112 protein-coding genes (2 of these 112 only partly in view) are annotated in these 114,580 nt (G+C 68.6%); 48 read left to right on the top strand and 64 right to left on the bottom strand.

Translation table 11 applies throughout. The annotated features are described in order from the left end of the window. A protein-coding gene (locus OG205_RS46530; RefSeq protein WP_330274103.1) for a COX15/CtaA family protein crosses the window boundary here: on the top strand, positions 1-912 show its 3' portion. 6 nt of this gene lie to the left of the window's left edge; only the last 912 of its 918 coding nucleotides appear in the window; its start codon lies beyond the left edge, outside the window; the stop codon is at positions 910-912. Here the strand turns inward: OG205_RS46530 and OG205_RS46525 are convergent. The 7 genes from OG205_RS46525 to OG205_RS46495 all read right to left on the bottom strand — a co-directional run bounded on the left by OG205_RS46525 (position 891) and on the right by OG205_RS46495 (position 7,255). Then, a complete protein-coding gene (locus OG205_RS46525) occupies positions 891-1,994 on the bottom strand; it encodes an ankyrin repeat domain-containing protein (RefSeq protein ID WP_330274102.1) in 1,104 nt (367 codons plus the stop codon). The genes OG205_RS46530 and OG205_RS46525 overlap by 22 nt on opposite strands. 9 nt (positions 1,995-2,003) lie before the next feature. Next, a complete protein-coding gene (locus tag OG205_RS46520; protein ID WP_330274101.1) occupies positions 2,004-2,468 on the bottom strand; it encodes a GbsR/MarR family transcriptional regulator in 465 nt (154 codons plus the stop codon). Between the two features lie 46 nt (positions 2,469-2,514). Next, complete coding sequence (locus OG205_RS46515) at positions 2,515-2,997, bottom strand: Uma2 family endonuclease (RefSeq protein WP_330278383.1); 483 nt, start codon at positions 2,995-2,997, stop codon at positions 2,515-2,517. 91 nt (positions 2,998-3,088) lie between these two features. After that, positions 3,089-3,607, bottom strand: coding sequence for an ATP-binding protein (locus OG205_RS46510; RefSeq protein WP_319979221.1), 519 nt, complete (start codon positions 3,605-3,607; stop codon positions 3,089-3,091). A gap of 79 nt (positions 3,608-3,686) precedes the next feature. Next, the gene (locus tag OG205_RS46505; protein WP_330278382.1) at positions 3,687-4,148 is read right to left on the bottom strand and encodes a DUF742 domain-containing protein; all 462 of its coding nucleotides are present in this window, start codon (positions 4,146-4,148) and stop codon (positions 3,687-3,689) included. Positions 4,149-4,226: 78 nt separating this feature from the next. Then, a complete protein-coding gene (locus OG205_RS46500) occupies positions 4,227-4,646 on the bottom strand; it encodes a roadblock/LC7 domain-containing protein (RefSeq protein ID WP_330274100.1) in 420 nt (139 codons plus the stop codon). Further along, the gene (locus OG205_RS46495) at positions 4,643-7,255 is read right to left on the bottom strand and encodes a sensor histidine kinase (protein WP_330274099.1); all 2,613 of its coding nucleotides are present in this window, start codon (positions 7,253-7,255) and stop codon (positions 4,643-4,645) included. Before OG205_RS46495 ends, OG205_RS46500 begins: the two co-directional genes overlap by 4 nt. Positions 7,256-7,589: 334 nt before the next feature. Between OG205_RS46495 and OG205_RS46490 the strand changes: the two genes are divergently transcribed. Together OG205_RS46490 and OG205_RS46485 are read left to right on the top strand one after the other, a co-directional pair. Further along, on the top strand, positions 7,590-8,000 hold the full coding sequence (locus tag OG205_RS46490) for a DUF485 domain-containing protein (protein ID WP_319979219.1): 411 nt from the start codon (positions 7,590-7,592) through the stop codon (positions 7,998-8,000). Further along, positions 7,997-9,574 (top strand): solute symporter family protein, encoded by a 1,578-nt coding sequence (locus tag OG205_RS46485; RefSeq protein ID WP_330274098.1) that lies wholly within the window; start codon positions 7,997-7,999, stop codon positions 9,572-9,574. The genes OG205_RS46490 and OG205_RS46485 overlap by 4 nt, the downstream gene beginning before the upstream one ends. On the opposite strand, the gene OG205_RS46480 is transcribed toward OG205_RS46485, so the two are convergent. The 3 genes from OG205_RS46480 to OG205_RS46470 are packed head-to-tail and all read right to left on the bottom strand — an operon-like array spanning position 9,560 to position 11,500. Further along, on the bottom strand, positions 9,560-10,345 hold the full coding sequence (locus OG205_RS46480; RefSeq protein WP_330274097.1) for an alpha/beta fold hydrolase: 786 nt from the start codon (positions 10,343-10,345) through the stop codon (positions 9,560-9,562). The two genes, OG205_RS46485 and OG205_RS46480, sit on opposite strands and share 15 nt — an antisense overlap. A 19-nt stretch (positions 10,346-10,364) precedes the next feature. Next, the gene (locus OG205_RS46475) at positions 10,365-11,213 is read right to left on the bottom strand and encodes an ATP-grasp domain-containing protein (protein ID WP_330274096.1); all 849 of its coding nucleotides are present in this window, start codon (positions 11,211-11,213) and stop codon (positions 10,365-10,367) included. After that, a complete protein-coding gene (locus OG205_RS46470; protein ID WP_330274095.1) occupies positions 11,210-11,500 on the bottom strand; it encodes a hypothetical protein in 291 nt (96 codons plus the stop codon). Before OG205_RS46470 ends, OG205_RS46475 begins: the two co-directional genes overlap by 4 nt. 36 nt (positions 11,501-11,536) lie before the next feature. Here OG205_RS46470 and OG205_RS46465 point away from each other — a divergent pair, with 36 nt between their 5' ends. Beyond that, positions 11,537-13,120, top strand: coding sequence for a DUF885 domain-containing protein (locus OG205_RS46465; RefSeq protein WP_330274094.1), 1,584 nt, complete (start codon positions 11,537-11,539; stop codon positions 13,118-13,120). A gap of 7 nt (positions 13,121-13,127) precedes the next feature. Continuing rightward, complete coding sequence (locus OG205_RS46460; RefSeq protein WP_330274093.1) at positions 13,128-13,658, top strand: GNAT family N-acetyltransferase; 531 nt, start codon at positions 13,128-13,130, stop codon at positions 13,656-13,658. Here OG205_RS46460 and OG205_RS46455 read toward each other — a convergent pair. Further along, positions 13,655-14,443, bottom strand: a complete 789-nt coding sequence (locus OG205_RS46455) for a glycoside hydrolase family protein (RefSeq protein WP_330274092.1) — start codon at positions 14,441-14,443, stop codon at positions 13,655-13,657. The genes OG205_RS46460 and OG205_RS46455 overlap by 4 nt on opposite strands. 106 nt (positions 14,444-14,549) lie before the next feature. On the opposite strand from OG205_RS46455, the gene OG205_RS46450 reads away from it, so the two are divergent. Continuing rightward, positions 14,550-15,491 carry a quinone oxidoreductase family protein gene (locus OG205_RS46450; protein WP_330274091.1) on the top strand — a complete coding sequence of 314 codons (942 nt, stop codon included), beginning with the start codon at positions 14,550-14,552 and terminating at the stop codon, positions 15,489-15,491. 62 nt (positions 15,492-15,553) lie between these two features. Here OG205_RS46450 and OG205_RS46445 read toward each other — a convergent pair whose 3' ends face one another. Both OG205_RS46445 and OG205_RS46440 read right to left on the bottom strand, forming a co-directional pair. Continuing rightward, positions 15,554-16,681 (bottom strand): IS30 family transposase, encoded by a 1,128-nt coding sequence (locus OG205_RS46445; protein WP_442916856.1) that lies wholly within the window; start codon positions 16,679-16,681, stop codon positions 15,554-15,556. Positions 16,682-16,848: 167 nt separating this feature from the next. Beyond that, on the bottom strand, positions 16,849-17,364 hold the full coding sequence (locus OG205_RS46440) for an FKBP-type peptidyl-prolyl cis-trans isomerase (protein ID WP_330274090.1): 516 nt from the start codon (positions 17,362-17,364) through the stop codon (positions 16,849-16,851). Between the two features lie 452 nt (positions 17,365-17,816). Between OG205_RS46440 and OG205_RS46435 the strand changes: the two genes are divergently transcribed. The 4 genes from OG205_RS46435 to OG205_RS46420 are packed head-to-tail and all read left to right on the top strand — an operon-like array spanning position 17,817 to position 20,446. Next, the gene (locus OG205_RS46435; RefSeq protein WP_442916873.1) at positions 17,817-18,755 is read left to right on the top strand and encodes a hypothetical protein; all 939 of its coding nucleotides are present in this window, start codon (positions 17,817-17,819) and stop codon (positions 18,753-18,755) included. 6 nt (positions 18,756-18,761) lie between these two features. Beyond that, positions 18,762-19,409 carry a hypothetical protein gene (locus OG205_RS46430; protein WP_330274088.1) on the top strand — a complete coding sequence of 216 codons (648 nt, stop codon included), beginning with the start codon at positions 18,762-18,764 and terminating at the stop codon, positions 19,407-19,409. Positions 19,410-19,469: 60 nt separating this feature from the next. Next, positions 19,470-20,120: an HD family phosphohydrolase gene (locus OG205_RS46425; RefSeq protein ID WP_442916872.1), complete on the top strand. Its 651-nt coding sequence runs from the start codon at positions 19,470-19,472 to the stop codon at positions 20,118-20,120. Then, positions 20,084-20,446, top strand: a complete 363-nt coding sequence (locus OG205_RS46420) for a hypothetical protein (RefSeq protein ID WP_330274086.1) — start codon at positions 20,084-20,086, stop codon at positions 20,444-20,446. The genes OG205_RS46425 and OG205_RS46420 overlap by 37 nt, the downstream gene beginning before the upstream one ends. On the opposite strand, the gene OG205_RS46415 is transcribed toward OG205_RS46420, so the two are convergent. The 3 genes from OG205_RS46415 to OG205_RS46405 are packed head-to-tail and all read right to left on the bottom strand — an operon-like array spanning position 20,430 to position 23,639. Next, positions 20,430-20,678: a three-helix bundle dimerization domain-containing protein gene (locus OG205_RS46415; RefSeq protein WP_330274085.1), complete on the bottom strand. Its 249-nt coding sequence runs from the start codon at positions 20,676-20,678 to the stop codon at positions 20,430-20,432. The genes OG205_RS46420 and OG205_RS46415 overlap by 17 nt on opposite strands. A 32-nt stretch (positions 20,679-20,710) precedes the next feature. Beyond that, positions 20,711-22,696, bottom strand: a complete 1,986-nt coding sequence (locus OG205_RS46410) for a hypothetical protein (RefSeq protein WP_330274084.1) — start codon at positions 22,694-22,696, stop codon at positions 20,711-20,713. Between the two features lie 22 nt (positions 22,697-22,718). Further along, on the bottom strand, positions 22,719-23,639 hold the full coding sequence (locus OG205_RS46405; protein ID WP_330274083.1) for a heme o synthase: 921 nt from the start codon (positions 23,637-23,639) through the stop codon (positions 22,719-22,721). A gap of 253 nt (positions 23,640-23,892) precedes the next feature. Between OG205_RS46405 and tkt the strand changes: the two genes are divergently transcribed. Genes tkt through pgl form a run of 6 tightly spaced genes read left to right on the top strand, consistent with a single transcriptional unit; the run spans position 23,893 to position 32,042 of the window. Further along, positions 23,893-25,977, top strand: a complete 2,085-nt coding sequence (tkt, locus tag OG205_RS46400) for a transketolase (RefSeq protein WP_330274082.1) — start codon at positions 23,893-23,895, stop codon at positions 25,975-25,977. Between the two features lie 4 nt (positions 25,978-25,981). After that, positions 25,982-27,094 carry a transaldolase gene (gene tal, locus OG205_RS46395; RefSeq protein WP_330274081.1) on the top strand — a complete coding sequence of 371 codons (1,113 nt, stop codon included), beginning with the start codon at positions 25,982-25,984 and terminating at the stop codon, positions 27,092-27,094. A gap of 25 nt (positions 27,095-27,119) precedes the next feature. Then, positions 27,120-28,706 (top strand): glucose-6-phosphate isomerase, encoded by a 1,587-nt coding sequence (locus OG205_RS46390; RefSeq protein WP_330274080.1) that lies wholly within the window; start codon positions 27,120-27,122, stop codon positions 28,704-28,706. 50 nt (positions 28,707-28,756) lie between these two features. Further along, a complete protein-coding gene (gene zwf / locus OG205_RS46385) occupies positions 28,757-30,244 on the top strand; it encodes a glucose-6-phosphate dehydrogenase (protein ID WP_330278381.1) in 1,488 nt (495 codons plus the stop codon). Then, positions 30,241-31,266 (top strand): glucose-6-phosphate dehydrogenase assembly protein OpcA, encoded by a 1,026-nt coding sequence (opcA, locus tag OG205_RS46380; RefSeq protein WP_330274079.1) that lies wholly within the window; start codon positions 30,241-30,243, stop codon positions 31,264-31,266. Before zwf ends, opcA begins: the two co-directional genes overlap by 4 nt. Beyond that, entirely contained in the window at positions 31,263-32,042 is a 780-nt protein-coding gene (gene pgl / locus OG205_RS46375) for a 6-phosphogluconolactonase (protein ID WP_330274078.1), read from the top strand. Before opcA ends, pgl begins: the two co-directional genes overlap by 4 nt. A 4-nt stretch (positions 32,043-32,046) precedes the next feature. Here the strand turns inward: pgl and OG205_RS46370 are convergent, their stop codons facing one another. Further along, positions 32,047-32,946 (bottom strand): M48 family metalloprotease, encoded by a 900-nt coding sequence (locus OG205_RS46370; RefSeq protein ID WP_330274077.1) that lies wholly within the window; start codon positions 32,944-32,946, stop codon positions 32,047-32,049. 189 nt (positions 32,947-33,135) lie between these two features. Next, a complete protein-coding gene (locus tag OG205_RS46365; protein ID WP_330274076.1) occupies positions 33,136-34,506 on the bottom strand; it encodes a hypothetical protein in 1,371 nt (456 codons plus the stop codon). 117 nt (positions 34,507-34,623) lie between these two features. Between OG205_RS46365 and OG205_RS46360 the strand changes: the two genes are divergently transcribed. Beyond that, the gene (locus tag OG205_RS46360; RefSeq protein WP_330274075.1) at positions 34,624-37,458 is read left to right on the top strand and encodes a substrate-binding domain-containing protein; all 2,835 of its coding nucleotides are present in this window, start codon (positions 34,624-34,626) and stop codon (positions 37,456-37,458) included. On the opposite strand, the gene OG205_RS46355 is transcribed toward OG205_RS46360, so the two are convergent. Further along, positions 37,446-37,835, bottom strand: a complete 390-nt coding sequence (locus OG205_RS46355; protein WP_330274074.1) for a response regulator — start codon at positions 37,833-37,835, stop codon at positions 37,446-37,448. The two genes, OG205_RS46360 and OG205_RS46355, sit on opposite strands and share 13 nt — an antisense overlap. 193 nt (positions 37,836-38,028) lie before the next feature. Between OG205_RS46355 and OG205_RS46350 the strand changes: the two genes are divergently transcribed. From OG205_RS46350 to OG205_RS46340, 3 genes are all read left to right on the top strand, one after another. Beyond that, positions 38,029-38,655, top strand: coding sequence for a DUF4360 domain-containing protein (locus OG205_RS46350; protein ID WP_330274073.1), 627 nt, complete (start codon positions 38,029-38,031; stop codon positions 38,653-38,655). A 79-nt stretch (positions 38,656-38,734) separates the two neighbouring features. Next, positions 38,735-39,364 (top strand): DUF4360 domain-containing protein, encoded by a 630-nt coding sequence (locus OG205_RS46345; protein WP_330274072.1) that lies wholly within the window; start codon positions 38,735-38,737, stop codon positions 39,362-39,364. Positions 39,365-39,507: 143 nt separating this feature from the next. Continuing rightward, positions 39,508-40,764 (top strand): sensor histidine kinase, encoded by a 1,257-nt coding sequence (locus OG205_RS46340; RefSeq protein WP_330274071.1) that lies wholly within the window; start codon positions 39,508-39,510, stop codon positions 40,762-40,764. Here OG205_RS46340 and OG205_RS46335 read toward each other — a convergent pair. The 3 genes from OG205_RS46335 to OG205_RS46325 all read right to left on the bottom strand — a co-directional run bounded on the left by OG205_RS46335 (position 40,754) and on the right by OG205_RS46325 (position 44,253). Then, entirely contained in the window at positions 40,754-41,851 is a 1,098-nt protein-coding gene (locus OG205_RS46335) for a hypothetical protein (RefSeq protein ID WP_330274070.1), read from the bottom strand. The two genes, OG205_RS46340 and OG205_RS46335, sit on opposite strands and share 11 nt — an antisense overlap. Positions 41,852-41,929: 78 nt before the next feature. After that, positions 41,930-43,540, bottom strand: a complete 1,611-nt coding sequence (locus OG205_RS46330) for a serine/threonine-protein kinase (RefSeq protein WP_330274069.1) — start codon at positions 43,538-43,540, stop codon at positions 41,930-41,932. Continuing rightward, positions 43,537-44,253: a hypothetical protein gene (locus tag OG205_RS46325; RefSeq protein WP_330274068.1), complete on the bottom strand. Its 717-nt coding sequence runs from the start codon at positions 44,251-44,253 to the stop codon at positions 43,537-43,539. Before OG205_RS46325 ends, OG205_RS46330 begins: the two co-directional genes overlap by 4 nt. A gap of 109 nt (positions 44,254-44,362) precedes the next feature. Between OG205_RS46325 and OG205_RS46320 the strand changes: the two genes are divergently transcribed. Next, positions 44,363-45,250 carry a hypothetical protein gene (locus OG205_RS46320; RefSeq protein ID WP_330274067.1) on the top strand — a complete coding sequence of 296 codons (888 nt, stop codon included), beginning with the start codon at positions 44,363-44,365 and terminating at the stop codon, positions 45,248-45,250. A gap of 73 nt (positions 45,251-45,323) precedes the next feature. On the opposite strand, the gene OG205_RS46315 is transcribed toward OG205_RS46320, so the two are convergent. From OG205_RS46315 to OG205_RS46290, 6 genes are all read right to left on the bottom strand, one after another. Further along, a complete protein-coding gene (locus tag OG205_RS46315) occupies positions 45,324-45,668 on the bottom strand; it encodes an RNA polymerase-binding protein RbpA (protein ID WP_319979187.1) in 345 nt (114 codons plus the stop codon). Positions 45,669-45,734: 66 nt separating this feature from the next. Then, a complete protein-coding gene (secG, locus tag OG205_RS46310) occupies positions 45,735-45,977 on the bottom strand; it encodes a preprotein translocase subunit SecG (RefSeq protein ID WP_319979186.1) in 243 nt (80 codons plus the stop codon). Between the two features lie 95 nt (positions 45,978-46,072). Continuing rightward, positions 46,073-46,861, bottom strand: a complete 789-nt coding sequence (gene tpiA / locus OG205_RS46305) for a triose-phosphate isomerase (RefSeq protein ID WP_330274066.1) — start codon at positions 46,859-46,861, stop codon at positions 46,073-46,075. Then, positions 46,861-48,054, bottom strand: coding sequence for a phosphoglycerate kinase (locus tag OG205_RS46300; RefSeq protein ID WP_330274065.1), 1,194 nt, complete (start codon positions 48,052-48,054; stop codon positions 46,861-46,863). The genes tpiA and OG205_RS46300 overlap by 1 nt, the downstream gene beginning before the upstream one ends. A gap of 17 nt (positions 48,055-48,071) precedes the next feature. After that, complete coding sequence (gene gap / locus OG205_RS46295; protein WP_330274064.1) at positions 48,072-49,076, bottom strand: type I glyceraldehyde-3-phosphate dehydrogenase; 1,005 nt, start codon at positions 49,074-49,076, stop codon at positions 48,072-48,074. 115 nt (positions 49,077-49,191) lie between these two features. Beyond that, positions 49,192-49,398, bottom strand: a complete 207-nt coding sequence (locus tag OG205_RS46290; protein ID WP_330274063.1) for a hypothetical protein — start codon at positions 49,396-49,398, stop codon at positions 49,192-49,194. A 90-nt stretch (positions 49,399-49,488) separates the two neighbouring features. Between OG205_RS46290 and OG205_RS46285 the strand changes: the two genes are divergently transcribed. Then, positions 49,489-51,837, top strand: coding sequence for an ATP-binding protein (locus OG205_RS46285; RefSeq protein WP_330274062.1), 2,349 nt, complete (start codon positions 49,489-49,491; stop codon positions 51,835-51,837). Positions 51,838-51,929: 92 nt separating this feature from the next. On the opposite strand, the gene whiA is transcribed toward OG205_RS46285, so the two are convergent. The 8 genes from whiA to OG205_RS46245 form a co-directional block, all read right to left on the bottom strand. Continuing rightward, positions 51,930-52,916 carry a DNA-binding protein WhiA gene (gene whiA, locus OG205_RS46280; protein WP_089912944.1) on the bottom strand — a complete coding sequence of 329 codons (987 nt, stop codon included), beginning with the start codon at positions 52,914-52,916 and terminating at the stop codon, positions 51,930-51,932. Then, the gene (locus tag OG205_RS46275) at positions 52,907-53,875 is read right to left on the bottom strand and encodes a gluconeogenesis factor YvcK family protein (protein ID WP_330278380.1); all 969 of its coding nucleotides are present in this window, start codon (positions 53,873-53,875) and stop codon (positions 52,907-52,909) included. The genes whiA and OG205_RS46275 overlap by 10 nt, the downstream gene beginning before the upstream one ends. 5 nt (positions 53,876-53,880) lie before the next feature. Continuing rightward, on the bottom strand, positions 53,881-54,738 hold the full coding sequence (rapZ, locus tag OG205_RS46270) for an RNase adapter RapZ (RefSeq protein ID WP_442916871.1): 858 nt from the start codon (positions 54,736-54,738) through the stop codon (positions 53,881-53,883). A 265-nt stretch (positions 54,739-55,003) separates the two neighbouring features. After that, positions 55,004-55,816 (bottom strand): HD domain-containing protein, encoded by an 813-nt coding sequence (locus OG205_RS46265; protein WP_330274060.1) that lies wholly within the window; start codon positions 55,814-55,816, stop codon positions 55,004-55,006. Beyond that, positions 55,816-57,717 carry an excinuclease ABC subunit UvrC gene (gene uvrC / locus OG205_RS46260; RefSeq protein ID WP_330274059.1) on the bottom strand — a complete coding sequence of 634 codons (1,902 nt, stop codon included), beginning with the start codon at positions 57,715-57,717 and terminating at the stop codon, positions 55,816-55,818. Before uvrC ends, OG205_RS46265 begins: the two co-directional genes overlap by 1 nt. Before the next feature lie 42 nt (positions 57,718-57,759). Continuing rightward, complete coding sequence (locus OG205_RS46255) at positions 57,760-58,227, bottom strand: Rieske (2Fe-2S) protein (protein ID WP_330274058.1); 468 nt, start codon at positions 58,225-58,227, stop codon at positions 57,760-57,762. A gap of 106 nt (positions 58,228-58,333) precedes the next feature. Continuing rightward, positions 58,334-58,732, bottom strand: a complete 399-nt coding sequence (locus tag OG205_RS46250; RefSeq protein WP_330274057.1) for a Rieske (2Fe-2S) protein — start codon at positions 58,730-58,732, stop codon at positions 58,334-58,336. A gap of 9 nt (positions 58,733-58,741) precedes the next feature. Further along, positions 58,742-59,230: a hypothetical protein gene (locus OG205_RS46245; protein ID WP_330274056.1), complete on the bottom strand. Its 489-nt coding sequence runs from the start codon at positions 59,228-59,230 to the stop codon at positions 58,742-58,744. Positions 59,231-59,613: 383 nt separating this feature from the next. On the opposite strand from OG205_RS46245, the gene OG205_RS46240 reads away from it, so the two are divergent. From OG205_RS46240 to OG205_RS46225, 4 genes are all read left to right on the top strand, one after another. After that, positions 59,614-61,047 carry a helix-turn-helix domain-containing protein gene (locus tag OG205_RS46240; RefSeq protein WP_330274055.1) on the top strand — a complete coding sequence of 478 codons (1,434 nt, stop codon included), beginning with the start codon at positions 59,614-59,616 and terminating at the stop codon, positions 61,045-61,047. Then, complete coding sequence (locus OG205_RS46235) at positions 61,047-61,523, top strand: hypothetical protein (RefSeq protein ID WP_319979175.1); 477 nt, start codon at positions 61,047-61,049, stop codon at positions 61,521-61,523. The genes OG205_RS46240 and OG205_RS46235 overlap by 1 nt, the downstream gene beginning before the upstream one ends. Before the next feature lie 105 nt (positions 61,524-61,628). Next, on the top strand, positions 61,629-62,090 hold the full coding sequence (locus OG205_RS46230) for a hypothetical protein (protein WP_330274054.1): 462 nt from the start codon (positions 61,629-61,631) through the stop codon (positions 62,088-62,090). Then, the gene (locus tag OG205_RS46225) at positions 62,087-62,944 is read left to right on the top strand and encodes a hypothetical protein (protein ID WP_330274053.1); all 858 of its coding nucleotides are present in this window, start codon (positions 62,087-62,089) and stop codon (positions 62,942-62,944) included. Before OG205_RS46230 ends, OG205_RS46225 begins: the two co-directional genes overlap by 4 nt. 38 nt (positions 62,945-62,982) lie before the next feature. On the opposite strand, the gene OG205_RS46220 is transcribed toward OG205_RS46225, so the two are convergent. Beyond that, positions 62,983-63,174 (bottom strand): S1 RNA-binding domain-containing protein, encoded by a 192-nt coding sequence (locus OG205_RS46220; RefSeq protein WP_189155947.1) that lies wholly within the window; start codon positions 63,172-63,174, stop codon positions 62,983-62,985. Positions 63,175-63,359: 185 nt separating this feature from the next. Here OG205_RS46220 and OG205_RS46215 point away from each other — a divergent pair, with 185 nt between their 5' ends. Together OG205_RS46215 and OG205_RS46210 are read left to right on the top strand one after the other, a co-directional pair. Further along, positions 63,360-64,322, top strand: a complete 963-nt coding sequence (locus tag OG205_RS46215) for a helix-turn-helix transcriptional regulator (RefSeq protein WP_330274052.1) — start codon at positions 63,360-63,362, stop codon at positions 64,320-64,322. Further along, positions 64,319-65,242 (top strand): sigma-70 family RNA polymerase sigma factor, encoded by a 924-nt coding sequence (locus OG205_RS46210; RefSeq protein ID WP_330274051.1) that lies wholly within the window; start codon positions 64,319-64,321, stop codon positions 65,240-65,242. Before OG205_RS46215 ends, OG205_RS46210 begins: the two co-directional genes overlap by 4 nt. Here OG205_RS46210 and OG205_RS46205 read toward each other — a convergent pair. After that, on the bottom strand, positions 65,202-66,968 hold the full coding sequence (locus OG205_RS46205) for a LamG-like jellyroll fold domain-containing protein (protein ID WP_330274050.1): 1,767 nt from the start codon (positions 66,966-66,968) through the stop codon (positions 65,202-65,204). The two genes, OG205_RS46210 and OG205_RS46205, sit on opposite strands and share 41 nt — an antisense overlap. A gap of 63 nt (positions 66,969-67,031) precedes the next feature. On the opposite strand from OG205_RS46205, the gene OG205_RS46200 reads away from it, so the two are divergent. From OG205_RS46200 to OG205_RS46190, 3 genes are read left to right on the top strand one after another with little or no spacing between them, the layout of a single operon-like run. After that, on the top strand, positions 67,032-67,751 hold the full coding sequence (locus OG205_RS46200; protein ID WP_330274049.1) for a sulfite exporter TauE/SafE family protein: 720 nt from the start codon (positions 67,032-67,034) through the stop codon (positions 67,749-67,751). Continuing rightward, positions 67,748-68,155, top strand: coding sequence for a hypothetical protein (locus OG205_RS46195; RefSeq protein WP_330274048.1), 408 nt, complete (start codon positions 67,748-67,750; stop codon positions 68,153-68,155). The genes OG205_RS46200 and OG205_RS46195 overlap by 4 nt, the downstream gene beginning before the upstream one ends. A 23-nt stretch (positions 68,156-68,178) precedes the next feature. Then, positions 68,179-68,457 carry a hypothetical protein gene (locus OG205_RS46190; protein ID WP_330274047.1) on the top strand — a complete coding sequence of 93 codons (279 nt, stop codon included), beginning with the start codon at positions 68,179-68,181 and terminating at the stop codon, positions 68,455-68,457. Here the strand turns inward: OG205_RS46190 and OG205_RS46185 are convergent. The 8 genes from OG205_RS46185 to OG205_RS46150 form a co-directional block, all read right to left on the bottom strand. Continuing rightward, positions 68,402-70,015, bottom strand: a complete 1,614-nt coding sequence (locus OG205_RS46185; protein WP_330274046.1) for an alpha/beta hydrolase — start codon at positions 70,013-70,015, stop codon at positions 68,402-68,404. The genes OG205_RS46190 and OG205_RS46185 overlap by 56 nt on opposite strands. A gap of 87 nt (positions 70,016-70,102) precedes the next feature. Next, a complete protein-coding gene (locus tag OG205_RS46180; protein WP_330274045.1) occupies positions 70,103-71,698 on the bottom strand; it encodes an alpha/beta hydrolase in 1,596 nt (531 codons plus the stop codon). A gap of 63 nt (positions 71,699-71,761) precedes the next feature. After that, on the bottom strand, positions 71,762-72,733 hold the full coding sequence (gene egtD / locus OG205_RS46175; protein ID WP_330274044.1) for an L-histidine N(alpha)-methyltransferase: 972 nt from the start codon (positions 72,731-72,733) through the stop codon (positions 71,762-71,764). Continuing rightward, positions 72,730-73,455 (bottom strand): ergothioneine biosynthesis protein EgtC, encoded by a 726-nt coding sequence (gene egtC / locus OG205_RS46170; RefSeq protein WP_330274043.1) that lies wholly within the window; start codon positions 73,453-73,455, stop codon positions 72,730-72,732. Before egtC ends, egtD begins: the two co-directional genes overlap by 4 nt. 4 nt (positions 73,456-73,459) lie before the next feature. Further along, complete coding sequence (egtB, locus tag OG205_RS46165) at positions 73,460-74,725, bottom strand: ergothioneine biosynthesis protein EgtB (RefSeq protein ID WP_330274042.1); 1,266 nt, start codon at positions 74,723-74,725, stop codon at positions 73,460-73,462. A gap of 35 nt (positions 74,726-74,760) precedes the next feature. After that, a complete protein-coding gene (locus OG205_RS46160) occupies positions 74,761-75,960 on the bottom strand; it encodes a glutamate-cysteine ligase family protein (RefSeq protein WP_330274041.1) in 1,200 nt (399 codons plus the stop codon). Positions 75,961-76,099: 139 nt separating this feature from the next. Continuing rightward, complete coding sequence (locus tag OG205_RS46155) at positions 76,100-79,012, bottom strand: PQQ-dependent sugar dehydrogenase (RefSeq protein ID WP_330274040.1); 2,913 nt, start codon at positions 79,010-79,012, stop codon at positions 76,100-76,102. Between the two features lie 203 nt (positions 79,013-79,215). Next, positions 79,216-79,368 (bottom strand): hypothetical protein, encoded by a 153-nt coding sequence (locus OG205_RS46150; protein WP_330274039.1) that lies wholly within the window; start codon positions 79,366-79,368, stop codon positions 79,216-79,218. A gap of 154 nt (positions 79,369-79,522) precedes the next feature. Here OG205_RS46150 and OG205_RS46145 point away from each other — a divergent pair, with 154 nt between their 5' ends. Then, positions 79,523-80,116: a TetR/AcrR family transcriptional regulator gene (locus tag OG205_RS46145; RefSeq protein WP_319979150.1), complete on the top strand. Its 594-nt coding sequence runs from the start codon at positions 79,523-79,525 to the stop codon at positions 80,114-80,116. 31 nt (positions 80,117-80,147) lie between these two features. Beyond that, positions 80,148-81,431, top strand: coding sequence for a cytochrome P450 (locus tag OG205_RS46140; protein ID WP_330274038.1), 1,284 nt, complete (start codon positions 80,148-80,150; stop codon positions 81,429-81,431). A 164-nt stretch (positions 81,432-81,595) separates the two neighbouring features. Here OG205_RS46140 and OG205_RS46135 read toward each other — a convergent pair whose 3' ends face one another. Then, complete coding sequence (locus tag OG205_RS46135; RefSeq protein WP_442916709.1) at positions 81,596-83,071, bottom strand: peptide MFS transporter; 1,476 nt, start codon at positions 83,069-83,071, stop codon at positions 81,596-81,598. Positions 83,072-83,214: 143 nt separating this feature from the next. Between OG205_RS46135 and OG205_RS46130 the strand changes: the two genes are divergently transcribed. Then, positions 83,215-83,778: a TIGR03086 family metal-binding protein gene (locus OG205_RS46130; RefSeq protein WP_330274036.1), complete on the top strand. Its 564-nt coding sequence runs from the start codon at positions 83,215-83,217 to the stop codon at positions 83,776-83,778. 85 nt (positions 83,779-83,863) lie between these two features. Beyond that, positions 83,864-84,526 carry a glycoside hydrolase family 75 protein gene (locus OG205_RS46125; RefSeq protein WP_330274035.1) on the top strand — a complete coding sequence of 221 codons (663 nt, stop codon included), beginning with the start codon at positions 83,864-83,866 and terminating at the stop codon, positions 84,524-84,526. Between the two features lie 158 nt (positions 84,527-84,684). Here OG205_RS46125 and OG205_RS46120 read toward each other — a convergent pair whose 3' ends face one another. Continuing rightward, positions 84,685-85,128 carry a GNAT family N-acetyltransferase gene (locus OG205_RS46120; protein ID WP_330274034.1) on the bottom strand — a complete coding sequence of 148 codons (444 nt, stop codon included), beginning with the start codon at positions 85,126-85,128 and terminating at the stop codon, positions 84,685-84,687. Positions 85,129-85,172: 44 nt separating this feature from the next. Next, positions 85,173-85,673, bottom strand: coding sequence for a DUF4262 domain-containing protein (locus OG205_RS46115; protein WP_330274033.1), 501 nt, complete (start codon positions 85,671-85,673; stop codon positions 85,173-85,175). 127 nt (positions 85,674-85,800) lie between these two features. Between OG205_RS46115 and OG205_RS46110 the strand changes: the two genes are divergently transcribed. Together OG205_RS46110 and OG205_RS46105 are read left to right on the top strand one after the other, a co-directional pair. Next, a complete protein-coding gene (locus OG205_RS46110) occupies positions 85,801-86,637 on the top strand; it encodes a helix-turn-helix domain-containing protein (RefSeq protein ID WP_330274032.1) in 837 nt (278 codons plus the stop codon). After that, positions 86,634-86,801: a DUF397 domain-containing protein gene (locus tag OG205_RS46105; protein WP_330274031.1), complete on the top strand. Its 168-nt coding sequence runs from the start codon at positions 86,634-86,636 to the stop codon at positions 86,799-86,801. The genes OG205_RS46110 and OG205_RS46105 overlap by 4 nt, the downstream gene beginning before the upstream one ends. A 1-nt stretch (position 86,802) precedes the next feature. Here OG205_RS46105 and OG205_RS46100 read toward each other — a convergent pair whose 3' ends face one another. The 5 genes from OG205_RS46100 to OG205_RS46080 all read right to left on the bottom strand — a co-directional run bounded on the left by OG205_RS46100 (position 86,803) and on the right by OG205_RS46080 (position 91,712). After that, entirely contained in the window at positions 86,803-87,438 is a 636-nt protein-coding gene (locus OG205_RS46100) for a hypothetical protein (protein ID WP_330274030.1), read from the bottom strand. A 150-nt stretch (positions 87,439-87,588) separates the two neighbouring features. Beyond that, positions 87,589-88,338 (bottom strand): YebC/PmpR family DNA-binding transcriptional regulator, encoded by a 750-nt coding sequence (locus tag OG205_RS46095; protein ID WP_330274029.1) that lies wholly within the window; start codon positions 88,336-88,338, stop codon positions 87,589-87,591. Then, positions 88,335-88,967, bottom strand: coding sequence for a pyridoxal 5'-phosphate synthase glutaminase subunit PdxT (gene pdxT / locus OG205_RS46090; RefSeq protein WP_330274028.1), 633 nt, complete (start codon positions 88,965-88,967; stop codon positions 88,335-88,337). Before pdxT ends, OG205_RS46095 begins: the two co-directional genes overlap by 4 nt. 81 nt (positions 88,968-89,048) lie before the next feature. Next, entirely contained in the window at positions 89,049-90,386 is a 1,338-nt protein-coding gene (locus OG205_RS46085; protein ID WP_330278379.1) for an amino acid permease, read from the bottom strand. A 138-nt stretch (positions 90,387-90,524) separates the two neighbouring features. Next, positions 90,525-91,712: a trans-sulfuration enzyme family protein gene (locus OG205_RS46080; protein ID WP_330274027.1), complete on the bottom strand. Its 1,188-nt coding sequence runs from the start codon at positions 91,710-91,712 to the stop codon at positions 90,525-90,527. Positions 91,713-91,786: 74 nt separating this feature from the next. Here OG205_RS46080 and OG205_RS46075 point away from each other — a divergent pair, with 74 nt between their 5' ends. Further along, entirely contained in the window at positions 91,787-92,227 is a 441-nt protein-coding gene (locus OG205_RS46075; protein ID WP_030478062.1) for an Lrp/AsnC family transcriptional regulator, read from the top strand. Here OG205_RS46075 and OG205_RS46070 read toward each other — a convergent pair. The 3 genes from OG205_RS46070 to OG205_RS46060 are packed head-to-tail and all read right to left on the bottom strand — an operon-like array spanning position 92,224 to position 95,662. Next, positions 92,224-94,620, bottom strand: coding sequence for a helix-turn-helix transcriptional regulator (locus OG205_RS46070; RefSeq protein WP_330274026.1), 2,397 nt, complete (start codon positions 94,618-94,620; stop codon positions 92,224-92,226). The genes OG205_RS46075 and OG205_RS46070 overlap by 4 nt on opposite strands. A gap of 53 nt (positions 94,621-94,673) precedes the next feature. Next, positions 94,674-94,982: an AzlD domain-containing protein gene (locus OG205_RS46065; RefSeq protein WP_319979135.1), complete on the bottom strand. Its 309-nt coding sequence runs from the start codon at positions 94,980-94,982 to the stop codon at positions 94,674-94,676. After that, on the bottom strand, positions 94,961-95,662 hold the full coding sequence (locus OG205_RS46060; RefSeq protein ID WP_330274025.1) for an AzlC family ABC transporter permease: 702 nt from the start codon (positions 95,660-95,662) through the stop codon (positions 94,961-94,963). Before OG205_RS46060 ends, OG205_RS46065 begins: the two co-directional genes overlap by 22 nt. Before the next feature lie 58 nt (positions 95,663-95,720). Here OG205_RS46060 and OG205_RS46055 point away from each other — a divergent pair, with 58 nt between their 5' ends. Next, positions 95,721-96,275 (top strand): helix-turn-helix domain-containing protein, encoded by a 555-nt coding sequence (locus tag OG205_RS46055; RefSeq protein ID WP_330274024.1) that lies wholly within the window; start codon positions 95,721-95,723, stop codon positions 96,273-96,275. Here OG205_RS46055 and OG205_RS46050 read toward each other — a convergent pair. Next, positions 96,272-97,096 (bottom strand): hypothetical protein, encoded by an 825-nt coding sequence (locus tag OG205_RS46050; protein WP_330274023.1) that lies wholly within the window; start codon positions 97,094-97,096, stop codon positions 96,272-96,274. The genes OG205_RS46055 and OG205_RS46050 overlap by 4 nt on opposite strands. Before the next feature lie 52 nt (positions 97,097-97,148). Then, the gene (locus OG205_RS46045; protein WP_330274022.1) at positions 97,149-98,441 is read right to left on the bottom strand and encodes a VCBS repeat-containing protein; all 1,293 of its coding nucleotides are present in this window, start codon (positions 98,439-98,441) and stop codon (positions 97,149-97,151) included. 193 nt (positions 98,442-98,634) lie between these two features. Between OG205_RS46045 and helR the strand changes: the two genes are divergently transcribed. From helR to OG205_RS46030, 3 genes are all read left to right on the top strand, one after another. After that, complete coding sequence (gene helR, locus OG205_RS46040; RefSeq protein WP_442916708.1) at positions 98,635-100,812, top strand: RNA polymerase recycling motor ATPase HelR; 2,178 nt, start codon at positions 98,635-98,637, stop codon at positions 100,810-100,812. Positions 100,813-100,854: 42 nt separating this feature from the next. Beyond that, on the top strand, positions 100,855-101,751 hold the full coding sequence (locus OG205_RS46035; protein WP_330274020.1) for an LppU/SCO3897 family protein: 897 nt from the start codon (positions 100,855-100,857) through the stop codon (positions 101,749-101,751). Positions 101,752-101,963: 212 nt separating this feature from the next. Next, complete coding sequence (locus OG205_RS46030) at positions 101,964-102,446, top strand: LppU/SCO3897 family protein (RefSeq protein ID WP_330274019.1); 483 nt, start codon at positions 101,964-101,966, stop codon at positions 102,444-102,446. A 57-nt stretch (positions 102,447-102,503) separates the two neighbouring features. Here OG205_RS46030 and pdxS read toward each other — a convergent pair whose 3' ends face one another. Beyond that, positions 102,504-103,397, bottom strand: a complete 894-nt coding sequence (pdxS, locus tag OG205_RS46025) for a pyridoxal 5'-phosphate synthase lyase subunit PdxS (RefSeq protein WP_330274018.1) — start codon at positions 103,395-103,397, stop codon at positions 102,504-102,506. A gap of 246 nt (positions 103,398-103,643) precedes the next feature. On the opposite strand from pdxS, the gene OG205_RS46020 reads away from it, so the two are divergent. Further along, positions 103,644-105,701 (top strand): elongation factor G-like protein EF-G2, encoded by a 2,058-nt coding sequence (locus tag OG205_RS46020; protein ID WP_330274017.1) that lies wholly within the window; start codon positions 103,644-103,646, stop codon positions 105,699-105,701. Here OG205_RS46020 and OG205_RS46015 read toward each other — a convergent pair. Genes OG205_RS46015 through OG205_RS46005 form a run of 3 tightly spaced genes read right to left on the bottom strand, consistent with a single transcriptional unit; the run spans position 105,656 to position 109,065 of the window. Beyond that, a complete protein-coding gene (locus OG205_RS46015; protein ID WP_330274016.1) occupies positions 105,656-106,294 on the bottom strand; it encodes a class I SAM-dependent methyltransferase in 639 nt (212 codons plus the stop codon). The genes OG205_RS46020 and OG205_RS46015 overlap by 46 nt on opposite strands. A gap of 9 nt (positions 106,295-106,303) precedes the next feature. Beyond that, entirely contained in the window at positions 106,304-107,785 is a 1,482-nt protein-coding gene (locus OG205_RS46010) for a CoA-acylating methylmalonate-semialdehyde dehydrogenase (RefSeq protein WP_330274015.1), read from the bottom strand. Further along, on the bottom strand, positions 107,782-109,065 hold the full coding sequence (locus tag OG205_RS46005) for an aspartate aminotransferase family protein (protein WP_330274014.1): 1,284 nt from the start codon (positions 109,063-109,065) through the stop codon (positions 107,782-107,784). Before OG205_RS46005 ends, OG205_RS46010 begins: the two co-directional genes overlap by 4 nt. Before the next feature lie 108 nt (positions 109,066-109,173). Between OG205_RS46005 and OG205_RS46000 the strand changes: the two genes are divergently transcribed. Beyond that, a complete protein-coding gene (locus OG205_RS46000; RefSeq protein WP_330274013.1) occupies positions 109,174-110,766 on the top strand; it encodes a PucR family transcriptional regulator in 1,593 nt (530 codons plus the stop codon). 31 nt (positions 110,767-110,797) lie between these two features. Here OG205_RS46000 and OG205_RS45995 read toward each other — a convergent pair whose 3' ends face one another. Beyond that, positions 110,798-111,247, bottom strand: a complete 450-nt coding sequence (locus OG205_RS45995) for a hypothetical protein (protein WP_330274012.1) — start codon at positions 111,245-111,247, stop codon at positions 110,798-110,800. A 127-nt stretch (positions 111,248-111,374) separates the two neighbouring features. Here OG205_RS45995 and OG205_RS45990 point away from each other — a divergent pair, with 127 nt between their 5' ends. The 4 genes in view from OG205_RS45990 to OG205_RS45975 are tightly spaced (at most 51 nt apart) and all read left to right on the top strand, a layout consistent with a single transcriptional unit that may run on beyond the window. Next, positions 111,375-112,082, top strand: coding sequence for a MerR family transcriptional regulator (locus tag OG205_RS45990; protein WP_330274011.1), 708 nt, complete (start codon positions 111,375-111,377; stop codon positions 112,080-112,082). Between the two features lie 18 nt (positions 112,083-112,100). Next, entirely contained in the window at positions 112,101-112,703 is a 603-nt protein-coding gene (locus OG205_RS45985) for a class I SAM-dependent methyltransferase (protein WP_330274010.1), read from the top strand. A 51-nt stretch (positions 112,704-112,754) separates the two neighbouring features. Beyond that, positions 112,755-113,264, top strand: coding sequence for a hypothetical protein (locus OG205_RS45980; protein ID WP_330274009.1), 510 nt, complete (start codon positions 112,755-112,757; stop codon positions 113,262-113,264). Next, positions 113,261-114,580 carry the 5' portion of an ATP-binding protein gene (locus tag OG205_RS45975; RefSeq protein WP_330274008.1) on the top strand. 195 nt of this gene lie beyond the right edge of the window, so only the first 1,320 of its 1,515 coding nucleotides appear in the window; its start codon is at positions 113,261-113,263; the stop codon falls past the right edge of the window. Before OG205_RS45980 ends, OG205_RS45975 begins: the two co-directional genes overlap by 4 nt.

Here is a 114,580-nt window from a genome sequence, read left to right as displayed (position 1 = left end):
CGATTGACCGCTTTCCTCGTTCCTCTGCAACGCGCCCTTGCGATCGCCGCCATCATCGCGCAGGGCGGTATCGCGGTCACCGGGTCCATCGTGCGCGTCACCGGCTCCGGGCTCGGCTGCCCGACGTGGCCGGAGTGCGTGCCCGGCAGCATCGTCCCGGTCGAGCACCCGGACGTCGCCGCGCTGCACCAGTGGGTCGAGTTCGGCAACCGGACGCTGTTCGGCGTCATCGGCATCATCACCGGCCTGTGCCTGATCGCCGCGGTGCTGAACAAGCCGCGCCGCCGCCGGGTCATCACGCTCGCCGCGATCCAGGTCGGCGGTGTGCTCGCGCAGGCCGTCATCGGTGGCGCGACCGTCCGGCTCGGGCTGGTGTGGTGGAGCGTCTCGGTCCACTTCATGGTCTCGATGGTGCTGGTGTGGTTCGCCGTGCTGCTCCTGCGTTCGCTGAGCGAGGGCGACGGCCCTGCCCGCTGGCTGGTGCCGGCCGGGGCGCGCGGGCTGCAGATCGTCATGGCGGTCGTCATGTACGCGCTGCTGATCGCGGGCACGTTCGTCACCGCCGCCGGTCCGCACGCGGGCGACTCGAAGACGCCGCGCCTGGACGTGCCGGTGCCGACGCTGGCGCAGATCCACGCGGACCTGCTGTTCCTGTTCCTCGGCATGCTCATCGCGATGGGCTTCTTCGTGCGCACCAAGGCCTACTGGGTGCTGGTCGGCGTGGTCGTCGCCCAGGGCTCGCTCGGCATGGTCCAGTACTGGACCGGAGTGCCCGAGGTGCTCGTGTCGCTGCACGTGCTGGGTGCCGGCGCCGTCGTCGTCGCCACGGCGATGTTGTGGACGTCCTCCCGCGAACGCACGCACGAGGTCGAGGTTCCCGCCGCCGAGGATCAGGCGCTCAGCAAGGCCTGAGCTTCACCCTGGTCGTTGTGACCGGCCCAGTTCGCCGGTGTGGCTTCGAAGTTCACGTCGGTGATGGTCCTGTCGGCGCCCGCGTCGAGCAGGATGCGGATGACCTTGAGGTGGCCGCGTTCGGCCGCCAGGTGCAGCGCCGTCACACCCTCGCCGTGCATAGGTCCGCCGAAACCCGTGCGCTGGTTGGGATTCGCGCCCAGGTCGAGCAACGTGCGGGTGGCGTTCTCCAGCCCGCACCAGGCCGCCCACGCGAGCGCCGTGCCGCGGTAGACGTCCGCGTCGATCCTGGCGCCGCGCTTGAGCAGGTCGCCCAGGATCTCGGTTCGGCCGTTGCGGGCGGCCCACGACAACGCCTCGTCGAGCACTTCCTGCGGGTCGTTCGTCGGCCACCAGCGCGGGAAACCGCTGTGCGGCCGGTAATAGCCGCGCTTCGCTTCCGGTTCCGCGGCGAGGTCCAGGTCGCCCAGGCCGGCCGCGGTGCGCAGGTTCGGCGGGTGAACTCCTTTTTGCGCCAGGAGTTCGGCGGTTTCTCTGTTCCCCCAGAACAACGCGACGGTGAGCGGTGTGCCGCCCTCACCCCGTGCGTCCAGGTCGGTGCGTGCGCCTTTGGCGAGCAGCAGCTCGGCCAGGCTCGGCAGGTTCGCGTAGGCCGCCTGGTGCAACGCCGTCCAGCCGTGGACGTTCTGGTGGTCGATGTCCGCGCCGTCGTTGAGCAGCACCTCGACCAGGCGTTCGTCGCACTTGGCCGTCGCCAGCCCGAGCAGGTCGTTGCCGTTGGTACCGCTGGCCTTCACGAGCCACGGGTCGCGCGTGATGATCGCCTTGAGCTCACCGGGGTTCTGCATCTCGATGGCCTGGTAGGCACGGGCGAACGGCCGCGGCTTGCGAATGTTGGCCTTGAGCGCCTTCCAGTCCTCACACCCGTGGGCCTGGGCGAGAACGCTGTGCGCGCCCTCGTCCGTCAGCGGCACGTCGTCGAAGACCTCGAGGGCACCGGGCACGCCGTCCCACGCGGAGGCCAGCAATCCCCTGGCCCGCTCCTCGTAGTACTCGATGTCGTCGCGAAACGGGTGCCACATGGCACCACGCTACTTCGGCGAGGCGGGCCTGCGCTCCCACAAAGCGGGCAGTTCCTCTGAGAGCCAACCGTAGATGTGGTCGACGGCCCTGAGCCGCATCGACCGCTCCGGATCACCGCTGAGCAACCGCATGCCGTCCTCGGTGAGCGTCTGCACGCTGGCGATGGCGTTGAGCTTGCGCTGGATGAAGTCCGTCCAGGCCTTCTCGTTGATCCGGTACTCCGCCGCCTGCCGTCCACGCCGGGTCCGCTTGGTCACCAGCCCGACGTTGACCAGGTACTTGAGGTTCGTGCTGATCGACCCGCTGCTCGCCTCCAGCTCCTGCGAGAGCTCGGCGGCGGTGCGCTCCACCGGCTGGCACACCAGCAGGTAGCCGAGGATGCGGCCGCCGATCAGCGGGATGCCCTCCTCGGCGAAGTGGGCCGCGAACCGCTCGATCCAGGCGGACAGGCGGGTCTCGCGTCCGACGCTCATCTTTGGCCCTCCCAGGCGAACACCGTGCTTTCGGTCAACACTGAAATCATCGTAGCGATCTTGTCAACGGCGGCTTTCGAGCATGCGAAAAGCTGGAAGGCAGATGCCTCCCAGCTCCGTCGTAGCGTTCCACGCCTGCGGCCGCGAACGCCACGGGCTTCTCCAGCCTGTCGTTCTTCTTCGTGGACGGACTGACCACCTCGACGACCAGCGTCACGTCCCGGACATCGACCGAGCCCGCATCGATGAATTCCGATGTCACGACCACATCAGGGATGTAGCCGAGAGTTCTGTTCAGGCGGACTGCGATCGCGGTCAGCGCTTCCATGCCCTCGCGCGCGACAGCCCCGTCGAGGAGGGTTTGGAGCCGGTCAGCTACCCGCTGATGCCTCATGGCAGGCGCGGCGTGGACGACGAACCGCCCGTCGACCAGCTCGATACGACGGCCCTCTTGGGGGTCAAGACTCTCCCAGTCGTCCAGCGTGTGACCCTCCAGCCGCCCTGCAGCACTCATTTCATCGTCCACCATCACGAAACGGAGGCTAGGAGGCCAAAGCCTCCTAGCCTCCGTTTCGTCAGCAGGTCAATCAGAAAGAGCTACCGCTTGGAGAAGTTCCAAGTCAGCAGACAGGCGCGAGCGGAGTCGTCTCGTCGGGCCCTGCCCGCCGGCGCCACCGGTCCAGCTTCGCGTGCTCGGTCAGCGAGATCAGTGTCTCGCGCACCGAGAGCCGGACGCGCGGGTCGCAGTTCACGACCGGCACGTCGGGCGAGATGCCCATGCCGCGAATGATGGCTTTCACGTCCGCTCGAACGGACGCGTGCACGTTGTTCAGCGCGAGCACGTACGGAATGTTGTGGTCTTCGAAGTACCGCATCGCGTCCACGGAGTCCGCGGGGCGCATCACGTCGAAGAGCACCACGGCGCCCACGGCGCCGCGCACCACGTCTCCCCAGCCCGCGCGCGGGTCCTGCCACTGCGGGGCCACGAAGAGGTGCAGCGCCAGGCCGGGGTCGAGCCACACGCGTCCGAACTGGATGCGCACCAGTTCCGTCACGGCGCCCGCGCGTTCCGGCGGCAGTGCGTTCATCGTCAGGAGATCGTTCTCCACGATGGACCTGATGAAAGTGCTCTTGCCCACGCCGAAGCCACCGGCGACGACAATCTTGGCCGAGGTCAGCTCCCGACCGGGCGGCCCAGGAGGGCCGAATTCGGGAAATCTAGAGCCGACGTAGTCCACTAAGCACTCTCTCCATCAACCCGAGGTCCGGCGTGTCACCGCCTGCGGAAGCGGTCTGGTGCACGTCCACCAGACCTCGTTCCGCCATGTCGCCGAGCAGCACCTTCACGACTCCCAGTGGGAGCCGCATCAGTGCGGCCACTTCCGCGACGGATCGCGGTGAGTGGCACAGCTCGACAACGCGTTGGTGCTCAGCCTGCAAGATACCTGCCGAATGCCGACTCTGATCATTGGCGGAGACAAGTGTCTCGATCTCGAGGTCGATGTTGGACCGAGTGCGCCCACCCGTCCAGGCATATGCACGAACGATCGAGGAGTCCTGAGCCTCCTGAATGGAGGGCTCGAAGTCTTCCTGCGGTACAACGGGAGTCGCTTCCCGCGCGGGCACCGGGTCCGGCGTGCGCGGCCGCTTTCGGCCCGAGTCCAGGGAAAACCCGTTCATCAGGTCGGCGAACGTCTGCTCGGCGGGTGTTTCGGCCCGCCTTCGTCGTCGGTGCGCGTCAGGGGACGAGCTCATGGTTCACCTCACGCTGTGCAGCTGTGCTCGCAGTTCGGGGGTGAGGATCTGGCCCACCTGGTCGACGACCACGGTCATCTCGTAGGCCACTTGACCGACGTCGCTGTCGGGGGCGGCGAGAACCGCCAAACAAGACCCGTCTCGAATGGACATGAGAAGCATGATCCCGTAGTCCATCTCGATCACGGTGCGCAACACTCCGCCACCGTCGAAGCAACGTGAAGCGCTCATCGTCAGTGCCGTGACACCGGAGGAGATCGCGGCGAGCTGCTCGGCGCGGTCCGGTGGCAGACCCGTCGACTTGGTGAGCAGCAGGCCGTCCACCGAGATCACGATCGCGTGGGCGACACCGGCCACTCGATCCGTGAAGTTCGTGATCAACCAGCCGAACTGGTCGATCTGGCGCGACTGAGGCGTGCTCATGCCTTCTCCCCGTTGTACTGGCCGTTCGCCTGGCCGCTTCCGTTCCCGTTGCCACCGAGCGGCGCCTGACGCAGGCCCGTCTGGTAGCTGGCGAGAAAGCCCCGTGCTCGTTCCGGATCACGCTTCGGGCCCGTGGCAGGGCGTGTGCCGTTCTCGGGACGTTCCGCGAGGTCGGGGAGCAGGTTCTTACGCGGCGCCCGTTTCGGCAACCCGGCGCCGGTCTCCCCCGCGTCCGTGGCGGGGTCTCCCGCCTGCTCCCAGACCGTCCCGCCGGGCTTCTTCCCGAACCACGACGCCACTACCGACGGTGACGATACAGGTGGGGTCGTCGCCGGCGAATGATCACCGTTGACCGATTCGCCCGAGACTCCGGTGCCCCTGAACCAGGAAGACGTCGTCTCATTTGGTGACGCGGCCGGCACACCGTTGTACTCGGCCGAGGCGGGGCGCGGAGTGCGCTGGGGCAACGACTCGTCGATCGCGGCGCCGCGGAACGACGACCACTCCGCAGACTCGCGCGGCTGGTCGATGGCCGGGGCGGGCGCGGGCGGCGGCGCCAGGTTCGGCGTCTTCACGACGACGTGCGGCTGCTTGGCCAGCGCGGGCTTCGGCTGCGGCAGGGCGGCGTGCCGCGGCTGCGACGGCGCCGGGGCCTCCTCGTGGGAGCGCACGAGTTCCGACGGCACGAGCACGAACGCGCGCAGGCCCTCACGGCCCTCTCCCGCGCCGCGCAGCCGGACGGTGATGCCGTGCCGGCCCGCGAGCCTGCCGACGACGAACAGCCCCATCTGGCGGGACACCGGCACGTCGTCCTCGGTGCCGGACGACAGCCGCTCGTTGGCCTCGGTGAGCTCGGCGGGGCCCATGCCGATGCCCTGGTCGGCGACCTCGACGAGCACGGCGCCCTGCTGGTCGATCCGCGAGCCGATCATGACCTGGGTGGTGGGCGCGGAGAACGCGGTGGCGTTGTCCAGCAGCTCCGCGATCAGGCGCACGAGGTCGCTGGCCGCGTAGCCGACGATCTCGACCGACGGCGTCGACTTCACCACGACGCGCTGGTAGTGCTCGATCTCCGACGCGGCGGCGCGCAGCACGTCCGCGAGCGGGACGGGCTGACTGAACCGGCGTGCCATGTCCGTGCCGGACAGCACCATCAGGTTCTCGTTGTTGCGGCGCATGCGCGTCGCGAGGTGGTCGAGCTTGAAGAGGTTGGCGAGCTGCTCGGGGTTCTCCTCGTGACGCTCCAGCTCCTCCATGAGCTTGAGCTGGCGTTCGACGAGGCCCTGCGAGCGGCGCGACAGGTTGACGAAGATGTTCTTCATGCCCGACCGCAGCGACGACTGCTCGACGGCGGACCGGACGGCCTGCTCGTGCACGGCGTCGAACGCGCGCGCCAGCTGGCCGAACTCCTCGCTGCTGTGCACGGGCACCGGTTCGATCTCGGTGTCCGGCTTGCGGTCGGCGCGGATCGCGGCGACGACCTCGGGAAGGTGGTGGTGCGCCACGTCGAGAGCGGAGCGCCGCAGCTCGGACAGCGAACGCAGCAGGTAACGGCCGATGACGAAGCCGAGCGTGCCGGCGATCAGCAGCATCGCGAGCAGGATGACCGCGGCGGCGCCGGCCTTGTTGGACGTGTCGTCCTGCAGCGAGGCGGCGGTGTTCGCGAGCTCGTCCTGCAGTTCGCGGCCGACCTGTTCCATCAGTCGCGCGGTGGTGCCGGACGACTTGTTCCAGTCGTCGACGGCGATGCCGAATTCCTGCGGCGGCTTGGGCTGGCCGGGGCGCGTGGCGGGCGGCGGGGTGCCTTCGGGCTGGGTGAGCGCCCGTTCCACGAACGCGTTGCGCAGTGCGACGGGGGCGCCGGTCACGGTCTGGTCGTAGGCGCGGCGCTGTTCGGTGGTGCCGATGGCCTGGAAGTCGCTGAGACGGTCCTGCAGGCGGATGTCGGACTGCTCCAGGGCGCGGACCTCGGGGCCGAGGAGCTTGCCCCGGCCGATCCCGGCTAAGACGAGCGCGTGCTGCAGCGAGATCTGCTCCTGCGCGATGACCATGTTGTGCAGCGCCTGCGCGGTGCCGGAGATGGCGTTGTCGTTGAACTGGCTGACGAGCGCCTGTTCGAAGTCCAGCAACGACTTCACGATCGCCGTGTAGCCGGTGGTGCCGCCGGACGGGTCGCCGCCGTCGCCGCCCTGCGAAACCTTCTCGCGCAGGTTCTTGAGCGTCTCCAGCTGACCGCCGAGTTCGAGGAACCGCTGCTTCGCGACGTCGCTGACGCCCTCGGTGCGCTCGACGCGGCGGCGCACGGTCGAGGCGGCGTTGTCGGTGGCGCGGATCTGGTTCTGGTAGGCGCCCACACCGGAACCGCTGGTCGCGCTCTGCGCGGCGAGCGTGCGTTCCTGCTGGACGCTGGAGATCAACGGCGCGAGATCCGCCCTGAGCCGGACCAGGCCCTGCATCTGCACGTAGCTGTCGGACTTGTCCACGTACCCGGAGATCTGCAGTGCGCCCGCGCCGACCGCGACCGCCACCGGCACCAGCAGCACGACGCCGAGCTTGACCGGCAGGCGCCAGTTGCGCCAGTCGCTGATCTTTCTCCACTCGACATTCACGAAATGGTCCCCAAGGCGCGCTCGAAGTGCCCCACTATCGGCTACCTCCTGGCCTGGTGAATCCCCGCGAGCTTGAGACCCCCGCAGCTCGATATCTCGATCAGCCGTATCGGGTGTTAGCGGATAGTAGGCCAGAGAGCGTGACGCGACAACGACCTGGGGCGTGCACGATCGATCACCCGCAGTGACGACAGACCTTTTGGGGTGGTCATGCACGTTCCAGGGATTGACTCGCCGCCACGCGTGGTTACGCTTGCGCCTCCCACCCCCGGACCGGACGCGCCTTCCGCGCAGAGCCTCGCCGGGCACTCCCCGTAACGAATGCGAGCGGTTGATGACGAAGGCGCTGCCCTCCGTGTCACGCCCGGCGACCCCCGGTTTCGCGACTTTTGAAGAGCCTGCTCACTCATTGCTCATAGATGGTGACGGTGAGCCTGATTTCGGTGCCCTCCAAACGAGTGAGGATTTCCTCGTTCTGAAGCGGCGGGTCAAGCGCTTCATTCTCCCGGCGACGCTGCTGTTCCTCGCTTGGTATGTCACGTTCGTATTGCTTTCGGCTTACGCCGCCGACTTCATGAGCACTCCGCTGTTCGGAACCGTGAACGTCGGCTTGACGATGGGATTCCTCCAGATCGTCACCACCATCATCATCACAATGGCGTATGCGCGTTACTCCAAGCGGAAGCTCGACCCTCAGGTCGACAAGGTGCGCGCTCTCGTCGAAACCGACGAGGAGCTCGCGTGACCGGGGCGAACACCGCGATCAACCTGTCCGTCTTCGGCATCTTCGTGCTGCTGACGCTCTACATCGTGTACCGGGCCTCGTCGCGAAACGTCAGCGCGTCGGACTACTACGCGGCGGGCAGCAGTTTCACGGGCACGCAGAACGGCATCGCACTCTCGGGTGACTTCCTGTCCGCGGCGTCGTTCCTGGGCATCTCCGGCGCTATCGCCGTGAACGGTTACGACGGCTTCATGTACTCGATCGGGTGGGTAGTCGCCTGGCTGATCGGCCTGATGCTCATCTCGGAACGGCTGCGCAACACCGGCCGCTTCACCATGGGCGACGTCATGGCGTTCCGCATGCGCCAGCGCCCCGTGCGCGCGGCCGCGGCGAACGCGACCCTGGTGATCTCGCTGTTCTACATGATCGCGCAGATGGCGGGCGCCGGCGGCCTGATGGCGCTGCTCCTGGACGTGCACAGCAAGATCGGCCAGGCCATCATCATCGCGGTCGTCGGCATCGTCATGGTGCTGTACGTGCTGGTCGGCGGCATGAAGGGCACCACGTGGGTGCAGATCATCAAGGCCGTGCTGCTGCTTCTGTCCGTGTCGCTGCTGACCATCTTCCTGATCGGCAAGTTCGGCTTCGACTTCTCCTCGATGCTCGACCGCGCGACGCAGCGCTCACCGCTGGGCGAGGCCGTGCTGTCGCCGGGCGTGAAGTACGGCGCCTCGGACCTGTCGAAAATCGACTTCATCTCTCTCGCACTGGCGCTGGTGCTCGGCACCGCGTCGCTCCCCCACGTGCTGATGCGCTTCTACACGGTGCCGAACGCCCGCGAGGCGCGTAAGTCCGTCGTGTGGGCCACGTGGATGATGGCGATCTTCTACTCGTGCACGCTGGTCATCGGCTTCGGCGCGATGGCACTGGTGGGCACGGACAAGATCACCGGTGCACCCGGCGGCGAGAACTCGGCGGCGCCACTGCTGGCGTTCCAGGTCGGCGGCACCGTGCTCCTCGGCATCGTGTGCGCCGTGGCGTTCGCGACGATCCTCGCCGTGGTCGCCGGCCTGACGCTGACGGCCTCCGCCTCGTTCGCGCACGACGTCTACGCGAACGTGATCAAGCACGGCGAGGCCGACCCGCGCGAGGAGGTCAAGATCGCGCGCATCACCGCGGTCTGCGTCGGCGTGCTCGCGATCGTCGGCGGCATCGCGGCGAACGGCCAGAACGTTGCCTTCCTGGTCGCGCTGGCGTTCGCGCTGGCCGCCTCCGCGAACCTGCCGACGCTGCTGTACTCGTTGTTCTGGAAGCGGTTCAACACGCGCGGCACGCTGTGGAGCATCTACGGCGGCCTCACCTCGTGCGTGCTGCTGATCGTCTTCTCCCCCGCCATCTCCGGCTCGAAGTCGTCGGTGTTCCCGGACGCCGACTTCGCGATCTTCCCGCTGTCGAACCCCGGCATCGTGTCGATCCCACTGTCGTTCCTGGCCGGGTTCCTGGGCACGATCCTCGGCGGCGAGCGCGCGGACACGGCCAAGCAGGCTGAGATGGAGGTGCGCGGGCTGACCGGAATCGGGTCAGGCCTGCGCTAGCAGTTCCTCCACCGCCTTGTTGAACACCTCGGGGCGTTCCAGGTTCGGCATGTGCGCGGCGCCGTCGACCACGACCAGCGTCGAGCCGGGAACGCGCTCGCTCATGTACTCGGCATCGCTGACCAGGGTGTACTCGTCGTCGCTGCCGACGATCACCAGCGTCGGCACGGTGATCGTGGTGAGGGTCTCGGTGTAGTCGGGCCGTTCCGCGCGGCCTCGCAAGGCCGCTGCGGCGCCCTCGGGCGGTGCGTTGTGCATCAGCTGTGCGACGAACTCGCCGACGGCCGGGTTGTGCGGCGCCACCATCTTCCACTGCACCTCGGTGGCGTAGCCCGACATGCCCTCGCGCAGCAGCCGGTCGGCCATGGCGTTGCGGTTCCTGCGGCCGTCCTCGGTCTCTGCCTGGGCGAACGTGTCGGCGAGGATCAGGCCGCGCAGGCGTTCGGGGAACGTCCGTGCGCATTCCATGACGATCTGCCCGCCCATCGACAGGCCGCCGAGCACGAACCTCTCGACGCCGAGGTGGTCGAGCAGGCCGGCGACGTCGGACGCGAAGACGTCCAGCGGTGTGATGCCGGGGACGACGGTGGTCTCGCCGTAGCCGCGCAGGTCGGCGGCGATCACCCGCCAGCCGGCGGCGCTGAAGTGCTCGACCTGCGGGCGCCACATCGAGCGGTCGAAGGGATGGCCGTGCACCAGCACCAGCACGTCGTCGCCGGTGCCTTCGTCGTCGTAGCCGATGGTGATGCCGTTGACGTTCGCGGTGGTCATGATCCGACCGTAGCGCGGACTAGGACCGGGACGCGGCTTCCTGGATGGCCTTGCTGAAACGGGAGGCGGCCTCGGCGGTCGTGAGCTTGAAGCCCAGCGACGGTTCGGTCAGCTCCAGTTCGAGCAGCAGCGGTTCGGCGCCCGGGCCTTCGACGACGTCCACGCGGGCGTAGAGGAAGTCCTTGCGCTGCAACGAGAGCAGCTCGGCGGTCACGTCGAGGACCTGGTTCGCGAGCGCGACCTGGCGAGCAGAAGGCTCGATGCTGCTCAGCCGCTCCTCGACGTAGAGACCGGACTCCGCCTCGCCGAGGCCCTGCGCCAGCATCGGTCCTTTGTGGAACGAGTGGGAGTACTCGCCGGCGAAGAACACCAGCGCCGTCTCGCCGTTCGCGTCCACACTGGACTGATAGGGCTGCACCAGGGCTTTGACGCCGATGGCTTCGAGGTGTGCGCGAGCCGCCGCGTGGTCGGTGAACCGGCCGGCACCGCGCGAACCCGCGCCGACCGCCGGCTTCACCACGAACTCGCCGTCCGGGAACACCGGCGTCTCCCCCGGCTGCACCACGGCGGTGGGCACGACGGCGACACCGTGCGCGGCCAGTTCGGCCATGTAGGACTTGTCGATGTTCCAGCGCACGACCGAGGCCGGGTTGGCCAGCTCGGGCACGCCGGCGCACCACGTCAGGAAGGCGTCCAGGCGGTCCGGGTAGTCCCAGGTCGCGCGCAGGACCACGAGGTCGGCGTCGACCGCGCCGCCCCACGGCTGCCACGACACGTCGACGCCGTCCCGGACAAGGGCGGCGACCAGCGCTTCCTCGTCGCCGTCGCCCTCGGGCAGGCCGTCGCACGAGGCGAGCACGACCCTCATGACTGCATCTTGGCCATCTTGCGGCGGTGGCCGGAGCCGATCTTGGTGGCGGCGGTGGTCTCGCGGTCCCATTCGGACTGCTCGACGTTGTCGGCTGCCTCGACGGCCTTGGTGGCGGACTCGACGTCCTTCGTCATCACGTCGCCCATGGCGCCGTCCGCGCCGACCAGCACGATCCGCGCGCCGGCACGGCCGATCGGTTCCACGACGGCCCTGACCGCCGTGCCCGGCTTGCCGTGGGCCTGCACGAACTCGGCGATGCGCTTCTGAGTGGTTTGATCAGACACCCCCACACTGTAAAACCAGCGGGTAGCTTCGGTCGGGTGACCACCGACACGCTCACGTCGTTCCTCACGTGGTACTTCGACCGCCACCCCGCGCACGCGGCGCAGGCCGGCTCGCTGGAGCACTACTCCACCTTCGGGGATTTCTCCGCTACCGCGTTCGAGCGGCAGGCCAGGGAGACCGAGGAGTGGCTGGCTCGGCTGGAGCCGTTGCCGAGGTCGGTGGACCGCGATCTGGCGCTGTCGGTGCTGCACGGAGCGTCGGCGCACGAGACGTGGCCGGGATGGCGGCGCGATCCGCACGAGTACGCCGGGGTCGTGTTCTTCGGGCTGCTGGCGCCGTTCCTGCACCGGCTGCTGCCCGAGGCCGACATCGTCGCCTCCACGGTGGCGAAGCTGCGCGAGGTGCCCGCGGTGCTCGCCGCCGCCGAGGCGAACCTCGACTCGTCCCTGGCGTCGCCGCTGGTCGTGCGGCGGGCGTTGGACCAGGTGCGGACGGGCCGGTCGTTCCTGCTGGACTCGTTGCCGCTGGAGGCGGCGCCGGAGTTCCGCGCGGCGCTGGCCGAGGCCGCCGGGCCCGCCGCGGACGCGTTCGACCGGCACGCGGCGTTCCTCGAAGACCTGGCCGTGCGGGCGACCGGCGACTGGCGGATGGGCGAGAAGCTCTACTCGTCCTTGTTGCAGGACAAGGAGATGCTCGGCTACGGCGCGCCGGAGCTGCACCAGCGCGGGCAGGACGCCTACGCGGAGCTGGAAGCCGAGCTGATCGAGCTCGCGGGCTCGCCGGACTGGCGTTCGGTGATGAGCTCGCTGCAGGACGACCACCCGCCCACGCTGGAGGCGATGCGCGCCGAGTACGAGGCCGAGACGGCACGGGCGCGGGCCGCGCTGGTCGAGCACTCGCTCGTGACGCTGCCCGAGGGCGAGGAGTGCCACGTCGTGCCGGGGCCGCCGTTCCACCGCGCGGTCATGGCCGTGGCGAGCTACCTCGGCCCGCCCGCGCTGACGTCGCGGCGAGCCGGCTACTTCTTCGTGCCGTTCACGCCCGACGGCGCGTCGGACGAGCAGGTCACGCACCGCCTGCGCACCAACGCGCGGTCGCAGCTGCCGACGATCTCGGTGCACGAGGCCTATCCCGGCCACCACTGGCACCTGACGTGGCTGGCGGCGCAGGGCCCGGCGCACCCGTTGCGCAAGGTGTTCCGCACGCCGTACTTCTCCGAGGGCTGGGCGCTGTACTCGGAGAAGCTGCTGCGCTCGGTCGGCCACTACACGACTCAGGGCGCGTTGATGGGGCACGTCGAGGCGCGGCTGTTCCGGGCGGCGCGGATGATCGTCGACACGGCCCTGCACTGCGGCGACATGACACCGGCCGAAGCCGAGGCGTTCATGGTGGCGCGTACGGCACTGACGCCCGGCACCGCGGTGGGCGAGGTCAAGCGGTACTGCACGCGGCCGACGCAGGCGCCGTCGTACCTGACCGGGGCGTTGGAGATCGACCTGATCCGCGACGAGTACCTGGCCGCGGGGCTGGGATCGCTGCGCGACTTCCACGACCGGATCGCGGGTTCCGGCGCGCTGCCGCTGGGTCTCGCGCGCCGGGTCGCCCTGGGCGAGGACTAGTCCGGCCGTGACGGTAGTCCTCTCCGTACCGCCCGCCGGGCCGGCGCCCGCTCTGCGGTTGCGGCCGTGGCAGCCGGACGATCTCCCGGCGCTGGTGGCGGCGCACCGCGATCCACTGCTGCGCCGCTGGCTGGCCACCTCCCTGACCGGTGAGGCCGAGGCCCGGCAGTGGCTGGACGCGCAGGAAGCCGGGTGGGCGTCGGCGACCCGGCTCAGCTTCGCCGTGGTCGCCGACGACCGTTCCCCACTGGGTCACGTGGTGGTGAAGCCGACCTCGGCAGGCACAGCCGAGGTCGGCTACTGGACCGCCGCCCACGCTCGCGGGCTGGGAATCGCCGCCCGCGCGGTGGACACCTTGTCGCACTGGGCGTTGGGCACCCAGGACGTGGTCGCGCTCACCCGGCTGGAACTGGTGCACGCGGCCGGCAACCACCCGTCCTGCCGGGTGGCGGTCAAGTGCGGCTACGCGCTGCACGACCTGATCCCCGCCGCGCCACCGGCGTTCCCCACCGAGGGACACCGGCACGTGCGCCTCTAGGCGGGCCGGTAGGCCTGGCCCGCCGCCGTCAACGCCGTGCCGGTGGAGAGGCCGGTCGGACTTGTCTTCGTGGACAGGGTGAACCACGAGTAACGCTCCACGAAGGACAGTCCGTCGAGCATCCTGGTCGACGCGGTGATGAACGCGGTCTGCTGTTGCTGACTCGGGTAGACCGCACGGCCGGAGCGCCAGTCGATCAGCGCGTACTCCGTGAGCCAGATCGGCTTCTTGTACCGGTTGTAGACGTTGCGCAGGTACGACTCCAGGTGCCCGGTGGCCGCGGCGGAGAAGTCCTGGCCGTACCAGTGCAGCGGGATGAAGTCGACGCGCAGGTTGCGCGCCTTGGCACCCGCCATGAACCGGTCGAGCCAGCCGCCGGCGACGTCACCGCCGAACGCGACGCCGGGTGCGCCGAGCCTCAGTCCGGTGCTCTGCAGGCGTGGCCACAGGTCCAGGGCGCGTTCGACGGTCATGTTCGCCTGGCCGGCCATGTCGGGTTCGTTGAACCCCAGCAGTTGCCGGCCGTTGGCCTTCGCCTTGTTCAGTTCCGCGTCGGTGACACTGGCCGCGCCCCAGATCATCGGGACGAACTCGGCGTTGCTCTGGATCCCTCGCCGGTCCGAGGCCCAGGTGTAGTACCAGCGGGCGTCCAGCGCGGTCATGGCGGCGCCGGCCGGACCGGGGTCGTCGGCCGCGTTCACGCCCTTCTTGGCGGAGGCGGCGTGGGATGGAAGCGCTCCCATGAGGAGCAGACATGCGATCAGCAGCAGGGTTGTTTTTCGCATGGATCGGTCTTACCAGGGTCGCGCTCCTTTTGCTCCCACCAGCTGGGAGGGGGAACATCGGGGTCACGGCCCGGGTTGAGCAGGGTGAGTCGATCAAGGAGGACAGATGCCCAAGGCAGTGGTGGTGCGTTCGGCCGGTGGCCCGGAGGTGCTGGAGTACGCCGACGTGCCGTCGCCCGTGGCCGGTGACGGCGAGCTGCTGGTGAAGGTGGCCGCGGCGGGCGTCAACTACATCGACACGTACCAGCGCAGCGGCCAGTACGCGGTGCCGTTGCCCACCGCACTGGGCCTGGAGGGCGCCGGCGAGGTCGTCGTCTCGAACTCCCCGGACTTCGCCGCCGGGGACAAGGTCGCGTGGATGGGCGTGCTGGGCAGCTACGCCGAGGAGGTCGTGGTGCCCGCGGCGTCCGCGGTCCGGGTGCCGGACGGGCTGGACGTCGAACTGGCCGCGGGCGCTCTGCTGCAGGGCATCACCGCCCACTACCTGATCCACTCGACGTACGTGGTGAAGGAAGGCGACCGGGTGCTGGTGCACGCGGCGGCCGGTGGCGTCGGGCTGCTGCTGACGCAGTGGGCGAAGTCGAAGGGCGCCACCGTCGTCGCGACGGTGTCGACCGACGAGAAGGAGGCGCTGGCCCGCGAGGCCGGGGCCGACCAGGTGCTGCGGTACGGCGACTTCGCCTCGCAGATCGAGAAGGTCGACGTCGTCTACGACGGGGTCGGCGCCGACACGTTCGACCAGTCGCTGGCGTCGCTGAAGCCGCGCGGGCTGCTGGCGCTGTTCGGGGCGTCGTCGGGGCCGGTGCCGCCGGTGGACCCGCAGCGGCTCAACGCGGCCGGGTCCGTGTACCTGACGCGTCCGTCGACCGGGTCCTACCTGCTGGATCGCGCGGAACTCGACTGGCGGGCCGCGGACCTGTTCGGGGCGATCATGTCCGGTGAGCTGAACGTCCGGATCGGCGGCCGGTACAAGCTGGAGGAGGCGGCGCAGGCGCACACCGACCTGCAGTCGCGCAAGACGACCGGCAAGCTGCTGCTCCTGCCGTGACCTGACGAGAAACGGCCCCCCGGATGTTCCTTGGGTTCTAGGGGTCGTTGCAACACAACTGATCAACTGGCTTCGGTCAGGAGTTTAGTCAAGCGCTCGGCTGGGGTGTCCCAGCCGAGCGTTTTGCGTGGGCGGCCGTTGAGCTGGACCGCGACCGCGTCCAGATGCTCACGGTTGTGGACGGCCAGGTTCGTGCCTTTGGGAAAGTACTGGCGCAGCAAGCCATTCGTGTTCTCGTTGCTGCCGCGTTGCCAGGGTGAGTGCGGGTCGCAGAAGTAGACCGGGATGTCGGTGGCCAGGCTGAACTCGTGGTGGCGGTGCATCTCGCTGCCTTGGTCCCAGGTCAATGACCTGGCCAGATGCGTGGGCAGGCCGCTCATGGTGTCGATCAACGCGTCGCGGACCACGTCTGAGGTGCGGCCGTTCGGCAGGTGCACGAGCATGACGTAGCGGGTGGCGCGTTCGACCAGGGTGCCGATCGCGGACTTGCCGTCCTTGCCGATGATCAGGTCGCCTTCCCAGTGGCCGGGAACGGCACGGTCGTCGGCTTCGGCGGGACGTTCGCTGATCATGACCATCGGCGTGGCCATGCGCGGGAGGCGTTGCTGGACCTGGCGGCGCGGGCGGCGGATCGCGCGGCCGGTGCGCAGCGCCTGGGCGAGTTCGCGGCGCAGTTCACCGCGTCCTTGGAGGTAGAGGGTCTGGTAGATCGTTTCGTGGACCACGTGCATCTCCGGCCGGTCAGGGAAGTCCCGGCGCAAGCGTCGCACGATCTGTTCCGGGCTCCACCGCAGGTCCAGGCCATCCTGGATCACCTGCCGCAGCGCGGGATTCGCGGCGATCTTGCCGGTCTTCGGGCGTGGCCGGCGCGCTTCGGCCAGGCGCTGGGCCGCGTGTGGCCGGTAGTCCCCGGAGATGTGATGGGCGTTGCGCCGCAGCTCGCGGCTGATCGTCGACCGATCGCGGCCTAGCTCTGCGGCGATCTGCTGCAGCGTGGCACCCGTGCGACGGCGGTCGGCGATGACGACGCGTTCGTCCTCGTTGAGAAACCGGCCTCGCACAACAGAAAGCGCCGCCGAGATGATCGGCGACGCCCCTGCTTCACTGCCGGTCGGGTTACGTCCGTTGCGCCAGCGTTTACCGGTCCGGACGTTGATCCCGACAATCCCACATGCTTCTCGACTGCTCACGCCCCGACGCACGAGCGCAAGATAAGCCTCGCGCTCGCGCGTCAGACGACGCCTGCCCCGGTTGACCGACCGGTCCCGGATCTCGAACTCCATCGCAACCCCTCAACTGAGGTGTTGCGACGACTCCTAGAACCCAAGTGTTCCGGGGGGGCCGTTTTCGTTTCGCGTCAGGCGGCGGGGGTGACCTTCACGCCGTCGATGACGAAGACGAGCGTCTCGTTCGCCTTGATGCCCTGACCGCCCTGGCCGTAGCCCTTGGCGGGCGGCACGATCAGCAGCCGGCGGCCCTTCTCCTTGAGCCCGACGATGCCCTCGTTCCAGCCGTCGATGACCGGCGCCTGGCCGACGTTCTCGACGTCGAACGGCTCGCCGCGCTCGAAGGAGCTGTCGAGGATCTTCTTGTCGGAGAACGTCGTGAGCTGGTAGTTGACCGAGGCCGTCGTGCCCGCCTTCACCTCGGCGCCGGTGCCCTGCACCAGGTCCTTGATGACGAGCTCGTCGGTGGGCTTGCAGGCGGGGATCTCGACCTTGGGCGCCGCACCGAAGTCGCCGGTGACCTTGAAGTCGTCGGCCTTGCAGGGGGTCGTGGGCGCGCCGGCCGAGGGCTGGGCCGTGCTGCCGCAGCCGGCGAGGCCGGTGGCCGCCACGAGCGCCAGGGAAGCGATGAGCAGGACGTTACGCATGGTGGGTGAGCGTATTCGGACGGGTGTGAGCGGCGTGTAGCAGGCCGGGCGACCTCGTCCTGAAGGCGGCTGGGTGACTCGGCCTGCCGGACGAACACTGGCAACGGCTGGGCGGACTAAGACACTCGCCGTGGGTGCGTTCGGGTTGGTGGGTCACCCTCATCCGACTCGTGAGGGGTGAGTCGCGACAGGGCGTCACCGAAGTGCACGGATGCGGGTCGGCCACTGGGCTCAAGGGCGGTTATTCCGGCCCTGAATGTCGCACGAATAGCAGCTTCCTTATCTTTAGACCGACGCGTACAGTAACTCCTCGCACTTGATCGGACACCGACCGCATTCGTCCGTTCGGGTAGCAGCCAATCTGGTGATCCGGGAGGTGGAGACTCGTGTCCGCGGAGGCCGGAGGCATCCGCAGCAACCTGATCCAGGAGTTGTTCTGGACTCGGACCGGGTTGCTCCTCCTCATACTCGTCGTGACGTCGGGTGCGTCGCTGGCCATTTCCAGTCAAATGGATTCCGGGACAGCGAGAAACCTGCTGACAGCGCTGGGTACCGGCACTCTCATTTCGGCGGTCGTGAGCTTCACACAGACGTTGATCACGTCGAAAGCGGCGCAGAAGGCGCTTCTCGCTCCGGTGATCGAGGAGAGCCGCAAGGCACTTCGGGAACTCACCCAGGAGTATCGGGCGCTCGATCGCGAGTTCTTCCCCAGTCACGTGTTCGAGCCGACGGCCAAGCCGGATCCGGTGTTCAACCAGCTCATGATGCAGGACCTGGAGCGGACGCGGCTGTACTGCTTCCGCGGGTTCGCGGGCCGGTACGTGGCGGGCAGGGTGCTGCTCAGTCAGACGGAGTGCGAGCTCAGGGCCGTGCTGGCCGACCCGCGCGACGACAACGCCATCAGCGGGCGAGCGCGGTACCTGTTGCGCAACGAAGGCGCGGACGGGAACTACGAGGAGATCCAGAAACGGCTCAAGGAGCAGATCGGCATCGGGCTCGTCGGGCTCTACGCGGCTCGCAGCCGATGTTCCAGGATCGATGTCACCATCGTTTCGGATCCGCCGCTCGATCGGCTCGAGTTGTTCGACGACTCGGCGTGGCTCACGCTCTACAGCAACACCGCAGGAGTGCTCAGGCCGTATCCGCGCACGCTCAGGTTCACCGAAAGTTCGTTCCTTTACGCGATGGAACGCGCGGAGTTCCTGCGCATCAGCAATTCCAGGGCCGGCTACCACTTCGCCATCACGCCAGCGACTTCCAGGAACGACTTCGTGGCGCTGTTCGAGAAGATCACCGGCGAGACGCTCACCACCGACGGTTTCACGGAGCTCGAAGGCAAGTTCCACGCATTCCGTCGCGAATTCTCCGCATCCGCTCAGTTGAGGAGCTGATCGATCTTGCTAGCCGAGTTCACCGGGGTGTCCGCGCTCGAGGAGCTCGCCACTCGGGTGCAGCGCGCCGAATTCCCCGTCGTGGACCACTGGGCCGATGTCGGCACGTGGTTTCGCGAATGGGCGGCCCGTCCCGGGTTGCGCAAAGAGCTTCGCGCGCACATCGACAGCCTCACACCCCAGGAGGCGACCTGGGTGATCGCGCATTCACGCGAGACGACGACGCATTACGCATGGTGCCTGCGCGACGAAGCGGACGAACCGTTCACGTTCTGGCTGCACGAGTACAAACCGCTGAGCGACTGGCGGACCGGCTACGCCGACTCGGTGCACAACCACCGCTACCACTTCTGCACCACCATCCTGAGCGGCGCCTACCTGCACGAACGTTTTGACGCCCGGCTCGGTGTCGGTGGCCGCACGGTCGTCGGCACGGAACTCACGAACCGCACTCAGTGCGCCGAAGGCACCACCGGCACGATGCTCGCGCACGAGTTCCACCGCATCCCGCGAGCGGCGGACGGGACCATGACGTTCCTGGTCAAGTCACGTGCCGTGAACCCGTGGAGCCTCAGCTACGACCCCGACACCGGAATCAGCCACCGGCACGTGCCGGTGGAGGACCGACTGGAGGATCTGACGAACCACCTGTGAAGGCCTGCTGAGGCCGCCGCGACACGCTTACCATCAGCCCACCTGTCAGGAGGGCTGATGATGCGTACGCGCACATTGATTCCGAGGTCTGTCATCGCGGACGTGGAGCAGCGCGTGAGGCGGCTGTGCGAGGACCTGGCCGCGAAGCTGCAGTTCCACGGCTGGCACCACGTGAGCTTCGTCCGGGACAAGTCCGTGCACTTCGCCGGACGCAACGGCGCCGCGGCGGATATCGTCGAGGTCGCCGCGCTGGTGCACGACCTGAACTACATGGTCCGCCGCAACTCTCTCCCCACGGACGGTGAGGCGTTGCGCCGCAAGGTGCTGTTCGTCGCCGGCGTCTCCCTGGGCGACATCGAGTGGATCGAGCGGATCGTCGTCGAGGCCGAGATGCGCACCCGTTCCCGGGACATCTCGCTGGAGGCGCAGGCGTTGTCCGACGCGGACACGCTGTTCAAGGCGCTGCCGGTCACGCCGGTAGTCCTGGCGCACAAGTACCTCCAGGAGAACGGCATCACGTTGCGCGAGCTCGCGTACAAGATCGTGGGCGAGCAGGTGGGCAAAGCAGACGAGGGCTACTACTTTTACGACTCGGAGGCCGCCGCGACCTACACGAAGTGGGCCGAGACGAACCTCCTGTTGTGGAAGTGCATCGTTGAGTCCCTCGACGACCCGTGCGTCGAGGACCTGCTGACCAAGGTGGCGTCCTGAGCACGTTCTTCGTCGTAAACGGCACGGAGTCGGTCGCGGCCGGCGGCTACGACCCGCGCGAAGCCGTTGTCGTGTGGCATGAGGTGTTCAACGAGGTGTGGGCGCCTCTGCCCGATGACGACGTTGTCGCACTCCCTGATGCGCTCGTGGCGCAGCTCGTCAAAGCCGATCCGGCACGAATGCACGACGTCGCACTGTCGTGGGCGCCTCTCGTCGACATGGACTTCCACGCCGCGTTCGCGCACCTCAGTGAGTTGTCACGTCTTGCGCGCACGGCCGTGAGCCGCGCCGAGACCGTCTACCTGCGAGTCAGCGAGCAGGCGTGACGGCCGCGGTCTGCTGTTGAGGCATCGTGACTCCGATGGCGGTGAACGCGAGTTCACGGGCCGCGCGTCGTGCGGTGAGCACGGCGAGATGAGCGTGCACGGTTGCAGTGCGGCTTAGTTCGGCGTGCGTCGCTGCGGCCACCTCGAAGATCACCTCGTCCGGCACCCGGTCACCGAAGGCCTCGATCAGTTCCGCGACGGCCTGACGGATCTGGGCTTGGGAGTTCAGCATGCCCAGGTAAACGACCAGCCGACGCCGCCGGTTCAGCGAAGCCGGAGATCCGCACTTCCGTGCAACGCGTACGCGAGCCCGATCACGTTGCCACGACTGAGCATCTCCCAGCGGACCTGCCGCAACGCCTCCCCGGCGCTCAGGCCGGATGCCAGCCGCGACAGCACCATTCCCGTCACCCAGCCGGCCATGTCCTGGGGCACGGCGACCTCGGGACTGATGACACCCGACGCGCCGTGCTCGACGAACGAGGGCACCAGGCTCCCCATCGGTGACGTCCCCACGACCAACGGCTTGCGCACGGGCCAGTGCGGACGCGGCCACACACCCTCGCGGTCCCACCGTGCGATCTCCTCGGCGTCGAGGAACCCCTCGCGGAAATGCAGATGCACGACGTCCATCGACTCACCGGCCAGCACGAGCCCCAGTTCAGCGGGGCTGACGTAGGCCGATGACACGGACTCCGGCGAGATCTGCGACATCAGCTCCGTGACGTGCCGTTCGGTCAGGCCCCGATCCATCCCCGCGTCGACCGCCATCGACACCTCGAACTGCCACGGGCGCGGCGAGACACGCGCCACCAGCGGCCCGACCGGGTGCTCGAGCACGCTCGACAGTCCCCAGAAACCGAAGGGGCACAACACGTTCCCGCTGTGATTGGCCACCGGGCAGTGCGCGGGCACCTCTCCCCCGGCACCGAACGGACCGAACTGCCCGACCGACGCGCACAACCGGTGCGGCCCGTCCGTGAACGGCAGGTCGTAGATCATCGGCCACGGCACCGAGCCGGCATCGGGGGACGCCACCATCAGTCCGGCCGGACGACCTGTCACCCGTGCGGCCCTCCGGACGGCGTCGGCGAGCCCGAGATCACCGAACAGCCGCGAGTGCACCGCCGATCCCTGCCGGGCGAGGAACGCGAGATCCGCGCAGTAGGCCGGGAAGTCCTTGCCGTACCAGGGATCCAGCCCGGACAACGCCGGCAGCGGCAGCGAACAGCCGACCAGGCTGACCCACGACGGCACCCCGCCGGCCGACACCAGCGCCCGGTCACCGAGCACCAGGATCGAGGCCGCCCGCGACGAGGAGGGCGCGAGATCGGCGAACGTGCGGGTGAGCTTCAGCCGCGGCACCGTCCGGGACTCGCCCGCCCCGACCGGCAGCACGACCTGCTGGACGTGCACCGGCACGACCCCGTGGTAGATGACGAGCTCACCGGTCCACGGCACGGAGGCGTACGGCGTGGTGACCTCGAAGCTCACCCACGAACTGGGCCCGTCCGCGGGCAGCACGAACGACTCTGACTGGACCGGACGGCCCGGCATGCTCAGCACCGCCCGCAGTCCCAGGTCCCCCGGCAGAACGGTGCCGTGTGCGCCGACGCGTGCCCACACCTCGTAGTCCGCACCGGGCCGCAACGCTCCCGCGATGCCCTCGGTCGCTCCGGGCAGCGCGACCATCACGGTGACCGCGCGGTCCGCGACCACCGGCGGCGCGGGCAGGGAGGTGTAGGTCAGCGCACCTCGCCGCTCCAGCTCCCGGAACTGCCAGAGGACGTCCTCGAGCCGGCCCTCGCCGAAACCGCGCGGCACCGCGAGCACGACGTGCGGCGCGCTCCACCCGATCAACACGGACGAAGCGTCCACACCGGACACCCACGTGTGCACGGCGGTGAAGAGCACGACCGGCCGGCCGAGTGCGCGCAACGACGCGACCACCGGAGCGGAGTCCCAGGAACGCGTGTCGTGCAGCGCCACCACGTCGCCGGGCACGTCCGCGAGCGACGGCAGTGACGAGGCAGACGAGAAGTGCCGGAGGTCGAGCACCGCGAACCGCAGCACCCGCACCTCGGTCGTGACCACGGCGGACGCGGTCGATCCGACGGCCAGCCCCTGGCTGACCTGCGCCCACCCGCCCGGATCGGTGATCACGACCAGGGAGGACGCGGGTGTCAGCGCCGCGACGAAGTCCAGTGGTGAACCTTCACCACCGGTGACGGTGAACTCAACGGGCGCCACAGCCGTACGACTGGAAGTGCAGCTAGAACGGCCAGCCAAGCACCGGCAACCCGACCACGGCGTCCACGGCGAGACCGCAGAACACCAGCATCAGGTAGAGGTTCGACATGTGGAAGAACTTCATGGTGTTCGTGGATCCGCCACGGCGCACGACGTTGTGCAGCTTGTGGGCGAAGACGGCGAACCACACGCCGGACAGCGCCGCGATCGCCACGTAGATCCAGGAGGTGACGGGAGCGAGGGCGAGCGTGCAGACGACGGTGATCCAGCTGTAGATCACGATCTGCCGCGTCACCTGCTGAGCTGTCGCCACCACGGGCAGCATGGGCACGCCTGCTCGGGCGTAGTCCTCCTTGAACTTCATCGCGAGGGCCCAGGTGTGCGGCGGAGTCCAGAAGAAGATGACGCCGAACATGACCAGCGCCGGCCACTCGACGGTGCCCGTCACCGCCGTCCAGCCGATGATCACCGGCATGCAGCCCGCCATGCCGCCCCAGATGATGTTCTGGGAGGTGCGGCGCTTGAGGACCAGCGTGTAGACGAAGATGTAGAAGAGAATGGTCGCCACCGCGAACGCGGCCGACATCAGGTTGACGAAGATCCACAGGAACGCGAACGAGACGATTCCGAGCACGACGCCGAAGATCAGGGCGTTGCGCGGTGGAATGGCGTTGTGCGCGAGCGGGCGAGCCGCCGTGCGCTTCATGACCGAGTCGATGTCGGCGTCGATGAAGCAGTTGAGGGCATTTGCCGACCCCGCGGCGAGGGTGCCACCGGTGAGGGTGCAGGCGATCAGCCACAGGGGCGGCAGGCCGTGCTGGGCGAGGAGCATCGCGGGGATCGTGGTGATCAGCAGGAGCTCGATGACCCGCGGTTTGGTGAGCGCCACGTAAGCGCCAACAACCTGGCGAGGCGACCTGGGGGCCTCGAGGACGGCACTCATCGCGGGAACGCTCCTCGTGTTGAGACAGGTGTGAAATCCAGCGACTGATGGTAACCGCGTAAAGAATTCACAGCCCGTTCGGGTGCTGGTGTGCCCCGGCACACACGTGCCTGGGACCTTTCAGAGCAACATCTGAATCTCTCAGGACTAGGCTGGCCGGAGGACGTGGGAGAGAAGCGGGTCAGGCCGTTCGGGATCGATTCACGGACGCGCTAGAGACCCGCCCTAGCGACAAGTTTGGAGCTGTAAGTCCGTGACCGTCACCGACGACATCGCCCGGCTCACCAAGGCCGATCTGCCTGACGACTGGACCGACCTCGACAAGCGCGCCGTGGACACCGCGCGCGTGCTCGCGGCGGACGCCGTGCAGAACGTCGGCAACGGCCACCCCGGCACGGCGATGAGTCTCGCACCGCTCGCGTACACGTTGTTCCAGCGCATCATGCGGCACGACCCCGCGGACGCGGACTGGATCGGCCGCGACCGGTTCGTGCTCTCCGCCGGGCACTCCAGCCTGACGCTGTACGTCCAGCTGTTCCTGTCGGGGTACGGCCTGGAGGTCGACGACCTCAAGACGCTGCGCAAGTGGGGCTCGAAGACGCCGGGTCACCCGGAGCACGGCCACACCAGGGGCGTCGAGATCACCACCGGCCCGCTGGGCTCTGGCCTCGCCGCCGCCGTGGGCATGGCCATGGCCGCCCGCCGCGAGCGCGGCCTGTTCGACCCGTCGGCCGCGCCGGGCCAGAGCCCGTTCGACCACCACGTCTACGTGATCGCCTCCGACGGTGACATCGAGGAGGGCGTCACCTCCGAGGCCTCGTCGCTCGCGGGCACGCAGCAGCTGGGCAACCTGGTCGTCTTCTACGACGACAACAAGATCTCCATCGAGGACGACACGACGATCGCGCTGTCCGAGGACACCGCGAAGCGCTACGAGGCCTACGGCTGGCACGTCCAGGTCGTGGAGTCCGGCGAGAACGTCAAGGGCATCCTCGAGGCCGTCGAGAAGGCCAAGGCCGTCACCGACAAGCCGTCGTTCATCCTGCTGCGCACGATCATCGGCTACCCGGCGCCGAACAAGCAGAACACCGGCGCCGCGCACGGTGCCGCTCTGGGCGTCGACGAGGTCAAGGCCACCAAGCAGATCCTCGGGTTCGACCCCGAGCAGACCTTCGAGGTCGCCGACGAGGTGCTGGCGCACGCCCGCGAGGTCGTGAAGCGCGGCGAGCACGCCAAGGCCGAGTGGCAGAAGTCGTTCGACGCGTGGGCTTCGGCCAACGCCGAGGCCAAGAAGCTGCTCGAGCGCCTGGTCGCCCGCGAGCTGCCCGAGGGCTGGGACGCCGACCTGCCGGTCTACCCGGTGGACGCGAAGGGCGTGCCGACCCGCAAGGCCTCCGGTGAGGTCATCAACGCGCTGGCCAAGCACCTGCCCGAGCTGTGGGGCGGTTCGGCCGACCTGGCCGAGTCGAACCTGACGACCATCAAGGGCGCCAAGTCGTTCGGCCCGGAGTCGATCTCCACGGGCATGTGGAGCGCCGACCCGTACGGCCGCGTGCTGCACTTCGGTGTCCGCGAGAACGCGATGGGCATGATCCTCAACGGCATCGCGCTGCACGGCCCGACCCGCCCGTTCGGTGGCACGTTCCTCGTGTTCTCCGACTACATGCGTCCCGCCGTGCGTCTCGCCGCGATCATGCAGGCCGCCGTCACGTACGTGTGGACGCACGACTCCATCGGCTTGGGCGAGGACGGCCCGACGCACCAGCCGATCGAGCACCTCGCCGCCCTGCGCGCGATCCCGGACTTCACCGTGGTCCGCCCCGGTGACGCGAACGAGACCGCGTACGCGTGGAAGGCCGTCATCGAGCAGCTCGGCCCGGTCGGGTTCGCGCTGAGCCGGCAGAACCTGCCGACGCTGGAAGGCACCTCCGCGGAGGGCGTCAAGCGCGGTGGTTACGTGCTCTTCGGTGACGAGAACCCCGAGATCGTGATCATCGGCACAGGCTCTGAGCTGCAGGTCGCCGCCGAGGCCGGGAAGGCCCTGCAGGCCGACGGCGTTGCAGTGCGTGTGGTGTCGATGCCGTCGATCGAGTGGTTCGAGAAGCAGGACGCCGAGTACCGCGAGTCGGTCATCCCGTCGTCGGTCAAGGCGCGCGTCGCGGTGGAGGCCGGTATCGCGCAGCCGTGGTACCGCTACGTCGGCGACAACGGCGAGATCGTCTCGATCGAGCACTTCGGTGCCTCGGCCGACTACCAGGTCCTGTTCAAGGAGTTCGGCTTCACGACCGAGAACGTCGTGGCCGCCGCCCGCCGTTCCCTTGACCGAGTGAGGGGTTAATTCAGTGAGCAAGCCGAATCTGGCCGCCCTGTCCGGCGCCGGAGTGTCCATCTGGCTCGACGACCTGTCCCGCGAGCGGCTCACCAGCGGCAACCTGGACGAGCTGATCCGCGACTGGAACGTCGTCGGTGTCACGACGAACCCGACGATCTTCGCGGGCGCCCTGTCGAAGGGCGAGTCCTACGACGAGCAGATGCGTGAGCTGTCGTCGCGCGGCGCCGACGTCGAGGCGACCATCCGCGAGGTCACGACGACCGACGTGCGCAACGCGTGCGACAAGTTCCGCGACATCTACAACTCGACCGGCGGTGTGGACGGCCGCGTCTCCATCGAGGTCGACCCGCGCCTCGCGTTCGACACGGACAAGACCGTGGCCGAGGCGCAGGACCTGTGGAAGACCGTGGACCGGCCGAACCTGCTGGTGAAGATCCCGGCCACCGAGGCGGGCATCCCGGCCATCACCAAGGTGATCGCCGAGGGCATCTCCGTCAACGTCACGCTGATCTTCTCGGTCGAGCGGTACGAGGCCGTCATGGACGCCTACGTCGCCGGCCTGGAGCAGGCCAAGGCCAACGGCCACGACCTGCGTTCGATCCACTCGGTCGCGTCGTTCTTCGTGTCCCGGGTGGACACCGAGATCGACAAGCGGCTCGACAAGATCGGCACGGACGAGGCGACCGCGCTCAAGGGCAAGGCCGCTCTCGCCAACGCGTGGATCGCCTACGGAGCGTTCGAGAAGACGTTCCAGGGCGAGCGCTGGGAGGCTCTCAAGGCGGACGGCGCGCACGCGCAGCGTCCACTGTGGGCGTCGACCGGCGTGAAGGACCCGAGCTACTCCCCCACCCTCTACGTCGACCAGCTCGTCGTCGCCGACGTCGTCAACACGATGCCGGAGAAGACGCTGCACGCCGTCGCCGACGGGGGCAAGATCACCGGTGACACGGTCACCGGACGCGCTGCCGAGGGCCAGGAAGTGTTCGACCGGCTCGCCGCCGTGGGAATCGACCTCCAGGACGTGTTCGTCGCACTGGAGACCGAAGGTGTCGAGAAGTTCGAGAAGTCCTGGGAAGAGTTGCTCGAGACGGTGAAGAACCAACTGGCTCAACTGAAGGGCTGATCACGAAGTGACCTCCGTCGAAATCGTGAGGTCACCGAACGCCGACCAGGTCAGCATCATCGCTGCTGACCTGGTCGCGGATTCGGTGCCGAGCAAGCTGACCGCGCAGGACCCGACCCTGTGGGGGCCGGAAGCCGAGTCCGAGGCGAGCATCCGCCTCTCCTGGACGACGTTGCACGAGACGTCCCGTGCGCTGCTCCCCGATCTCGTGGCGCTTCGCGCCGCACTGCACGCCGAGGGCGTCGACCGCGTCGTTCTCGCCGGCATGGGTGGCTCGTCGCTGGCCCCCGAGGTGATCACGCGCACGGCCGGCGTGCCGCTGGTCGTGCTGGACACCACCGATCCCGCCCAGGTCGCCGACGCTCTTGCCGGTGATCTCGAGCGCACGGTGATCGTGGTGTCGTCCAAGTCCGGTGGAACCGTCGAGACCGACAGCCACCGGCGCATCTTCGAGAAGGCTTTCACGGACGCGGGCATCGACGCCGCGTCCCGCATCGTGGTGGTCACCGACCCCGGTTCGCCCCTGCAGAAGGCGTCCGAGGAAGCGGGCTACCGCAAGGTGTTCCTGGCCGACCCGAACGTCGGTGGCCGTTACTCGGCGCTGACGGCGTTCGGCCTGGTGCCGTCCTACCTGGCCGGTGCCGACGTCGAAACGCTCCTCGACGACGCGGCCGAGGTCGCGAAGGTCGTGTCGCAGGACTCCGTGGAGAACCCGGCGGTCGTGCTGGCCGGTGTCTTCGGCGCCGCGCACGCGCACGGTGCCGAGAAGATCATCTTCGCGGACACCGGGTCCGGCATCAAGGGCTTCGGCGACTGGGCCGAGCAGCTGATCGCCGAGTCGACCGGCAAGAACGGCACCGGTCTGCTGCCGGTCGTCGTCGAGGGTCCCGGCGCTCCCGGGTTCGTGGACGCACGTTCGGACGCCACCACCGTCGCGATCGGACCGGCCACCGGGTCGGCGAACATCGCGGTCGAGGGTCCGCTGGGCGCGCAGCTCCTGCTGTGGGAGTACGCCACCGCGCTCGTCGGCCGGGTGCTCGGCATCAACCCGTTCGACCAGCCCGACGTCGAGGCCGCGAAGAAGGCCTCCCGCGCGCTGCTCGACGCTCCGGCCGTCGCCGCGACCGTCCCGTCCTTTGTGGACGGCCCGGTCGAGGGACACGGCACGGACTGGGCCCCGCGGAAGGTCAGCACGGTCGCGGAAGCGCTTGCGGCGATCGTTGAAGTGGCGCCCGACCACGGCTACATCTCGGTTCAGGCGTACTTGGACAGGATCGACGACGCGTCGTTCGAGCTGCTCCGTGCGGAGATCGCGAAGAGGACGCACCTGCAGACCACGTTCGGCTGGGGTCCGCGCTTCCTGCACTCGACCGGCCAGTACCACAAGGGCGGTCACCAGAACGGCGTGTTCATCCAGATCACCGGCGAGTCCGGTGACGACCTGGAGGTGCCCGGCCGTCCCTACACGCTGGCGCAGCTGCAGCTCGCGCAGGCGCTCGGCGACGGTCAGGTGCTGGCCGAACACGGTCGCCCGGTGCTGCGTCTTCACCTCGAGGACCGCATCGCCGGCTTGGCCCAGCTCGTCGAGGCAGTCCAGGAGGACGGCTCGTGACCCCATCCGCCAAGTGGCACAACCCGCTGCGGGACGCGCGCGACAAGCGCATGCCCCGCATCGCGGGCCCGAGCGCGCTGGTCATCTTCGGTGTCACCGGTGACCTGTCGCGCAAGAAGCTGATGCCCGCGATCTACGACCTCGCGAACCGGGGTCTGTTGCCGCCGGGCTTCGGTCTGGTGGGCTTCGCCCGCCGCGACTGGGCCGACCAGGACTTCATGAAGGTCGTCCACGACGCGGTGAAGGAGCACGCGCGCACGCCGTTCAACGAGGCCGTGTGGCAGCAGCTCGCCGAGGGCATCCGGTTCGTGCAGGGCACGTTCGACGACGACCAGTCGTTCGACAACCTGGCCTCGTGCCTGGCCGCCCTGGACGCCGAGCGCGGCACGGGCGGCAACCACGCGTTCTACCTGTCGATCCCGCCGGGCGCGTTCCCGACGGTGGTCAACCAGCTCAAGCGCGCGGGTCTCGCCCAGACGGCCCCCGACCAGTGGCGTCGCGTCGTCATCGAGAAGCCGTTCGGCCACGACCTGAAGTCCGCCAAGGAACTCAACCGCACGGTCAACGAGGTCTTCCCCGAGGAGTCGGTGTTCCGCATCGACCACTACCTCGGCAAGGAGACCGTGCAGAACATCCTGGCGCTGCGGTTCGCGAACCAGCTGTACGAACCCATCTGGAACTCGAACTACGTCGACCACGTGCAGATCACCATGGCCGAGGACATCGGTCTCGGTGGCCGCGCCGGGTACTACGACGGCATCGGCGCCACGCGCGACGTCATCCAGAACCACCTGCTGCAGCTGCTCGCGCTGATCGCGATGGAGGAGCCGGTCTCCTTCAAGCCATCCGATCTGCGGGCGGAGAAGGTGAAGATCCTCTCGGCGACGCGGCCCGCGGAGCCGTTCGAGGAGACCACCTCGCGCGGCCAGTACACCGGTGGCTGGCAGGGCGGTCAGAAGGTCCCCGGTCTGCTCGAGGAGGGCGGTTTCTCGCCCGAGTCGAAGACCGAGACGTTCGGCGCGATCACCTGCGAGGTCAACACCCGTCGCTGGGCCGGGGTGCCGTTCTACCTGCGCACCGGCAAGCGCCTGGGCCGTCGCGTCACCGAGGTGGCCGTCGTGTTCAAGCGGGCGCCGCACCTGCCGTTCGACGACACGGCGACCGAGGAGCTCGGCCAGAACGCCCTGGTGGTCCGGGTTCAGCCGGACGAGGGCGTGACGATCCGGTTCGGGTCGAAGGTGCCGGGCAACACGATGGAAGTCCGCGACGTCACGATGGACTTCGGTTACGGCCACTCGTTCACCGAGTCGTCGCCGGAGGCCTACGAGCGGCTGCTGCTGGACGTGCTGCTCGGTGAGCCGTCGCTGTTCCCGAAGAACGACGAGGTCGAGCTGTCCTGGGAGATCCTCGACCCGATCCTCGACTTCTGGGCGCGCAAGGACGAACCCGCTCTCGAGAAGTACAAGGCCGGTACGTGGGGGCCGCCGTCGGCGGACGCGATGACGGCTCGGACCGGAAGGCACTGGAGGCGTCCGTGATCATCGACCTGCCCTCGACCACCACCTCCCAGATCAACTCGCGACTGGTCCGGCTGCGCGACGAAGGCGGTGCGACGACCCTCGGTCGCGTGCTGACCCTCGTGATCGTGACCGAGGACGGCCAGCGCACCGACGCCGCGATCGACGCGGCCAACGACGCTTCGCGCGAGCACCCTTGTCGCGTGATCGTCGTGGCCCGCGGTGCTCGTCAGGCGGCACCTCGCCTGGACGCGCAGATCCGCGTCGGTGGCGACGCCGGAGCCTCGGAAGTCGTCGTTCTTCGTCTGTACGGGGAACTGGCCAAGGAAGGCGCCTCGTGCGTCATGCCGCTGCTGCTGCCGGACACCCCGGTCGTGGCGTGGTGGCCGTTCGACGCGCCGGTGTCGCCGTCGAAGGACCCGATCGGCCAGCTCGCGCAGCGTCGCATCACCGACGCCGCGGCCGAGAAGAACCCGATCAAGGCCCTGGAGTCGCGGCGCGCGCACTACGCGCCGGGCGACACGGACCTGGCGTGGACGCGTCTGACGTTGTGGCGGGCCATGCTCGCCTCGTCGCTGGACCTGCCGCCGTACGAGAAGGTCGTGGACGCCGAGGTGACCGGCGAGGCCGACTCACCGTCCACCGATCTGCTCGCCGCGTGGCTGACGGACCGGCTGAAGGTCTCGGCCAAGCGCTTCAAGGCGACGTCGGGTGAAGGCATCGTGGAGGTGCGGCTCGGTCGTCCCTCCGGCGCCGTCGACCTGCTGCGCCCGGACGGCAAGACCGGCACGCTGACCCAGCCCGGCCAGCCGTCGCGGCGGGTCGCGCTGCAGCGTCGTTCGGTGCGTGACTGCCTCGCCGAGGAACTGCGCCGGCTCGACCCGGACGAGGTCTACGCGGCGGCGTTGAAGTCTCTGTCGAAGATCTCGCGGGGCCGCACGCCGTCCGCGAAGCCGGAGGCGCCTGAGGAGGCTCCTGCTGCTGCGGAGTCCGCCAACGGTTCCGCCGCACCCAAGAAGTCGAAGGCGAAGGCTGGTTCGTGAGCAATTCGCAAGTGGTGGTCCACCGCGACGGCGACCTTCTGGCCGCCGCCGCGGCGGCCCGCCTGGTGACCCGCATGGTCGACGCCCAGGCCGCTCGCGGCTACGCGTCCGTCGTGCTGACCGGCGGCCGCACCGGCACCGCCGTCCTGGAGCACCTGAACCGGGGTGCCGCCCGTGACGCCGTGGACTGGTCGCGCGTCGACCTGTTCTGGGGCGACGAGCGCTTCCTGCCGTCCGGTCACCCGGACCGCAACGAGACGCAGGCCCGTGCCGCGCTGCTGGACCACGTTCCGCTGGACCCGTCGCGGGTGCACGTGATGGAGCCTTCGGACGGCAAGTTCGGCGACGACCCCGAGGCGGCCGCCGAGGCCTACGCCGCTGTGCTGGCTTCCCTTGCGCGGCCGGAGGACCACGGCGACGTGCCCACGTTCGACGTCTGCCTTCTGGGCGTCGGCGAGGAGGGCCACGTGGCTTCCGTGTTCCCCGATTCTCCTGCCGTGCACGAGAAGGAGCGGACGGTCGTGGCCGTGCGCAACTGCCCGAAGCCACCGCCGACGCGCGTGTCGCTGACGCTGGTGTCCACGCGGTGCGCGCAGGAGATCTGGCTGATGACCACCGGCGAGGCCAAGGCCGCCGCCGTGGCCATGGCACTGGACGGCGCCGGCGAGGTGCAGATCCCCGCCGCCGGTGCCACCGGCCGCCGCAGGACGTTGTGGCTGCTGGACACCGCGGCCGCCTCGGCGGTACCGGCGTTGTTCAAACCGCCACTGGCATGACGGTTCAAGCCCCCAGGCTCCAGCTTGGGGGCCTTCGCTTTTCTCCGCGCAATTTGCTGATGCGCAGCGCACACGACGGGTGCGAGGCCAGCATCCGCGCCTTGAACCCGGCCCGGGCCCGTTGCTCGTCGTGCCCCTCCTTCACCCAGCGCTGCAACACTTCCAGCAGCACCAGCCGGTACCCGAGCTCGGCCGCGACCCTGTCCGCGTGCAACTCGGCCTTCCTGCTCGCCAGCGCCAGCAACGGCGCGATCACCGGCACCAGCAACACCCACGGGCTGACCAGCACAGCCGCGATGCCGAGTGCCGCGATCAGCACGAAGCTGATGACCTTGGCCCCGGTCGTGCCGATCTTGTCGCCCGCCACGTAGACGGCCACCCCGATGATGATGACCAGCCACACCGTCACACGCGCCGGCAACTCGAACCACCAGCGCAGCAACGAGATCTTCGTGTGCCCGGCCAGGTGATGCCCGATCTCGTGCGCCAGCACCGCTTCGAGCTGCTTGCGCGGCAACTGCAACGCCGCCGTCGACACCCCCACGACGTGCCCGCCCACGGCCATCGCGTTGATCTCCCTGGAGTTCTGGATCCGCAGCCGGTACCTCCCCGGATCCACCCCGGCCGCACCACACGCCTCCTCCAGCAACGGCTCCAGCGCGGCCCGCTCCGTGCCTGTCGGCCCACGCATCCCGTGCACCAGTGCCGCCAGCAACTTGCCCGTGGCCGGCAGGAACACGATCACGCCGGAAACCAGCCACACCACCGGAAACAACCACGGTCTCTCCGGCGTCACGGCCCTGCCGACGAGCGTGATGACCAGCAGGCTGCTCAGCACCGTCGGCACCCCGAGCAGCAACTCGATCACGGCGGACATGTCGAAGCGTCGTCGGGGAGCGCGCACGTCATCACCTCGGGTTCGAGCGTTGCAGCGCGATCCCGTTTGTGTCCAGCCGAGTCGCCCGTCTCGCCCAGCGCGGTGTGGTGGAACGGTCACGCCGGGTGCACGCGCGAGAGTTCTACGCGGCCAACAGGTACCTGGTCCGCAGGGGGGCGAGGTGGCCGGGCTCTCGGCGACGAAGAGTCTTGTCGCTCATACCTCGCTCCTGTTCACCAGGTCCTCCATCACGTGCACCGGCAGTGCCGGGTTCGCCGCCGCCGCTCCCGCCGTGAACTCACTCCCCAGCAACTCCACGATCGCCGGCACCGGCAGGTGCGGATGAGCGGCGGCCAGGTGCCGGGCCTGCGCATCCTCCAAACACAGCAACAAAGTCTCACCCCAGGCGGCAGGGTGCCGCGCGACGGCCCGGTAGGTCTTCTCCACCGAACCGGCCCGCGAAGCCATGTGGTGCAACAACTCCGGCGGACACAACGGGTTCCGTGCCACCCGCGGGTACAGCCGAGGCCCATGCCGTTCGACCAGCTCCCACAGCTGCGCCACCGTCACCAGCGGATGGACGGCGACCGCGGCGGCGACTCCGGCATCGGGATCAGGCACCAGACCGGCGAACAGGTCCGCGGGCAGGTCGGGACGCGCCGCCACCAGCATCCGCACCTGCGCCACCCGAGACGAGGCCAGCTCCCGAAGCTCCGCGACGGAGGCAGAAGCGATGCGGGGCAAGGGATCGGGGCCGATGCGCGCCGTCGGCGCCAGTTCCACCAGAAGGTCCAGCGGGATCGCCGGGTTGCGCAAGAGCGCGAGGCGCAGGGCACGGGTCGCGGTGAGCTGGCGCAGGACCGCCACGGGAACGGCGGGGTTCGCGGCCAGCCGCGACAGGATGCCGGGTTCGAGTTCCGAGGCGAGCTGCTCGTAGACGCCGGACGGCAGGTCGGTGCGTTCGGCCAGGAAGTAGCGGGATGCGTGGTGGCGCAGCAGGTCCGCAGCGACGGAAGCAGGGGTGGCGGGGTTGGCGGCCAGTTCGCGGACGAAGGCGTCCGAGGAGCTCAGCGAGGTCAGCACCGACGGAGGCGTGTGCGGGCTGGAAGCCAGCGCGCGGCGCACGTCGAGGCTCGGATGGCTGCTCAGCGACACGGCCGAAGCGAGAGGTAATGGTTGGAAGAGAACCAACTCGGCGACCACAGAGGGATCGGGGTCGCGGGCCAGCAGGTCGACCACGTCGGCGGGCAGCGGGCAGGCCCACTCCGGGAGCCGCGCGCGGAGGGCGGGGTCCGGGTGGAACGCCAGTGCGCGGGCCAGTGCGGGATCGGCGTCAGGGCTTCCGGTCACCACCAAGGCGACCGATTCGTTGGTAATGGGTATGTCGACCGGGTGAACCAACCCCTTGTCCAGCAGCGTGTACACGGTTGTGGAGTCGCCATATGCAAGTAGCGCGCGTACGTGCGCAGGAGAGAGATCAGCGCGTTGCGCCAGGTCAGGGGCCAACTCGGGGTGGGTGACCAGGCGGTCGAGCAACGTGGCCGGCAGCGCGGGGTTCGACGCCAGGCCCTCCAGTACAGCGTTCACCAATCTCCCTGGTAACACGGCAGGCATTCCCCCCGACAACGCGTATCATCCCCAATCGCGTTGAGTAGCGGGGGTTTTGTGGCAAACGGCAGTGCGAAGCGACGTCCCACCATCGGGATGATCACCGCTGGCCCGCTCATCGAGCTCGCGGGCGAGCAGTGGCGTGGTGTCAGCGACGGAGCTCAGCGCCTCGGGTGCGACCTCGTGTGTTTCGTGGGCAGTGAACTGGACCATCCGGACCCGCTCAAGCGTCGCGCGAACACGGTCTACGACCTCATCTCGCCGAACCGCATCGATGCGCTCGTGGTGTGGACTACGCGCGTGGGGCAGCTCATCGGGTCCGAGGGCATGCAGGAGTACGTGAAGCGGTACGCGCCCATGCCCATCGTGAGCGTCGAAACAAGCCTTGCCCAGTGGCCAACGATTCTGATGAACAACCGCGACGGCATGAAGCAGGCCGTCGACCACCTCATCGAGGTGCACGGCAAGCGCAGGATCGCGTTCGTCCGGGGGCCGCAAACGCATGCGGGCGCCCGGGAGCGGTTCCTCGGCTACGCGGATTCGTTGCGCAACCACGGGATCCCGTTCGATCCAGCGCTCGTCACGATGCCCGGCTCGTTCATCTGGGAACCGAGCGGCGCGACACAGGCCGTGCGCAGGATGCTCGCGCGCATCAAGGAACCGCCGGACGCCATCGCCGCCGCGAACGACGACTACGCGATCGGGGTCGTGTCCGCGCTGGAGGAACTGGGCTACCGCACGCCGGAGGACGTCGCCGTCGTCGGGTACGGCAACCACACGAACGTTCGCACGCACGACGCGGCGCCCACGTTCACCACCGTCAGGGCGCCGTTCCTCGAAATGGGCTTCCGGGCGGCCGAACTCGCGGTGGCGCTGGTGCAGGGCCGGCCGACGCGCGAGCACCAGACCCTGCCGACCGAGCTGATCGTGCGCCGGTCGTGCGGCTGCCTGCCGTCCGGGCTCGGCGACCACGCCCCCGCGCACGACCGGCTCAGCATCAACGAGTCCGCGACCGCCTCCACGGTGGCCGACCACCTGCGCGACTCGCTCGGGAAACCCTCCTCGAACCTGCCGGACGGGTGGGCCGAGCAGCTGGTCGTCGAGCTGATGGCGGCGGGCCGCGGTGAGGTCGAGGGCGCGGAGTTCCTCAAGCTGCTGGCCGAGTACATCCGCTGGAGTGCGCGCGCCGGGTGCGAACCGGCGAAGTGGTGGCCGCCGCTGTTCGACCTGCATCGGTTCGTGACGGCACGGATTAGCGACGCGACGATCATCAACGACCTGTGGTTGCGCGTGCAGCTGCTTCTCGGTGATGCGTTCGCCACGGACGCACGCTTCAAGTACCTGTCGCACGAGCGTCACGACCAGACGGTGCGTGAAGCGGGACAACGGCTCATCGCGTCACGGGACGTGGACGAGCTGACGACCGCTCTCGCCGAGGAACTCCCCCGCCTCGCCATCCCCGGCTGCCACGTCATGGCGTACGACACGCCAGGCACGGCGCGCGCGCTCGTCCGGTACGAGAACGCCGAACTCAAGGCCCCGCCGGACACCCCGTTCCCCACCATCAACCTCACGCCGTACCCGTTCAAGCGCAACGTGCCGTTCAGCGCGCTGATCGCCCCGCTCTACACCGACGAGGACCACCTCGGGTACGTGATCTTCGAGGAGGGCCCGGAGCCCGGCTGGATCTACGAGGCCGTGCAGCAGCAGCTCAGCAGCGCGTTGCGGAGCATCAGGCTGATGCAGGAGCTGAAGGACGCGCGCGCACGGCTGGAGGAACGCGTCGGCGAGACCGAAGCGCAACTCAGGCACGCGCAGAAGATGGAGGCCATCGGACGGTTGACCGGTGGCATCGCGCACGACTTCAACAACATCCTCACGGTCGTGAACGGCAACAGCGAGATGCTGCTGCGACGCACCCTTCCGGACGATCCGAGGCGCACGGCGATCGAGGACATCAGGCACGCGGGCGAACGGGCCGCGAACCTGACCAGGCAGCTGCTCGCGTTCACCCGCCAGCAGGTCCTGCACCCGGAGTCCCTGGACCTCAAGCACAACCTCACCAAGGTCCACTCGATGTTGCGCACGCTCGTCGGCGACCACATCGAACTGGAGATGGACCTGCCGGAGGACGTCGCGCAGGTGTGGGCGGACGCCGGCCAGGTCGAGCAGATCCTGTTCAACCTCGCGGTCAACTCCCGCGACGCGATGCCCGGCGGCGGCACGCTCCGGATCTCGATCGCGGACAGGGCCCTCGGCGGCGACGACACCGGCCGGATCGTCGGCGTGCGGCCGGGCGAGTACGTCGTGATGCGCGTCCAGGACACCGGCGCGGGCATGGCGCCGGACGTGCAGGCGCAGGTGTTCGAGCCGTACTTCACCACCAAACCGGTCGGCAAGGGCACCGGCCTCGGCCTGTCCACGGTGTTCGGCATCGTGCAGCAGTCCGGCGGGCAGATCGAACTGATCAGCGCACTGGGCGAGGGCACGACCGTAGAGGTCTATCTGCCCGTGCCGCACGAACGCGACGGCACGCCCGAAGCGCCATGCGCGCGTCGCACCACCACGCACCGAGGCATCGGCACGGTGCTGCTCGTGGAGGACGACGCGCAGGTGCGGGTCATGACCCGGCGCTCGCTGGAGTCCGCGGGTTACGCGGTGATCGAGGCGGGCGACGGCCAGGAGGCGCTGCAACTCGCCACGGCGCACCGCAGCACCATCGAGCTCGTGCTCACCGACGTCGTGATGCCGAAGATGGGCGGCCCCGAGCTCGTCCGGCTGCTGCGCTCGACCGGCGCGGCGCCGGCCGTGATCTACATGTCCGGGTACACGACCGACGAGGTCCTCAACGACGAGGTGCTGATCACCAAGCCGTACGTGGAGTCGGACCTGCTCGAACGCGTGCGGCAGGTACTCACTCAGGACGCCTGAGCGCGCCGGGCGACAGCGAGACGGACCGTCTCGTCCAGCGCCTCGATCCGGAACGGCTTCTGCAGGTACCCGGCGACGTCGTGCCCCGCGAACCGCCGCTCGAGCGACGCGCGGTCGTAGCCGCTGGTCAGCACCACCGGCACGGCGAGGCCCTCGCGTTCGACCTGCGCCAGCACCTCTTCGCCGGACAGGCCCGGCATGCTGTGGTCGAGCAGCATCGCGCTGATCTCGGCGGACCGTTCGCGCAGGATCGCGATCGCCTCGATGCCGTCGCTGGCCTGCAGAACTTTGAAGCCCAGCTCCTCGAGCAGGCTCACGGTGTACCTACGCACGGGGTCCTCGTCCTCGACCACGAGCACCAGCCCAGCCAGCGACATGCGGGCAAGTATGCCGGAAACTATTCGTGCCTTCAGCACCAGGTGTCCGGCTATTTTTGGTAATTCTTCACGAACTGCTCCATCAGTGTGACCTGGGCCATTTGGATCACACCATTGGTTGAGGGTCTGCGCTAACCTTCGCGCACCGCTGCCGCTCCACGCTGAGAAAGAGGCACCAGGAAAGGCCAACTTCATGCGTAAAGCGACGGCAGCAGCCGCTCTGGCCGCGCTGTTCACATTGTCGTCAGCACCCGCACACGCCGCGACGATTCCTTCGGAGCGCGTGACGATCGACGTGGTGACGGTGAACGGTTCCGGGTGCAAGCAGGGCAGCGCCGAAGTGATCGTCTCACCGGACAACACCTCGTTCTGGGTGATCTACAGCGACTACCTGGCCCAGGCGGGCAAGGGTGCCGGTGCGACCGAGTTCCGCAAGAACTGCCAGCTCACGCTGCAGATCAACGTCCCGCAGGGCTTCACGTACGGCATCGCGGAAGCAACCTACGGCGGCTACGGATACCTCAAACCCGGCGCGACCGGGTACCAGTCGGTGAATTACTACTTCCAGGGTCAATCGGCCACCACCACGTGGAAGCACTCGTTCACGGGGCCGTTCGACGACAACTGGTCGATCACCCACAAGACCGAGTTCTCGGAGATCGTCTGGTCGCCGTGCGGCGAGCAGAAGAATCTCAACGTCAACAGCACTCTGCGTGTCGACAAAGGTAGCTCGGACGCCAATACAAACAGTTTCATGACGATGGACTACCAGCGCGGAGAAGTGCGCACGTTGCACCACTTCTCGTGGAAGCGCTGCTGATTTTCTGACAAAGGCCGCCGCCACCGAAGTTCCAACCGCCGCCACCCTCCCTGCGAGACGCGTTTGGAAAGGTGCCCTCATGCTCAACGCGGTTGCCGCTGCCCTGCTGGCCTCGACCATCATCATCCCGCCCGGCTCGCCCAACGAGACGCCGCCGCCCGACCACATCACCATCGACGTCGTCACGGTCAACGGCTCCGGCTGCCCGGCGGGCACCGCGGCCGTCGCGGTGTCCGAGGACAACAAGGCCTTCACGGTCACCTACAGCGACTACCTGGCCCAGATCGGCGTCGGCGCGCGACCGACCGACTTCCGCAAGAACTGCCAGCTCAACCTGCGGGTCAACGTCCCGCAGGGCTTCACCTACGGCATCGCCCAGGCCGACTACAGAGGTTTCGCGCACCTGGAAAGAGGCGCGTACGCCATCCAGAAGGCCAACTACTACTTCCAGGGCATGTCGCAGAACGACTCGGCACAGCACCGGTACAACGGCCCGCACAGCGACGACTGGCAGGCGACCGACGAGACCGAGGTCGCCGCGATCGTCTACTCGCCGTGCGGTGAGAAGCGGAACTTCAACATCAACACCGAGCTCCGCGTCTACCCCGGCTCGTCCAACACGGCCACGACGACGAGCTTCGTGTCGATGGACTCCACGGACGGTGCGATCGACACGACCTACCAGTTCAGCTGGAAAACCTGCCTCTGATAGCCCCTCAGTAGTGCTGTGACTACCGCACGCGTCCGCACGGACGTGTGCGGTAGCACATATGTGAGCAGAGCGGCGTACAGATTCGCGTGTGCGGACGTCTTACCCCCATGACGGGGCAGGTCGGGGTAAAGGGGCAGCCAATGCCATCCGCCGCATACGCGCAGTACGGTGAGGATCGCAAGGCTCACAGGGGAGGTCGGATCCTGACCACGACGCTGCTCCCGGCCAGACGGTCGAGGGAGACCGCGGCCGGCTCGCGCTGGCCGCTCAGTGGTGACTACCGGCAGGTGCTCGCGGACCTGGCGTTGATCTTCTTCGCCGTGCTCGACGTCTGGCTGTACGGGCTGTGGCTCGAAGCCGACCCGATCACGGACCTCCCGCCGGTCGAGAACTACCAGCTGTGGCTCAACTGGCTCGCGGTCGGCGCGCTGGTCCTGCGGCGGCGCTTCCCGTTCCTCACGCTCGTGCTGACCATCCCCGGCTTCTTCGTCGGCTGGTCACAGCTCGCCGCGATGATCGCCCTGTACACGGTCGCCCGCCGCTACCTCGGCGGCTGGCAGACGGGCCTCGCGGCCGCGCTGGTGTGGCTGTGCCGGTTCGTCGCCTGGCCGTTCGAGGAGCTGATCGAGCGACCGGCCTCCGGGCACTTCCACTCGGCGATCTACGGCTTCCTGGTGTCGGGCCTGCCGATCGCGATCGGCCTGCTGGTGCACGCGCGCCAGGAGCTGTCCGACCGCATCCGCGAACTGGCCGAGTCACGCGAGAGAGAACGTGTGCTGCACGCGCACGCCATCCGTGCCGACGAACGGGCAAAGCTCGCCCGCGAGATGCACGACGTGGTGTCGCACCAGGTCAGCCTCATCGCCATGCAGGCCGGTGCGCTGCGCATGGCCGTGGTCGACGCCGAGCACAAGCAGGTCGCCGGCACCATTCGCACGCTGTCGACGCGCACGCTCGATGAACTCCGCACGCTCGTGTCCGTCCTACGCACCACGGACGACACGCAGCCGGGCCTCGACGGACTGACCGACCTGGCCGCCGACGCGGGCTTCGAGGTGGCCGTCCAGCTCAAGGGCCCGATCGAGGACCTCCCCGCACCGGTGTCCGGCGCCGTCTACCGGACCGTGCAGGAGGCCCTGACCAACATCCGCAAGCACGCGGTGGGCTCGAGCGCGACGGTGTTCATCGACGCCCAGTACGACGACAACGTGCTGGTCGAGGTGCGCAACACCGCCGCGTCCAGCCCGTCGTCGTCGCTGCCCAGCGGAGGTCACGGCCTGGTCGGCCTGCGCGAACGCGCCACGTTGCTCGGCGGCGAGTTCTCGGCGGGACCGACCGAGGACGGCGGCTTCCTGGTGACGGCGTCGTTCCCGAGGGAACGCGTCATCACCGATTGAAGCTCTGGAACGCGTGGAACGACTTCTTGGGCTCCAGGCGGTAGGGCGAGTTGTCGTCGTCGAACCGCTCACGCATCGTGCGCAGCAAGCTGTACGAGGCCATGTCGTAGTCGCGATCGCGGCACGTCGGGTTGTGCGGCGAGTCCGGCGTGATGACCGAGTACAGGTGTGAGCCCTCGACATCGGGCTGTGCGCCGAACACGCGCAGCATGCGGGCGATGTGGTCGGCCTGCTCGCGTTCGTCCCGCTCGTAGCCGGGCTTGATCACGGGCGGGGTGGCCTCGTAGTCCACGATGTCCCAGCCCATCCCGCCGGCCGCCGCGGCGCCCGTGAACGTGCAGCAGCCGTACTCGAGGATCATCAACGGCTTGCCCCAGCGGCGATATCTGTCCAGGTCAGTCGTGTACTCGGCGTCGGTCTCGAAGTGCGTGTAGTAGTCGAGGCCGACGAGGTCGAACAACGACCAGTCGTTCCAGTCGGCGTCCGCCCCCGCGGCCGCGCCGTAGGTGATCCGGCCCCGGAACTCCCTGCGCGCCACCTCGACGGCCTGCACGATGAACTCGCGGAAGCGCCGGATGACCGCGGGCCAGTCCGTGATCGACGGGATGTTCGCGAGCCGGTCCAGGAACGTGTCGCCGGGGATGATGCCCGGCGTGAACAGGAAGTGTTCGCAGCCGGTGACGAACGTGATGTTGTCGCCGCGCCGCTTCCGTTCGGCCGTGCGCGCGGCCTCGGCCATGTGCTCCAGGATCTGCTCTTGCGGGTGGTCGTAGAGCCTCGGCTGCACGAAGACCTGCATGCCGTGGCGCAACGCCGCGTCCGTCGTCTCGGCGAGGCGGCCGAGGTCGGTGCCGAACGCCGTGATCGACGGGCAGCGCAGTTCGCCGGCGAGGAGGCGGATCTCCCGTTCCAGCTGCTGACGGCTCCAGCGCACGCGGCTCAACGGCTCCCCCGCCGCGTGCAGCACGCCGGTGTCGTAGCAGACGCCGCCGCGCTTCTTCGGTGCCGCCGACGCCGTGCCGCCCCCGACGCTCGCCAGCGCGGCGGCACCGGCGACGGACTTCAGGAACACCTTTCGACTGATCATCGCTCCCCCTGACTGGTCGTTCTCTCAGAAGCACTGCTTCTGAGAGAACGCCCGTCAGGGGCGAACTGTCGCGTTCAATCAGGCGGGTTTGGAAGCGAGTGACGCACTCAGAGCCGCCGCCGCGCCGAGCACACCGCACGTGAGCGCGATCGGCATCGTCGGCTCGTGCTCCAGCAGCACGGACACGAGCAGCCACACGGACAGGCCGAGCCCGAGGCCGAGCGGCACGGACGCGATCACCGCCGCCACCCCGGTCTGCCGCCGACGCAACGCCCGCAGGTTCGACTCCAGGTACGCGAACGTGAAGAGCAGCAACAACGCCGAGCCGGTGCCCATCAGGCTCAGCCACGGCGTCTGGCTGGACTTCAGCAGGAACGGCGGCTGGTCGTCGACCTGAGCCGTCACGACTCCGCCGATGATCCACCGCGCCACGCCCGGCAGCACGAAGCCTTCCGGCGTGCGCTCGGGCACGTCCGCGAGCGGAATCCCGGCCGCCGTCACGACGAGACGCGTGCCCTCGACCTTCACGGGATTGGCGAGGTCCAGCTCGATGGTCGTGGAGGGCGGGGTGCCGGTCGCCACGAACGGCACGACGGCCATCGCGATCAACGCGAGGGCGGCCACCAGCCACAACGCCCACGGCTTCGACGGCGGCCTGATCACCTGCGAGGCCGGCACCAGCGTGCTGCTGCCGCTCAGCCGTGCGGCGGGGATCGGGTCGACCAGCGTGGCCCGGATCCGCTGTCCCGTGAGCGTGACGGTCTCGCGTTCGGGCACGGGCCGCAGCGACGGTCGCGTGGAAGACGACGACACCTGCGGTGCGAGGTGCACGGGCATGCCCAGACGCACGAGCCAGTCCGGGCCGAACAGGTGGCCCGCCGCGCCCGCCAGGTCGATCGCGAACGTCTCGGCGTTGCGGTAGCGCGCGTCCGGCTCCCGCGCGATGCTGCGCATCACCACGCCCGCAAGGGGTTCCGGCACCTTCGGCACCGGCCTCGGCTCCTGGAACACCCGCTTCTGGATCATCGCGATCGGGCCGCCGCCGCGTTCGAACGGCAGGTCGCCGCACAGCAGTTCGTAGAGCATCGTGCCGGTCGCGTAGACGTCGGCCGCGGGCGACAGCGCGTTGCCCATCGCCTGCTCCGGCGCGATGTACGCGGGCGTGCCGAGCACCGCGCCACCGTGCGTCACGAGCGTCGCGCCCTCCGACACCACCTGGGAGATGCCGAAGTCCGCCACCTTCACCACGCCGTTCGAGGTGAAGAGCAGGTTCTTGGGCTTCACGTCGAGGTGCAGCACCCCGGCCTCGTGCGCCGCGTGCAGACCGGACAGCGCCGCCAGCACGATCCCGCAGGACTGCTGCGCGGTCAGGCCGTCGCCGGAGAACCGCGACCAGACCGTGCCGCCGTCGAGCCGTTCCATCACCAGCAGGTGCTCGCCCTGCTGCCGGACGTAGTCGTAGACGGGCACGATGTGCGGGTGGTCGAGGCGGGCCAGCAGCCGCGCCTCGTGCTCGAAGCGCTCGCTCATCCGCGGGTCTTCCGCCACCGCGTGCGGCAGCCGTTTGATCGCCACGGGACGCCCCAGCTGACGGTGCACACCGCCGTAGACGACACCCATGCCGCCCTCGCCGATCTGCTCACCGACGGCGTACTGCGGCAGCGCGGCGACCACACTGGACTGAATCACCGTTGAATCCTCACGGTATCCACATCGGACGGATGACGCCGCTCACCGGGGTGCGGCGTCAGGTAGCCGAGCACGAACGCGGCCGCGGCGGCGCCGACGACGAACGGGATCTCGGCCGTGGGCGACGGCGCCACCAGCCGCAGCACCGACAACGAGATCACCGCGACCAGCCCTGTCCCGATCCCGGCGGGCAGGAACCGCATGGCGCGCTGCCACCGGTTCGGAGGAAGCCGGCGGCGGGCCAGCGCGATCAACGCCCCCGCCCACGACAGCCCGGTCAGCACGAGCACGCCCAGACCGAACGCCCCGTAGACCGACCAGAGCGAGCCCTTGACGTCTCCGGTCGTCTCGACGGACGCGATGCTCTCCCGCCCGACGTCGATGACCTCAACTGTGACCGGAAGGAGACCAATCGCCTGCGAGCCGAGATCGGTGGGCTCCAGCGGGAACGAACGGGTCTCCGAGGACTTCGCCGGCACGTCGAACGGAACCGTTGTGTCGTAAGAGAAGAAGGTCAACGCCAGCGCGGTGCCACTGATTCGCACGGTCTTCACGCGCTGCACCGTGGTCGTGTTGTTGCGGACCGTGACCGAGACCTTGGCGGTCTGCGACGGGTCCAGAACGAGATTCCCTACTCCAACCGGCCTACCGTCCACATCGGCCTCGAGGATCACAGACCCGTCCTGTGCGAGGGCCGCCGAGGGAAGCAGCATAATTCCGCACCACAGCAGTAAACCTGCACCGGCCATGCGACGTCTCACTAGCGCACCTTAGGTTCTGATCCGGGGAGAGGGAATGCGGTCTTTAGGCTTACTCGTGGCCATGATGGCCGGTGTTACGGTGCTGGTCGCCACACCGGCTTCGGCCCAGCAGCCGCCGGCGCTCTCGCTGAGCCCGAACGTCGGCGCACCAGGATCGGGCTTCAAGGTCTCCTGGACCGGGATCTACTTCCCCCGGACTTGCGAGTTCCCTCAAGTGCGCGTCCTCTGGGACGGCAAGACAGTAGTGGGCAGCGGCTCCGGCAACAGCGGCGGCACGGGTTCCGGTTCGGCAACGGTTCCGGCGAACGCCACCGAGGGTGGCCATCGCGTCACCGTCCAGCCGACCTCGTGTCAGGCCAGCTCGGCGTCCAACACGTTCACGGTCCGCATCCCGCCGGTCACCACGACCAAGCCGCCGACCACGCAGCCGCCCGTCACCAATCCCCCGGTGACGAACCCGCCGGTCACCAACCCGCCCGTGACGCGCCCACCCGGCGTCACCACCACCACGACCCCCGGGACGACGACCACCACGACCACCCCGTCGTCGTCCTCGGAGACGCCGCCCTCGTCCACCGACGCGCTGACCAACCCCGACGACGGCGTGCTGATCCTGGACAAGGAGAACATCCAGCCCGGTGACGACCTGACCGCGACCGGCACGGGCTGTCCCAAGGGCGCGAACGTGACGCTGAAGTCGCTGGGCCAGGACGTCGGCAAGACGACCGCGGACGAGAACGGCACCTTCCGGTCGCCGGTGAAGTTCTCGAGCATCGAGCCCGGCCGCCACAAGGTGCGCGCGGAGTGCGGCATCGTGCTCGTGGGCAACGTGGACGTGACGCTGTCGAGTTCGTCCGGAGGCACGACCAGCACGCTCGTGGTGCTGTTGTTCTTCCTGCTCGTCGGTGCCGCGATGTTGCGCCGTCAGTTCTCGGGACTGCGGCGATAAGACAGAAACGCGAAAGGCCCCCTCTCCGCAGGATGAGGGGGCCTTTCGCGTATTTGGAAGATCCGAGCCGAACTTACGGCACTTCGCGCTGACGGCGCAGCTTGGCGAGAGCCTCTTCGAGGATCGCCTCACCGTCCGCGTCGGAGCGCCGCTCCTTCACGTACGCAAGGTGCGTCTTGTAGGGCTCGTTGCGCGGAGGCGCGGGTGGCGTCTGCTCGTCACGACCTGCCGGCAGGCCGCAGCGCGGGCAGTCCCAGTTCTCCGGCACATCCGCTTCGACCGCGAAGGAAGGCCGGGACTCGTGACCGTTCGCGCACCAGTACGACACCCGACGACGGGGCGCGGACTCGCCGCGTTCCGATTCGCCCATCGGGCCTGCGCCGACGCGGGTACCGCGAATCGCGTTACCACCGGACATCGACCGTTACACCCCCACCAAGTGGTTACTCCAAGCCCCTGAGGGCTTCTGCCGCTGAACGGTTGATCAGGCTGACGGAGGCAGCTTGATCAGGAGTCCGATGCCCACGATGGCGATGATCCAGATCGCACCGACGAACAGAGTCAGGCGATCGAGGTTCTTCTCGACAACGGAGGAACCGGACAGACTCGACTGCATACCGCCGCCGAACAGCGAAGAAAGGCCGCCACCACGGCCGCGGTGCAAGAGCACGAGCAGCACCAGGAGCACGCTGGAGACGATCAACAGGATCTGCAGGAACAGGATCATTTCTTCCTCGCTGTCAGGCAGCCGACGCCATAGAGTACCTGTTCGACTGCCGAACGTGTGCAACCAGTGGGGTTATGGGTTTGGTCCAGATCAACTTAGGGTAGAGGCCCGCCGGCAGCCAATGCGCACAGCTTGGTGAATTCGTCGGCCTGAAGGCTGGCACCGCCGACGAGAGCCCCGTCGATGTCCTTCTGCCCGATCAGGTCGCCGATGTTCGACGACTTGACCGAACCGCCGTAGAGCACCCGGACGACGGCCGCGGTCTCCTCGCCGTACTTCTCCGCGACGAACGAGCGGACCAGCGAGCACACCTCCTGCGCGTCGGCGGAGGAGGCGGTGCGACCGGTGCCGATGGCCCAGACGGGCTCGTAGGCGAACACGATCTTGGCGACCTGCTCGGCCGTGAAGCCCTTGAGGCCGTCCTCCAGCTGCCGGCGCACCAGTTCCAGGTGACCCTTGGCCTCGCGGACGTCGAGCTTCTCGCCGAAGCAGAAGATCGGGGTGACCTCGACCTTCAGCGCGGCCTTGACCTTGGCGTTGACGATGGCGTCCGTCTCGCCGTGGTACTCGCGCCGCTCGGAGTGCCCGACGACCACGTAGTGGCAGCCGAGCTTCTTGATCATCAGGCCGGAGATCTCACCGGTGTAGGCACCGGAGTCGTGCTGCGAGATGTCCTGCGCGCCGTACTTGATCAGCAGCTTGTCGCCGTCGACCAGCGTCTGGATGCTGCGGATGTCGACGAACGGGGGAAGAACGGCCACCTCGACCTTGGCGAAGTACTTCTCCGGGAGGGAGAAGGCGATCTTCTGCACGAGACCGATCGCCTCGAGGTGGTTGAGGTTCATCTTCCAGTTGCCCGCGATGAGCGGGAGCCGGGCTGCCATCAGGACTCCAAAACGCTGATGCCGGGGAGTTCCTTGCCCTCAAGGAACTCCAGGGACGCGCCACCACCGGTGGAGATGTGCGAGAAGCCGTCTTCCGGCAGACCCAGCGCACGCACCGCGGCAGCGGAGTCGCCGCCGCCGACGACGGTGAACGCCTCGGACTTGACCAGGGCCTCCGCGACGGCACGCGTGCCACCGGCGTAGGTGTCGATCTCGAAGACGCCCATGGGGCCGTTCCAGAACACGGTCTTGGCGTCGGCGAGCTTCGACGCGAACAGCTCGCGCGACTTCGGGCCGATGTCGAGGCCCATCTTGTCGGCGGGGATCGAGTCGGTGCCGACGACGTCGTGCTCGACGTTGCCGAACTCGGCCGTGACCAGCACATCGACCGGCAGCACGAGCTCGACGCCGCGCTTCTCTGCCTCGGCGAGGAAGCCCTTGACCTGGTCGAGCTGGTCTTCCTGCAGCAGCGACGTGCCGACCTCGTGGCCCTGGGCCTTGAGGAACGTGTACGCCATGCCGCCGCCGACGAGCAGCCGGTCGACCTTGGCCAGCAGGTTCGCGATGACGCCGAGCTTGTCGGACACCTTCGCGCCGCCGAGCACCACGACGTACGGGCGCTCCAGGTCGTCGGTGAGCTTCTTGAGCACCTTGAGCTCGGCCTCGACGAGACCGCCGACGTACGCGGGGAGCTTCTGCGCCACGTCGTAGACCGAGGCCTGCTTGCGGTGCACGACACCGAAGCCGTCGGACACGAACGCGTCCGCGAACGCCGCGAGCTCGTCCGCAAGTGCCGCGCGCTCCGCGTCGTCCTTCGAGGTCTCACGGGCGTCGAAGCGGACGTTCTCCAGCATCACGACGCCACCGTCGGTGAGCGCGCCGACCACGGACGTGGCGGACGGGCCGACCAGGTCGCTCGCGAGCGCGACCTCGGTGCCGAGCAGCTCACCGAGGCGAGCGGCGGCCGGGGCCAGGGAGAACTTGGGGTCCGGCTCGCCCTTGGGGCGGCCGAGGTGAGCGGTGACGATCACGCGGGCACCCGCGTCGGCGAGTGCCTTGATCGTCGGAACCGACGCGCGCACACGGCCGTCGTCGGTGATCTTGTCGCCATCGAGGGGGACGTTCAGGTCGGCGCGCACCAGGACGCGCCGACCTGCGACACCCTCGGCGAGCAGGTCGCTGAGAGTCTTCACTGACTGTTGGCCCCTGCTCAGATCTTGGCGGCGACGAGCTTGACCAGGTCCGCGAGGCGGTTGGAGTAGCCCCACTCGTTGTCGTACCAGCCGACGACCTTGACCTGGTTGCCGATGACCTTGGTCAGCGGCGCGTCGTAGATGCACGAGTGCGGGTCGGTGACGATGTCGGCCGACACGATCGGGTCCGTCGAGTACTTGAGGATGCCGGCCAGCGGGCCCTCGGCGGCGGCCTTGTACGCGGCGTTGACCTCTTCGACGGTGACCTCGCGCTTGAGCGTGACGGTCAGGTCGGTGGCCGAACCCGTGGGGATCGGCACGCGCAGCGCGTAGCCGTCGAGCTTGCCCTTGAGCTCCGGCAGCACCAGGCCGATGGCCTTCGCGGCGCCAGTGGAGGTCGGGACGATGTTCAACGCGGCGGCGCGGGCACGGCGGAGGTCGCTGTGCGGCGCGTCCTGCAGGTTCTGGTCCTGCGTGTACGCGTGGATCGTGGTCATGAGGCCCTGCTCGACGCCGAAGCTGTCGTTGAGGACCTTGGCCAGCGGCGCGAGGCAGTTGGTGGTGCAGGACGCGTTCGAGATGATCGTCTGCGAACCGTCGAACTTCTCCTCGTTCGCGCCGATGACGACGGTGAGGTCCTCGTTCTTGGCCGGCGCGGAGATGATGACCTTCTTGGCGCCACCCTCGTCCACGTGCGCGCGGGCCTTGGTGGCGTCGGTGAAGAAGCCGGTCGACTCGACCACGACGTCGACGCCGAGGTCCTTCCAGGGCAGAGCGCCCGGGTTGCGCTCGGCGAGGGCCTTGATGACCTTGCCGTCAACGGAGATGCCCTCGGCGGTGACCTGCACGTCGGCGTCCAGACGACCGAGGATGCTGTCGTACTTCAGCAGGTGCGCCATCGTGGCGACGTCACCGAGGTCGTTGAACGCGACGATCTCGATGTCGTGGCCGCCGGCCCTCACGGCGCGGAAGAAGTTGCGCCCGATGCGACCGAAACCGTTGACACCTACACGAACCGTCACGACTGACTCCTTGCGTTCAGCTTGGTAGGAACAAGCCCACCCTATCTGCCGAACTGCGTCCCTGGTCACAGGGATAGTGAGTATCTCTTGATCGAGCCAGAAAAACCTGTCCTGATTAGGCCGTTCGGCGGCGCAGGGCGCGGAGCATCCAGAGGTACGCGCTCAGTTCCTCTGCCGCCTCCGCGGCGCTCCGGCAAGCCTCCGGACCGGTCTCCTTCGCGTCTCTTCCGACCACGGCGGCGATGCGTTCGAGCCACTCGTCCACGACGAGGCGGTCCTGCGGCGGCACGAGCGGGTTCGATGGTCTGGCCTGCGCTGTCATGCAGGGATCCTGTCGACCTTCGGAAGGACCCTTCAATACCCCGAAACAGCGGGTGTTACGGACCGTTACGCGCCGGTACCGTCAACGGTCATGACGGCCAATGCCGCCTGCGTGACATGTGGAAACCCGCTCTCCGAAGCGGTCGCGGGCCGACGCTACTGCTCCAACGCCTGCCGTCAACGCGCGTACCGCGAACGCAGCTCGGCACGCGACGACTCCCCGCATGACACTTCGCTCCCGGCGCCGCTCGACACCTTCGTCGGCCGCCGCGAGGAACTGGCCGCGCTGGCGCGCACCGAGACGAGACGTCTCGTCTCGCTGGTCGGCCCGGCCGGCGCGGGCAAGACCAGGCTGGCCGTCCAGCACGTGAGCAAACGCGCTGATCAGACGTGGTGGGCGGCGCTGGCGCCCGCGTCCGGCGCCACCCAGGCGATCTACCACGCGGTCGGCGCGCACCCGTTGCCGAACAGGTCGGTGCGCGACGCCGTGATCACCGAGATCGAGCAGCACCGGCGGCCGTTGCTGGTGCTCGACAACTGCGAGCACCTGCTGCTCGACGTCGGCGACGTCGTGACGGAGCTCCTGGCCTCCTGCCCCCGGCTGCGCGTGCTGGTGACGTCTCGGGAGCCTCTTCGTCTTGCGGGGGAACAGGTCTTCGCGGTCGGCGAGCTGGAGCTGCCGCCCGCGGACGCCGGCCTCGCCGAAGCTCTGCGTCACGACGCCGTGGTGCTCTTCCGCGACCGTGCCGTCTCGGTGGACCGCTCGTTCGAGGTGGACGCGTCGAACGTCGCCGACGTGGTCGCCGTGTGCCGCTCCTTGGACGGCATGCCCCTGGCCATCGAACTGGCCGCGCGACGCATCACCGTGCTGTCCCCCGCCGACATCCTTGCCCGTCTGGGCGACCGCCTCGCGTTGCTGACGGGTGGGCCGCGTGCCGCCGAAGACCGCCACCGCACGCTGCGGGCCGCGATCGGCTGGAGCTACGACCTGCTGTCCGAGGAGGAGCAGGCCGCCTCGCGCCGGCTCGCGGTGCTGGGTGTGCCGTTCGACCTCGGGGTGGCGAGCGCGGTCTGCGGTGTTCCCGACGCCCTGGAGCTGCTGACCGGCCTCGAACAGAAGTCGCTGCTGGTGGTCGACCGGGTCGATGGCCACACGACGTTCCGTCAGCTCGAATCGGTGCGCCTCTACTGCCATGAGCGCGCTATCGCGCACGGAGATGTCTCTCTTGTGGCCGACCGTGTGGTCGAGTGGGTGCGCTCGGTCGTGGAGCCGGAGATCTCGTCGTTCTTCCCGTCGCCGCCCGTCGTGCTGCGCCTGGACCGCAATGTGGGTCTGCTCGAACTGGCAGTGGCCAGGACCGCGGACACCGGCGACTGGCCGCGGCACGCCCTCACGATCGTCGCCACGGCCTGGACCTCGACCCCGCGCGGACCGCGCGGCGCCCCCACCGAACTGCTGCACCAGGCACTGACCCGGCCGATGCCGCAGGCGTACCGCAGCGCTCTCACCGTGCTGGCCGCGATGCACCACCGGGTGCGCGGCGGCTGGCACGTGACCCGCCGGTTCGCCGAGGAGTCCCTGGCCATCGAACGTGCCGACGCCTGCCGTCCCGGCACGACGGCCCGCGCGCTGGAGGTGCTCGCCTCCGCCGAGGCCCACATCGGCGATCCGGCGGTGGCCTGGCAGCTGTTCGACGAGGCCGCCGTGCTGCTGCGCGACTCGGACGACCAGCTCGCGCGCGCCATCCTGCTGAACTCCTACGGCTGGACGTTGCTGCAGCACGGCTTCGCGGACCGGGCGGCGCCGCTGGTGCGCGAGGCGTTGACGCTGACGCGGTTGATCGGACTGCCGCACATGCTGAACCCTGTGCTGCACAGCGCGGGCGCGATCGCGTTGGCGCGCAAGAGCTTTCCGGAGGCCGTCGACCTGTTCCGGGAAAGCCTGGAGGTGGGGTCCGAACACCCGATGGACCAGTTCTACGACCTGGAGGGGCTGGCGCTCGGGCTGGTCGGCGTGGGTTCCGACGACGAACGCGCGCTCTCGCTGCTGACGTCGGCGTCCGTCGTCCGCACCCGCTACGCGTTCCGCGCCGAGCCCTACTGGCAGGGCCTGCTGGACGACGCGCGGGCCGTCTGCCGCGACCGGATCACCGCCGCACGGCTGCGGGCAGCCGAGTCGACGGGCGAGCGGATGTCGTTGGCACAGGCCATTTCCTACGCCCTGACCGCGCAGCCGCTCACCGAGTCCGACGACGCGATCTCCGCGCGCGAACGGCACGTGGCGACGTTGGTGGCGGAGGGGCTGACGAACCGGCAGATCGGGCAACGGCTCGGAATCTCACCGCACACCGTTGCCCGACACGTCACGCACGCTCGTTCGAAACTCGGACTGCGCTCCCGTGCCCAACTAGCCGTGTGGGCCGGGCGTCACACCTCTTAGACCTCGGCCTGCAAGTCTCGTCCGCGATAGTCGCGGCCGAGGGCCGGGTCTATCGCCCGTGACTCTCATCGAACGGACCTGCAGGACGCGGTCTAGACCTCGGCCTCGAGCATGTCCGCCGTGACCGCGGACTCGGTGTCCGGCAGTCCCAGGTCCTTGGCCCGCTTGTCCGCCATGGCCAGTAGACGCCTTATACGGCCTGCCACCGCGTCCTTGGTCATCTGAGGGTCGGACAGCTGGCCCAGTTCCTCCAGCGACGCCTGACGGTGCGCGAGCCGCAGCTGCCCGGCGGCGGCCAGGTGGTCCGGCGCCTCCGGGCCGAGGATCTCGAGCGCCCGTGCGACCCGTGCGGCCGCCGCGACGGCCGCGCGGGCCGAGCGGCGCAGGTTCGCGTCGTCGAAGTTCGCCAGCCTGTTCGCAGTGGCGCGGACCTCACGCCGCATCCGGCGCTCTTCCCACGCCATGACGCTGTCGTGCGCGCCCAGCTTGGTCAGCATCGCCCCGATGGCGTCGCCATCCCTTATCACCACGCGCTCGGCCCCGCGGACCTCGCGCGACTTGGACGAGATGCCCATCCTGCGGGCCGCGCCGACCAGTGCCAGCGCCGCCTCGGGACCGGGGCAGGTGATCTCCAGCGACGAGCTGCGACCGGGTTCGGTCAGCGAGCCGTGCGCCAGGAAGGCGCCGCGCCACGCGGCTTCGGCGTCGCACACGCCACCGGACACGACCGGCGCGGGCAGGCCGCGCACCGGGCGGCCCCGCGGGTCGAGCAGGCCGGTCTGGCGGGCCAGCCCCTCGCCGTCCTTGACCACGCGGACGACGTACCGGGTGCCCTTGCGCAGGCCGTTGGACTGGATCGTGAAGACCTCGGCGTGATGGCCGTAGAGCGCCTGGATCTCCTTGAGCAGCCGACGGGCCGCGGAACCCAGGTCGAGCTCGGCCTCGACGACGACCCGGCCGGACACGATGTGCAAGCCCCCGGCGAACCTGAGCAGGGAGGACACCTCCGCGCGGCGGCAACAGGTCTTGGATACCGCGAGCCTGCTCAGCTCGTCCTTGACCGCCGACGTCATCGCCACGGGCTTGTCCCTCCCACTCCGGTCTCCTCGACCACTTGCCTCAGGCAACCGGCCAGTGCCTCCGGATCATGCCGCTCAGCGGCGTCCGGTGCGGCGATCTTGGCCAGATGCGTACGCGCACCCAGTGCCGAGGCGGCGCGCGTCAGCCGGTCCGGGGTGGGGACCGAGTCGACGTCCGCGATCACCGCGTCCACCTTCAGCTCGGGTGCGTGTTCGCAGACTACGTCCAAATGCCGCTCCGGAGAGAAACCAGCGGTTTCACCCGGTTGGGGGACGAGATTGAGCACAAGGACCTTCTTGGCCCGCGTGTGCACGAGCGCGTCGAGCAGTTCGGGCACCAGCAGATGCGGCAACACGCTGGTGAACCACGATCCGGGGCCGAGTACCACGACATCGGCGTCAAGTACAGCCTGTACTGCTTCCGGACAGCCGGCAGGTCGCCCGTTCGGGGCAGTCAGCCGGATGCGCTGCACCAACCCTGGCGTGGTCGCGATGGCGACCTGTCCCCGGATGCGCCGCACGTCCGTCTCGTCCTCGTCGAGGCCCACGACGTCGGCCTCGATGTCGAGCGGATCGTTCGACATCGGCAGCACCCTGCCCTTGACGCCGAGCAGCCGGCTCGTCAGGTCGAGGACCGCCACGGGGTCGCCGAGCTGCTCGAGCAGCCCGGCGATCACCAGGTTCCCGACCGCGTGGCCGGCGAGTGCCCCCGTGCCACCGAAACGGTGCTTGAACAGGGACGTCCAGCGCTGGCTGGCCTCGTCCTGTCCCGCCAGCGCCGCCATGGCCTTGCGCAGGTCACCCGGCGGCAGCAGGTCTTCAAGCTCCCGCCGCAGCCGCCCCGACGAGCCCCCGTCGTCCGCGACGGTCACCACGGCCGTCACGTCGTCGGTGACCCGTCTGAGCGCGGTCAGCGTCGCGTGCAACCCGTGTCCGCCACCCAAAGCAACAGCTTTCAACTTCGTCACTCACGTCCCAGATCCCTGTGCACGACCTTCACGGCCATGCCGTCCTCGCTAGCCAGCCTCGCGGCCAGCTCTTCGCTCAGGGCCACACTGCGGTGCTTGCCGCCGGTGCACCCGATCGCGAGCGTCAGGTAGCGCTTGCCCTCACGCCGATAACCGGCACCGATGAGCCTGAGCAGCTCGTGGTACCGATCAAGGAACTCGTCAGCGCCCTCCTGGGACAGCACGTAGTTGCGCACCTCACCATCCAGACCCGTCTGCTCGCGCAGTTCCGGGATCCAGAACGGGTTGGGCAGGAAGCGCACGTCCATGACGAGATCGGCGTCCATCGGCAGCCCGTACTTGTACCCGAAGCTCAGCACCGTGACCCGCGTGCGGGTCGCTGCCTCGGTGCCGAACGAGTCCTCGATCTTGGCCCGCAGCTGGTGGATGCTCAGCGCGGACGTGTCCAGCACCAGGTCGGCTTCCTGCTTGAGCGGCGTCAGCAGGATCCGCTCCGCCTCGATGCCGTCCTGCAGCCGCCCGTCCCCCTGCATCGGGTGACCGCGGCGCACCGCCTCGAAGCGGCGGATCAGCACGTCGTCGGTGGCCTCGAGGAAGAGCACGCGCGGCTTGTACCCACGCGCGTCCAGGTCCTTGATGATGGCGGCCAGGTCCTCGGTGAACGCGCGGCTGCGCACGTCCATGACGACAGCGACCCTGGTGATCGCCCCGCGCGCCTGAGCGCCGAGCTCGACCATGGTGGCGATGAGTTCCGGCGGCAGGTTGTCCACGACGAACCAGCCGAGATCCTCCAGGCACTTGGCCGCGGTGCTGCGGCCCGCACCGGACAGCCCGGTCACCACGGCGACTTCGATGCCGGACTTCTCCGCGTTCACGACTACGACTCCGTTACCTGTTCATGAGCGCTGCTGGGCGCTCTCGTTTGGGCAAGCTGTGTGCTGGGCTGCGCTCCTGTCGCGGCACGCCCGGCATGCAGTCTCCCCTGGAACGGCCCTCGCGCGCGGCAGGTTCGACGGTCGACACGGTCGCGCCGTGGCCGCGATCACGATCCTCGCCCGGTTCGCAGGGCACCCGCAGGACGAAAGTGACCACTGCGGCTGATGAGAAGGATGAGAGGCGTCACCTCGCGACCGGGTAGCTCGACTGGAACGCCAGCCGCGCGTCGGCACCCGACGCGATCCGGTCCAGCTCGTCGTCCAGCGCCATGAACACCTCCCACGCCTGCCGGCCCGCGGCCTCCGCGAGGTGTCCGGTGACCAGTTGCTCCAGATCCGGGACGCGCTTGGCCTTCCACACCTTGTCCGCGAGGCTGACCAGCAGGTCCTCCAGCCCCACGCCGTCCGCGGTCCACGACCCGTGCGTCCGCGCGAAGCGGGCCAGCCGTTCCTCGACCCCGCGAGCCCGCAGCAGCTCGTACCCCGCCGGCTCGTGATCCGAGCCCGGACCCGACAACTCGTTGGGGTGCAACACCTTCCCGATGTCGTGCGTGGCCGCGCCGAACAGCACCGCGGCCTGGTCGACGGTCACCGACGGGTGATGCCGCTCTACCCACGCGACGAGTTCGCAGGCCACGTCGTGCACGGCCCGCAGGTGCGCCACCAGGCGGGGCGAAGCCCGCAGGTCGGACAGCAGCGTCTCCGCGGCGGACGGGAGCGGGCGCAACGCCACGTCCTCGGTCATGGCGCGGCGGGCCGGCGGCTCGGCTTTCGCCGACACCGCGCTCTCCGCAGCCGTCGCACTTCTCGCGGGCAGCGACTCCGCGCTCCCCGACCGCGTGCCCTCCTCCGCTGTAGGAGAGCCGTCCTTCAGCTGCGTGATCGCGGGCATGGGCAGGTCCAAGGCGGGCGACTCGTGACCGTCGTCCGACGCCGACGCGGTGCTCGCGACTCCGGCGGCCTCCACCTCTACGCGACGGCCCGGCTCCCAAGCCATCAGGCCTTCCCGCCCGCCGAAGCCAAAGTGGCCACCACGGCCTCAGCGGTACGACGTCCCACCCCTGGAACGTCGCTGATCTCGTCCACTGTGGCCTGTCGCAGCTTCCGCACCGAGCCGAAGTGCTTGAGCAGTGCGGCTTTGCGCGTCTCGCCGAGGCCGGGCACCTCGTCGAGCTCGGAGGTGGTCATGCGCTTCGAGCGCTTCTGGCGGTGGTAGGCGATGGCGAAGCGGTGGGCCTCGTCGCGGACTCGTTGCAGCAGGTACAGGCCGTCGCTGCTGCGCGGGAGGATCACCGGGTCCGCTTCGCCGGGGACCCAGACCTCTTCGAGGCGCTTGGCGAGGCCGACGACGGCCACGTCGGTGATGCCCAGTTCCGTCAGGACGTCGGAGGCCGCGGCGGCCTGGGGGCCCGCGCCGTCGACCACCAGGAGGTTGGGCGGGTAGGCGAACTTGCGGGGCTTGCCGGTGTCCGGGTCGATGCCGGGGTTCGGGCCGCCGGACGCCGTTTCGCGCAGCATCGCCTGGAAGCGGCGGCGGACCACCTCGGCGATGGAGGCGACGTCCCCTTCCGTTGCCGCTTCTCGGAGGGCGAAGCGGCGGTATTCGGCCTTGCGGGCCAGACCGTCCTCGAAGACGACCAGGGAGGCCACCACGTCGGTGCCCTGGACGTGGCTGATGTCGATGCACTCGATGCGCAGCGGCGCGGTGTCCAAAGCCAACGCGTCCTGGATCTCCTGCAGCGCCGCCGAGCGGGCGGTCAGGTCGCCGGCCCGGCGGAGCTTGTGCTGGGCGAAGGCTTCGGAGGCGTTGCGGGCCACCGTTTCCATCAGGGCGCGCTTGTCGCCTCGTTGTGGGACGCGCAGGGCAACGCGCGAGCCTCGTTGTTCGGACAGAAGGTCTTCCAGAGCGGGGGCGTCGTCCGGGAGCACCGGCACGAGGACCTCGCGCGGGGTGTTCTCCGTGTTGTCGCCGTAGAACTGCATGATGAACTGGTCGACCAACGCGCCGTCGTCGATGGCCTCGACCTTGTCCAGCACCCAGCCCCGCTGGCCGCGCACCCGGCCGCCGCGCACGTGGAAGACCTGGACCGAGACCTCCAGCTCGTCCTGCGCGAACGCCATCACGTCGGCGTCCGTGCCGTCGCCGAGCACGACGGCCTGCTTCTCCATCGCGCGGCGCAACGCACCCAGGTCGTCACGCAGGCGTGCGGCGCGTTCGAACTCCAGCTCTTCCGACGCCTGCAGCATCTCGCGTTCGAGGCGGCGGACCATGTTGTCCGTCTTGCCCGCCAGGAAGTCGCAGAAGTCCAGAACGATGTCGCGGTGCTCGTCCGCCGACACCTTGCCCACGCACGGCGCCGAGCACTTGTCGATGTACCCGAGCAGGCACGGGCGGCCCATCTGGTTGTGCCGCTTGAAAACACCCGCCGAGCACGTGCGCGCCGGGAACACGCGCAGCAGCAGGTCGAGCGTCTCGCGGATGGCCCAGGCGTGCGCGAACGGGCCGAAGTAGCGCACGCCCTTCTTGCGCGGACCGCGGTACACGTGCAGCCGCGGGTAGTCCTCGTTCAGCGTGACGGCCAGCACCGGATACGACTTGTCGTCGCGGTACCGGACGTTGAAGCGCGGATCGAACTCCTTGATCCAGTTGTACTCGAGCTGCAGCGCCTCGACCTCGGTGGCGACCACCGTCCACTCGACGGAGGCCGCCGTCGTCACCATCTGGCGGGTGCGCGGGTGCAGCCCGGCCAGATCCGCGAAGTAGGAGTTCAGCCTGCTGCGCAAGCTCTTCGCCTTGCCGACGTACACGACCCGGCCACCGGCGTCGCGGAACTTGTAGACGCCGGGAGCCTCAGGAATCGTGCCCACGGCGGGGCGATACGTCGAGGGATCTGCCACGCCGTCAAGACTATCGACGTGGTCTGACAAAAACAGAAAGGGTCAGGTCAGGACCACCTGGTCGCCGTCGACCTTCACCGCGACCGCCCGCAGGCCGGACGTCGCGGGCCCCTTCTTCACCGAGCCGTCGGAAGCACCGAACTGGCTGCCGTGCGAAGGGCACGTGATGGTGCCGCCGGCGGGTTCCGCGACCACGGAACCCTGATGCGGGCACGAGGCGTCGTACGCCTTGACCTCGGTGGCGGAGATGCGCGCGACGACGATCTTGCGGCCACCGGGGGCGTCGACGACGGCACCGCCGCCCTCAGGCACGTCGGCCAGCGCGACCAGGGCCGTACCGGCGGAACCGGCGGCTCCCGACGTGGGTTCCGACCCTCCGGCGGAGGTGGGAGACGAGCCCGTGGACGAACCCGTTGAACTGCAGGCGGTCACGAGTCCGCTGGGCACCGCGAGGGCAACCGCGATTCCGCAGAGCGCCGCTCGCCTGCTGACCAGACTTTCGGTGTTCACGACCGATCCTCCGTGGTGGTGGGTGTTCGGGGTCACACCACAGCATTACGCGGAACGGTCAGTGAGAGTTCATTCAGGAGCCCAATGCACAGCAAATGCACAGGTCTCAGGAGAGCACCAATTCATCGCCTGAACGAGCGATCGCGACCTCGGTCAGTCCCGAAGTCGCAGGTCCTTTGCGGACGGCGCCGCTCAAAGGGTCGAAAGCGCTCCCGTGCAACGGGCAGGTGATGACTCCGCCGGCGGGAGGATTCACCAGGGAACCGACATGGGGACACGCGGGATTGAACGCGCGGAATTCACCCGGTCGAGGTTGCACGACCAACAGCTGGGCGTTGCCGGGCATGTCCACCAGCAGGCCACTGCCCTCGGGCACCGAGGACACCGCGACGACCCGATCCCCGGGCTTGGCGGTTCCGGCGCCACCCGCCTTGCGAGGAGCGGGCTCGCCACAGGCGCTCAGAGCGGCGGCGAGCCCACACAACAACACTGATCGACGATCCACGAGCACCGATTATCGGCGGTGGTCCTCCGCGGTGGCCTGCCGGGCCAGTGCCAGCACGGCGGTGAACGGCGGGAACCAGTGCCGCGAGTGCGACGGCGGGTTCGCCCAGCGCAGCGATCCGTACCTGGTCATCGTGGGTGGGAGCGCGATCCGGTGGGGCGAGCGCACGAACTGCACTTCCGGCGGCGCCTTGAGGTGCGTGGGCAGCAACGCCACCAGCTCCGCGAGGAAGATCCAGTGCTCGCGGGGGCCGGGGATGACCGTGACCGGTCCGGCGAGCATGCGCGACTTCAGGTCGGCCAGCACTCGCGAGCCGATCCGAGCCGGCATCGCCAGAGCTGTCGTGGCGGGGCCAAGTGGTAGGAACACACCCTGCTCGGTGACGGTCACCTGCCAGCCGAGCAACCGGTAGCCGGCGACGGCCTCCCCGATCGCACGTGCGTGTCCCCTGTTCTGTGGGATCCCGGACGTGCCGGTCTCCGCGGTAGTGAGGCTCATCGGCGGTTGTCCTCCCCGTTGGGTGGGTCAGGCACTGGCCACGCCACGGGGATCGACCCGCGGCCTGACGTTGTGCAGGGTGCTTCTCACTTCCCGCCAACACCACTCGCCTGTTGCATGAGCCTCATGCAGCGGACGTATGAAGCTCATCCGCCGCACGGGGGCACCAGGACTGCGACACGCGAATCCATTACGTCTTATGCATGAGATGGATGGACTGACGATCACACGTCCGTACACTGGGAAAACGCTCAGTGACGGGGGCGAGGCCGATGGATGCAGCGAGACCCAAATCCAGACGCGCTTGCCCGTGTGGGGCGTTCATCGCCGCCGACAACTCCGATCGGCTGTGTCACCGGTGCCGCCGCAACGCTCGTGCGGACGTGCACGGACCACCTGAGGTCCCCAACGACTTCTGGGACCATCCCGCGATCGCGGCGGCGTGCATCGACCGCGACATGGGCGCGCTGATCTCCGCGTACCGGCATCACCCCCAGCACCTGAGCAGGGTCACGCAGGACCGCATGGCGGCGTGGCTCGGCATAAGCCAGGCGCAGCTCTCGCGTTACGAGTCGGGCGAGAACCAGATCGACCGCCTCGACCGGCTGCGCCATTTCGCGGTGGTGCTCGGTGTTCCGGGCGAACGACTGTGGTTCGACCGAGTCGTCATCCCAGCTCAGGTGGGCACCCCCATCACGGGCCCGCCAGACGTGCTCGCCGCCCCGTGGGAGGCGACGAGCATTGCCCGTTCGGTCGAGGAGACGGCGAGGAGCGACTTGGCGATCAGCAGACGAGCGGCGCTCACCGGAGCCGCCGCGGTGACGGTGGGGTCAGCACTGGTCGAACCGCTGCAGCGGTGGTTGCACCCCCTGCAGAACCTGTCGAAGTGGTCGTCGCACTCGGCGATCAGCGAGGAGGAGCTCTTCGCGTTGCAACGCGTGGCCGACGGCCTGCGCGGCTGGGGAGGCCGCGGCGGCTACGGACTGGCCCGCAAGGCGGTCCTGGGGCAGCTCGACGAGCTGGCCGAACGCCTGGGCCGGGCACCGTCCGGCCCGACGACGGAACGCGCGTTCTTCATCGGCGCCGAACTGTCGAAGGTGGCCGCGAGCATGTCGTTCGACGCCGGCCTGCACAACGCGGCCCAGCGCTACTACGTGCTGGCCGTCCGCATGGCCAAGGCCGGCCACAACGACGGCTTCGCGGCCCTGTGCCTGGCGGCCATGGCGAGGCAGATGTTCGACCTGGGCCGCCCGGAGGACGGCTTGGAGCTGGTCCAACTGGGCCAGTACGGCACCCGCCGGACAGGCACGCCGACCCTCAAGGCCCTCCTGCTCACCCGCGAGGCCTGGGCCTACGCCCAGATGGGCAGGACACGGGAGTTCCACCAGGCCGTGGGGATGGCGCAGGACAGCTTCGCGCAACGCGACGCGAACGGCGAGCCGCGCTACCTGCACAGCTTCGACGAGGCCGAGCTGGAGGGCGTCATCGGCGCCCGCTGCCGCGACCTCGCCATGCACGATCCGACCCAGGCCGTGTTCGCCGAACAACACATCCGGCGCGCCCTGGAACTGCGAGACCCGTCGAAGGTGCGCAACCGCGCCTTCGACGTGATCGGACTGGCGCGCACCAAAATGGTCGCGGGAGACCCGGAGGCAGCGTGCGGGTTGATCAACGAGGTCCTGCCGACAGCGGCGAAGCTCTCCTCGGGCAGAGTCCTGCGCAAGCTGGAGGACTTCGCCAAGGAAGCGGCACGGCACCGCCACATCCCCGCCGTGCAGGACACCAGGGACGCGATCAGAGCGATCCGGACCGCTTGATGCGCGTAGGCATCACCGGCCACAGCAACCTGGTCCCCGAGTGCGTCCCCGCCGTCCAGGCCGCCATCACGGAGGCACTGACCCGGCTGGGCACGGACCTGGTGGGCGTGACCTGCCTGGCGCCGGGCGCCGACCAGGTGTTCGCCCGCGCCGTCCTGGCACTCGGCGGCCAGGTGGAGGTCGTCCTCCCGGCCCTGGACTACCGCGACCGCCTCAAGCCGCACCAGGTGGCCGACTACGACGAACTGCGCGCCGCCGCCACGGTGGTCAGCGTCCTGCCGCACATGTCGAGCGGGCGCCTGGCCTACGTGGCGGCGAACGAACGCATGCTCGCGTCGGTCGAGGTGCTCGTGGCGGTGTGGGACGGCGTGCCGGCCCAGGGGAAGGGCGGCACGGCGGACGTGGTGGAGCAGGCGCGGGCGTCCGGGGTGCCGATCGAGGTCGTGTGGCCGGACGAGGCACGCCGGAAGTCGTGACGAGCCGAGACGCGCTAGGCCGAGTGAGGGAAGTTCGTCGGCAACCGGACCAACTCCCCTCACAGGCCTAGCCGCGCCCACCCGGCTTGATCACGATTTCGGGGCATGGCAGCCGATCCGTTCGCCCGCCTGGCCGACCGCCAGCAGTCCCTGCGAACAGCCTTACGAGCCCTGAAAGCCGCAGGCCCCGGCAGCCCCGACTTCCACACCCTCCTCACCACCACGAACGCCGAGGTCGACGCCGTGATGGCGGCCCGCAAGGACGTGGAGGCGGCCAGGCTGACCGTCCCGAACCGGGCGATCGCCGCCGGCACCACGGCGGCGGCCCTGATCGTCGCCGTGGGCTGGTTCGACGCCTGGTCGCTGCTGTCGCTCCTGCTGGCGGTGGCGACGGCCGCTGCGGTCCTGGTGGACCCCGTCGGCCGCACCATCTGGGAACCGCGGGCGAGGACCGCGGCGATCAGCGCGGCGCTGGCGGCCACTCTGCTGACCCCGCTGGCCAGCGGCTGGGCGGCACTCGTCACGGCAGCGGGCATCGCCTGGTGGGCCTGGAGGACGCTCCGATGAACATCGACCCGGTCAAGGCACTGGACGACAAGATCGAGCGCCTCAAGAAGGAGCTGAAGTCCCTCGAGACCCGCATCGACCACGCCCAGACCGAGGCGGCGCACACCCAGCTGAGCCAGACGAACCAGCTCAAGGACAACACCCGCAAGCTCACGAAGACCAACGACCGCGTCACCGAACTGGCGGAGAGCGTCCACCGGCTCGAACGCCTCCTGGTGGCGCTCAACAGGAAAGTCCGGGCGGGCGAGACCCAGAAGGCCGACTTCGACGACTGGCCGGAGGTGGCCGAGCCGCTCATCACGCAGATCCTGGCCGGCCAGGAAGCCTACGCGCGCAGGACTTTCACTCCGCAGGAAGCCAAGGACACCCGCAAGGCCATCGCCGAGTACGACCGCCGAGCACTGGAGGCGATCGACGCGGCCGAGGCCCTGACGCATCTCCCGCCGACAGCGGAAGCGTTGTGGCGCAAGAACTACAGGCAGTGGCGGGCCATCACGACCCAGGAACGGCCAGAGGCACCGGACGACGACACGTACGCCAAGGACACCGTTGCCAAGTCGGCCGGCAACGAGGCCATCGCGCGGACGAGACGGCTCATCCGCGCCCGCATCGAGGACGCGGTCGCGCGTGATCTGCTGTTCCCGGCGTGGTTCGAGAACGTGCTCGGACCCGCCGCGCCTCCCGGCAGGGCGGACGATTGGCTTTACACCGCAACGGATGTCGTGTTGTACCGGCTGCTGCACGGCGTCACGAGTCCCGCGGACGCGCTGGGTCCGGCGCCCTCAGAAGAAGGGCACCGCAAAACCCTGCACGACCGCCTGACCGGCGAGTGCGCGGACTACCGGAAACCGTGAGAAAGCCCGGGCAGGGCGCCTCTGCCCGGGTGCTCAACTCACGCCAGCTCCAGGCTGAACCGCTGCTGCTCCGCGTCCACCGCGAGCACCTTCACCTGCACCGAAGCACCGACCTCGGCCTGCTGGCCGTGCAGGAGCCCGTGTGCACCGGCGGGGTGCTCGATGAACGAACCGAAGGGAACGGTCGAGACGACCTTCCCCGAAAAGACATCACCAACGTTGGGAAGCATTGCGCATCACCTCCTCTCCCAAGCGCGCGTATCCCGAACTACGGATAGGCGCGGGGATGGAGGGGCCCTGATCAAGTCAGGGCCGGGCAACCGTTCCGCTCACGGCACAAGGCCGACCCGGCAGTCATACCGGCAACCCTAACCAGCACAGGCCGTTGTCCGCAATGGAATCTAGACTCCGTCACATGCTGGAGACGTCCGCACGGCTGCTGAAGCTCCTGTCCCTGTTGCAGGTGCGGCGTGACTGGACGGGCCCGGAACTCGCCGGGCGGCTCAGCGTCGACGTGCGCACGATTCGCCGGGACGTGGACAAGTTGCGCAGTCTCGGTTATCCCGTCACGTCACTGCCCGGTGCGGCCGGCGGGTACCAGCTCGGGGCGGGGGCGGAACTCCCTCCCCTGCTGCTCGACGACGACGAGGCGGTCGCCGTCGCGGTCGGCCTCAGGACGGCGGCGAACGGCTCGGTCGCGGGCATCGAGGAGACGTCGGTCCGCGCTCTCACGAAGCTGGAACAGGTGCTGCCGACCCGGCTTCGCAGGCGGGTGCAGGCACTGCAGGCGCACACCACTCCCCTGACCGCGGCGGGCCCGACCGTCGACGCGGAGACGCTCACGATCATCGCCGCCGCCTGCCGCGACCACCAGCAGCTGCGGTTCACCTACGCCTCAACGCAAGGCGAGCCCTCGAAGCGGCTGATCGAACCGCAGGGGCTCGTGCACACCGGCCGCCGGTGGTACCTGGTCGCGTGGGACGTGTCCAAAGAGGACTGGCGAACGTTCCGGGTGGACCGCATCACCGAGGAACCCACTCTCGCCGCGCGCTTCCCGCCCCGCACGCCACCTGCCGAGTCCCTGGGCGACTTCGTGTCCCGGCAGGTCGCCTCCAGCGTCTACACCTACCAGGCAGTCCTCACGATCCACGCGCCGTTGCAGACCGTCGCGGAACGCACCACGCCGATGTCCGCGGCGCTGGAACCGATCGACGAGAACTCGTGCCTGATGCGCACGGGCGCCGACGCTCTCGAACGGATCGTGTTCCACCTGCTGTTCCTCGGCTTCGAGTTCGACGTGCACGAACCGGTGGAACTCAGGAACTACATCGAGATCCTCATCGGCAGGATGCAGAACGCGGTTAGGGTGCAGGGGTGACAGCGACAGTGGACTTCGCGACCGCCGCGGACCCGTTCAGACGGGAGCTTCTCGCGCACTGCTACCGGATGCTCGGCTCGCTGCACGACGCCGAGGACCTGGTGCAGGAGACGTACCTGCGCGCGTGGAAGGCGTACGGCAAGTTCGAGGGCCGCTCGTCGGTGCGCACCTGGTTGTACCGCATCGCCACGAACGTGTGTCTCACCGCGCTCGACGGCCGGACGAGACGCCCGCTGCCGTTCGGGCTCGGCACCCAGGGCGCCACGGAGACCGACCCGCTCACCCAGGACCACGAGATCCCGTGGCTGGAGCCGTTCCCGACCGATCCGGCCGCGATCGTCACCGAACGCGAGTCCACCAGGCTGGCGTTCGTCGCGGCCCTGCAACACCTGCCGCCGAGGCAACGCGCGGTGCTGATCCTGCGCGACGTGCTGAAGCTCAGCGCCGCCGAGACCGCCGACGAGCTGGACATGACCGTGGCGGCCGTCAACAGCGCTCTGCAACGGGCACACGCGCAGCTCAAGGACCTCAGCGAGGACGAGATCGTCGAGCCCGCGGACGCGAAGCAGCTGCTCGACCGGTGGGTGAAAGCCTTCGAGGCCAAGGACATCCCGGCGATCATCGGCATGTTCGCCGAGGACGTCATCTGGGAGATGCCTCCGTACCCGCAGTTCTACCGAGGCCCGGACATGGTCGCGTGGCACCTCACGAACCAGTGCCCGTCGGTCCCGCACGGCGCCAGGATGATCGCCACCGAAGCGAACGGCCAGCCCGCTTTCGGTCTCTACCTGCGAGCGGAGGACGGCGTGTTCCGGCCGTTCAACCTCCAGGTGGTGGAGGCATCCGACCGGATCACGCGCGTCTCGTCGTTCTTCGACCTCAGTCTGTTCCCGAAGTTCGGGCTGCCTTCGACCGCATGAACTCGGAACGGTCGAGCGGCCGGTTCACGATCCGCATGTCGCCGATCCAGCCGTGCAACGACTTCTCGACGACTTTGTCGTACGCGTAGGCGCCGACGAGCCACGGGTCACCGGCGGTCGAGATGCCACGGGCGGGTGTGGACGGGTTGCGCAGCAACGGAGATCCGTCGACGTACATCGTGGTGTGCACGCCGTCGTTGACCACGGCGACGTGCCACCACGTCTCGTAGTCCATCTCGTGGCCCCAGTTCGTGGAGGTGCCCGGGAGGTTGCGCGGGAACACCGCCCACTGCAGCTGACCGCCTCCGGCGACGTTCAGCGTGGCGATCGGCTCGCTCGGGTCGTCCCCGGTCTTGCCGGCCGCCGAGCCAGGTGCGAGCTTGGTGAACAGGCCGCACCACGGGTGGTCGAAGCCCGCGGGAAGCTTGAGGAACAGCTCGATCGTGTAGCCGCGTTCGAACGTCTCGCGGTTGACCGGCGCGGAATCCACAGTGGACAGGTAGCCGGTCTTCCCGAAGTACAGCGAACGGTGTGAGGGCGCGAACCGGTGGTGCTCGTCCGAGGCCGTCAGCGGACCGGTCTGCCGGAGGTCGTTCCCGTTGCCCGACAGGTCCTTCAGCCCTTCGCCGAGCCGCCAGTACGCGACCGTGCCGCGCACGAGCACGTCCCTGACCGGCTGCGCGGGAGGCAGCACCGGCGGGTCGAAGCGGGCGAACCGCTGCTCGAAGTCGATCGGCACGCTGAACCGGTCGGCCGGGCCCGTCAGCTCGGTCTCCCTGCGTTCCAACGGGTTGAGCGACCTCTTACCGAGCAGCCACGGCGACAGCGTGCGGACGTCGACCACCCCGCGGTCCAGGTCGAAGTGGTACAGCCGGATCATCGCGCCGCCGCCGTAGTAGCGGTCCTGGTAGTTCGTGATGTGCACGTGCACGTCGTTGCCGGCGGTGTTGCGCAACGTCGCCCGTGCCGGCGGCCAGAAGTGCCCGTTCAGCGTCAGGAAGATCTGGTCGTTGTCCTTGATCAGCTCGTCCCACAGCCTGCGGCCGTAGTCGGACATCACCGCGGCACCGTCACCGCCGTCGTGAACGAGTTCGTGCGTGGTGAGGATGACGGGAAACTTGGCGTGCCGGGAAAGCACCGAGCGCGCCCACTCGAACCCCTTGGCGGACATGCGCCAGTCCAGCGCGAGGACCAGCCATTCCCTGCCGCCCGCGCGGAACACGTGGAACGAGTTGTAACCGTCGGCGCTCGCCCCGCGGAACGTCGGCGAGGTGCGGAACCGCTGCGGCCCGAACCTGTCGAGGTACGGCGTGCGGCCGCGCTGGTCGTCCAGCCGCGAGTCCGGCACGTCGTGGTTGCCCGCGAGCACGCTGTACCCGATCCGGCGGCGGTCGAGCACCTCGAACCGCTCGCTGATGTCGTCGATCTCGCTCTTCTGGGCGTTCTCGACGAGGTCGCCGAGGTGGCTGATGAAGACGATGTTCTCGGACTTCTGGCGGTCGATCAGGTACTGGAGCGTGGCCTTCAACGGCGCCGAGTCACCTCGGTCGAGGTCGAACATGTACTGCGTGTCCGGGATCACGGCGAGCGTGAACCGCCGTGTCTCCGGGTCGGGACGGCCGTACCCGACAACGTTGTCAGCGCTGGCGGAACCAGGCGTGACCAGGGCGGCAGCGGCGGCGGTCGCACCGGTGCCGAGCAGGAAGGAACGGCGGGACGCGGTCATGGCGCGGAGCGTAGGTGTGCTGGGCCAACAGCAGGCGAACAACGGTCGATAGCATCGCGAACTATGTCCTGGGGGTTGCTGCTCACAGCAGGTGTGGTCGTCGCGGCCGGGGGCCTGCTGCAGGGCCTGATCGGCTTCGGCCTGGCGCTGGTCGCCGTCCCGTTGCTCGCACTGCTCGATCCGGCACTGCTGCCGGTGCCGGTGCTGATGATCGCCGCCACGCACGCGTCGATGGCGCTGGCGAGGGAGTTCAGCCACGTCGACTGGCGCGGCGTCGGCTGGGCGATGCTCGGCCGCCTGCCCGGCACCGTCGTCGGCATCTGGATCGTCGACGCACTCGACCCGAAGGGCTTCGGGCTGGTCGTCGGCGGCTCGGTGCTGGCGTGCGTGCTGCTGTCGATCACGACCTGGCGCCCGGAACCCCAGCCGAAGTCCCTGGTGACAGCCGGGTTCGCGAGTGGATCGTTCGGCACGGCCACGGCGGTGGGTGGTCCGATGGTCGCGCTGCTCTACCAGAACCAGGCGGGGCCGCAGGTCAGGGCGACGCTCGCGGCGTTCTTCGTGCTGGGCTCCGGTGCGTCGATCATCGGCCTGCTCGTCGCCGGTCAGGTCAGCGCGCACCAGCTGTGGACCGGGGTCGCGCTGGTCCCGTTCCTGGTCGCCGGGTTCCTGCTTTCGGGGCCTTTGCGCAAGAAGTTCGACGCCAAGGGCATCCGGACGCCGATGCTGGTCGTGGCGGGGACAAGCGCCGTGGTGCTGATCGTCAGGAGCCTGCTGTCGTGAAGATCCCCACGTGGGCCGTGCTCGGGATCTGCGCACTCGCGGCGCTGACCGTGATCGCGAACGCGCCGATGATCGACGTGTGCGCGCAACCCGGCGCACGCTGCGGCACCCAGCCGGACTGGTACACAGGCGAGGAAAGCGTCACCACGCTGCGCGGTGTCGAGATGAGCGCGAACTTCGACTTCCTCTACGACTACAGCCTGCTCTGGGTGGTCGCCGCGGCGGTGCTGATGTGGGCGGTCGTGCGGCGATCCTGGGCCGTGTTCGCCACGGCCGCGTTGTTCGGCCTCACCGTGTGGCTGCGGCCCTCGTACTCCGCGTACCTGCTGATCATCGCCGCCGCGGTGGCGGTGCTGTACGAGCACCGCCACCGCTGGCTGCGAAGGGGTCAGGCGAACGGCTGAACGTTCGGCTGGGCGATACCAGGATGCGCACGGCTGTCGCGGCCGAGGTGTACGGCGTGGCGGTCTGGGCGATACCCGAGCAGGCTCCACTCGTCCTGATCATCGCCCTGGCGATCGCACTCGGGCTCGGAATCCGAGCTGTCGCGACGAAGAACGGCTCCGACGCGGCCGTGGCCCTGGTTTCCCTGGCCACGGCCACGCTGACGCCGTTCCTCAGTGCGGGAGTGCTGCTGGCTTACGTGGTGATCAGGCGAACGGCTGCACGTTCGGCTGGAACGTCGAACCTTCAGCCGGCGGAATGAGGTCCACCAGGTACTTCGCGACCGCCGCGTCCGTTCCTGCCGAGCGGCCCAGGATGCAGTGCCCGAACGCGTCGACGCTGATCAGGCGCGCGTTGCCGAGCTGCTTGGCCATGCGCTGCGCGAACAGGTACTGCGTCGCCGGGTCGTAGTAGTTGCCGACCACGACGATCGGGTTCTTCGTCTTGCGGTTCCACGGGCCGATCCAGCGGTCCGGGTTGCGCGTCGGCCACGTCGCGCAGGTCAGCAGGTCGGACGCGGCCTGGTAGCGGCCGAACGTGGGCGACTCCTTCTCCCACTTGGCCGCGGTCTGAGCCCAGTTGCGATTGGTGCGGGAGAACGGCTTGTCGATGCAGTTGACGCCGTAGTACGAGTCGTCCGCGGTGTACGGGGTGTCCGGCAGCGGGTCGACGTCCATGCGGCCGCCTGCGTTGTTCAACGGCGCGGCCAGTTCCACAGTGGTCTGAACGCTGAAGGCGAGCGACGGGTTCAAGGCGTTGTGGACGCTCTGCAGCCAGGTGGCCAGCGGTGCGATCCTGGCGATCGAGTACAGGTCGCCCGCTACCCGGCCCACGACGTCGGACAGCGTGACCTTCGTGCCGTCCGGCAGCGTCGCCGGAGCCTTGCCGAGCGCGACCTTGAGTGCCTCGAACTTGCCGCGGGCGTCACCGGCGAACGCGCACTTCGCGACACCGGCGGAGTCGCAGCGCTTCAGCATCGCGTCCAAAGCGATCTCGAAGCCGTCGGCGCGCTGGCGGTCGTACTCGGCGCCGTTCGTCAGGCGCAGCCGCGGGTCGACGTTGCCGTCGATCACCATCGCGCGCGTGCGCTGCGGGAAGATGTTCGCGTACGTCGAGCCGATCAGCGTGCCGTACGAGAAGCCGACGAAGTTGAGCTGCTGGTCGCCCACGGCTTCGCGCATGACGTCGAGGTCGCGCGCGACGGCCTCGGTCGACATGTGGTTGAGCAGCGGACCGGCGTTGATCTTGCAGTAGTCCGTGTAGGCCTTGGACTGCCTGATGGAGCTGGCGATCTCGTCCTTCGTGATGGGCAGCGAGAACCAGCCCTCGTTGACCGAGTCGGCCTCCTCCTGGGTGCGGAAGCAGCGCATCGGCGCGCTGCGGGCCACGCCACGCGGGTCGAAGCCGATGACGTCGAACCGGTCGAGCACCGACGGCTGGAAGTAGTTCTTCGACACGGCGCCGCGGATCAGGCCGGAGCCGCCGGGACCACCGGGGTTGAGGAAGATCGAACCGATCTTGCGCGAAGGGTCGCCGGCCGGCCTCTTCATCATGGCGATGCCGGTCTTCTCACCGCGCGGGCGCGAGTGGTCGACGGGCACCTCCTGGACCGCGCACGTGAGCTTCGCGCGCTCCTCGGGCGTCACCGTGGCGGGAAGGGTGGCGAGCACGTCGGCCGCGCACTGCCCCCAGGCAGCGGGCTTGACGGCGGGATCGGCCTGGGCGCTCGCCGCGCCCAGGCCGGAAACGACGGTGCCGAGCACGAGGGCGCTCGCGAGCGCCGCGCGCACAACACGCGGAGAACTGGAAGATGACGTCACGGATGCACCCCATCACCCAGCGTGCACAGTTAGTACCCGCCTATCGTCGGGTTGTGTCCCGACGACAGGCGGCGCACCCACGAGAAATCAGAACGGCTGCGCGTTCGGCTGGAAGACCTGGCCGTTGGCAGGCGCGGTGAGGTCTACGAGGTACCTCGTCACCGCCGCGTCGGCGCCGGCCGAGTCACCGAGGATGCAGTGCCCGAACGCGTCGACGCTGATCAGGCGCGCGTTGCCGAGCTGCTTGGCCATGCGCTGCGAGAACAGGTACTGCGTCGCCGGGTCGTAGTAGTTGCCCACCACGACGATCGGGTTCTTGGTGTGGCGGTTCCACGGGCCGATCCAGCGGTCCGGGTTGCGCGTCGGCCACGTCGGGCACGTGAGCAGGTCGGACGCGGCCTGGTAGCGGCCGAAGGTGGGCGACTCCTTCTCCCACTTGGCCGCGGTGGTGGCCCAGTTGCGGTTGGTGCGGGAGAACGGCTTGTCGATGCAGTTGACGGCGTAGTACGAGTCGTCGCTCGTGTACGGCGTCTCCGGCAGCACCCGCACGTCGGCCTTGCCGCCCAGGTTGTTCAGCATCGCGGGAACGTCCACAACGGACTGAACACCCAAAGCAGAGGGGTTCTGGGCCACGTGGATCGACTGCAGCCACGCGGTCAGGGCCTTGAACGTCGTCGGGCTGTACAGGTTGCTCGACGTGCGGCCGACGACGTCGGTCAGCGTCACCTGCGTGCCGTTAGGCAACGTCGTGGGCGCCTTGCGCAGCGACTCGCGGATGTTGTCGAACTTCTTGCGGGCACCCCCGGCGAACGCGCACTTCTCGACACCGACGGAGTCGCAACGCTTCAGCATCGCGTCGAGCGCGATCTCGAAGCCACGAGCACGCTCACGGTCGTACTGCGCGCCGTTGGTCAGACGCAGCTGCGGGTCGACGTTGCCGTCCAGAACCAGAGCACGCGACTTCTGCGGGAAGATGTTCGCGTAGGTCGCGCCGAGCAACGTGCCGTACGAGAAGCCGACGTACGTGAGCTGCCTGTCCCCCACGGCTTCGCGCATCACGTCGAGGTCGCGCGCGACGGCCTCGGTCGACATGTGGTTGAGCAGCGGACCGGCGTTGATCTTGCAGTAGTCCGTGTAGGCCTTGGACTGCCGGATCGAGCTCGCGATCTCGTCCTTGGTGATCGGCAACGCGTACCAGCCGACGTTCACCGCGTCGGCCTCCTCCTGGGTGCGGAAGCAGCGCAGCGGCGCACTGCGGCCCACACCGCGCGGGTCGAAGCCGATGAGGTCGAACTTCTCCAGGATCTCCGGCGTGAAGAAACTGGAGCCGTACGCGCTGTAGATCAGGCCGGCGCCACCGGGACCACCGGGGTTGATGAACAGCGAGCCGATCTTCTTCGCCGGGTCGCCGGCGGGGCGCTTCATCATGATGACGCCGGTCGAGTCCCCGCGCGGCCGCGAGTGGTCGACGGGCACCGCCTGGATCGCACAGCTGACCTTGGTGCGTTCGGCGGCGGGGATCTCGGCGAGCACGTCCGCCGCGCACGGCCCCCACGCGGCGGGTCTCACGGTGGAGGCGGCTTCGGGCTGGGCTGACGCGCTGCCCAGGCCGGTGATGACGGTACCGAGCGCGAGCGCACTGGCGAGCGCCACGCGCACGGCACGCGTTGATGCAGGAGTCATCGATGCAGCCCATCACTGAGCGCGCACCGCGTGAACCCGCCTATCGTCGGGTTGTGGCCTGGGTTACACCGCTTGGGCCAGCGAGACCGCGAACCTGCCCTCCGAATCGGTCCACCACCGGTGCAGCGAGAAGCCGCCGTCCGCCAGTTCCTGCTTCACGCCGTCCTCGCGGAACTTGGCCGACACCTCGGTCCGCAGCTCCTCGCCCTCGCGGAACTCGACGGTCAGGCCGAGCTCGGCGATCGTCACCCGCATGGCCCGCTTGGCCCGCAGGCGCATCTCGATCCATTCCTGCTCGGCGTTCCACAACGCCACGTGCTCGAACGCCTCGACGTCGAAGTCTCCGCCGACCTCGCGGTTGAGCACGTTCAGCACGTTGCGGTTGAACTCCGCCGTGACGCCCTGCGCGTCGTCGTACGCGCGCACCAGCGTGCCCGGATCCTTCACGAGGTCCGTGCCGAGCAGCAGCCACTCCCCCGGCTCCAGCACGTCGCGGACCGTGCGGAGGAACTTCTCCCGTTCCTCCGGGATCAGGTTCCCGATCGTGCCGCCCAGGAACGCCACCACGCGCGGCGATTCACCTGGAAGCAAGCTCAAATGCTGCGTGAAGTCACCGACCACGCCGTGCACGCGCAGGCCCGGGTAGTCCGCGATGATCGCGTGCGCGGCCTCGGTCAGCGCGGACACCGACACGTCCTGCGGCACGAACTCCTTGAGCGTTCCGTGCTCCCTCAGTGCGCTGAGCAGCAGCCGCGTCTTCTCCGACGAGCCGGAACCCAGCTCCACCAGCGAATGCGCGCCCGTCGTCGCCGCGATCTCGCCCGCGCGCTCGGCGAGCACCTCTCGTTCGGCACGGGTCGGGTAGTACTCGGGCAGTCGGGTGATGTCCTCGAACAACGCGCTGCCGACGGCGTCGTAGAACCACTTCGGCGAGACCCACTTCGGGTCCGCGGTCAGTCCGGCCCGCACGTCGGCACGTAGCGCGTGTGCGGCGTCCTCCGGCTTGAGATGAACGTCCAGCACCGGCTCGGTCATATCGGTCGAACCTCCACAGTGGATGGATCGGCGGTGACCACGTGCCGGTCGGGGATCTCCCGCCAGCCCGGGTCGTCGTCGAGCGGCTCGGACGCGAGTGTCACGCCCTCGCCTTTCTGCAGCACCCACAGGGCGTGTGTCCACGTTGTCCCCACGAGCACTTTTCCGTTGGTCAGCAAGAAGTTCAGGCGCGACTTCGGTGCCACGTCCGCGACCTCCCGCACGAGTTCAACGAGCGTCTGGGCCGGGTTCTTCCCTGCCTCCAGACGACGTCTGAGGACCGTCCACAGCAGCGCGGAGTCGGTCGGCGCGTCCATCGTGAGCACGTCGGTCACGTCGAGCGTCTTCGCCAGCCCCGCCACGGTGTGCGGCCAGCCGTCGACGCGTCCGTTGTGGCTGAACAACCACGTGCCGTCGGTGAACGGCGCGCAGGCCGCGTCGGTGACCGGCATGCCCGTTGTCGCCGACCTGACCGCGGCCAGGAAGGCCGTCGATTCAGCACCCGCCAGTTGACGCAGGTTCGCGTCGCTCCACAGCGTTCCGGCGCGCCGGTACCGCACCGGGCCGGGGAACCAGCCGACGCCGTAGCCGTCGACGTTGACGGTTCCCCCGGCCCTCATGTCGGCCGGTGCGTACGACTGGTGCTCCAACGAGTGCGGTGCGTCGAAGAGCAGGCTGCCGATGGGCACGGCGGTGCCCAGGTAAGCCAGATGGCGGCACATCGGGTCAGGCGTCCCTGGCGCAGCGGAAGCCGGAGAAGATCTGCCTTCTGATCGGGTAGTCCCAGTTGCGGAACGTCGAGCGGACCGCCGACTTGTCGGTGCCGAACGAGCCGCCGCGCAGCACCTTGTAGTCCGGTCCGAAGAAGACCTCGGAGTACTCCTTGTACGGGAACACCTCGAAGCCCGGGTACGGCCCGAAGTCGCTGGAGGTCCACTCCCAGACGTCACCGATCAGCTGGTGCACGCCGCTGGGCGACGCCCCCGCCGGGTAGGCGCCGACCGGGGCCGGGCGCAGGTGTCGCTGGTTGAGGTTCGCGTGGGCTTCGGTCGGTTCCTCGTCGCCCCACGGGTAACGCCGGGTCTTTCCGGTCGCCGTGTCGAACCGGGCCGCCTTCTCCCACTCGGCCTCGGTAGGCAGGCGCTTGTGAGCCCACCTCGCGTAGGCCTGTGCCTCGTGGAAGCACACGTGCACAACGGGTTCGTCCGGCACGATCGGCTCGGTCACGCCGAACGCGGTGCGCACGAACGAGTTCTCCTCGCGCTGCCAGAACCTCGGCGCGACCAGCTTGGCCTTCGTCCGGTGTTCCCAGCCCTCGTCCGTCCACAGGCGACGGTCGTCGTACCCGCCGGCCAGGATGAACTCGGCGTACTCGCCGTTCGTGACCGGTGTGGTGTCGATGAAGAACGAGTCGACGTGGACGGCGTGCGCGGGGCGTTCGTTGTCGAGCGCCCACGGTTCGTCCGAAGTGCCCATTTCGAACGGTCCGCCCGGAATGAACACTTCCGTTAGAGGAACCAGGGTTCCAGCAGGCGGCAAAGGTGCGTGCAACACCGGTTCGCCGGTGCGCAACTGGTGCGTGGCCAGCATTGTCTCGTCGTGTTGCTGCTCGTGCTGCACGATCATGCCGAACGCGAAGGCGTTCTCGACGAGCCGGCTGCCCTGCAACGGCACCTTCTCCAGCACGTCGAACACCTTGCCGCGCACGTCGCCGACGTACTGGCGGGCCTCACGCGGGTTGAGCAGCGGCAACTCGGGCCGCACGCTTCGGGAGAACTTGAACGCGTCGTAGTACTCGTCGATGTCGCTGCGCACCGGTTCGCGTCCGCCGACGTCGCGAACGAGCCACAGCTCTTCCTGGTTGCCGATGTGCGCCAGGTCCCAGACCAGCGGCGACATCAGTTTCGAGTGCTGCCGGACGAGATCGTGCTCGTCGACGGCGTCGGTCAGGGCGGTGGAACGCGCGCGCGAGCGCGACAGTTCCTCCGCCACTGTCTCGCGGAGGCCATCTGCATCAATTTGGCGGGTCACAGCTTCCCCTCAAGCTCCCGGCTGATGGTGCTGATCTGTTCGTCGGAGAGTCCGGTGCGGGGCAACGCCTCGATGCCCAGCGCGACAACGTCTCTCGCGGCCTTGGCGACGCGTTCGTCCGCCATCCCGTGCCGTGCGGCGGTGAGCCACCGCCCGGCGGCCCGTTCCGTCGCCGCCAGCACACCGTCCACAACGGACGGGTCGCTGAACAGCGCGACGAGCAGCGCACTCGGCGCGATCCACCCGCCAGGCGCGGGCGTGTCGAGGTATCTGATCTCGATGTACCCGCGCGGCCGGACCGGCGGGAACATCAACGACATGTGGTAATCGAGGTCGTCGCTGGTAGGGACCCGATCGTGTGCCCCGTTTATCCAGTCGGCAAACGTCATGGGCCGCGGCGGAATCCAACTAGGACCGGGACCGCGCACCACGATGACGGGTGTGTCCACGACTCTTCGCGCATAGGCCTGGGCCGGATCGGCACACACAGCACTGGGTCTGGTGCGCACGGGATCGCAGCCGTAGAGCGTCCGCATGCGTGCCGACGCCCAGCCTTCGTGCATCCCGCCGATGCTCGGCGAGTTCGCGAACAACGCGATCATCACCGGCCCGAGCTGGTGCACGGCCGCCCACCGGTCCTGCAGGTACTTCTGCTCGCCGAAGTCGAGGCACACCTGAAGACCCGCGGTGTTGCACATCATCGAGATGCCGTCTTGACCGAGCGCGCCGAACGCGTGCTCCATCGCGGCGTACCGAGGCACCTGAAGCATGCGCGTAGGTCTGCGATGCAGGTCAGAGCCTCGTTCGCCGAGCACGAGACCGTGGTCGGCCAGCATGGCGGTGAGGTGGGAGATGTCCTGGGAGACCGTCTGGAAGAGGTCCGGGAGGCTGGTGCAGGGAGGTGTGGAGATCTCGACCTGCCCGCCCGGTTCGACGGTCAAAGGGGTGCCGCTGGGAAGCGGCCGCTGGGGGCTGTCCGGAACGAGTGTCGGCGGCGCGTGCTCCCCGAGAGCTGCCGCCAGCCTGTGCCTGTCGAGCTTCTGAGCCGGATCTCCGGCGTGGTGCACGATCCATTCGAGCTCCACGCCGAACAGCCTCGGAGGCCCGTGCTTGAAGCAGACCGAGGCCACGTAAGCCTCGGCCTCGGCGCGGTCGGCGAACCTCGCCGGCGCCCGTTTGTTACGCAACGCAGTCACGCTGCCACACTCCCCGTGATCGTCTGGCCCGTTCGACGCTACACGCGGGGTCTGACAGTTGCAGCTCTCGAATCCTTACGAAACAAGTGAAGTGCCCGTACGCACGCGTGCGTACGGGCACCCGTCTCACCTGGTGGAGCTACGAGCGCCGGGCGTTGGAACGGCCGCGCAGCACCGTGTTGGCGGTTGACGCGTTCTTGATGGCCGTCTCGATCTGCGCCATCGAAGAACCGGAAGTGATCCCGGGAACAGTCGCGGTGTTCAACGCGTACAACGTGAACGTGTACGGGTTGGTGGAGCCACCGGGACAGGGCCCGAAGTACTTCAGCGAGTTGGCCCCGGACTCCATCGCCTTCTGCTTCGCCGCACCCTGGTTGGGCACGTTGAACCCGGACCCGAGGTTCTCCGGCAACGACCGGGCGGAGCCCGGAATGTCCCAGATCGCCCAATGCAGCTTGTTGCCGGAGTTCACGCGGTCCGCGAACACGATCGCGTAGGCCTGAGCACCGGACGACTCACCCCACGCGAACGGCGGCGACGGGTCCTGTCCGGGGACGCCGTCACCGGCGCAGGTGTGCTTGGCCGGGATCATCGCGTCGTCCGCGAACGCCGAGGACGTCAGCTTGAAACCACCGCCGCCACCGCCTTCGTAGACGATGTCGATGTGCAGGACGCGGTCGTTGCCGGCCGAGCCGTCCTTGTCGGTCGTGGTCGTCAGCCAGATGTCGCCGTCGCGGTCCACCTCGACCGTGCGCAGGCGGTTGTAGGTGCCCTGGAAGTAGATCTGCTGGTCGACGAGGTTGCCGTTGGCGTCGATGCGCATCCGGTAGATGCGCTGGCCGACGGTGGTGGCGACGAAGACGTAGTCGTTGATGATCGTCAGGCCGCTGGGTGAGGCCTGCGAGGTCGACCAGGTCTTCTTCGGCGCGATGGTACCGGCGCAGTTGCCGATCGTGCCCTCGCAGGGCTCCCAGCCGTAGTTGCCGCCCTTGGTGATCAGGTTGACCTCGTCCTGCTGCGAGTTGCCGAACTCCGAGGCCCACAGGCGGCCCTGCGAGTCGAAGTCGAGGCCCTGCACGTTGCGGTGGCCGTAGCTCCAGATCGCCTTGCCGGGGAACGGGTTGTCGGACGGGATGGAGCCGTCCGGGTTGAGCCGCAGGATCTTGCCGGCGTTGGTGTTGAGGTTCTGCGCGTTGTTGCCGTTCTGCGCGTCACCGGTCGAGACGAACAGGTACCGGCCGTCCGGGCTGAACCGCAGGCGCCCGCCGTTGTGGTAGCGGTTCTTCGGCACCCCGCTCAGCAGCGTCGTCCAGCCGGACAGTGCGGAACCGTCGAACTGCGCCCTGACCAGGCGGTTTCCGTCGGCGTAGGTGTGGTAGACGTACACGAAACGGTCGGAGGCGAAGTTCGGCGAGACCTCGATGCCGAGCGCGCCGCCCTCACCGTTGGTGCCGACCGCGCCGGGCACCTTGCCGACGACGGTCTTGGTGCCGCCCTCGGTGATCCGCAGGACGTTGAACGTCTCGCGCTCGGTCACCAGCGCCGAGCCGTCGGGCAGGAACCCGAGGCCCCACGCCACGTCGACGCCACTGGCGATCTGCGTGACGGCGCCGGGGTTCGGCACGCCTGTGCCACCGCCCGCGCCGGGCTTGACGGAGATCTCGTTCGAGAACGCCGAGAAGTTGCCCGCCGCGTCCTTCGCCCGCACCTTCACCAGGTACGTCTGGCCGTTGACCAGGCCCGCGACGGTCGCGGAGGTGGCCGACCCGTCCGCGGTCTGCTTGAGAGCTCCGTCGAAGTGGATCTCGTAGCCGGTGACGGCCACGTTGTCCGTCGAGGCGCCCCACGCGATGGACACGCTGGTCGACGTGGTGCCGGTCGAACGCAAAGCCGAAGGCGTGGTCGGCGCCTGGCCGTCCGGCGGCGCGGGCTGCGTGCGGCCCGGCACGTTGTTCGAGGCCTGCGAGACGTTGCCCGCCCGGTCCTTCGCGAACACCGTCCAGTCGTAGAGGGTGTCGGCGCGCAGGCCGGTCGCGGTGCCCTCCAGCACGTTGCCGACGCTCGTGACGAGCTGTCCGTGCTGGTAGATGTCGTAGCCGGTGACGCCCACGTTGTCGGTGGCCGCCTCCCACCTCAGCGACACCGAGTTGTGGGTGGAGCTCACGAACTGCAGGTTGCGCGGCGGCGTCGGCGCCTCGTTGTCCGCGGGACCGGTCAGCACCGCGGTCAGCTTGTCCGCGTTCGGGCCGCCGTTCGCGGTCGTCGCGGTCGCCTTGATCTTGTTGGAACCGGCGTGCAGCGTGACCTTCAGGGTCCGCGTCTGCCACGTCGTCCATGCGCCCGTGCCGGGGAACGACACGGTCTGCGCACCAGCGCCGTCCACCGTCACCGAAGTCGGGCGGTCGACCGTCGTTCCGTTGGCGTAGCGGAACGTGAGTTCGTGCTCGCCACCGGAGTCTGCGTTGATCGTGTACTCGACGGACGAGCCGATCACGTTGTCGTAGTTGACGAAGCCCGTGCCGGAGAACCCGGCGTGGTTGGACTCCACGACGCCCTGCGAGATCGTCGCGTTCTCCGCCTCCTGCTCCAGGGCGGGAACGTTGGCGATCTCCTCGACCTCCACGTAGTCGAGGTTCGGGCCGCCGGTGGCACCGGTGGACGTGAGCTTGATCTTGTTCTCGCCCGCGTTCAGGTTCACGGTGTCCTCGGCCGACACCCACGTCGTCCACGCACCCGTGCCCGCGAAGGCGCGCTCGTCGACGGCGAGACCGCCGTTGACGCTCACGTCGACCGGCCGGTTGTCCGCGGTTCCGTTGGCGTAGCGGAAGACCAGCTTCGCCTGGCCCGCCTTCGAGGCGTTCACGGTGAACTCGACCGAGCTCCCGGCCACGTTGTCGACGTTGACGAACCCGGTTCCGGAGAACCCGGCGTGGTTCGACTCCACCACGCCCTGCGAGATCGTCGCGCTCTCCGCTTCGTACCGCACCGGCGCCGCGAGGGCCGACTCCGGTACCGACATCACCGCGATGGCTGTTGTGCAGGCAACACCCATCGCGCCGAACGTGCGAAACGCCCGGCTTCTACTCGGTGCCACTGTTGTGCCTCCCACAAGACGGGTAGGGGGATCACGACGGAGCGGCGGCGGATTCAGTTTTAGACAGGAAACTTTCCTGACTGTCGCGCAGATCACACCACCCGCGACATCCGGAGTCAACCCCCTCCGGGAACTGCGGGAAAGCGCTTACCAGAATCCCGTTACCGATCCCGGTTCTCGGCCAGCGCGGAGATGAGATCCGTGACCGAGTGGCTGAGCAGCAGATCGATCACGTGGACGCCTGTGGACTCACGCCGCTGCCACCCGAGGCGCTCAGCGAGCGCCGACAGCTTGATGATCTCCTGCGTGTCCATGGCGCGGAAGGATATGGCCGGAAGCCTGCCCGTTCGCGCAGGCCCGCCCGATGATCCACACGAAAGGGATCCGCCGGGAAGATCACACTGATGGACCTGTCCAATCCGTACGTACGGATTGGATTTCCCGCCCTCCCCCTGCGACCATCTACCGGTGCCCAGGGTCAGTCAGGACCACCTCGACGCCCGCCGCCGTCAGATCCTCGACGGCGCGCGTTCCTGTTTCGCGCGACACGGCTACGAAGGTGCCACCGTACGCCGTCTGGAAGAGGCAACGGGACTCTCTCGCGGCGCGATCTTCCACCACTTCCGTGACAAGGAGTCGCTCTTCCTCGCACTCGCCGAGGACGACGCGCTCCGCATGGCCGACGTGGTGGCCGAACAGGGCCTCGTCCAGGTCATGCGCGACCTCCTCGACGAGCCGGAGAAGCGGACAGAGGAGCACGCCGCCGACTGGCTCGGCACGCGCCTCGAAGTCTCCCGCAGGCTCCGCACGGACCCGGATTTCCGGGCGCGCTGGGCCGAGCGCAGCGAACAGCTCACCGCCGCGACCCGTCAGCGCCTGATCCGGCAGCGCGAAGCCGGCAACCTGCGCGACGACGTCGACGTGACGGTGCTGACCAGCTTCCTGGAGCTCGTCCTCGAAGGCCTCGTCTCCCACCTCGCGATGGGTCTGCCCGCGGACGACATGGAGCCGGTACTCGATCTGGTGGAAGAAACCGTGCGGCGACACCGCCGCAACTCTTGAGAGTTCTTCGCGTACCGCTCAATGTGGACGTATGCCGTCCACGCTGAAGACAGCCACTCAGTTCTTCGCGCTGCGCACGCTCGTCCGCGGCTACGCGCTGCTCGGTGACCCGTACGCCGGTGTCATGGCCTCGCCGCCGGACCGCGACCCGTACGCGATGTACGAGAAGGTGCGCGCCAAGGGCGACATGGTGCGCAGCCGCATGGGCGCCTACGTCACGCCGAGCCGCGAGATCTGCGACTCCGTGCTGCGGGACAACAGGTTCATCACCGCCACCTTCGACGAGGCGTCGATGGTGCCGATCACGCTGGTCAAGGACGGCGAGAAGATCGTCAACCCGGTGCAGGACTCGTTTCTGATGATGAACCCGCCGACGCACACCCGGCTGCGCAAGCTCGTCCAGCCGTTCTTCACGCCGCGTGCGCTGAAGGACCGCACCGAGTCCATTCAGAAGATCGTCACCCAGTACCTCGACCGCCTCGACGACCGGTTCGACGTGGTCTCCGAGTTCGCCTCACAGGTGCCGATCCAGGTCATCGCGGACCTGCTGGGCGTGCCGGACGACCACAAGGACGTCTTCGCGCGCTGGGGAAGCTCGCTGGCGGAGACGCTCGACGGCGTGTGGTCGCACAAGCAGCTCAAGAACCTGCACGCCACGATCATCGAGTACAACGACTTCATCGACGGCCTGATGGACGAGCGCCGCCGCAACCCGAAGGACGACATCGTCAGCCACCTCGTCACCCAGCACGAGGACCTGAGCCGCGAGGATCTCGTTGCCACCACGGGGTTGTTGCTCTTCGCCGGGTTCGAGACGACGGTGAACCTGATCAGCAACGGCGTGCTGAAGGCGTTCGAGAACCCGCACACGATCGCGCCGCTGTCCCAGAGCCCGGAGTACGCCGAGGGGTTCGTGGAGGAGGTCCTGCGCCTCGACCCACCCGTGCAGTACACGATCCGCTGGCCGAAGGAACGCCTGGAGCTGGCCGGGGTGTCACTGCCCAAGGGCATGCCGGTGATGCTGATGCTGGCCGCCGCGAACCGCGACCCACGCGTGTTCACCGACCCGCTGAAGTTCGACCCGACGCGGTCCAACGCACGCGAGCACCTCGCGTTCAGCGCGGGCATCCACTACTGCATCGGCGCGGGACTGAGCCGCATCGAGGGCTCGATCGCGTTGCACGAGCTCTTCAAGCGCTTCCCGAACCTCGGCGCGGACGGCCCAATGACGCGTCGGCGGTCCAAGCTCATCCGCGGCGCGTTGCGACTTCCGGTGCGCGCCAACGAAACCAGTCGGTCACTGACGGTGAAGTAGCGCTGACCTGGGGCGAGATTTGTTGCGGGGAGTGCTCGACTTCACCCGCCTGGAGCAATGTTCGTGCCCCAATGACCCATGTGCGTAGTGCATCCTTGTAGACGAGAGGGAGACCCGCCGCACCGCCGCCGCGACGGGCCTCCCTTTCGCCTTTCAAGAGCGACTTACTCGACGCCCGCCATCAGCTTCTTGATCGCCGGAGCCGCCACCGCGAGCGCGACACCGAGGACCACGGCCGCGCCACCGAGCGTGAAGAAGTACGCCGAGGGGCTCGTCGTGTAGAACTTCACGAGCTGCGCGGCCACACCGGTACCGGCGGAGACCGCGAGGAACCACAGGCTCATCGTCTGCGACGCGAACGCCTTGGGCGCCAGCTTCGTCGTGACCGACAGGCCGACCGGCGACAGCATGAGCTCACCGCAGGTCATGATCAGGAACATCAGCACGAGCCAGAGCGGCGTCACCTTGCCGTCGGCCGCCGAGTTGCTCGCGAAGTACATGAGCACGAACGACAGACCGACGAGCACGAGAGCGCCCGAGAACTTGCGAGGCGTGGACGGCGCGCGGTCCTTGAGCTTGAGCCACAGCCACGCGAACACCGGCGCCAGCGCGATGATCATGATCGGGTTGATCGACTGGAACCAGGCGACCGGGAACTCCCAGCCGAACACGTGGTTGTCGACGTGCGAGTCGGCGAACTCGGCGATCACCGAGGCGCTCTGCTCGAAGATCAGCCAGAACATCGCCGCCGCGACGAACAGCGGGATGTACGCGAGGACGCGCGGCTTCTCCTCCGGCAGCGTCTTCTTGCTGCGGTACATCACGGTGAAGTACGTGATCGGCAGGACGATCGACATGATGCTGATCATCAGGATGACGCCCTCGACGTCACCCAGCACGTACGAGAGGACGCCGAGCGCGCCGATCACGACCGCGATGAGACCGATCAGGCCGTAGACACGGCCCTTCTCGTTCGGGTGCAACGGGTTCGGCGCCACGGCGGCCGAGCCGCGCAGGTTCTTGCGGCCGAGCCGGTACTGGATCAGGCCCGCCGCCATGCCGACCGCGGCGACGGCGAACCCGGCGTGGAAGCCGACGCCGTCCGCGAGCGCGCCGGTGATCAGCGGCGAGACGAAGCCACCGATGTTGATCGCCATGTAGAAGACCGTGAAGCCGGCGTCACGACGCGTGTCGTCACGGCTGTAGAGGCCGCCGACGACGGTCGAGATGTTCGGCTTGAGCAGGCCGGTGCCGAAGACGATGAAGATCAGGCCGAGGTACACGCCCGTGATCCCGATGGGCAGCGCCAGTGCGATGTGACCGCACATGATCAGCACGCCGCCGTAGAACGTCGAGCGCTGGCCGCCCCACACCCGGTCGGCGAGCCAGCCGCCCGCGACACCGGACATGTAGACCGCGGTGCCGTAGATGGCCACGACCGACAGGGCGAGCGCCTTGTCGACGCCGAGACCTCCCTCGGCCACGGCTGTCCACAGGTAGAGGCCGAGGATGGCCTTCATCCCGTAGAACGAGAACCGTTCCCAGAGTTCGGTGAAGAACAGCGTGGACAGGCCTCGGGGGTGCCCGAAGAATCCCTTGTCCTGCGCGGAGATGCTGGCGCCTGGAGCGCTCACAGTCATCGTCCTCTCGTGTCAACGATGTCACGGCGGATCTGGTCGAGATTACGCCGAACGCTCGTACGGTTAGAAATCGGGGTTGCGTCCGAGTGGCCCAACTCTCACGCCAGGATGCGCGGTTGGCCAGGATTTGATGCACTGCTGGGATGGACTTGATCCAGGCGCACGGCGTGGCGATGACGGAGTTCGACCGACGGGTCCGGGAGATCGCTCCTGACCAGTGGTCGCTCGGCACTCCCTGCCGGGAGTGGTCGGTCAGAGACCTCGTCGGCCACCTGGTCTACGAGCAGCTCTGGGCACCGGAACTGCTCGCCGGCTGCACGGCGGAGCAGGTCGGCGACCGCTTCGACCACGACAACCTGGGCGACGACCCGCTCGTGTCCTGGGTCGTGGCGGCCGCGGCGGCGCGCGAGGCGTGGCTGGGCAAGCACGCGCTGGCGAAACCCGTGCACGTGTCGTCGGGGACGCTGGACGCCGAGGAGTACTGCTGGCAGATGACCGCGGATCTCGCGGTCCACACCTGGGATCTGGCGCGCTCGATCGGCGCGGACGAACGCATTGATCCCGATCTCGCGTCGGCTGTTCTGTCCTACGTCGAACGCAACGTCGAGGACTGGAGTGGTTCGTCGATGTTCGATTCGCCCGTTCCGGTTGGCGCGGACGCCGACGACCAAACACGACTGATTGGACTTCTGGGACGTAAGCCTTAGCCCCTTGACGGGCATATCGTGAATTGCGCACAGTAAGCCTGCCGCCGCTTTCAGTCAGGAAAGTTCCCTGTCGAAAGAGGCAACAATGCGCAAGCTCGCCCCAGGGCTTTTCGCCGTGTCCGCTCTCGTGGCTTCTCTTTTCGCGTCCCCCGCCGCCCAGGCCGCCGGCCCCAGCGCGTCGCAACTGCTGGCCAAGCTCACGTCGTGCTCGCAGATCTCCAGCGGCAAGTACCGGTCGGATTCCGAGACATCCGCGAACATCCCGGTCTGCGGCAAGAACGGCGCCGTTTGGTACAAGGCCGACCTGGACGTCGACTGCGACGGACAGCGCACCGCGAAGTGCAGCGAGAGCACCGACCCGTGGTTCCAGCCCGACACCGCGTTCCACGACTCGAAGGGAAAGCCGCTGGTCGCGGACAAGCTCCCGTACGTCGTGGTGCCCTCGCCGAGCGGCACCTGGGACTACCGCAAGTTCGGCATCCAGGGCGGTGGCGTCGTCGCCGTCATCTACAACGGCCGGGTCGACTACGCGGTGGTCGGCGACACGGGCCCGACCGCGATCATCGGTGAGGCCTCGTACGCGTCCGCGGTGAACCTGGGCATCAACCCGAACCCGGAGAACGGCGGCACCGACGGCCCGGTGCACTACATCTACTTCAAGAACTCGAAGGTCTCCCCGATCGAGGACCACGCGAAGGCCACCTCACTCGGTGAGTCACTCGCACAGCAGTTCCTGAGCCAGAACTAGATTTCCCGGTTCCTTTTCCGAAACGCCCCGCTCCGCATCCCCCTGTGCCTCCTGCGGGGCGGGGCGTTCCTCCCCCGGCCACGATCCCCGGATTCCCCCCGGACCGTTGATCGCACCGCTTTTGTACAGGGTGTTCGTTGTCCGGTGTCGAAGCGCTTTCAGCGGACAACGACCTCCGGACAACGTTTTGGTCTCTGCTCCAGAGTGACGCACCTGATGCCCACGGCGTCCAGGTGCTCGCTGACCCGGACGAACCCGGCGCTCTCGTAGAACGCGATGTTCCCGTCGCTCTCGGCCCCGGTGAACAGCCAGACGACCTTCACCGCCTCCGGCGCGTGCTCGCCGATCGCCTGGAGGAGCTTCCGCCCGGCCCCGGCGCCCTGGACGTCCGGCGCGACGGACAGCCGGGCGACCTCCATCCGCTCGCCGTCGACGCGGCTGCGCACCGACCCGACGAGCCGCTGCCCGTCGAACGCTCCGAGCGCGGGCGTGCCGTCTTCGAGGTGCTCGCGGATCTCGTCGAGGGTCTCGACCAGCGGCGGCAGGTCCCACGCGCCGTACCGTCTGGCTTCCTGGAGGTACGCGGCACGCTGGATCGTCATCACCTCACCGGCGTGCTCTGACTTCAAGGGTCCGATGTGGACGTTCACGGCCCGGTGACCCCTGGCGTCCAGCTCTCCGGCAGACCGCTCTCCGTGAGGATGATCTGGTGGTCGTGGAACCCTTGCGGCGCATCGGGCTGCCACGGCCACTGCCCCTGCGGAGTCGGCACGATCATCTGCAGGGCCGCGAACTCCGACCCGTCGTAGAGCAGGTAAGCGCTCCCGAAGAACTCCGGGTAGAACCCCTTGTACACCCGCTCGAACGTGATCGGCACGCCCTCGAAGAAGTCGTCGTAGAGCTTGCCCGGCTGGAATCGCTCGCCGTCGCTGGCCCGCTTCACGTACATGTTGACCAGGTTCTCGCCCATGCCCTGCGGCAGCCCGATCACCACCGCCTCGGCCACCCCGAACCGGCGCCAAGCCCCCACCGAGAACACGTAACCCGGCCCCTCGGCGTCCGGGTTCACGACGATGTTGGTGTGGCCGTACCGGTCGGCCGCGGAGAGCAGACGGGCCCTCAGCTCGATGTCTTCGTCGGAAAGCACGACACCCAGCCTACGGCACCCCTCCGGCGCCTTATGCCTGCTTGGAGCTGTTCCAACGCTCCCACCTTCAGGCAGATTTGGCGCGAAACGATAGAGGTTTCGCGGTCCCTGCCCCTACCGTCCGTCCATGCCCAAGAGATCGTCCAGCGTGGTGGGCCGCGAGTTCGGCAACGGCGTCCGAGCCGCCATCGAGAGCACCGGACTGACCCAGCGCCAGCTCGCCGAGGTGCTCGGCTGGCAAGAGGCCAAACTGTCCGACATGCTCGCCGGCAAGGGCGGCGTGAACGAGTTGGAAGTCGCCACGCTGCTCGCCTACTGCCGCGTCCCGCTTGCCGAACGCGAACGCCTGCTCGACCTGTTCCGCGAGTCCGGCAGCTACTTCGTGCAGATTCCCGAGGACGGCCTGCCCGACCAGGCTCGCACTCTGATCAACCAGGAGAAGGAAGCCAACGAGATCACCGACTGGTCGATGATCGTCGTGCCTGGCCTGCTCCAGATCCGCGACTACATCGCGGCCGTCACCGCCAAGGCGCGCACGGTACCGGCGGAGAAGATCCCGGCAGTGGTCGCCGCGAGGGCAGACCGAGCAGAGATTCTCGAATACAGCCGGACCTTCACCTTCTACCTGCACGAGCAGGCGTTGCTGCTTCCGGTCGGCGGCGAGGAGGTGTGGCGCGAGCAGCTCGCCCACCTGCTGCGCCTGTCGGTCCGGAAGTACATCAGCATCCGCATCGTCCCGAGGTCAGTCGGCATGCACGCGGGAGCGGCCGGTGACTTCCGGCTGATGAAGTTCCCGAAGTACCCGCCGGTCGTCTACATCGAGAGCGTCAAGTGCGGCCTGTTCTTCGATGACAAGGAGACCGTCGAGACCTACGAGAACATCCTGAAGGACCTCGCTGCCGTTGCTCTGGATGAGGAAGAATCGAGGGCGGTGATCAACAGCATCTTGGAGGGCCTCCAATGACCGTGTGGCGCAAGAGCACCTACACCGGCGATGGCAACAACTGCGTGGAGGTCGGCCACGGCGTCGGCATCCGCGACAGCAAGGCGCCGTCGACCTACCTGCCCTTCTCCCCTGCCGCGTGGTCAGCGTTCTTGACCACAGTCAAGGCCGCTCAGTCCCGCTGAATCACAGTCGGTACGCGGCGACCAAGGCCCGCCATCCGGCTGCGGTGGCGGGATAACTGCGCTTGCTCGGTGGGCACTGCAGGACGGCCTCGCCGGCGGAATCGACCACGAGCAGAATCTCACTCGACCAAGGCTCCCAGGACCACCACCCGCCGACTTCGACCGTCCAGCGGACACCGAAGGTGCAAGCAGTCGAGTGCCCCTGGAACGGCACGTCGGTATAGGTGAAATCGGTCCGCGAAGCCCGTGACGTCTGCAGATAGCGACGTGTGTCATAAACCGTGATCAGGTCAAGACGTTCGCCGATGATGCGAAGCCTCGTGTGTCCCAAGTGCTTGAGCAGAGTCGGCTCGAGTGACCGGCGGGCCGCGGTGAGCACGTCGACCGTTTCCTCGAATCCTCTTCCGGCGACGTCGCTTCCGTAGTCGCTCGCGTCAGCGAGTTCGGGCTTGGTCAGTGGCACGCGCGCAAAGCGAATGACGTAAGCGGCGACAACGATGGCAAGCAGGACTCCGACATCGACACCCGCGACTCGGACCAGGGCACCCATGACACCCGCCGACGAGAAGTGCTCATAGAGCACCACCTGCAGATAGATGACAACACTCAGCAAGAAGACCAGAAAGCAACCGCCCACGCGACGAAGGGTCGCACAAATCCTTCGTGATTTCGACGATTTCCCTCAATGGGACCGGTCCCGATAATCGCAGGTAAAATCCCGATTCTTTCCACCGAATAAAAAACGCCGGCCACGCACATCGCGTGACCGGCGTTCGTTCGAGACTCGTCAGCCGACCTCGGCCATGACCTCGTCCGACACGTCGAAGTTCGCGAAGACGTTCTGCACGTCGTCGCAGTCCTCCAGCGCGTCGATGAGCTTGAAGATCTTCTTCGCGCCGTCGACCTCGAGCTGCACCGACACCGAAGGCATGAAGCTCGACTCGGCGGACTCGTAGTCGATGCCCGCGTCCTGCAGCGCCTTGCGGACCGGGATCAGGTCGCCGGCCTCGGACACGACCTCGAAGGCCTCGCCCAGGTCGTTGACCTCCTCGGCACCGGCCTCGAGCACCGCCAGCATCACGTCGTCCTCGGACGTCTCCGCCTTCGGCACGATCACGACACCCTTGCGGCTGAACATGTACGACACCGAACCGGGGTCGGCCATCGAACCGCCGTTGCGCGTCATCGCCGTGCGAACCTCGGTGGCGGCACGGTTGCGGTTGTCCGTGAGGCACTCGATGAGCACCGCGACACCGTTGGGTCCGTAGCCCTCGTACATGATGGTCTGCCAGTCGGCGCCGCCGGCCTCTTCACCACCACCGCGCTTGCGGGCGCGTTCGATGTTGTCCAGCGGCACCGAGTTCTTCCGGGCCTTCTGGATGGCGTCGAACAGCGTCGGGTTGCCGTCCGGGTCCCCACCGCCGGTGCGGGCCGCGACCTCGATGTTCTTGATCAGCCGCGCGAAGAGCTTGCCGCGCTTGGCGTCAATGGCGGCCTTCTTGTGCTTGGTGGTCGCCCACTTGGAGTGGCCGCTCATTTCTCCTCCGAACCAGTCAAACCACGAACCATGTCCACGAACAGGCGATGGACGCGCTCATCCCCCGTGAGCTCCGGATGAAACGCCGTGGCCAGCACGTTGCCCTGCCTGACCGCGACGATCCTACCGGCGGCATCACCCGCTTCAGCCGTAACGGGCACCGTAGCGAGAACCTCGACCCCCTCGCTAACCGCCTCCACCCACGGCGCACGGATGAACACCGCGTGCACACTCTCACCGGCGAGGTCGAGGTCGGTCTCGAACGAGTCGATCTGCCGTCCGAACGCGTTCCGGCGCACCGTGATGTCCAGCCCGCCGAGCTGGTGCTGGTCCGCACGCCCGTCCAGCACGTCGTTGGCCAGCAGAATCATGCCCGCGCACGACCCGTAGGCCGGAAACCCGGCCTTGATCTTCGCCTTGAGCGGTTCGAGCAACTCGAAGTTGTCGAGCAGCTTGCTCATGGTCGTCGACTCGCCGCCGGGGATGACGATCCCGTCCAGCTCGTCCAGTTCCTCGGGCCTGCGGATGGGCCGTGCGGTGACATCGCACTTCGCGAGCGACACGAGGTGTTCCTGGACGTCGCCCTGGAGAGCGAGCACGCCAATGACGGGAGGGGCAGCGACAACCATGCTCACCAGCATATTCGAGGTCAGAACGACCGCGAGCCGCCCCCTTTGTGAGGGGACGGCTCGCGGCCTGAACGGGCTACGTCAGTCGATGGTGACGAGGTCCCGCTGTTCCACCGGCTGACGCGACTTCACGAAGCGCCAGCCGAGGAACAAGATCAGAGCGACCACGGGGATCGACCAGAACGCGATCTTCTCCGCAGTCCCGGCAAACGCCATCTGCCCGATCACCAGCGCAAGGAACGCCAAGGTCCCGTACGAGGTATACGGCGCCCCAGGCATCCGATACGAAGGCCGAGCGATCTCCCCGGCCATCGCCTTCTTGCGCAACCGCAACTGGCAGATGATCAGAGTGGCCCAAGTGGACACCACCCCCAGCGAGGCCACCGCGATCGCGATGTCGAACGCCTCCTTGGGCACCATGTAGTTCAGGACAACACCGAACAGGTACGCGACACCGGTGAACAGGATGCCGCCGTACGGCACGTGCCGGGAGTTCATCCGACCGGTGATCGCCGGAGCCTCACCCTTCTGCGCCAGCGAACGCAGAATCCGCCCGGTCGAGTAGAGACCGGAGTTGCAGGACGACAACGCGGCCGTCAGCACCACGGCGTTCATGATGTCGCCGACCGCCGGGATGCCCAGGGCCGAGAACACGGTTACGAACGGGGATTCGGTGCCGGTGAAGTGGTCCCACGGCAACAACATCGTCAGCAGCAGCACGGAACCGACGTAGAAGATCGCGATGCGGTAGACGACGCCGTTGATGGCGCGCGGCATGATCTTCTCGGGGTCCTTGGTCTCGCCCGCGGCGATGCCGACGAGTTCGATGGCCGAGTACGCGAACACGACCGCCTGCAACGTCATCAGGGCGATGCCGAAGCCTGCCGGGAACAGGCCGCCGTGGCCCAGGGTGTTCGAGACCGACGCCGTGGTGCCGCCGATGTCCGCGTTGCCGATGACCAGGCCCACGCCGACCACCAGGAAGACGACGATAGCGGTCACCTTGATGACGCTGAACCAGAACTCCAGCTCACCGAACAGCTTGACGGACAACATGTTGATGGCGATCAGCACGGCAAGAGCCACCAGCGCGGTGATCCACTGCGGCAGGTCGGGGAACCACTTGTGCATGTAGATCGCGACGGCGGTGATCTCGGCGATGCCTGTCATCGCCCAGTTCAGCCAGTAGAGCCAGCCCGAGGTGAAGCCGGCCCACGGACCGATGAACTCGCGGGCGTACTCGACGAAGCTGCCGGACACGGGGCGATGGAGGACGAGTTCGCCCAGCGCGCGCATGACGAAGAACGCCGCGAGGCCGCACACCGCGTACGCGAGGATCAGCGACGGCCCCGCTGTGGCGAGACGTCCTCCCGCACCCAGGAAAAGGCCGACACCGATAGCGCCACCGATTGCGATCATCTGCACCTGACGCTTGGTCAGCGCCTTGGTGTAGCCGTCCGCATCAGTTTCCACAGAACTCACGAGGAGGTTCCTTCCGAAACGGAAAAATGCTCGCGTCGGAACCTCCCGCGCCCCGACGCGCTGATTCGGGGAACCCTAGCGAGTGGCGGTCATCACCAAGTAATCACCTGGGGAAGACTTAACGTAAGCGACGTCACAGAGAGCCGCGTTTAGGTCATCCCAAATGTCTTCGACGTGCTCGAGTCCGACGGAAATGCGCAGCAAATTGTCCGGAACGCCAGAAGCACGCAGTTCTTCGCCGGGTACCAGGCGATGGGTCAAAGCCGAGGGATGCTCGATAAGAGTGTCGACCGAACCCAACGACACCGCCGGCGTGATGAGCCGAAGACGACGCACGACCTCGACGGGGTCGCCGTGCACTCCGAACGCGATCATGGCGCCGGTCCCGCGCATCTGCCGTGACGTGGACGGGTAGCGCACGAACTCCACGGCGTCGTGCGAACCGAGTCGCGAAGCCAGCACCGCGGCCGAACGGGACGCCGCCTCGACGCGCAACGGCAAAGTCGCGAGCCCGCGGTGCAGCAGGTAGCCGCCCAACGGGTGCAGAACCGCGCCCGTGATGATCCTGACCTGCCGCAACGCCGCCGCGAGCGACTCGGAGCAGGCCACGACGCCGCCGAGCACGTCGCCGTGCCCGCCCAGGTACTTGGTGCCGGAGTGCAGCACGTACGAGGCTCCGTGCAGGTAGGGGTTCTGCAGCACAGGCGTCGCGAAGGTGTTGTCCACCATCACCGGCACGCCGCCCGACTGGCGCACGACGTGCTCGATGTCGACCAGGTCGAGGTTGGGGTTGGCCGGGGTCTCGACCACGATCAGCCCGGTGTCCGGCCGGATCGCGGAGGACACCAGGCCCGCTTCGACGTACGTGGTCGTGACGCCCAGGAGACCGGACGACAGCAGGTGGTCGGTGCCGCCGTACAACGGCCGCACGGCTACGACGTGCGGTTTTCCCGCCATCACGCAGGCGGCCTGGACGACGGCGGTCACCGCTGCCATGCCGCTGCCGAACGCCACGGACGTCTCGGTGTGCTCGAGAGCCGCGAGCGCCTGTTCGAAACGGGCCACCGTCGGGTTGTGCAGCCGCGCGTAGACGGGCGAGGCCGCCTGCGCGGCGCCGGTGGCCCACTCACCCAGTGCTTCCCCGCCGAGCGCCTGGTCAGGTACGGGGTAGGTGGTGGACAGGTCGATGGGAGGCGCGTGCACGCCGAGCTCCGCGAGGTCGTCGCGGCCGCCGTGCACTGCGATGGTCTCGATGCGCGTCATGGCCCGAATGGTGGAGACTTCATCGGCAGGACGGTCAGAAGACCGCAGGCGATTCGGCGGAACGGAGAACGGCCGTGCTGGATTCGATCGACGAGGCCATCGTGAGGGAGTTGCGGAAGGACGCGCGGCTGCAGAACAAGGACCTGGCGGAACGCGTCAACGTCGCGCAGTCCACGGCGGTGGTCCGGCACCGGGCTCTCAGGGAACGCGGCGTGATCACCGGCTATCACGCCGAGATCGATCCGGGCGCCGTCGGGCAGCACGTCCAGGCGATGCTCGCGGTGAAGATCCGCCCGCACACCAAGGAGATCGTCGACCCGTTCATGGCTTATGTGCTGAGCCTCCCGGAAACACTCGCGCTCTCCCACGTGACCGGTCCGGAGGATTTCCTGGTGCACGTCGCGGTATCGGACGTCGGCCATCTGCAACGACTCGTGCTCGACAAGTTCACCAGCCGGCGAGAGGTGACAGAGGTTCACACGAACCTGCTCTTCTCGCACGTCAGAAAGCATTAACCGGCGAGCCGCAATGCGGGTGCGAGCTGGTCGCGGCCGTCAATGCCGAGCTTGCGATAAACCTTCGTCAGGTGGATCTCGACGGTCCGCAGTTGCACGAACAGCACGGCCGCGATCTCGCGGTTCATCTTGCCCTCGGCGGCCAGAGCGGCCACGCGCCGCTCGGACTCCGTCAACCCCGCAGGCCCGGCCGCGAGCTCCTGCCGGATCTCCTCGGCCAGTTCCTCGACACCGCAGTCGTCGGCCAGGTCCACGGCCACCCGCAGCTCGGCGCGGGCCGGCTTCACCCGTCCGGCCAGGTGCAGCGCACGACCCAGTGCGAAGTGGCTCCGCGCCCGTTCCAGCAGGGCGCCCGACGAGGCCAGCAGGTCGACCGATTCCTGAAGCAGCCCAATGCCTTCCACGCCGAGAAGCACGCCCTGCGCTCGCAACGACGCCGCCAACGGCAGCACGGCGCCGATCGAGCGTGCGAGGCGTTCCTCGGCGAGAAGGTGGTCTCCTCCGAGGGGCAGCCGCCACGAGGTGCTGTCATAACTGCGCACGTGCAACCGTTCGCCGCAGTCCAGCAGGTCGCGCACACCGTCCTTGCGCCGCTCGGCTGCGATCCGCACCCGTCCCCGCGCGGCCAGCAACGCGGGCGCACCGAACAGGTCCGGCACCTCGCCGGGCGCCACCTCGAACACGGCCGACGCCATCTCGACGTCGCCCATCTCCAGCAGTGCCAACGAAAGCTCGGTCAGGGCAGCGAACACCGGCGTCGAGACCCGAACCGCGCCGCAGCTCTCCAGCACCGCCAGCGCCTCGCGGGCGTCGGACTCGGCACCCACCAGCCGTCCCAAATCCCGCAGGCACGCAGAACGCGCCGTGAGGGCAGCCGCGACGCATGGCCGGTGCTGCCAGCGGCGTGCCACGGTCAACGCACGGTCCACACGCGCGTAGGCGGCCGTCAGTTCGCCACGCATCCTCACGAACCCAACGGCCCGCAGATAGGGCTCGAACTCCGAGGGCGTCGACGGCAGGACGTCGGGATCACCGATGACGTCCGGCTCGACCTGCGGCTCCTCCCCCAGCAACGCCAGCAGACCCGGCAACGCGGGGTGCGCGGGATCGGCCTCTCCCAGGTGGTCCACCGCCGCCGGGACGTCCACATAGGACTCGACCTCGCCGAGTTCGGCCAGCAGCCCGGCGGACCCCGGCTCGTCCATCGCGCGCCTGAGGTACCGGACGGCGTCCAGGACCCGGTTGCGCGTTCTGGACCGCTGAGCGGCCGACACGAGCACCTCGGTCGCCCACTCCTCGCCCTGCGGCCGGGTCTCGACCAGGTGCTCGGCCACCGCCTCGGCCGACGCGCCCGTCTCGGTCAGCAACCGGGCGGCGGCCGCGTGCAGGTCCTGGCGTTCGGTGATGGTCAGTTCTTCGCGCAAAGTGTTGCGCACCAACGGATGCACCAACGAACCATCGGCTGACAGCAATCCCATGCGGTGCAGCGCGGCGATCGTCCCGGCCAGTTCGCACGGCTCGATGCCGATCAACTCGGCGACGCGCGGCAAAGTCACTTCGCCGCCCAGCACAGCCAGGGCGTGCAACGCGTCCGGAGCGTGCGGCGCGAGGCGGCGCAGGCGGACGTTGACGGTCGGCAGCAACGCCGGTGCGGTGAGTCCGACGACGTGGTCGGTGTACGCGCGCATGAGGTTGAGCAGCAGCAACGGGTTGCCGCCCGCCTCAGCGCGGCACAGCGCGATGAAGTCGTCGTCCTGCGGTCCCAGCTCGTTCTCGACCAACGCGCGCGAGTCGGCGAACGACAGCTCGTCCAGCCGGATCTCGCTGGTCGACGCGGCGAGCAGCTCTTCAAGGGTCTGCGGCCCCGCGCACACCTCGCCCGCCCCGATCCCGGCCAGCGCGAAGATCGGCAGGTGCTCGATGCGGTGCGGCAGGGTGCTCAGCCACTGCAGCGACGGCTGGTCGGCCCACTGCGCGTCGTCCACGACGAGGGCGACGGGGCGTTCTGCGGCCATCCGAGCGAGCGCGCGATGCAGGACGTGCAGTTCGGGCAACGTCACCGGGCCCGGTTCGGCCAGCGAGTCGGACTGCCCGAGCGCGGCCGCGATGCGCGGCTGGTGCTGGACGTCGTCCCCCGGCTGCACGCAGACGAACAGGCGGCTGACCAGCCCGAACGGCAGGTCGCGCTCCAGGTAGCTGCCGCGTGCCGCCAGCACCGTGAACCCGTGCCGCGCGGCCAGCTCCCGCGCGGTCGTGAGCAGTGCCGTCTTGCCGGCCCCGAGTCCCCCAGTGGCCACCACGAGGTGCCCGTCACCGCCAGACGCCGCGGTGAGCGCCTCCGCCAGCCGCGTCGTCTCCCGGTCCCGCCCGACCAGTCCCGCTCTCGCGCCCATGGGTCCATCTGAGGCCTGTCCGCCATTGGCCGCCTATCGCGGAAGCATTGGCGCTACGCCACCCCGATGAGCCTCAGGCCCGCCGTGGTCGCCGCGGCCAGCACGATGACCGCCACGAACGGCAGCTTGCGCCACGCCGCGAGCCCGCCGACGGCGACGCCGGCCGCGAGCGCCCAGCCGCCGAACTGCCTGCCGTTCGTCAACGCCGAGACCGCTACCAGCGCCAACAGCAGAACCGTTGCCGAAGCGGACATCAGTTCGCGGACCTTCTCCGGCAACGTGACGCGGTCGCGCAGCAACGGTCCGGCGAGACGGATCGCGAAGGTGCCGGCGGCCAGGATCAGGACTGCGGTGACGGGCACGGCTCCTCCTTCTTCTTCGTCGTGCGGAACGCGAACAGCCCGGCCAGCGCGAGCAGCACGGGCACACCAGCGGGCAGGAACGGCGTGGTCGCGAGCGCAATCGCCGCGCCGACGAGTGCCGCGTTGCGCGTCGCCGCGTCTTTGAGCGCCGGCAACGTGAGCGCCAGCAGGGCCGCCGGGAACGCCGCGTCCAGCCCGAACGTCATCGGGTCGCCGATCGCCTGCCCCACGAGCGCACCGATGAGCACGCCCGTGTTCCAGCTGAAGAACAGCGACACGCCACACGCCCAGTAGGCCGCACGCGCTCTCGCGGGATCCTTCTGCGCCATCGCGAACGCGGTCGACTCGTCGATCAGCAGGTGGCTGCCGACGATCCGAGCGAGCGGGCTCTTGCCCAGCACGTCCCCGACCGCGAGGCCGAACGGCAGGTGCCGCGCGTTGAGCACGAGCCCGGCCAGCACCGCGGCGGCAGGGCTGCCACCTGCGGCGACGACGCCCACGGCCATGAACTGCGAGCCGCCCGCGAAGATCACCAGTGACATCAGCACCGGCATCCACCACGGCAGGCCGGAGCCGACCGAGATCGCGCCGAAGCTCGCGCCGGTCACCGCGGCACCTAACGCGACTGCGGCCACGTCACGCAGAAGCACAGCATCAAGAGTTCGCCAGATCGAACGCACCACCCATTAAGATGAACACCTGGGATCGGTGTTCGTCAAGACGAACGGATGGACTTCTGTGTCGAACGCACCACTCGACCTCATCGCCGCCAACCTCCGGCGCGAGCGCGACCGCACCGGCATGTCGCTGACCGAGGTCGCGAAGAAGGCCGGCGTCGCGAAGTCGACGCTCTCCCAGCTGGAGTCCGGAGCCGGAAACCCCAGCGTGGAGACCCTGTGGGCACTCGGTGTGGCGCTCGGCGTGCCGTTCAGCCGACTCGTCGAACCCGCCGTGCCGCGTGTGCAGGTGATCCGCGCCGGCGAGGGCCCGGTCATCCACTCCGAACAGGCGCACTACTCCGCGACGCTGCTGGCCGCGTGCCGTCCGGGCACCAAGCACGACATCTACTGGCTGGCCCTCGAACCCGGCGGTGCCCGCGAGTCGCTGCCGCACGTGCCGGGCAGCGTCGAGCACATGATCGTGGCGTCCGGCCGCTGCCTGGCAGGCCTCGCCGACGACCCGATCGAACTCGGGCCGGGCGACTACATCGTCTATCCCGGCGACCTGCCGCACATCTGCAAGGCCCTGGAACCGGGCACGACCGCGATGATGGTCATGGAGCACACCGTCTAGCTCAGCTGACCTCGCAGCGTGCGCAGCCACGGTTCGGTGAGCGCGGGCTCGCCGTCGATGGCGCGCGCGATCATCCGCCGAACCTCCTTGGTGCGCCCGAGTTGGACCAGTTGCACCGCCTCGGCCAGCGCCTTGCGAGTCCTCTCGTCCCGCTCGGTCTCCGGCGGGTCGGCCACCCATCTGTGCGGCGGAAAGGATCTCGTCACCTTCTGCTGCCAGTTGCCGAAGTGCGACCAGACTCCCGCGTCGAGCGACACGTTCACGACAGACGCGGCGGGCAGTCTGCGCGTCCACTCGGCGTGTTGCTTCCAGCGCCAGGTCTTGGGGCTGGTCTCCGTCCTCCCGATCACCCCGACGAACCGGAGCTTGAGGCGGATCACCGGCCACGGCTCGCGCTCCTCGGTGATCCAGTCGTCCAGCAGCGTGAAGAGGCTCAGGAACGTCCGGCCGGACGACACCACGTCGACGAACGTCACCGGCCGGGTGCGACGGGCCAGCGAGGCGGGCGTGATGCCGAGTTCCGTGAGGATCTCCCGCGCTCGCAGGACCGCCGGCCGGGTGTGGTCGTCGGGGTGCCAGAACGACAGCGGCAGCCGCGCGAGGGTGTGGTCCGTGCCCTCCAGCGCGCCGCCGAGAAGGTCGAACATCGAGTCGAGCGAGCGCCCGACGAACACCAGGTCGCCGTTGCCACCACGGGCGAGCACCTTGCCCGCGCACTCCGCCAGGTCGGCGAGGTAGCGCACCTCGGGGATCGCGACGTCGTCGAGCAGCGACCCGAGCTGGTCGGGCGTCACGAGGTCCCAGCGGAACGGCACGTTCATACCGACATGATGGCGGGTGGTCGTGGCCAGGAGGCCACGACCACCCACAAGGTCAGTAGCTCGCGGGCCGGAAACCGGACCAGCCGGTGCCGACCTGCACCGCCGTGGACAACGTCCCGTCGCCCTCGCCGCCCCAGCGCCACAGCGTCGAGTCGCTCGACCGCACCGCCACGACGTCGGCCTTCGCGTCGCCGTTCACGTCCAGGACGTTGAACTCGGTGAAGCCCGCCCAGCCCGCGCCGACCTCGCGGCCGCTGGAGAAGGTGCCGTTTCCGTTGCCCTCCCAGAAGAACAGGTCGCCGGCCGCGTTCGTGGCCCACAGGTCGCCGTCGCCGTCACCGTCAGCGTCGCCGCCGGCGAAGCGCGGGAAGGAAGCCCAGCCCTCGCCGATGAAGATGCGGGCCGAGAACTTGCCGGAGCCCTCGCCGGGGTACCAGTACAGGCGGCCGCCGTCGCGGCCGACGATGTCCGCGCGGTTGTCGCCGTTGACGTCCAGTACCGCGAACCACTCCAGCGTCTGCCAGCCGGAGCCGCCGTTCGCGAGCTTGGTGAACGTGCCGTGGCCCGAGTTGTGCCAGTAGTGCAGCGAGCCGTCGGCGTCGGTGGCGAGGATGTCCGCGAAGCCGTCCGCGTTCGTGTCGCCGACCCCGATGCGGTTGAACGCCGACCAGCCCGGCCCGACCTCGCTGGAGCCGCCGAACCTGCCAGCGGACGTGCCGGGGTAGAGGTGCATGGTGTTGTCCGGGCCCACCGCGAGCAGGTCGTCGTAGCGGTCGCCGTTCACGCTCTCCGCGGACAGGCTGCGCGCCGACGTCCACCACGTCGTCTGCTTGCGGGCGCCGGCCCAGGTGAAGCTGAAGTGGATGTGGTCGGTGTGCGGGCTGTCGCCGCTGTAGGACTGCCAGCCCTTCGACGACTCGTACGCCCGCCAGATCCGTCCGTTCCAGATCATGTACATCAGCCCGAAGCGCCTGGCCAGGGCATGTGCGTTGCCGTGCTGGTCGGTGGCGAGGAGCCAGTTGATGATCTCCTGGGCCTGCGCGGCCTGGGTCGAGTTGCCCGCGTTGAACGGGTAGTCGAGCGCGCGGCCCTCCTTGTGCTCGCTCGTGCCGCCGATGTTGCACGCACGGGTCATGCCGAGGTCGGCGCGGCCGTACTCGGCCTTCAGCAGGTCTCTGAACCCGATGACGCCCGGTTTGGCGTCCGGGTCGCACGTCGTCTGCCCCACGTAGGTGGCGTACTTGTCGATCGCCGCACCGAACGCGGGAGTGGGCGGCGCCGCCATCGCGGACGTGGACGAGAGCAGCATGACCGCAGCACTGAGCGCCACGAGAATCCGCTTCATGAGTGGTCTCCCCTGTCGAGTGGATGCCACTCACCCTGGGGAGGAGAACTACACGGGACCTACACGCGCTCCACACGTTCGGGGTGCGATTCTTCCCGCTTAACCGTATAGCAGACAGGGGGCCTTGCCACAAGGCCCCATGGATCGTTCACACTCATCGCCTCAGGCAGAACAAGGGCGCTGTGGGGAGCACGTGGGTTACGAAGAAGAACTGCAGTCCGAGCGTGAATACGTGGCCGGTCTCTACGCACGGCTCGATGGCGAACGCGCGCGCGTGAAGGCCGCCTACCTGTCAGCGCTGGGTGGCACCGGCGAGACCGCAATGGAACGTGACAACGAGGTGCGCGCCCGGCACCGCGAGATGAAGCGCCTGAACGTGGCCGACTACGGCCTGTGCTTCGGCCGGCTGGACAGCGTCGACGGCGACAGTTCCTACATCGGCAGGATCGGCCTGTTCGACGAGGAGAACGAGTTCGAACCGGCGCTGCTCGACTGGCGGGCACCGGCGGCGCGGCCGTTCTACACCGCCACCGGGGCCACCCCCGAGGGCATGCTCCGGCGCCGTCAGTTCCTCACCCGCCGCCGGTCGGTGGCCGGGTTCACCGACGAGGTGTTCGGCAGGCTCGGCGAGGAGCAGGGCGACGTGGCCCTGCTGGAGGCGTTGAACGCGCCGCGCGGCGACGGCATGCGCGACATCGTGGCGACCATCCAGTCCGAACAGGACGCGATCATCCGGCTCGACCACCCCGGCGTGCTGGTGATCGAGGGCGGCCCCGGCACCGGTAAGACGGTCGTGGCGCTGCACCGCGTCGCATACCTGATGTACACGCAACGAGAGCGCATGGAACGGCACGGCGTGCTCGTCGTCGGTCCCAACCCGGCGTTCCTCAACCACATCAGCCGTGTGCTGCCGTCACTGGGCGAGTCGGACGTCGTGTTCTCGACGACCGGCAGCCTGCTGCCCGGTCTGCTCGCGACCGCCGAGGACGCTCCGGACGTCGCGCGGCTCAAGGGTTCGCGCAAGATGGTGGACGTGCTGAAGGCGGCCGTCGCGGCCCTGCAGCGCGTTCCCGCGGAGCCGATCCCGATGGGCATGAAGGACGTGGTCGTCCACATCGGCGCGGACGTCGCCCAGTGGGCCCGGCAGGAGGCGCGAGACAGCGGCCTGCCGCACAACGAGGCCCGCGCGGTGTTCCGCGAGATCGTCACGTACGTGCTGACCGAGCGGGCGATCGGCCGGATCGGGAAGGGCTGGATGTCCCGGTCCGACAAGCAGGCCTGGGAGGAGATGCGGACGGGCCTGGTCAAGGACCTCGCCGACGACGACACGTTCGCCGCGCTGCTCGACTCCCTGTGGCCGATCATGACGCCGTTCGAGCTGCTGGGCGCGCTGTACTCGTCGCCGGAACTGCTGGCGGAGGCGGGCGCCGACCCGTCGCTGCACCGCGTGGACGGTTCCGCGTGGACGGTCTCGGACGTGCCGTTGCTCGACGAGCTGCACGACCTGCTGGGCAAGGACGGCAGCGAGCAGGCCGACGACCAGGCCGCCTCCGCCGACCGCGCGGCCGAGGCCCGGTACGCGGCCGAGGTGCTCGACAGCATGGTCGGCCGCTTCGACCACATGGACGACGAGGACCACCTCTTCGCCTCGGACATGCTGTTCGCCGAGGACCTGGCCGAGCGCTTCGAGGACCACGACCAGCGCACGCTCGCCGAACGCGCGCTGGCCGACCGCGGCTGGACCTACCGGCACGTGGTGGTGGACGAGGCCCAGGAACTGTCCGAAATGGACTGGCGGGTGCTGATGCGCCGCTGCCCCGGCCGTTCCTTCACGGTGGTGGGCGACCTGGCGCAGCGTCGTGCGGCGGCGGGTGCCACGTCGTGGGGCCAGATGCTCGACGCGTACGTGCCGGGGCGCTGGGAGTACCGGTCGCTGACGGTCAACTACCGCACGCCGGCGGAGATCATGGCCGTCGCGGCACGGGTGCTCGCCGAGTTCGCGCCGGACGTCCGCGCGCCGGAGTCGGTGCGCGCCAACGGTGTTCAGCCGTGGTCGCGGCAGGTGACTCCGGACGAGCTGCCCGGCGCCATCGAGGAGTTCGTCAAGCAGGAGGCGGTTCTCGAGGGAACGAGCGTGGTGATCGGCCCGTCCGGCGTGCCCGGCACCGTGCCCGCCTCGGAGACCAAGGGCCTGGAGTACGACTCGGTGCTCGTCGTCGAGCCGGAACGGATCATGGCGGACGGGCCGCGCGGTGCGGCGGAGCTGTACGTGGCGCTGACCCGTGCCACGCAACGGCTCGGCGTGCTGCACCACGGGGCGTTGCCGGCCGCTTTGTCCGATCTCGCTGAGACCGTGGGCACAAGCGGGTAATTCGGTGGGTGCGGGGTTCTGACCAGCTCTAAAGTCCAGCTGGTGAGCACTCCGCCCAACCAGCCCCACGACCCGGCCAACCCGTGGGCGACTCCGCCCGCGGGTCAGGCCGTGCCGGGCCCGCAGCCCGGCCAGGCGTACCCGGGCCAGCCGTATCCGGGTCAGCCCCACGTCGGCCAGCCCAACCCGGGGCAGCCGTATCCGGATCAGGCCCATCCCGGCCAGCAGTACCCCGGCCAGGCGTTTCCGGGTCAGGCCTACCCCGGTCAGGCGTATCCGGGTCAGGCGTATCCGGGTCAGCCCGGCCAGCCGTACCCCGGCCAGCCCTACCCGGCCTATCCGGCTCCGGAACCGCCGCGGAAGTCGTCGGGCAAGGCGGTCCTGATCATCGCCGGGCTGGTCGTGATCGCACTGGGGCTCAGTGCCGCCGTGTTCCTGGTGAACCGGGGCGACAAGCCACCGGCCGCGGCCTCGTCCACGTCGGCCACCACGACCACGACGACGACCACCACGAAGCCGAAGGCGTTCGCGGAGGTCGGTGACTGCGTGCTGCTCGCGGGCGGGTCGTTCAACCCGAAGTTCGAGAAGACCGCGTGCGCCGAGAACAAGCACAACTACACGGTGTCCAAGGTGCCGGCGACGTCCACCGAGGAGTGCGGCACGCCGCCGGACGGCTATGTCAAGTACACCAAGGGTTCCAGCGTGAACGTGTGCCTGATCCCGGTGTTCGTCGACGGCGAGTGCTACGACTTCACCCTCGCGTCGCTGCAGTCGGAGTTCCCGAAGAAGGCGTGCGGCGGCTACATGGTCGTCAAGGCCAAGGTGATCACCGGAACCGCGGACAAGGCGGCGTGCGGTCAGGACGAGCGGCTCGCGCTGGCGCTGGCCTACCCGGAGATCAAGACGACCTACTGCCTGACCCACACGTTCTCGATCTGACCCCCCTAGGATGGGCGGAAGTCTGGGGGGACTGCTCGCGTCGGCCAGACGATCACATCCGCGTCGAGCCGCACTGGGGGCATTCCATGACGACTCCGCCCACTCCACCTGACGGGCCCCGCAACCTGTGGGCGCCACCCGCCGGGGCACTCCCGCCCCACGGTCACCCGGCCGCTTTCGTTCCACCACGAAGGACATTCCGCGCCGGGAGGGTGATCGCGGCCTGCCTCGGTGGCCTGGTGCTGGTGGCACTGGTCCTGGGCGCGTCGCTGCTCCGCGGGGACAGCTCTCCCGGCACGGCGGTCGGCGACTGCGTGAAGCTGACGAGCACAGAGACCGCCACGAGGTACGAGAAGGTCTCCTGCGACGGCAGGCTGCACAACTACACCGTGAGCAGGGTGCTGGGCTCCCGGGGCGGGGACTGCGGCGAAGCCCCGCACTCGTACACGACCTACGACAGCCGCAAGGACCTCAGCGAGCACCTGTGCCTGATCCCGGTGTTCTTCGACGGCGAGTGCTACGACTTCACCTCGCACCTCGCCGAGAACAAGAGGATGGCCTGCGGTACGACCGGGGCGACCAAGGTGCGGGTGCTCACGAACGTCGCGGACGAGGCGGCGTGCGGCCCGGAGTCGTCGAAAGCGATGGCCTTCAAGGAAACGACGACCACGTACTGCTTCACACCGGGGTCGTAGGACGGCAGAAGGGCGCGTCCCGTGGGGGACGCGCCCTTCTCCGTTCGTTCCTGGGACCTACCAGCCGCGCTCGGCCAGGCGGTGCGGCTCCGGGATCTCGTCGACGTTGATGCCGACCATGGCCTCACCCAGGCCGCGCGAGACCTTGGCGATGACGTCGGGGTCGTCGTGGAAGGTGGTGGCCTTCACGATGGCCTCGGCGCGCTGGGCCGGGTTGCCGGACTTGAAGATGCCGGAACCGACGAACACGCCCTCGGCGCCGAGTTGCATCATCATCGCGGCGTCGGCCGGGGTCGCGATGCCACCCGCGGTGAACAGCACGACGGGGAGCTTGCCGTTCTGCGCGATCTCCTTGACCAGCTCGTACGGCGCCTGGAGCTCCTTGGCGGCCACGTAGAGCTCGTCCTCGGGGAGGTTCTGCAGGCGGCGGATCTCCTGGCGGATCTTGCGCATGTGCGTGGTGGCGTTCGAGACGTCACCGGTGCCGGCCTCGCCCTTGGAGCGGATCATGGCCGCGCCCTCGGTGATGCGGCGCAGGGCCTCTCCGAGGTTCGTCGCACCGCACACGAACGGAACGGTGAACGCCCACTTGTCGATGTGGTTGGCGTAGTCGGCCGGGGTGAGCACCTCGGACTCGTCGATGTAGTCGACACCGAGCGACGCGAGGACCTGGGCCTCGACGAAGTGGCCGATGCGGGCCTTCGCCATGACCGGGATCGAGACGGCCTCGATGATCCCGTCGATCAGGTCGGGGTCGCTCATGCGCGCGACGCCGCCCTGGGAGCGGATGTCGGCCGGGACGCGCTCCAGCGCCATGACGGCGACGGCGCCCGCGTCCTCCGCGATCTTCGCCTGGGTGGCGTCGACCACGTCCATGATCACGCCACCCTTGAGCATCTCGGCCATGCCGCGCTTGACGCGGGCGGTACCCGTGACCTGATCAGTGCTCACCGGGGCAACCTTTCACGAGGGGAAGTCTTGGTGAACTCACCCTACGTCTGACGTGGCCCTCTCGCCCAAGCCACTGGAGCCCCGAACCAGAAGGCCACTTGACGATCAACCGCAGGTGGTGAGCCCTGTCACTTGGCTGGTTGTGAACTGTGTTCGCGTGCCGGTGGGCGACCAGTCGGGTCTCCGGGGTTGTAACGACCTGTGAACGGGTGTGAGATCGAACACTACGACTTGACGGAGGTCGCCATGGGAAGCAAGAACTCCGACAACGGCACATCGGCAGGCGCGGTCGCTGTAGACGACCCGGCCAAAGTCCGCAACGTCGTGCTCGTGGGCCCGTCCGGCGCCGGCAAGACGACGCTCACCGAGGCCCTGCTCGCCGCCACCGGTGTCCTGACCCGCGCGGGATCGGTCACCGAGGGCACCACGGTCTGCGACCACGACCCGGCAGCCGTCCGGCAACAACGGTCGGTGGGCCTCGCTGTAGCCCCGATCCAGCACGGGGACATCAAGATCAATCTGATCGACACCCCCGGATACGTCGACTTCGTGGGTGAGCTCAGAGCAGGACTACGGGCCGCGGACGCGGCCCTTTTTGTTGTCAACGCTTTCGAGGGCGTCGACGCGGCCACCATCTCGTTGTGGGAGGAGTGCGCTCTCGTCGGCATGCCACGCGCCGTCGTCATCACACGCACCGACCACCACCGTGCGGACTTCGGCACCGAGGTCATCGCGTGCCAGGCGGCGTTCGGCGCGGGCGTCGTGCCGCTGTACATGCCGGAGGGCGACGCACTGGTCGGGTTGCTGACGTCCGGGGCGAACTACCCGGACGAGCGCGCGGCGTTGATCGAGGGAATCATCGCCGAGAGCGAGGACGAGACCCTCATGGAGCGCTACCTCGAAGGCGAGGAGATCGACCAGGACACGCTCATCGCCGACCTGGAGACCGCCGTCTCGCGCGGCTCGTTCCACCCCGTGATGCCCGTGTGCGCCGCAACCGGCATGGGTCTCACGGAGCTGTTGGACGGCATCTCGCGCGCGTTCCCGTCACCGCTGGAGCACGACGTTCCGGACGTGACGTCGGTGGACGGCATCCCGCAACCTCGCATGGCCGCCGACCCGGACGGGCCACTCGTCGCCGAGGTGGTCCGCACAGCAGTGGACTCCTACGTCGGCCGCGTGTCGTTGGTCCGTGTCTTCTCCGGCACCCTTCGCCCCGAACGCCCCGTGCACGTCTCCGGCCACGGCATGGCCGACCGCGGCCACGAGGACCACGACGCCGACGAACGCGTCGCCCACATCTACTCGCCGCTGGGCTCGACGCTGCGCGAGGTCCCCTACTGCGTCGCCGGCGACCTGTGCGCGCTGACGAAGCTGACCACCGCCGAAACCGGCGACACCGTCTCCGCCCCCGAACAGCCACTGCTGATGGCGCCGTGGGACATGCCAGAACCGTTGCTGCCCATCGCCGTCGTGCCCCGCACACGCAGCGACGAGGACAACCTGGCCCGCAACATGGGCCGTCTGGTCGCGAGCGACCCGACCCTGCGCCTGGACCGCAACGCCGAGACGCACCAGATGGTCCTGTGGTGCATGGGCGAGGCCCACGCCGACGTCGTGCTGGCCCGCCTGCGCGCCGGCGGAGCGGAGATCGACACCGAACCGGTGCGCGTCCCGTTCCGCGAAACCTTCGCCGGCTCAGGAAAGGGCCACGGCCGGCACGTGAAGCAGTCGGGAGGCCACGGCCAGTACGCGGTGTGCGACATCCTCGTGGAACCACTCCCCCGCGGCGCCGGCTTCGAGTTCGTGGACAAGGTCGTCGGCGGCTCGGTCCCCCACCAGTTCATCCCGTCCGTCGAGAAGGGCGTGCGCGCACAGCTGGAACGAGGCCTGCACGACGGCACCCCTGTCGTCGACGTACGGGTGACTCTCGTTGACGGCAAAGCACATTCGGTCGACTCGTCGGACGCCGCGTTCCAAACGGCGGGCGCGCTGGCCCTGAAGGAGGCCGCGGCCGCCGCGCGCACGCAACTGCTGGAACCGATGGACGAGGTCGCGATCCGCCTGCCCGACGAACACCTGGGCACCGTGCTGGGCGACCTGTCCGGGCGGCGCGGGCGGGTGCTGGGGACCGAGTCGGACGAGGGCGGTCGCACGCTGATCCGCGCCGAGGTGCCGTCGTCGGAGCTGCTGCGGTACGCGGTGGAGCTGCGGTCGCTGACGTCGGGGACCGGCACGTTCACGCGCCGCTTCTCCCGTTACGACCCGCTGCCTGAGGCGTTGGCGGCACGCGCGAGCAAGTAGGTCCGATCGCTCGCGTGCTCGACACGCGGATCCGGAACGCGATCGAGGCGGGCTGTCACGGTGAGGCCCGCCTCCGCCAGTGCACGCGCTTCCTCGTCCGGGTCGAGGAAGCGGAAGGTCAACTCGACCTCGTTGCCCCACCACTCGGTCATCGTCTTCGCCTGCCCCGCCTCGGTTTCCGCGTCGCGCACGTGGAACGCGACCAGCGCCTGCCCACCGGGGCGCAGTACCCGCGCGAACTCGGCGTACGCCTGGGCACGTTGTCCTGCGTCGAGGTGGATGACCGCGTACAGGCAGACGAGCGCGGAAACCGAGTGGGACCGGATGGGCAGTGCTGTCATGTCGCCGGCGCAGGTGGGCACGTCGGCGTGCGAGCACATCTGCGGTGACAGGTCGACGCCGACGACGGGCACTCGCGCAGCCAGATGGGCCGCGACGTGGCCTGGCCCGCAGCCGACGTCCAGAACCAGGCCGTCCGCCGAGTCCGCGACGGCGTCGAGCAGAGCGCGGTCCAGCGGCTTCCCCGCGAGCTCGCCGCTCAGTTCGGACGCGTAGCGCGCGGCCACGCGGTCGTACGAGCGGCGAGTGCTCACCGCACCACCCTAGGTGTTCTGGGGGAAGCCCAGGTTCACGCCGCCGTGCGACGGGTCGAGCCAGCGCGACGTGACGACCTTCGAGCGGGTGAAGAAGTGCACGCCGTGCGGGCCGTACGCGTGGGAGTCGCCGAACAGCGATTCCTTCCAGCCGCCGAACGAGTAGTAGGCGACCGGCACGGGGATCGGCACGTTCACGCCGACCATGCCTACCTCGATCTCGTTCTGGAACCGGCGAGCGGCGCCGCCGTCGTTGGTGAAGATGGCGGTGCCGTTGCCGTAGCGGTTGCTGTTCACCATCTCGACGGCTTCTTCGTAGGTGTCGCAGCGGACGACCGAGAGCACCGGGCCGAAGATCTCGTCGGTGTAGACCGTCATGTCCGTGCCGACGTGGTCGAACAGCGTCGGGCCGAGCCAGAAGCCGTCTGCCTCGCCGTCGATCGGGTGGTCGCGGCCGTCGACCGCCAGCACCGCGCCCGCAGCCACCCCGGCGTCCAAATAGGACGTGACCTTGTCGCGGTGCACGCCGGTGACCAGCGGGCCCATCTCGCAGGACGAGCCGGCGCCGACCTTCACGTCGGCGATCCGCGACTGGATCTTGGAGACCAGCGCGTCGCCGACCTCGCCCACGGCGACCACGACCGAGATCGCCATGCACCGCTCGCCCGCCGAGCCGAAGCCCGCGGACACGGCGGCGTCCGCGGCCAGGTCCAGGTCGGCGTCGGGCAGCACGACCATGTGGTTCTTGGCGCCGCCCAACGCCTGCACGCGCTTGCCGTGCGAGGTGCCGGTTTCGTAGACGTAGCGGGCGATCGGGGTGGAGCCGACGAACGAGATCGCCTTCACGGCCGGGTGTTCGAGGAGCCGATCAACGGCCACCTTGTCGCCGTGCACAACGTTCAGGACGCCGTCCGGCAGACCGGCCTCTGCGAAGAGTTCGGCGAGGAAGTTCGACGCCGAAGGGTCCTTTTCGGACGGTTTCAGGACCACGGTGTTGCCGCACGCGATGGCGGTCGGCACGAACCACAGCGGGACCATGGCGGGGAAGTTGAACGGCGAGATCACGCCGACCACGCCCACGGGCTGCTGGATCGAGTAGACGTCGACACGGGTCGACGCGTTCTCGCTGAAGCCGCCCTTCAGGAGCTGCGGGATTCCGCACGCGTACTCGACCGACTCCAGCGCGCGCTGGATCTCGCCGCCCGCGTCGGACACGACCTTGCCGTGCTCGGCGGACACGATCTTCGCGAGGTCGCCCTTGCGGTCGTTGAGCAGCTCGCGGAACTTGAACATCACCGTCGAGCGCTGCGCCAGGGACGCGTTTCGCCAGGACGCAAACGCTTCCGCGGCAGCCGAGACCGCCGCGTCCACTTCGGACACCGACGCGAAGGCGACCTGGGAGGCCACCTTGCCAGTCGTCGGGTCGTAGACGTCCCCGAGCCTCGATGGAGTGTCGTCCCAGGGCTTGCCGTTGATCCAGTGTTTGATCACGCCTGTTCCACCGCCTGCGCCAGAATGCCCAAAGCCTCTTCCAGTTCGTCCTCGGTCAGCGTCATCGGTGGCGCCAACCGGATCACGTTGCCGTACAGGCCGCCCTTGCCGACGAGCAACCCGCGCGCCTTCGCCTCCGCCAGCACCACACCGGCGGCGGCGCCGTTCGGTTCGCCCTCGGGACCGACGAACTCGACGCCGACCATCAGGCCCTTGCCGCGCACGTCGCCGATCACCGGGTGCTTCTCCGCGAGCTCGCGGAGCCCGCTCAGCAGCCGCGAGCCGAGCTTGGCCGCGTTGGCCTGGAGGTCGTGGTCGAGCAGGTAGTCGAGAGTGGCGAGAGCGCCGGCCGTGGAGACCGGGTTGCCGCCGAACGTCGAGATCGAGTTGGCGTTGATGGTGTCCATCAGGTCGCCGCGCGCGACGACACCGCCGATCGCGAGGCCGTTGCCGAGGCCCTTGGCGAACGTCATCGCGTCCGGCACAACGTCGTGCGCCTGGATGCCCCAGAAGTGCTCGCCGGTGCGGCCCCAGCCTGTCTGCACCTCGTCGGAGATGAAGAGGATCCCGTACTCGTCCAGCACGTCCTTGAACGCGCGGAACAGGCCGTCGGGCGGGGACGTGAAGCCGCCGACGCCCTGGATCGGCTCGACGATCATGCACGCGACGTCGCCGGACGTCGTGGTCTCGATGATCTCGCGCAGGTCGTCGACGCACGCCTTGATGTAGTCGGCGTCGGAGAAGGACTTGAACGGCGAACGGTAGCGGTAGCCGCCGTGCACCCAGCTGACCTTGATCGGCGACAGCGCGGACGCGGACCAGCCGCGGTTGCCCGTGATGGCGACCGTGGCGAACGCACGGCCGTGGTAGCTGTTGCGCAGCGCCAGCACCTGCTCGCTGCGGCGCGCCTGGGTGGCGAGCATCAGCGCGGTCTCGTTGGCCTCGGTGCCGGAGTTCGTGAAGAACACCTTGGCGTCCGGAATGCCGGAGAGTTCGGCGATCTTCTCCGCCAACTCGACCTGCGAGCGAATCAGGTACAGCGTCGAGCTGTGCAGCACGCCCGTGTCGAGCTGGGAGCGGATCGCGTCGCTGATCTCGGCGACGTCGTAGCCGATGGCGTTGGTCAGGATGCCCGCGAAGAAGTCCAGGTAGGTCGTGCCCTCGCGGTCGGTCACCCGGCGCCCGGAGGCGCTCGCGATCTCGATGGGCTCGTCGTAGTAGAGGGCCAGCCACTTCGGCATCACCGCGCGGTGTCGTGCCAGCAGCTCCTTGTGAGCCATCTCGTCCTCCAAGGGGTCCGACGCCTGCCTCGGAGTCTGCTGGCGCGCCGGGTGCGCCGCCATGCACAACCTGTACCCGGATCGGCTGGTTGGCATTACGTTGTGTCCATGTACCCGACGGTCTCCGAAGTCGTCGCTCTGCCGGTGATCCGGCAGGGAAAGCCCCGTTTGGTGGCCGGATCGGCCGGACTCGGCAGACGCGTCCGATGGGTCCATGTGGCGGAGATCGCAGACATCGCGCCGCTGCTTCGAGGCGGCGAACTGGTGCTCACGACCGGCGTGATGCTGCCCGAGTCCGGCCTCGCCCGCTACATCGAGGAACTGGCCGCCGTCGGCTGCGCCGGCCTGATCGTCGAGCTGGGCAGGCGGTGGCGCGACGACGTGCCCGGCGCTCTGGTCACGGCGGCGGAACGGCACGGGTTACCGCTGGTCACGCTCACCGAGGAGACCAAGTACGTGGCCGTGACCGAGGCCGTCGTGGGGCTGATCGTGGACGCCCAGCTGGCCGAGCTCAGGGCCGCGGAACAGGTGCACGAGACGTTCACGGCCCTGACGGTCGCGGGCGCCGAACCCTCCGAGGTGCTGCGCGAGGTGGCCAGGACGTCCGGGCTGGCGGTCGTGCTGGAGACGCTGGGCCACGACGTGCTCGCCTACGACGCGGCCGGGCACGATCCCGTGACGCTGCTGGACGACTGGGCGGCGCGTTCGCGGGCCGTCACGGTCACCGAGCGGACCGCCTACGACACCGCGTCCGGTTGGTTGATCACCATCGTCGGGGCACGCGGTGCCGACTGGGGCCGGCTCGTGATGGTCTCGCCGGAGCCACCACCACACCGGCACGTCGTGGTCGCCGAACGCGCCGCGTCGGCGTTGGCCGTGCATCGGCTCGTAGCACGCGATCGGGAGTCGCTGGAACGGCAGACGCACCGGACGTTGCTGGCCCAGCTGCTCGGCCAGTCGCCGCAGTCGCCGGATCTGGGCGCGCGGGCGGCGGCGCTCGGCGTGCCCCTGGAACGACGCCAGCTGATCGGCGTGGCGGTCCGGCCGGTGTCCGTTCTGCAGGGGCAAACGCTTGCCACGCAGGAGGTTCTGCGTGATCTCGCCGAGGCGACGGCGCTGGCGGCCCGGCGGGTGACGGTCGCGGCACTGGTCGGCGTCGTGGACGACACGTCGGTGCGCGCGCTGCTGTCGGTGCCGGTGACCGTTGGTGTGGAAGGGGTTCTGCGCAAGGTCGCGCGCGAGATCCACCGGACGGCGGCGTCAGCGGTGGTGATCGCGGTGGGCACGACGGTCACGTCCACAACGGACGTTCGCAGGTCGCTCGGCGAGGCCGTGCACGTGGCAGGGGCGGCGCTGCGAGCACCGGGATCCCAGCTCTACCACCGGCTTGACGACGTCCGGCTGCGCGGGTTGCTGCACCTGCTGCGCGAGGACGAACGGGTGCGGGCGTTCGCGGACCGCGAGCTCGGGCCGTTGCTGGCGCGGGACTCGGCGCAGGGCTCCCGGCTGGTCGAGCTGCTGCGGTGCCTGTGCGAGAACGGCGGCAACAAGTCGGCGGCGGCCGCGGCGGCGCACCTGTCCCGGACGGCCTACTACCAGCAGCTCGCGCGGATCGAGCAGGTTCTCGGCGTCTCGCTGGAGGACCCGGAGTCCGTGCTCTCGCTCTACGTCGCGCTGCTGGTACACGAAATGGGCCCGTGAGCGCGCACGGGCCCATTTTCGACGTGGGAACTCAGCCGTTGATCGTCGGGAAGGTGCCCGAGAGAACGGTCGGGTTCGGCACGACGTTGTTGGTCGGCAGGTCCGACAGCGCCGGCGCCTTCAGGTCACCGACGTGCGCGTTGCCCGCGAGGGCGTCGGCGTTCGGCAGCGACGGCAGGGTGCCCAGCTCGGCGGCGACCGGGTTCGGCGCGGTGCGCTCCTGCGCGGCCGGGACGGCGGGCAGCGCGGGCACCGGCAGGTCGTTGGCGACGGGAGCGCCGACGTGCGGGAGCTGGACAGCGGAGGCCGACTCGAGCGGGTTCGCGTGCTGCTGGGCGTCGGAGATCAGCTTGCCCGCGCCGACCTCGGGGACGCCGGCACCCAGCTGGGGCAGCTCGGCGGCGCTGGCCGAGCCCGCGAGGAGCGGGGCGGCGCTGGCGGCGAGCAGGGCGGCGGCACGGAACAGTCCGGAACGAGACACAGTTTTCCTCAATCTGGTTTGGGGACCGATCTTCGATTTCATCGGCGCATTTGGTTCGAGAATTAACCCGCTCGATCGGGTGGTGAGGGTTTGAACCTCACGCGACGGGAGGTCCTACGGTCTCGGTGTGACCCGTTGGAGCGTCGGTGACCTGGCCAGAGCGAGCGGACTGACAGTCCGCACGCTGCACCACTACGACGAGATCGGACTGGTCGTCGCTTCCGAGCGCACGGCATCCGGTCACCGTCGGTACACACCGGACGACGTCCGCCGCCTCTATCAGGTGAGATCGCTGCGCCAGCTCGGTCTTTCGCTGGAGGAAGTCCGATCGGCACTGTCCCGTTCGGACTCGCTGCGGCCTCTCTTCGAGGCCCAGCTCGCCGCGCTGAACGTCCAGGCGCAACAGGTGGAGGCACTGCGGTCGCGGCTCACCGCGCTGCTCGACGGGCACACCACCGAGTCCCTTCTGTCCACTTTGGAGATGATGTCCGTGTACGAGAGCTACTTCACCGCCGACCAGCTGGGCGACATGAGGTCGCGCGCGGCGGCGATGGGCCCGGAGGCCGTGGAGGCGCTGAAGGCGTCCTGGCTGGAACTGGTGCGGCAGCTGCGTCAGCACATGGCCGACGGCACGCCACCGTCCGACCCGCGCGTCGTCGAACTCGCGCGGCAGTGGGACGAGCTCGGCGCCCGGTTCACCGGCGGCGACCCGGCGGTCCAGGCCGCGGCGCGGAAGTCGTGGACCGAGAACAAGGCGTCGATCAGTACCCAGATCGGCTGGCCCGCCGACGACGGTCTGGTGGATTACGTAACTCAGGCGCGCGCCGCACGGTGAGTTCGGTAGAAGTTGGTCATGCTTCCCGATGACCGACGTCTGCAAGCCGCCAACCCGACCGGGTGGTTCGAAGATCTCTACGCGGAGGCCGAAGCCGGCACGGCCTCCGTCCCTTGGGACGTCCCCCACCCCCAGCCGCACCTCGTCAAGTGGGCCGACGGCGTCGACGGCACGGGTCAGCGCGCGCTCGTCGTGGGCTGTGGCTACGGCCGTGACTCGGAGTTCCTAGCCTCGCTGGGGTTCGAGGTGACCGCCTTCGACATCTCCCCCACCGCCGTGGCGGCCGTGCAGGCGCGCTATCCGGAGTCCTCTGTCTCGTACGTGGTCGCCGACCTGCTGAACCCGCCCGCCGAGTGGCACCACGCGTTCGATCTCGTCGTGGAGAACATGACTGTGCAGGCGCTGCCCGTCGACGCGCACGCCCAGGCCATCGAACGGGTCGCGTGGCTGACCGGCTCGAAACTGCTGGTCCTGGCCGTGGCCCGCGAGGAAGAGTCGGTCGCGGACGGTCCGCCGTGGCCGTTGACGCCGTCCGAGGTCATGGCGTTCCAGACGGACGGTCTCACCGCCCTGAAGGTGGGTCGCGACGGGGCCCGCTGGACCGCGGAGTTCGCGCGCTAACTGGCCATGAACTGACCACTTATGACGGACTTCTGCCGCTTAGCGTGAATCATGCTCGTTCGTCGGCTGATCGCCCGTCTGCTCGACTGGCTCCTGGTGCTGGTCGTGGCGTGGCCGTTGGTCCACGAACCCGTGCTGGTGGTGCTCTGCGCGGCGCTGTACGACGCTCTGCTGCTCCGCCTGAACACCCTCGGCAAAGTCCTCGCGGGGCTGCGGGTCGTGGGCCCGGCGTCCGGCCTGAACCTCCGGCGGGCACTGACGCGCACGCTCATCACGACCGCGCTGCCCGGCGCGGGCGCGGTGCTCGTGCTGACCGGTCTGGGATGGCGGGAGCCGGCGCTGATGGCGGGCCTCGGCTGGCAGCAGCCGTGGGTCGTCATCGGCGAGCACGTCGCCGTGAGGTCGCCGGCCTGGCTCGCGTCGTTGCTGCTGGTCGGCGGGTTCGTGCTGCTCGTGCTGTCCGCCGTGGAGGCGCTTGATCTCCGTGGCACGCGGACCTGGCACGACCGCAAAGCGGGCACGGCCGTGGTGCGCCTCAAAGTGGCACAATCCCAGCGGTGACCAACGAGGTCGGGCAGAACCACGGGAACGTGGTGCAGGCGAACACAGTGGGTTCCATTCACCTCACCTCCCCCGAACCAGCGCCCACCGCGCTCGACGGTCTTCGGCACGCCAGCGAGTCGTTCGTCGGCCGGGAGCGGGAACTCGCCGAACTGGACGTGGCCGGCCTGACCGTGGTGTCGGGCCTCGCCGGTGTCGGCAAGACCGAACTCGTGCTGCGCCACGCCGAGAAGCTCCCCGGCGGCAAGCTCTTCGTCGACCTCCAGGACTACGACGACGAACGCCGGGTGACGCCGGCGCAGGCGTTGGAGGAGTTCCTGACCGCCCTGGGGGTGCGCGAGATCCCGCGCTCCGAGGACGCCCGCGCCGCGTTGTTCCGCACCCTTGTCGCCGACCGCGAACCGATGCTGATCGTGATCGACAACGCGAGGTCCGCGCAGCACGTGCGGCCGTTGCTGCCCAACCGGCACCGCACGATCGTCACCAGCAGGCACCGGCTCGTCGGCCTGGACGACGCCCACCACCTGGAGCTGGGACTGCTCCCACCGGACGAGGCGGCCGCGCTGGTGGGCGATCTCGAACTCGCCGAACTGTGCGGACGGCTGCCGCTCGCGTTGCGGATCATGGCGGCGCTGCGGCGCACCGACCCCGGCCACGACTGGGTCGCGGAACTGCGCGAGGTGCAGCTGGACCTGCTCGACGACGGCGACGAACGGTCCGTGCGCGCGGCGTTCGAACTGTCCTACCGAGCACTCACCGAGGAGCAACGCCGGGTGTTCCGGCTTTCCGCGCTGCATCCATCGCACGAGGTGACGGTCGAGGGTGCCGCGCAACTCGCCGGATGCTCCGAAGTCAAGGCGCGCAAGGCGTTGCGGGAACTGCGGACCGCGCACCTGATCGAGCCCGGCGACCGCTTCCACGACCTGGTGCGCCAGTTCGCGGCGGACTGCGTGCGAGTGGACGAGGAGAAGGAGACCCGCGAACAGGCGATGTCGCGGTTCTTCACCTACTTCGCCGAGCGGGCCGTGCAGATGGACGAAGCGCTCCGCACGCCGAAACAGCCCGAGGCGCTGCACTGGTTCGACCGCCACCGGCCGACGCTCGTCGCGTCCGTGCTGTCCGCGCTCCTGTTGCGGCACATCCCCCACGCCGGCGCGATCGCCCAGTCGTTGCACGACTACCTCGGCCTGCGCGGCCACCTGGACGACCTGCTGATGACCGACCAGCTGGCAGTGGACGCGGCGATCAACCTGGACAACCCGTGGGCCGTCGCGGTTCTGCGGGTGCGCCTCGGACACTCCTGCCTGCGGGCGGCG

The organism is Lentzea sp. NBC_00516 (assembly GCF_036346835.1).
Taxonomy (GTDB): domain Bacteria; phylum Actinomycetota; class Actinomycetes; order Mycobacteriales; family Pseudonocardiaceae; genus Lentzea; species Lentzea sokolovensis.
This window is presented reverse-complemented; position numbering and strand designations above follow the sequence as displayed.

Coding starts and splice junctions, on each gene's coding strand:
- OG205_RS46155 (WP_330274040.1), bottom strand. CDS start 79,012: ATGGGTGTTGCCTGCACAACAGCCATCGCGGTGATGTCGGTACCGGAG.
- OG205_RS45980 (WP_330274009.1), top strand. CDS start 112,755: ATGCTCGTTCGTCGGCTGATCGCCCGTCTGCTCGACTGGCTCCTGGTG.
- egtC (WP_330274043.1), bottom strand. CDS start 73,455: ATGTGCCGCCATCTGGCTTACCTGGGCACCGCCGTGCCCATCGGCAGC.
- OG205_RS46500 (WP_330274100.1), bottom strand. CDS start 4,646: ATGAGCACGCCTCAGTCGCGCCAGATCGACCAGTTCGGCTGGTTGATC.
- OG205_RS46150 (WP_330274039.1), bottom strand. CDS start 79,368: ATGGACACGCAGGAGATCATCAAGCTGTCGGCGCTCGCTGAGCGCCTC.
- OG205_RS46190 (WP_330274047.1), top strand. CDS start 68,179: ATGCGCACGGCTGTCGCGGCCGAGGTGTACGGCGTGGCGGTCTGGGCG.
- OG205_RS46335 (WP_330274070.1), bottom strand. CDS start 41,851: ATGATCAGTCGAAAGGTGTTCCTGAAGTCCGTCGCCGGTGCCGCCGCG.
- OG205_RS46135 (WP_442916709.1), bottom strand. CDS start 83,071: ATGACTGTGAGCGCTCCAGGCGCCAGCATCTCCGCGCAGGACAAGGGA.
- OG205_RS46105 (WP_330274031.1), top strand. CDS start 86,634: ATGACCGTGTGGCGCAAGAGCACCTACACCGGCGATGGCAACAACTGC.
- egtD (WP_330274044.1), bottom strand. CDS start 72,733: ATGACCGAGCCGGTGCTGGACGTTCATCTCAAGCCGGAGGACGCCGCA.
- OG205_RS46525 (WP_330274102.1), bottom strand. CDS start 1,994: ATGTGGCACCCGTTTCGCGACGACATCGAGTACTACGAGGAGCGGGCC.
- OG205_RS46095 (WP_330274029.1), bottom strand. CDS start 88,338: ATGAGCGGCCACTCCAAGTGGGCGACCACCAAGCACAAGAAGGCCGCC.
- OG205_RS46340 (WP_330274071.1), top strand. CDS start 39,508: ATGCCATCCGCCGCATACGCGCAGTACGGTGAGGATCGCAAGGCTCAC.
- OG205_RS46045 (WP_330274022.1), bottom strand. CDS start 98,441: ATGAAGCGGATTCTCGTGGCGCTCAGTGCTGCGGTCATGCTGCTCTCG.
- OG205_RS45985 (WP_330274010.1), top strand. CDS start 112,101: ATGCTTCCCGATGACCGACGTCTGCAAGCCGCCAACCCGACCGGGTGG.
- tpiA (WP_330274066.1), bottom strand. CDS start 46,861: ATGGCAGCCCGGCTCCCGCTCATCGCGGGCAACTGGAAGATGAACCTC.
- OG205_RS46490 (WP_319979219.1), top strand. CDS start 7,590: ATGACGAAGGCGCTGCCCTCCGTGTCACGCCCGGCGACCCCCGGTTTC.
- OG205_RS46140 (WP_330274038.1), top strand. CDS start 80,148: ATGCCGTCCACGCTGAAGACAGCCACTCAGTTCTTCGCGCTGCGCACG.
- OG205_RS46440 (WP_330274090.1), bottom strand. CDS start 17,364: ATGCGTAACGTCCTGCTCATCGCTTCCCTGGCGCTCGTGGCGGCCACC.
- OG205_RS46245 (WP_330274056.1), bottom strand. CDS start 59,230: ATGAGCCTCACTACCGCGGAGACCGGCACGTCCGGGATCCCACAGAAC.
- OG205_RS46350 (WP_330274073.1), top strand. CDS start 38,029: ATGCGTAAAGCGACGGCAGCAGCCGCTCTGGCCGCGCTGTTCACATTG.
- OG205_RS46505 (WP_330278382.1), bottom strand. CDS start 4,148: ATGAACGGGTTTTCCCTGGACTCGGGCCGAAAGCGGCCGCGCACGCCG.
- OG205_RS46070 (WP_330274026.1), bottom strand. CDS start 94,620: ATGGGCGCGAGAGCGGGACTGGTCGGGCGGGACCGGGAGACGACGCGG.
- zwf (WP_330278381.1), top strand. CDS start 28,757: ATGCCCCGCATCGCGGGCCCGAGCGCGCTGGTCATCTTCGGTGTCACC.
- OG205_RS46515 (WP_330278383.1), bottom strand. CDS start 2,997: ATGGTGGACGATGAAATGAGTGCTGCAGGGCGGCTGGAGGGTCACACG.
- OG205_RS46235 (WP_319979175.1), top strand. CDS start 61,047: ATGCGCGTAGGCATCACCGGCCACAGCAACCTGGTCCCCGAGTGCGTC.
- OG205_RS46120 (WP_330274034.1), bottom strand. CDS start 85,128: ATGACGATCCAGCGTGCCGCGTACCTCCAGGAAGCCAGACGGTACGGC.
- OG205_RS46290 (WP_330274063.1), bottom strand. CDS start 49,398: ATGACAGCGCAGGCCAGACCATCGAACCCGCTCGTGCCGCCGCAGGAC.
- OG205_RS46230 (WP_330274054.1), top strand. CDS start 61,629: ATGGCAGCCGATCCGTTCGCCCGCCTGGCCGACCGCCAGCAGTCCCTG.
- OG205_RS46085 (WP_330278379.1), bottom strand. CDS start 90,386: ATGATCGCAATCGGTGGCGCTATCGGTGTCGGCCTTTTCCTGGGTGCG.
- OG205_RS46180 (WP_330274045.1), bottom strand. CDS start 71,698: ATGACTCCTGCATCAACGCGTGCCGTGCGCGTGGCGCTCGCCAGTGCG.
- OG205_RS46320 (WP_330274067.1), top strand. CDS start 44,363: ATGATGGCCGGTGTTACGGTGCTGGTCGCCACACCGGCTTCGGCCCAG.
- OG205_RS46480 (WP_330274097.1), bottom strand. CDS start 10,345: ATGACCACCGCGAACGTCAACGGCATCACCATCGGCTACGACGACGAA.
- OG205_RS46130 (WP_330274036.1), top strand. CDS start 83,215: ATGGACTTGATCCAGGCGCACGGCGTGGCGATGACGGAGTTCGACCGA.
- OG205_RS46220 (WP_189155947.1), bottom strand. CDS start 63,174: ATGCTTCCCAACGTTGGTGATGTCTTTTCGGGGAAGGTCGTCTCGACC.
- OG205_RS46415 (WP_330274085.1), bottom strand. CDS start 20,678: ATGCTGAACTCCCAAGCCCAGATCCGTCAGGCCGTCGCGGAACTGATC.
- OG205_RS46215 (WP_330274052.1), top strand. CDS start 63,360: ATGCTGGAGACGTCCGCACGGCTGCTGAAGCTCCTGTCCCTGTTGCAG.
- OG205_RS46020 (WP_330274017.1), top strand. CDS start 103,644: ATGGGAAGCAAGAACTCCGACAACGGCACATCGGCAGGCGCGGTCGCT.
- OG205_RS46285 (WP_330274062.1), top strand. CDS start 49,489: ATGACGGCCAATGCCGCCTGCGTGACATGTGGAAACCCGCTCTCCGAA.
- OG205_RS46205 (WP_330274050.1), bottom strand. CDS start 66,968: ATGACCGCGTCCCGCCGTTCCTTCCTGCTCGGCACCGGTGCGACCGCC.
- OG205_RS46475 (WP_330274096.1), bottom strand. CDS start 11,213: ATGAGGGTCGTGCTCGCCTCGTGCGACGGCCTGCCCGAGGGCGACGGC.
- OG205_RS46080 (WP_330274027.1), bottom strand. CDS start 91,712: ATGACGCGCATCGAGACCATCGCAGTGCACGGCGGCCGCGACGACCTC.
- OG205_RS46000 (WP_330274013.1), top strand. CDS start 109,174: ATGTACCCGACGGTCTCCGAAGTCGTCGCTCTGCCGGTGATCCGGCAG.
- OG205_RS46355 (WP_330274074.1), bottom strand. CDS start 37,835: ATGTCGCTGGCTGGGCTGGTGCTCGTGGTCGAGGACGAGGACCCCGTG.
- OG205_RS46005 (WP_330274014.1), bottom strand. CDS start 109,065: ATGGCTCACAAGGAGCTGCTGGCACGACACCGCGCGGTGATGCCGAAG.
- secG (WP_319979186.1), bottom strand. CDS start 45,977: ATGATCCTGTTCCTGCAGATCCTGTTGATCGTCTCCAGCGTGCTCCTG.
- OG205_RS46520 (WP_330274101.1), bottom strand. CDS start 2,468: ATGAGCGTCGGACGCGAGACCCGCCTGTCCGCCTGGATCGAGCGGTTC.
- OG205_RS46050 (WP_330274023.1), bottom strand. CDS start 97,096: ATGAACGTGCCGTTCCGCTGGGACCTCGTGACGCCCGACCAGCTCGGG.
- OG205_RS46405 (WP_330274083.1), bottom strand. CDS start 23,639: ATGAGTGCCGTCCTCGAGGCCCCCAGGTCGCCTCGCCAGGTTGTTGGC.
- OG205_RS46315 (WP_319979187.1), bottom strand. CDS start 45,668: ATGTCCGGTGGTAACGCGATTCGCGGTACCCGCGTCGGCGCAGGCCCG.
- OG205_RS46265 (WP_330274060.1), bottom strand. CDS start 55,816: ATGGCTTGGGAGCCGGGCCGTCGCGTAGAGGTGGAGGCCGCCGGAGTC.
- OG205_RS46110 (WP_330274032.1), top strand. CDS start 85,801: ATGCCCAAGAGATCGTCCAGCGTGGTGGGCCGCGAGTTCGGCAACGGC.
- pdxT (WP_330274028.1), bottom strand. CDS start 88,967: ATGGTTGTCGCTGCCCCTCCCGTCATTGGCGTGCTCGCTCTCCAGGGC.
- OG205_RS46225 (WP_330274053.1), top strand. CDS start 62,087: ATGAACATCGACCCGGTCAAGGCACTGGACGACAAGATCGAGCGCCTC.
- OG205_RS46450 (WP_330274091.1), top strand. CDS start 14,550: ATGCCCAAGGCAGTGGTGGTGCGTTCGGCCGGTGGCCCGGAGGTGCTG.
- OG205_RS46200 (WP_330274049.1), top strand. CDS start 67,032: ATGTCCTGGGGGTTGCTGCTCACAGCAGGTGTGGTCGTCGCGGCCGGG.
- OG205_RS46125 (WP_330274035.1), top strand. CDS start 83,864: ATGCGCAAGCTCGCCCCAGGGCTTTTCGCCGTGTCCGCTCTCGTGGCT.
- OG205_RS46360 (WP_330274075.1), top strand. CDS start 34,624: ATGATCACCGCTGGCCCGCTCATCGAGCTCGCGGGCGAGCAGTGGCGT.
- OG205_RS46325 (WP_330274068.1), bottom strand. CDS start 44,253: ATGCTGCTTCCCTCGGCGGCCCTCGCACAGGACGGGTCTGTGATCCTC.
- OG205_RS46455 (WP_330274092.1), bottom strand. CDS start 14,443: ATGCGAAAAACAACCCTGCTGCTGATCGCATGTCTGCTCCTCATGGGA.
- OG205_RS46345 (WP_330274072.1), top strand. CDS start 38,735: ATGCTCAACGCGGTTGCCGCTGCCCTGCTGGCCTCGACCATCATCATC.
- OG205_RS46425 (WP_442916872.1), top strand. CDS start 19,470: ATGCGTACGCGCACATTGATTCCGAGGTCTGTCATCGCGGACGTGGAG.